The following is a 98,477-nucleotide window of genomic DNA, read 5'->3' on the forward strand; positions in this document are numbered from 1 at the left end:
GGAAAGCGGCGAGCGCGAGCATCACTCCCGCGGCAGCGAGCAACTTCCTCATCATGTGATCTTCCCCCATAGGTCGGCCGAGGAACGCGGCAGACCGGGCGGTCTGTGCAACGCCGCCTCAGGGTTTGCAAGCAAGCTTCACCACTCTGGCTCGCAATGCCCTCTGGGGACCTAAAACAAGCTTTGCTAGCTGTGCGCGGTGACGCCGAGCCATCCCGCGTCACGATCTTTTGGTGTTAGCCGCCGATCCCGCTAGCACGGACGGAGCCCCTTCCTATCAGCGGAAGTGTTGGGCGTCCGCAATGGGTCGTGAGCAGTCGATCACCCTGCGGCCGGAAACCGACATGACGCCGCCGGGCCAACAGCTGACCCTCCAATCGTCAGTAAAGGTTGGGGACCGTCGTGCGGGGTCAGACCACCTCACCCTGGAGGTCTAGAAGGCCGACCGACCAACTGGACCCATCAAGGTGGGCGATCATACTTCCCCGATAGACGAACTGACGCTCCTCGCCAGCTTCAATGAACTTCACCGGGTTCATCATCAACTCGTACCCAGAGGAGGCGTATATCGTTGGATCGAATGCGAAAAGTATCGAGTGGCCAATCCTTTCGGCCAGGAAGAACTGGTGGGCCTCGTGGATGAGCAGCTTGGATAGGCCCTTTCTCCTGTGCGTGGGAGAGACAGCCACTCCTCCGATCATCCCGATGAGGCAGTCCTTGCCGTCGGCCTTCGCTGTTCGCCTGTAGGCGGCCAAATGGGCGACGGGCTGGGAGTCCTCGCGGCATATGAAGATGCGATCCGGAACCGAACCCTTGTAGTAGTCGCCCTCCAGATCGGGGAATGCCATCGCCAACAGCGCCTGAACCTGAGGCCGCAGGCTGCCAGACAGATCGGCGTAAGGCACGCTCAACAGTTCCACGGCCACTCCCCAACGTTCAGCGTGGGTAGGAAATGCAACTTCCCCCAACAACGCGTACCCAACCAGGGCAATGTTGTGAACTTCCGCAACGGGTCGTTAGTCGAGGTTGGCTTCCGAGCCGAGAGCGGACACCCGCCCAAACCCCCAAACCAAAACGGCCCGGAGCTCATGCTCCGGGCCGTCCTGTTGTCGTCCGTGGTTCAGGTCGCGGCTTAGGCGAACTGGCCCATGGTGTTGTGGACGCCGCCGGCCTTCAGGGCCGCTTCGCCGGCGAAGTATTCCTTGTGGTCGTCGCCGAGGTCGGAGCCCGACATGTTCTGGTGCTTCACGCAGGCGATCCCTTCGCGGATCTCCTTGCGCTGGACGTTCTTCACGTAGCCGAGCATGCCCTGCGAGCCGAAGTATTCCTTGGCCAGGTTGTCCGTGGACAGGGCCGCGGTGTGGTAGGTCGGCAGGGTGATCAGGTGGTGGAAGATGCCCGCGCGCTTGGCGCCATCGGCCTGGAAGGTGCGGATGCGTTCGTCGGCCTCCACGGCCAGGTCGGTGGCGTCGTAGTCGACGCTCATCAGCTTGTCGCGGTCATAGGCCGAGACGTCCTTACCGGCCGCCTTGTAGGCGTCATAGACCTGCTGGCGGAAGTTCAGGGTCCAGTTGAAGGACGGGCTGTTGTTGTAGACCAGCTTGGCGTTGGGGATCACCGCGCGGACGCGGTCCATCATGCCGGCGATCTGCTCGACGTGGGGCTTCTCGGTTTCGATCCACAGCAGGTCGGCGCCGTTCTGCAGCGAGGTGATGCTGTCGAGGACGCAGCGGTCTTCACCGGTGCCTTCGCGGAACTGGAACAGGTTCGACGGCAGACGCTTCGGACGCAGCAGCTTGCCATCGCGGTTGAGGATGACGTCGCCGTTCTTCAGGTCGCCCTGGGCCACTTCTTCGCAATCGAGGAAGCTGTTGTACTGGTCGCCCAGGTCGCCCGGGGTGGTGGAGACGGCGATCTGCTTGGTCAGGCCGGCGCCGAGCGAGTCGGTGCGGGTGACGATGACGCCATCTTCAACGCCCAGCTCCAGGAAGGCGTAGCGGCAGGCGCGGACCTTCTGCAGGAAGTCCTCGTGCGGCACGGTGACCTTGCCGTCCTGGTGACCGCACTGCTTTTCGTCGGAGACCTGGTTTTCGATCTGCAGGGCGCAGGCGCCGGCTTCGATCATCTTCTTGGCCAGCAGGTAGGTGGCTTCGGCGTTGCCGAACCCGGCGTCGATGTCGGCGATCACCGGGACGACGTGGGTCTGGTAGTTGTCGACGGCGTCGATGATGGCCTTTTCCTTGGCCTTGTCGCCGGCCGCGCGGGCGGCGTCGAGGTCGCGGAACATGCCGCCCAGCTCACGGGCGTCGGCCTGGCGCAGGAAGGTGTAGAGCTCTTCGATCAGGGCCGGCACCGAGGTCTTCTCGTGCATGGACTGGTCGGGCAGGGGGCCGAACTCCGAGCGCAGGGCGGCGACCATCCAGCCCGACAGGTAGAGGTAGCGGCGGTCGGTGGTGCCGAAGTGCTTCTTGATGGAGATCAGCTTCTGCTGGCCGATGAAGCCGTGCCAGCAGCCCAGGGACTGGGTGTACTGCGAGCTATCGGCGTCATAGGCCGCCATGTCCTTGCGCATGATGCCGGCGGTGTAGCGGGCGATTTCCAGGCCGGTCTTGAAGCGGTTCTGGACGCGCATGCGGGCCACGGATTCGGCGTCGATCGCCTCCCACGGACCCTTCTTGGAGGAGATGAGCTGGCCCATCTGAATGATATGATCTTGGTACGCCATGGTGGCCTCGATGCCAGGAGTGAAGTTGACGGCGGCGTAGCAGCCCCCCCCGCGCCTTGGGGAGTCGCTTCGAGGTCTAGTTGTCAAACTTTACGCGAGGCCATTGTCATGTTGTAATGTCATGACAAGGGGATTTGTAATTAATGGCCAATGAACGTCGCCTCTATGTCGGCCCCAGCCTGCGCCGCCTGCGCCGGGACCTGGGCCTGACCCAGGCCGACATGGCCCGCGACCTGGAGGTCTCGGCCTCCTACGTCGCCCTGCTGGAGCGCAACCACCGGCCGCTCTCGGCCGAGATGCTGCTGCGGCTGGCCCAGACCTACAAGCTGGACATGTCGACCCTGGCCGGGAGCGGCGGCGCCGACGAGACCGCGCGGCTGCAGGCGGTGCTGAAGGATCCGATGTTCGCCGACATCGACCTGCCGGCCCTGGAGACCTCCGACCTCACAGGCAACTTCCCCGGCATCACCGAGGCGCTGCTGCGGCTCTACACGACCTATCGCGAGGAGCAGCTGGCCCTGGCCGACCGGGGCGCCGAGACCCATGAGGCGGGCGGGGAGGGGGCCGACGCCACCGATCCGGTGGCCGAGTCCCGCCGTTTCCTGGCCGCGCGGCGCAACAGCTTCCCGAGCCTGGACGACGCCGCCGAGCGCATCGCCCAGGGTGTGGCGGGGCACGACAACCTGGTGGGCTACCTGAAGGCGCGGCACGGCCTGAAGGTGCGGCGGCTGCCGTCGCCGGTGATGGTGGGCTCGATCCGGCGGCTGGACTGGCACCGAAAGGAAATCCTGCTGGACGACGGTCTGGATACCGCCAGCCAGATGTTCCAGCTGGCTTTGCAACTGGCCTATCTGGAGATGCGCGAGGAGGTGGACGCGGTCCTGGCCGAGGGGACCTTCGCCACCGAGAGCGGCGAGCGCCTGACCCGGCGCGCCCTGGCCAGCTATGCGGCGGCGGCGGTGATCATGCCCTATTCGGCCTTCGCCCGGGCGGTGGAGGCGCGGCATTACGACGTCGAGGCCCTGGCCCGGCAGTTCGGCGCCAGCTTCGAGCAGACCGCCCACCGGCTGACCACCCTGCAGAAGCCGGGGCAGGAGCGGGTCCCGTTCTTCTTCATCCGGGTCGATCCGGCCGGCAACGTGTCGAAGCGCCTGGACGGGGCGGGCTTCCCCTTCGCCCGGCATGGCGGCGGCTGTCCGCTGTGGTCGGTGCACCAGGTGTTCAAGACGCCGCGGGAGATCGTCACCCAGTGGCTGGAGCTGCCGGACGGCCAGAGGTTCTTCTCCATCGCCCGCACGGTGACCGCGGGCGGCGGCTCCTTCGGCAGCCCGCGGGTGGAGCGGGCCATCGCGCTGGGCTGCGCGGCCGAACACGCCGGCAAGCTGGTCTATACCCAGGACCAGCCGGCGCAGGCCGCGACCCCCATCGGGGTGACCTGCCGGCTGTGCCACCGGACCGAATGCACGGCCCGCTCGGCGCCCCCGATCGGCCGCCAGATCCTGCCCGACGACATCCGCCGCACCAGCCTGCCGTTCGGCTTCTCAGACAGCTGAATCTTCAGGCCCCTCGAAAATTGGGGGCTTCAAAGCCGCGCGCTTCCGTGCAGTAAAGCGGCCGTTGAGTGGGGTGCGTCGCCGGTGCGGCGGACCCTTGGACGCCCAATTCGAGAGCCCGGTACGCACAATGGACATCAGCCCCGCCCTGACCGTCGACGACATCCTGCACGCCTTCGTGGAGCAGGAACTGCTCACCGGGACCGGGGTAGACGCCGCCAAGTTCTGGGGCGCGCTGGAATCGATCCTGGCCGACTTCACGCCGCGCAACGCCGAGCTGTTGGCGCGCCGAGACGCCTTGCAGGATCAGATCGACGCTTGGTGGAAGGCGCGCAAGGGCAAGGATTTCAGCGTCGCCGAGGAGATCGCCTTCCTGCGCGAGATCGGCTACCTGCTGCCCGAACCCGCCCCCTTCGAGATCAGCACGCTCAACGTCGATCCGGAGATCGCCAAGGTCGCCGGGCCGCAGCTTGTGGTGCCAGTTTCGAATGGCCGGTTTGCGCTCAACGCCGCCAACGCCCGCTGGGGCAGCCTCTATGACGCCCTCTACGGCACCGACGCCCTGGAGCCGCCGACCGGGACCAAGGGCTATGACCCAGTTCGCGGAGCCAAGGTTGTCGCCTTCGCGCGCGGCCTGCTGGACCGCGTCGCGCCCCTGGCCAAGGGCTCGCATTCCGACGCTACGAGCTATGTGGTGACCGACAAGGCCCTGGTGGTCAGCCTGAAGGATGGCGCCACCACCGGCCTGAAGGACGCCGCCCAATTCGCCGGCTGGCGTGGGACTGCCGAGGCGCCGCAGGGCGTGCTGCTGGCCCACAACAGCCTGCACCTGGAAATCCAGATCGACCGCAGCCACAACATCGGCAAGGACGACGCCGCGGGCGTCTCCGACGTGCTGGTGGAGGCCGCGCTCACCGCTATCCAGGACTGCGAGGACTCCGTCGCCGCCGTGGACGCCGAGGACAAGGCCCAGGTCTACCGCAACTGGCTGGGCCTGATGCGCGGCGACCTGTCGGCCAGCTTCCAGAAGGGCGGCCAGACTGAGACGCGCCGCCTCGACGTCGACCGCATCTATTCCAGCGCCAAGGGCGGGGAGCTGACCCTGCGGGGCCGCAGCCTGATGCTGGTGCGCAATGTCGGCCACCACATGCTCACCGACATGGTGCGCCTGAACGGCCAGCCGGTGTTCGAGACCGTGGTGGACGCGCTGATCACCGTCACCGCCGCCCTGCACGACCTGAAGGGTAAGCGGCTCAACAGCCCGGCGGGCTCGGTCTATGTGGTGAAGCCCAAGATGCACGGGCCCGACGAGGTGGCGCTCGCCGTCCGACTGTTCGACCTGGTGGAGGACGCGCTCGGCCTGGACCGCAACACCGTCAAGCTGGGCATCATGGACGAGGAGCGCCGCACCAGCGCCAATCTGGCCGCCTGCATCCACGCCGCCCGCGAGCGCATCGTCTTCATCAACACCGGCTTCCTCGACCGCACTGGCGACGAGATCCACACCGCCATGGAAGCCGGCCCCGTGGTCCGCAAGGACGCCATCAAGGCCGAGCCCTGGCTGCCGGCCTATGAGAAGCGCAATGTCGAGATCGGCCTGGCCACCGGCTTCCCCGGCAAGGCCCAGATCGGCAAGGGCATGTGGGCCGCGCCGGATCAAATGCAAAACATGTTGGCTGCCAAGGTCGGCCATCCCAAGGCCGGCGCCAACACCGCCTGGGTGCCGTCGCCCACCGCCGCGGTGCTGCACGCCCTGCACTATCACGAGGTGGATGTGCCCGGCCTGCAGGCCACGATGAGCGCCGCCAAGTCGGTCACCGGCCTGGACGACCTGCTGACCCCGCCCCTGGCGCGCTCCAACTGGAACGCCGAGGACATCACCCAGGAGCTGGACAACAACGCTCAGGGCATCCTCGGCTATGTGGTTCGCTGGATCGACCAGGGCGTCGGCTGCTCCAAGGTGCCCGACATCCACGATGTCGGCCTGATGGAGGACCGCGCCACCCTGCGGATCTCCAGCCAGCACATCGCCAACTGGCTGCACCACGGCGTCTGCACCGAGGTCCAGGTCCGCGAGACCTTCGCCCGCATGGCCAAGGTGGTGGACGCCCAGAACGCCGGCGACGCCCTCTACCAGCCGATGGCGGGCAATCCCGACAGCGTGGCCTATCAGGCGGCGCTGGAGCTGGTGTTCGAGGGTCGGGCCCAGCCCAACGGCTACACCGAGCACATCCTGTCGCGCCGCCGCCGTGAGCGTAAGGCGCAGTTGGCCTAACCCACCTCCGCTCATCCCCGCGGAAGCGGGGATGAGCGGGGTTATGTGTGCTCGCTCACCAGATCCCCAATGATCGCGCGGCTCCTGGCCATCTCCTCATCGCTCGACCCCGGCAGTCCGGCCGCCACGATCAGCGCCTTCCAGATCGTCCAGCCGCGCCCGCGCGCCCAGGTCCCATTATCCAGCGGCAACGCCTCGCGGAACGCGGCGCGGGCCTGCCCGTGCAGCAGCGTCCAGGCGATGGCCAGATCGCAGGCGGGATCGCCGACGCCGAGGATGCCGAAGTCGATGACGGCGCTGAGCTTGCCGTCCCTGACCAGCAAGTTCCCCGCCGCCACATCGCCGTGCAGCCAGACCGGCGGGTTGTTCCATTCGGCCGCCAGGGCCTGTTCCCAGATCTCCAGGGCCGCCGCGCCGTCGATGCTGTCGCCCAGGTCGTCGATCGCCTTGCGGGTCTGCTCGTCATAGGTGGCCAGGGGGCCGCCACGGAAGAAGTTGTGCTGGCCCGCGGCCGGGCCGTCGGTCACGTCGGTGGACTGCAGCACCTTCAGGAACCCCGCCAGGTCGCGGGCGAACTGGCGCAGGTCGCCGATGCGGTCCAGGGCGGCGGTCTCTCCCTCGATCCAGCGATAGACCGACCAGGGCCAAGGATAGCCTTCGCCAGGTTCACCCAGACCGACAGGCTCGGGGATCGGCAGAGGCAGGTGGGGGGCGAGCCTGGGCAGCCAAGCCTGCTCCTTCTCCACCTGGGCCACATAGGCGCGCGCGCTGGGCAGGCGCACCGACATTTCGTCGCCGAGGTGGAAGGTGGTGTTGTTCTTGCCGCCGAAGACCACGGGGCGGACGGGCAGGTGGGCCCATTGCGGAAACTGGGCGGCCACCAGGCGGCCGACGAGGTCGGCGTCGAAGGCGATGCGTTTGGTCTTGGTCTCGGTCATCGGCCGATGTTTCCACCCATGGCCAGGCTTGGCGAGGGCGGCGGCTTATCCGCTTCCTTTACGCGTGCGGCATGTGTCTATGCTGCCACGCAACACTTCGGGGATCGGGTATGGCCAACGAACATTTTGACGTGGTGATCGTCGGCGCAGGGCTCTCGGGCATCGGCGCCGGCTATCACCTGCAGGCCAACTGTCCCGACAAGTCCTACGTCATCCTCGAAGGCCGAGACGCCATCGGCGGCACCTGGGACCTGTTTCGCTATCCGGGCATCCGCTCCGACAGCGACATGTTCACCCTGGGCTACGCCTTCAAGCCATGGACAGAGGCCAAGGCCATCGCCGACGGCCCCTCGATCCTCAACTATGTCCGCGAGACCGCCCGCGAGCATGGGATCGACCAGCACATCCGCTTCAACAGCCAGGTGAAGGGCGCGTCCTGGTCAACCGAGGATGCGACTTGGACGCTCGAGGTGGTGAAGGACGGCAAGACCAGCCACGTCACCGCCAACTTCGTGTTCCTGTGCGGCGGCTACTACAGCTATGCGGGCGGCTACACGCCGGAATATCCGGGGGTCGAGCGCTTCAAGGGCCAGCTGGTCCATCCGCAGACGTGGACGCCCGACATCGACCACGCCGGCAAGCGCGTCGTCGTCATCGGCTCGGGCGCCACGGCGGTGACCCTGGTGCCGGAGATGGCCAAGACCGCCGCCCACGTCACCATGCTGCAGCGCTCGCCCACCTATGTCGTGGCCGCCCCCGCTGAGGACAGCCAGGCCAACTGGCTGCGCACCAAGCTGCCGGCCAAGCTGGCCTACGCCATCACCCGCTGGCGCAAGGTGCTGTTTGGCATGGTCTTCTATAATTATGCCCGCAAGCAGCCGGCCAAGGTGAAGGCCGGGATCATCGACATGGTCCGCAAGCAGCTGGGCCCTGACTACGACGTCGCGACCCACTTCACGCCCACCTACAATCCCTGGGACCAGCGCATCTGCCTGGTGCCGGACGCCGACCTGTTCACGGCGCTGAAGAGCGGCAAGGCCGAGGTGGTCACCGACCACATCGAAACCTTCACGCAGACCGGTATCCAGTTGAAGTCCGGCAAGGTGCTGGACGCCGATATCGTGGTCTCGGCCACGGGGCTGGTGCTGCAGGCCATGAACGGGCTGAAGCTGACGGTGGATGGCCGGCCCATCGAGCCGGGCAAGACGCTCTCCTACAAGGGCATGATGTATGAGGGCGTGCCCAACCTGGCCTCGGCCTTCGGCTACACCAACGCCTCCTGGACGCTGAAGTGCGACCTGACCTGCGAGTACGTCTGCCGCCTGCTGAACCACATGACCAAGACCGGAAACCGCCAGGTCACGCCGCGCAACACCGACCCCAATATCGGCGAGGTCCCGTGGCTGGACTTCTCCTCCGGCTACGTCCAGCGGGCCATGGCCAGCTTCCCCAAGCAGGGGACTAAGGCGCCCTGGAAGCTGCACCAGAACTACGCGCTGGATCTGATGAACCTTCGCTTCACGAAGATCGAGGACGGGGTGCTGGCGTTCTCCAACAAGGCCGGCGCCAAGGCGCGGCGGCTGGAGGCGGCCTAGAGCTCCAACCGCAGCAGTTGCTTGACCTCGCCGTCCTCAAGGAACTGCTCTAGGGGCCGGAAGCCGACCGACCTGGAGCAGGCCAGGGCGGCGGCATTGTCCAGGTCGTGGGCGATGTAGGCGCGGCGCTCGGCGTAGTGGGGCAGGGCGACGCCGCTCACATAGCCGCCAAGCATGGCGCGGCCGAGGCCCTTGCCCACGAGGGTCGGATCGCCGATGTGCAGGTCGAGGCTGACCCCATCGTCGTGGCCCATCACCTGCGCATAGTCGGGCCAGTCGCGGTTGCGATAGGCCTGCAGGTAGCCGAAGGGGGCGCCGTCATCGCTGGCGACGTGGCAGACCAGCGGCTGCTCGCCCCGAACCCGCGGTCCGTACTTCGCGGTGACGTCTTCCAGACTCATTGGCGTCTTCTGCACGAATTTCCGGACGTGGGGCTCCGCCAGCCAGAGGGTCAGCATCGGAAAGTCAGCGGCCGTCAGGGGGCGGAAGGTGATCATGCCTTCAGCCGCGCCTCCAACTCATTCATCGTGTTCAGGAAACTGGCCTCCAGGTCGACCTCGTAGAGCCGGGCGAGCGTCATGACGCTCCACAGGCAGTCGGCCAGTTCGTGGGCCAGCTTGGCCTTGGCGTCGGGAATAGCGCGCACGCCCTCGGCGGCCTGCACCAGCTTGGCGAGGTCGCCGACATCCCCCATGAAGCCGAGCGCCACCTCCTCACGGCTCCAGGCGCGGCCGTAGCGCTGGGTCTCCAGCTCGGCATAGAGCCGGCGGATCGCCCAGGCGCGGGCGTCGAGGTCCTTGAAGTCGGCCATCTGCAAAGCCTATCGGTGGGTATCCCGGTCAGGTTAGCTCAGAGTGCGAGGGAGTCGCGACATGGTCCGAACAGCGCGTTGCGGCTGCGGCCAACTACGGATCGCCTGCGAGGGCGAGCCCAACAAGGTGTCGCTCTGCCATTGCCTGGACTGCCAGAGGCGCACGGGCGGCCCGTTCGGGGTGGCGGTGTTCTATGATCTCGCCCTGACGAAGGTCGACGGGCCGTCGGTGGCCTATGCCCGCGACGCCGACTCCGGGTTTCCCATAACCTTCCACTTCTGCGCGACGTGCGGCTCGACGGTGTTCTGGTATCCGAGCCGCAAGCCGGATCTGGTGGCTGTCGCTATCGGCGCCTTTGCTGACCCGGGATTTCCCGGCCCGTCCCAGGAGGTTTACGCACAGCATCGTTACGCCTGGGTCCCGCCGCTGCCATAGGCCCCACCCGAGGCCGTTGCGCCCGGCAATGACACCGGTTACCTTGGCCTCAGACGGGCCGTCGATCCGCGCCTTCCGATACGCTTTCGGCGCGGTCGAGATCGGCCTCAAGCGGGCAGGAAAGACCTACAAGGACCTGATCATGTTCAAGAAAACCTATCACGCCACCCACCCGGACATGATGAAGGGCGCTGGCAATGACGACCTGCGCGACCGCTATCTGGTCCAGGACCTGTTCGTGGCCGACACGGTCAGCCTGAACTACAGCCACAACGAGCGGTTCGTGATCGGGGGGGCGGCTCCGGTCGCCGGGCCCGTGAAGCTGCCGGCCCAGACCGAGCCGGCGTCAGCCGCCGGCCATCCGTTCCTGGAACGCCGCGAGCTGGGCGTGGTCAATGTCGGCGGGGCAGGGCGGATCATCGTCGATGGCCAGGCCTTCGACATGGCGCCCCGCGACGGGCTCTACATCCCGATGGGGGTGATCGACGTGACCTTCGAAAGCGCCGACGCCGCGAACCCCGCCAAGTTCTACCTGGCCTCCACCCCGGCCCATAAGGTCTGCCAGCTGCAGCACATCGCCATCAGCCAGGCCAATCCCCTGGAGCGCGGCGAGGCGGCGACCTCCAACGAGCGCACCATCTACCAGTACATCATCCCCGGGGTCTGTGAGTCCGCCCAGCTGCTGCTGGGGGTGACCTTCCTGAAGCCGGGCAGCGTCTGGAACACCATGCCGCCGCACCTGCACGACCGCCGCTCGGAGATCTATTTCTACTTCGACCTGGCCGGCGACAATAAGGTCTTCCACTTCATGGGCGAGCCGGACGCCATGCGCCACATCGTGGTCGGCGCCGATGAGGCGGTGATCAGTCCGCCCTGGTCGATCCACATGGGGGCGGGCACCTCCAACTACGGGTTCATCTGGGCCATGGGCGGGGAGAACCTCGACTATACCGACATGAACGTCCTCGACATCTGCCAGCTGAAGTAGGGCTTATGTCTCCGTTTGATCTTACCGGTAAGACGGCCATCGTCACCGGGGCCAACACCGGCCTTGGCCAGGCCATCGCCGAGGCCCTGGCCACGGCCGGCGCCGACATCGTGGCCGTGGGCCGCACGCCGCCGGTGGATACTCGGTTCGCGGTCGAGGCCCTGGGGCGACGTTTCCACGATATCGCCGCCGACCTCACCACGCTGGAGCCGATCCGCCGCATCGTGGCCGAGACCGTCGAGCACTTCGGCGGAATCGACATCCTGGTGAACAACGCCGGCATCATCCGCCGCAACGACGCCGTCGACTTCTCGGAGGACGACTGGGACGCGGTGATGGACGTCAACCTGAAGACCACCTTCTTCCTCACCCAGGCGGTGGGGCGGCGCATGATCGAACAGGGCCGGGGCGGCAAGATTATCAACATCGCCTCGATGCTGTCCTACCAGGGCGGCATCCGGGTGCCGTCCTATGCGGCCTCCAAGAGCGGGCTGGCGGGGATCACCAAGGCGCTGGCCAACGAGTGGGCGGGCAAGGGGATCAACGTCAACGCCATCGCGCCCGGCTACTTCTCCACCAACAACACCACCGCCCTGCGGGCCGACGAGGATCGCTCGCGCGACATCCTGGCCCGCATACCGGCCGGACGATGGGGGACGCCCGCCGACATCGGCGGGGCGGCGGTGTTCCTGTCGTCCTCGGCGGCCGACTATGTCCACGGAACCCTGCTGGCCGTGGATGGCGGCTGGCTGGCCCGCTAGGTTTGTTAAAGAACCTATCCTGGAAAGCGAGCCACCTAGTCGCGCTTCGCGCGTTGCCCCATAGCTGACGGGCACAGTTGCGGACTGGATTTTGATGGTTTTCGGGGGCGGTGACGCCACAGGGCGTCCGGGGGAAGAGGCCGAACAGGCGCGCGCCACGCGCCGCCAGCTCGGCGCGTGGGTCCTTGGCTTGGGCCTGGCGGCGCCCGCCATCGCCAGCGCGCAGCTTCTGGCCAGCCCCACGATCGATCCGGGTGTCCTGCAGTCTGTGGCCACCGATCCCCGCCTGCGCCGCTTCTACGACCTGCGCGGCTGGGCTCCGGCCTGGACCGACGATCAGGCCCGGCAGTTGTCTCAGGCCCTGGGCGGCGCCATTCGCCACGGCCTGGATGGCGAGGCCTTCCGGCCGGCGCCCGCCCGCGACGCCGCCACGCGAGAGGCGGGCCTGACCCTCGCCGCCCTGACCTATGCCGACGCCCTGGCGCGGGGTCTGGTGGCCCCCACCAAGCTCTTCAAGCTGTTCACCCTGGAGCGCCAGGCGGTGGATGTGGCGCCGGGCCTGTCCCAGGCCCTCGACCGCCGCGAGATCGGCGCCTGGCTGGACCGCCTCGCGCCCAGCGACGCCGAGTACAAGGCCCTGTCGTCCGCCTATGTGGCGCTGCGGGCGCAGATCGGCCGGGCAGGGGCCTCAGCTATTCCCGAGGGCGGGGCCATCCAGCCCGGCGGCCAGGACTACCGCGTGCCGCTGATCGCCCAGCGCCTCTATGACCTGGGCTACCTTACCGGCCCGCCCATGGCCTCCCAGACCCTGTCGGCGCCCATTTCCGAAGCCTTGAAGCTGATCCAGGCCGAGAACGGCATGCAGCCGACCGGCCGGGTGGGCAACACCACCATCGCGGTTCTCAACGCCGGCCCCACCGACCACGCCCGGCAACTGGTGCTGAACCTGGAACGCCGCCGCTGGCTGCGCCGCGAGGCGCCCTCCACCCGGATCGACGTCAATACGGCCGCAGCCTTCCTTACCTACTACAAGGACGGCGCCCTGGACTGGTCGGCGCGCACCGTGGTGGGGAGCGCCAACCGCGAGACCCCCAGCCTGCAGGCGGGTTTCAGCCAGCTGGTCGTCAATCCGCCGTGGAACGTGCCGGCCAAGATCGCCCGGGCCGAGATCCTGCCGCGCGGCTCCGCCTACATGCGCCGCCAGGGCATGTACGTCACCGAGGGCCGGGTTGTGCAGCGGCCGGGGCCGCTCGCGGCGCTGGGCCTGGTGAAGTTCGACATGCAGAACCCCTACGCCATCTATCTGCACGACACCCCGTCCAAGGCCCTGTTCGCCCGGGCCGCCCGCCACCGCAGCCACGGCTGCGTGCGGGTCGAGAACGCCGTCGAGTTCGCCCGCCACCTGGCGCAACAATACGGCGCGGCCGACCGCTTCGAGGCGGTGCTGGCTTCGGGCAAGACCGGCGTCGTGCCGCTGAGCGCCATCATCCCGGTGAGGCTGCTCTATCACACCGCCTTCGTCGACGATCAGGGCAAGGTGGTCTACCGCTCCGACCCCTATGGCTGGGACATCACCCTGGCCACAGCGCTGGGCCTCGACCGCCCGCGCTCGACCCTGAACCCGGAAGAGGCGACGCCCGATCCCGAGTCCGCGCCGCTCTAGACCCTTTCCGGATCAGGTTGAAACAACCTGATCGGATGAAAAGGGTCTAGCTTCTTGAATCTAGAGCATGTCCGGGCGGCGAACCGGTTCCCACTTGCGCCTGACATGCTCTCGGGGCTACCCGGGCGCGTCCGTCACCTTGACCCAAACAGGGTTGCCATAGGCGCGGCGGCCAGCCTTGTCCTCGACAACGATGGCGTACCAGGTCGAGGTGGACGCGGAGAGCGGGAACTCGACACGGGCCTTCTGACCCGTCAGGTCGAAGGTGCGGACCGGGCCGGCTTGGCCGACCAGGGTCGCCCGTTTCAGTCCCCCCACCGCCATCAGATCGTAGTCCAGGCTGAACGCGGCGCCCGGCTTGAGCTTCAGATCGCCGCCGAACATCTGGACCGGTGCGATCAGTGGACCGTGGGTGACGTAGGAGTGGCCCGCCTTGAGGGCGGCGGCATAGGCCTGGGGTGTCACCGGGCCGTCGACATGAGCGAAGGTGCGGGTCTGGCCTGATAGCTGGTTCCAGACGTCGTGGGTGTCTGTCCCGCCGGACAGGTAGTAGCGCTCGCCGCGGGTCCAGAACCCGGCCATGGCGCCCAGGACCTTGTCGTCGTCCGAGGGATTGCCGCCATTGATCTCCACGAGATCGAAGCCGGGATTCCAGCCGCCGGGCGCGACCCCGCCGGCGAGGCTGGCGAAATAGCCATAGGGGATGAAGGGGTGGTTGACCTGCACCACCGCGGCGCCCAGGCGACGCGCCTCGGCGAGCACGCCATCGATGGTGGTCTGGCCGGTGTCGATGGCCATGCGCTCGCCCAGCCGCAGGGGAAAGGCGTTGAAGTGGGCCCAGGAGGTGGAGATTTCCAGGGAGGGGATGAACCCCACGCCGCGGCGGTCGGCGATGGCCTGCAGCGCCCTGTGGTTGATCGTGGTGTCGTGGTCGCTGACGAACAGCAGGTCGAGGCCCGCGGCCAGCTCCGAGCGCGCCAGGTCGGCCAGCGGGGTCACCGCCTCGGCCTGGTCGGAATGGTGGTGCAGGTCGGCCGAGACCCAGCCGGTGGCCTTGGGATCGAACAGAACCTCGATGGCCGCCGCCAGGGACAGGGTCTTGCCGGGCTCCACCCTGGCCTTGAGCGTGACCGGCGCCGCCAGGACGTCCGGTGCGTAGGCCACCTTGAAGGCATAGTCCCCGGGCGCGAGGCTGGCGCTTCCCTGTCCCTTGCGGTCGAGCTCGGTGAAGAAAGTCCGGCGGCCGAGGAATTCCACGAGCGGCTTCTGGCCCTGCTCGATCGAGATGCGGGCGTCGAGCGGCGCGCCGGTGTCCTTGCGGCTGACCGAGAAGGCGATGGCGCCCGGCGGCTGCAGGCCGGCGAAATCCTGGCCGAGCCGGGCGCCCGCGCCGACATGGACGGCCTGGACGGCCGTTTGCGAGTAGCCCTTGGCGGTGGCGTAGACGCCATAGTCGCCGGCCGGCAGGGCGATGCGATAGCGCCCGGCCTGGCCCAGGGTCCAGGCGAAGGGCTTGCCGGCTTTCTCGATCACCACCACCGGGCGGTCGACCGGCTTGCCGTCGGCGCCCTTGACGGCGCCGGACAGCTCGCCGGACGGCAGGCGCTTGCGGGCGATCTCCTCGGCGACCACGGGGGCGAGGTCGCCGCGCGCGCCGACCTGCAACCAGGCCTCGAAGCTGCGGCTCTCGCCGGGCCCCAGGCTGTGGCTCAGATACATGTCCTTGGAGCCGTAGCCGACGTGGTCGAGATAGGGCGCGTGCAGGGTGATCGCCCAGTCCTCGTCATAGGCGGTCACCCGGTCCGAAAGGGCGTTGGCCGCCGGCCCGTCGACCAGTCCCGCCAGACCCGGCACGGCGAACAGGAAGCCCGCCCCGGGCCACAGGGTCACGCCCGAGCGCAGGTTGTTTAGGGCCGAGGCGCCGCCGTTGCTGAGGGTCACGGCCATGTGCACCTGATCCGACCCGGCCTGGAGGCTGTAGACGGTCGAGACCGTGACCTCGCCCCAGTCGCGCTCGGCGCGGATCACGACCTCCTCGGGCGTCTGCTTGACCACGGCGACGCGTTGATAGGTGTTGGGCCAGGCGGACCAGTTGTTGGGAATGACGTCGGCGAACACCACCCGGTCGCGCTGGATCTTGCCGTCCGTGACCGGGGCCAGGTCGACCAGGGCGCCCTTGGGCACGCCATAGGGGACCGGCGATTGGATCGCCAGGCTGAAGGCCAGGCGCTCGTTGACGACGGTGAGGTCGCCGGCCGCACTCGCATCGCCCCCCGGGATCGGGGTGGGGCCATGGACGATGCGCACGGCCGCGGCGGCCGGCCCTGTGATCAGGCAGAGCGCCGCCAGGGCTACGAGCAATGAGCGAACCGAAACTGCCAACCCACGACCTCCGCGGAGAGAGAGCGGGGATGTTTCCCCCTGTGGCCGCCTTTTTGGACCGCCCCCGCCGCGCCATCATGCGCCGGACCGTCACATTCCCGATTTGACGTGCGATCCTGCCGTCGACCTCGGACCGGCCCGAGCGTCTCCGGGGCGGGGCCCGAATTGCGAGGGGGGAAAAGGCCGCCAAGGCCTGCCCCGACGACCGTACTGCGCCTGCTGGGACAAGCCCGGCCATGACGTTTTCCCGACCTGCATTGGCGTTTCCGACACACTGCTCAGCTTTCGCGCAGGGGCCGCTCGCGTTTGAAGCGACCGGTCTTGCGATTACGACAGAACCATGGCTATTCTCATTGCTACCGGTGTCAGGGGCCTCTAGTGGCCAATGACACCGGTGTCATAAATGGGGAAGCGCGGGGAGCGCCGGAACGGCGCCCACCATCTGACGGCCTTACGTCGCAGGTGGCTCCGCACAGGGAGGGACAGATGGTCCGCATTCGGTCTTGGACGAAAACGCGCGCGCTCTTGGGTGGCGCTTCGCTGGCGGCGCTGACCATGGCTCTCGCCGCACCGGCCTTCGCGCAGCAGACGGAAGTCGAGGAGCTTGTGGTCACCGGCTTCCGGGGTAGCCTGCAGCAAGCCCTCGAACTGAAGCGCGGCAGCGCCACGGCCAGCGACACCATCCTGGCCGAGGACATCGGCAAGTTCCCCGACCTGAACCTGTCGGAATCCATTCAGCGGATCTCCGGCGTGGCCCTGGCCCGCGACGCCGGCGAAGGCCGTCAGATTTCCGTCCGCGGCCTGGGTCCGCAATTCACCCGCGTGCGCATCAACGGCATGGAGGCCCTGACCACCGCTGGCGGCACCGACGCCTCGGGCGGCACCAACCGCGGCCGGTCCTTCGACTTCAACATCTTCGCCGCCGACCTGTTCAACTCGATCACCGTGCAGAAGACCTCGGCGGCCGAGACCGAAGAGGGCTCGCTGGGCGCCACGGTGGACCTGCGCACCGCGCGGCCGCTGGACTATGATGGCTTCAAGTTCGTGGCCTCGGCCCAGGCCAGCTACAATTCCCTGTCGGAGGACTCCTCGCCGCGCGCCGCCGGCATGATCTCCAACACCTGGGCCGATGGAACCTTCGGGGCCCTGCTCAGCCTGGCCTATTCCAAGCGCTCCCTGCTGGACGTGGGGACCTCCACGGTGCGCTGGGCGCCGGGGACCTCGTTCTCGCCGGGCTTCGACGCCCTGCCGAACGGCGCGGGCCTGCCCACCACGGTCAATCCGGCCGCCGCGGCCAACAACGCCGCCTATCATCCGCGCTTCCCGCGCTATGACCGCTACGATCAGGAGCAGGAGCGCCTGGGCGCCACCTTCGCCCTGCAGTGGAAGCCGACCGACGCCACCGAGCTGACCTTCGACTACCTCTACGCCAAGCTCGACGGGAGCCGCGAGGAGCAGTTCCTGGAGGCTCCGTCCTTCAGCGTCGGCGGCGCCTGCACCGCGGCCAATGTCGCCACCTCCTGCGGGATCGCCGACACCAACGTGGTCTCTTCGACCATCACCAACGGAGTGATGACGGCCGGTACGTTCGATGACGTCGATCTGCGGGTCGAGGACCGCTACGACGAGCTGACCACCACCTTCAACCAGTACTCCCTGGACTTCAGCCATGCCTTCTCCGACACGCTGAAGATCCACGCGGTGGCCGGTCATTCGGAGTCCGACCACCAGAACCCGGTCCAGACGACGATCATCTGGGACCAGTTCAATGTCGACGGCTACAAGTTCGACTATGGCCAGGGCCGCGCCCCGCTGCTGACCTACGGCAACGCCGACCTGACCAATCCCAGCGCCTGGAGGCTCACCCAGGTGCGGATGCGGCCGCAGAGCGCGGTCAACACCTACGACACCGTCGCCTTCGACGGCGAGTGGAAGCCCAACGACATCCTGACCTTCAAGGGCGGCCTGTCCTGGAAGCAGTACGAGTTCGAGAGCACCGAACTACGCCGCTCCAACGGCACCTCCACCAACCAGGAGACCGTGATCCCCGCCGGCGTGGCGGCGATCGCCACCTCCACCTACGCCAAGACGGTGACCCTGCCCACCGAGGGGCTGGGGGTCCCGGCCGGCAGCACCAGCGCCTGGATCTCACCGAACTACTTCAGCGCGCTCACCCTGTTCCAGCTCAACGACCCCACCGCGTTCGGCGGGGCCTGGAAGATGGGCAAGGAGCCGTCGCTGTCCAACAACAACTCGGTGGGTGAGAAGGACAAGGGCGGCTTCGTCCAGGCCGACTGGGACACCGAGCTGGCCGGGATGCCGTTCCGCGGCAATGTCGGCGTCCGCTATGTGAAGACCGAGCAGACCGCCTCGGGCTACACCTTCCTCGCCGGATCTCCCGTGCCGATCACCGTGGACCGCAAGTACGAGGACACCTTGCCGTCGCTGAACATGGTGATCGAGCCCATGGAGAACCTCCTGGTCCGCTTCGGCGCGGCCCAGACCATGTCGCGGCCGAACCTCGGCAGCCTGACCCCGGGCGCCAGCGTCAGCGTCTCGGGCTCGTCGCGGACCGTGACCGCCGGCAACCCGAACCTCGACCCCTTCCGGGCCAAGGCCTACGACCTGTCCTTCGAGTGGTACTATCAGCCCGAGGCCCTGCTGAGCGTCGCCTTCTTCAAGAAGGAGATCGACAGCTTCGTGCAGACGCTCTCCACCCAGGCGGCCTTCACCGGCAACCCCTTCGGCCTGCCAGACAGCATCGCCACCGCCGCCTGCGGGGCCACCGTCGGCTGCAGCCCGTCGGCGATCTGGAACTTCTCGACCCCGATCAACACCCCCGGCGGCGATCTCACCGGCTTCGAGGTCAGCTTCCAGCAGCCCTTCAGCTTCCTGCCGGGGCCCCTGGCCAACACCGGGATCATCGCCAACTACACCAGCGTGAAGTCGTCCATCGACTACTATGCGACGGTGGCCGGGGTGACGACCAAGGTGGCCACCAACGACCTCACCGGCCTGTCGCGCAAAGCCTACAACGTCACCCTCTACTACGAGGACGACAAGATCAGCGCCCGCGTCTCGGCCAGCCACCGTGACAAGTACCTGACCCGGGTCCCCGGCCAGGAGGCCGGCATGGTCTATGACGGCACCAACGAGACCATGAACGTGGACGCCTCGTTCACCTACACCTGGAACGACCACCTGAAGTTCACCTTCGAGGGGGTGAACCTCACCGACGAGTTCCAGGACCAGTTCAACGGCGCTCAGGACCTGATGAACTTCTACCACCACACCGGCCGGGAATACCTGATCGGCGTGCGCTACACCTACTAAGCCTAGATCCCCCGAGGAGAGACCTACGGCGCGCCGGTTCCCCGGCGCGCCGCTTTGTTTAGGGTAGGGCGGGGCGTTCGGTGCGCCGCCAGTCTGGAGATGTCCGTGGCCCCTGCTGTTGTCTGCTTCGGCGAGGTCCTGGTCCGTCTGGCCGCGCCGGACAACGAACTGCTCCTGCAGTCGCCGACCCTGAAGGTCAGCTTCGGCGGGGCGGAGGCCAATGTGGCGGTGTCCCTGGCCCGCTTCGGTCATGCCGCCCGCATGCTCAGCGTGCTGCCCGACAATGGCCTGGGCCATGCCGCCGTCGATGAGCTGCGCCGCTATGGCGTGGACACCTCGGGCATCGGCTTCACAGCCGGTCGGATGGGCCTCTACTTCCTCACTCCCGGCGCGGCGCAGCGGCCGTCCCAGGTGCTGTACGACCGAGCCGACAGCGCCTTCAGCCGGGGCGCCTCGACCCTCGACTGGGACGCCGAACTGGCCGGCGCGGGCTGGCTGCACGTCTCCGGCGTCACCGCGGCCATCGGCCCCGACACCGCCCGGGCCGCCGTCGATGGGGTGCGGGCGGCGCGGCGGTTGGGCCTGACGGTCTCAATGGACTGCAATTACCGCGCGACCCTGTGGCAGGCCTGGGATGGCGACGCCCCGGCCATCCTGGGGGAGATGCTGTCCCAGGCTGACCTGGTGTTCGGCGACCACCGTGACATCGCCCTGGTGCTGGGCGCCGCCTTCGAGAATGGCGGGGAGGCCGACGGCCTGCGCCGCTGGGCCGCCGACATGGCCTTCAAGGCCTGGCCGAACCTGCAGCGCCTGGCCTGCACAGACCGGGTGCAGCACACGGTGAACCACCACGACCTGAGTGGCTTCCTGTTCTCCCGCGGCGGCGCCTGGCGTACCGACAGCCGGCCCTTGAACCCCATCATCGACCGCATCGGCGGGGGCGACGCCTTCGCCGCCGGAGTGATCCACGGCCTGCTGACGGGAATGGCCGAGGCCGACCTGCTGGACTTCGCCGTCGCCGCCGCGGTGCTGAAGCACGCGACGCCCGGGGACTTCAACCTGGCGACCCTGGCCGATGTCGAGGCCGCGCGGTCTGGCCACAGCCTGGATGTCAGGCGCTAAACGGCGCAGATGACAGAAGATTAATCCCCGGGCGGCGCCCAAATCGCGGCGCCGGTGTATGAAGGCCCAAACGCTGAGAGCGCGCCGTGATGCGCCCGGTCTCTTGGGAGCCTTCGAATGATCCGTCTGAAAACCCTGCTGCTGGCCGCCTGCGCGCCGGTGATCCTGAGCGCCTGCGCCAGCCTGTCGGCCGCGCCGCCGACGCCGGTCCCCCCGCCCGCGCCCGTCGCCGAAGCGCCCAAGGCCAAGCCGGCCTACGGGACCTTCGGCTTCGACACCGCCGGCATGGACGCCTCGGTGAAGCCTGGCGACGACTTCTTCAGCTACGCCAACGGGACCTGGGTGAAGACCACCGAGATCCCCGCCGACCGGTCCAGCTACAACACCTTCGCCGTCCTGCGTGAGGCCGCCTCCAAGCGCACCGTCGATCTGATCGAGACGGCGGCCAAGACCCAGGGTCCGGCCGGGTCCGAGGCGCGGATGATCGGCGACTACTATGCCAGCTTCATGGACGAGGCCGCCGTCGAGGCGAAGGGGGCGACCCCGCTTGCCCCGGAGCTGGCCCAGATCGCGGCCCTCAAGACCCGCAAGGATCTCTCAGCCCAGCTGGGCGGATCGATCCGCGCCGACGTCGACATCATGAACGCCACCAACATGAAGACCGACCGGATCTTCGGCCTGTGGGTGGTGGAGAACCTCAACGACACCAGCCGCTACCTGCCCTACCTCATCCAGGGCGGGCTCGGAATGCCCGACCGCGCCTACTATCTCGACGCCGGCGCGAAGTATGTGGACCTGCGGGCCCGCTACAAGGCCCACGTCGCCAACCAGCTGCGGCTGGCGGGCTTCAGCGACGTGGAGGCCCGCGCCGCCCGGGTCCTGGCCCTGGAGACCAAGATCGCGGCGACCCACTGGACGGCGTCCGACACCTTCGACATCCCCAAGACCAACGTCCAATGGACCCGCGCCGAGCTCTCCAGCAAGGCGCCGGGGATGGACTGGGACGCCTTCCTGACCGCCGCCGGCCTGTCCGACCAGCCGCTGTTCGGCGCCTGGCAGTCCACCGCCATCACCGGCGAGGCCCGGCTGGTGGCGTCAGAGCCCCTGGCGGCCTGGAAAGACTACCTGGCCTTCCACGCGGTGGAGCGGGGTTCGCCCTACCTCTCCAGGGCCTTCGTGGACGAGAGCTTCGCCTTCAACGGCACGGCCCTGTCGGGCACGCCGCAGCAGTCGGCCCGCTGGAAGCGCGGCGTCGACTTCACCGGCAATGCGCTGGGCGAAGCGATCGGAAAACTGTATGTCGCCAAATACTTCCCGCCGGAATCGAAGGCGGAGGTCGAGGTGATGGTGAAGAACATCCTGGCCGCCTTCGGCCAGCGCATCGACCGGCTGGACTGGATGGATCCGGCCACCAAGGCCAAGGCCCGCGAGAAGCTCGCCAACTTCCAGGTCGGGGTCGGCTATCCCGACAAATGGCGTGACTATTCCGGCCTGAACATCGTGGCCGGGGACGCCTACGGCAACTGGCAGCGCGCCGAACTCTTCGAGTACCGCCGCAACCTCGGCAAGCTGGGGCGACCCGTGGACCGAGGGGAGTGGTACATGACGCCGCAGACGGTCAATGCGCTGAACGCGCCGATGCAGAACTCCATCAGCTTCCCGGCCGCCATCCTGCAGCCGCCGTTTTTCGATCCCGCGGCGGACCCGGCGGTGAACTACGGGGCCATCGGCGGGGTGATCGGCCATGAGATCAGCCATGGCTTCGACGACGCCGGCGCCCTGTTCGACGCCAAGGGCAATGTGAGGAACTGGTGGACCGACGCCGACATGGCCCACTTCAAGGCCGCGGCCAAGCAGCTCTCGGCTCAGTACGCCGCCTACAAGCCGCTGCCGGACCTGGCGGTGAACGGTGAGCTGACGCTGGGCGAGAACATCGCCGACCTGGCGGGACTGGCCACGGCCTACGACGGCTATCACCTGTCGCTGAAGGGGGCGGCGGCGCCGGTGATCGACGGGGTCACCGCCGACCAGCGGATCTTCCTGGGCTGGGCTCAGAACTACCGGTCCAAGGCCCGCGAAGCCGCCCTGCGCCGCACCCTGCTGACCGATGGGCACGCGCCTGGCGAATACCGCGCCGACACGGTGCGCAATCTCGACGCCTGGTACGCCGCCTTCGGCGTCAAGTCGGGGGAGAAGCTCCATCTGGCGCCGGCCGACCGGGTGAAGATCTGGTAGCTCGGCTTGCCTGAGATCATCCTGATCGACGATCCCGCCGACCCGCGTGTCGGCGCATATCGCGATGTGCGGGAGCGCGACCTGGTGGGCCGTGAGGGTCTGTTCGTGGCCGAGGGCGAGGTGGTGCTCAACGTGCTTGCGCGCTCGACCCTGTGCGAGCCGGTCTCCCTGATGATCGCCCGCAAGCGGGTGGCGGGCCTGGCCCATCTGATCGCCCAGATGCCGCGGGATGTGCCGGTCTATTCGGCCAACCAGGAGGCGATGGACGCGGTGGTGGGCTTCCACATCCACCGCGGCATCCTGGCCCTGGGACGCCGCCGCGCCTCGCCCGTCGCCGCCGACCTGCTGGCGGGCCTGGGGGAGGGGGCGTTGGTGCTGGCGCTGTCGGGGATCGCCAACCACGACAACATGGGCGGCCTGTTCCGCAACGCCGCCGCCTTCGGGGTCGATGCGGTGCTGCTGGACACCGACTGCTGTGACCCGCTCTACCGCAAGGCTATCCGGGTCTCGGTGGGCGCGGTGCTGGTGACCCCCTGCGCGACCGCGCAGGGAGACCTGCTGGACACCCTGGGCGCGGCCGGCTTCGAGACCGTGGCGCTGAGCCCCAAGGGGACGACGCGCCTCATGGACCTCAAGCGTCCGTCAAAGACCGCCGTGCTGCTGGGGGCCGAGGGGCCGGGCCTGGCGGCGTCGGTGCTGGCGCGTACGACAACGGTGGCCATTCCCATGGCCACCGGCTTTGACTCTCTCAACGTGGCGACGACCGGGGGAATCGTCCTGCACCACCTGGCCTTCGCGGCCGGGAGGGATTAGCGCGCTCGCTTCGGGGCGGGCTCTTCGGTCTCTTCGATCAGCGACCGAGTCAGGTTGAGGATCGCCGTGCGCAGCGAGGGCTGCTGCACGCTGGCGAAGGCCTCCAGGAGTTGGACGGCGCCCGGCACGGCCAGTTTCTCGAACAGGCTCTCGTCACCGGTGGGGCGGTCGTTCTCCCCCACCAGTTCACCGACTGTGGTCTCCAGCTTCTCGGCGATGCGCACCAGCATGGAGGCCGAGGTGCGGTTGGCGCCGCGCTCGTACTTCTGGACCTGCTGGAAGCTGACGCCCAGGTGGTCGGCCAGGGTGGATTGGGAGATGCCCAGCCATTTGCGACGCACGCGAATGCGGTGGCCGACAGCGACGTCGATGGGGTCGGGCCCCGCGTCGTCAATATTCTCGCTCACGGATATGTCCTTTTGGCGCGCACGCTCCAGTACGCAGCGCCTTTTCTGCACGCGTAAAAGCCGTATCGCCACCAATTTGTCCGACCTAAGACATAGAGCCGCACTGCAGGGTTAAATTGCACGCTGCAAGGGTTTTTGAGCGCCGCTAACCGTCCGATCCGTATCTCGCCACACGAAACATCCCCACTTTGGGTTCTCTGCGCAAGAACGATCTAAGCGTGTATCACAATCTCAGATTGCGGTCAGGCGTCCGGTGTGCGCCCTTCAAGGATGCCATGGATCTGATCGAGGACCGCGATGGCGACCTCCTCGCCCTCCGTCTCCGAGATTTCGGCGGCGCGGCGAACGATCACCGACAGGGTCGCCATGTCCCTGGGACTGAGCAGGCTGGCCATCTCCAGGAGTTCGGCGGTCTGGTCGTCGAGGTCCATGTCTGACGGATGCCGTTGCGGCGCGACGGGCCGGGAGCTGTGCGGGATCTTGAAGTCGGTCATGGCATGTTCGCCGCGGCGAACCGCGAGGCGTCCTCGAAGAATAGCTCACGGGAAGTGGTCACGCGCGCCCTGGGGGCGAGGGCGGCCAGCGGCTTGAGCAGGATCTGACGGTTGGCCGGATCGCCCCCGACAGCCTCGTCCACCACCTCGACGGCCAGGTTCCGATCGGCGGCGGCGAAGGCGGTGGCGAGCACGGTGTCGGCCAGGCGGAAGCCGATCAGAACGAGCGGCCCGCCCAGACTCTGAGCCGTCTGGCTGAAGGCGGCGTTGGTGAAGGCCGAGGGGCCATGACGGATGAACACCGCTTCACTGGGCAGGGGCTCCAGGCCCGGGATCGGGCGGCCCAGCGGGTCTGCGTCCAGCCGGGCGTGGACGTGCAGCACGGGCCAGCGGCGTCGCCGGGCCTGTTCCAGCACCCTGCGGCAGGCCGCGACCGTGGCGGCCGCGTTCTCGGTGGCCAGGCGTTCGCGCTGCAGGTCCAGGCAGATCAGGGCTGAAGCGTCGGGGGCGTACTCTCTCACCGGGGCGCTCCGCCGGGATTGCGGGCGGTGCGCGCCGCGGACTTGTCCAGCACGCCCGGCTCGGTCCAGGCGCCTTCGGGGCGCAGCAGTTCATAGGGATCTGAGTCGAGGGTCAGGGCGTCGTGGGGCGGCACGCCCTCCACCACCATCTCCACATAGTCGTGGTCGGAGACCACGAAGCCGTCGCGACGCGGCCGGACATGTGCGTTGAAATACTGTTCCCAGAAGTGGATCAGGCGGACCTGTCCGTAGCCGAGGATCTGCCGGTAGTTCTTCTTCTCGGCGAGCTTCTTGGCGGCCAGGATCAGCATCAGGGTGGCGCGGCCGCGGCGGAACTCCTTGCGCACCGCCACCCGCTCCACCTTGGCGAAGTCGGCGAACCAGCGGATGCGCAGGGTTCCGATCGGCTCCCCGTCGCGGCGCAGGATCAGGTGGGTGGCGCCTGCGAAGTCGTTGCCATCGTACTCCTCGTCATAGGGGCAGGCTTGCTCGCCCATATAGACCAAGGTGCGGACCGCCATGGCCTGCATGATGTCGGGAAGGGTGCGGCAGACCACGACCTCCAACTGGCCCTCGTCGACCGCCGCGGCGGGACGGGCCTCCAAGGGCATGCGGACATTGGCGTTCATCAGGCGACCTTCCGTTGGACGGGCCAGGTGGGGCAGACGACGAGACCGCCGGGGCCCGGCACGGGCTGGGCGCCCATGCGGCGCAGCAGGGTGCGTTCGCCCCCCGGCGTGGCGGCGCGGCCATAGAGGGGGACGGTGTCGTAGATCTCGCGGTGGATGGCCAAGGCGGCGGCCATCACCACCGCGCGGCCGCGCCAGGTGGTCCCCGCCATGCCCCAGCCATAGACCGCGATGACCCGCTCGTGAGGGCGAGCGGCCATCTCCAGGGGCGGGGCGACGCCGTCGAGCACGCCAGCCGCCAGGGACGGGGCGGCGGCCCGGGTGAGGGGGATGATGCAGAGCACCCCCGCCAGTCCGCCGTCGACGCCACGATAGGCGAAGGCCGAGCACCGGGTGCGATCCTGGACCGCCTGAAGGGTTTCCACGGTGGCCACGGCGGGGCCGACGGTTCGGGATGCGATATCACGGCCCTGAACAATCTCATCCTGCGTCGCCAGCGTCAGGCCCAGTCGCGCAAGGTGTTCGCGGGGCCGTCTCGTGTAATCGGCGGCGTTCTGCATCTTGCTCACCCGACTTGTGCGAAGTCGGCTTTTGATAGAGCGTCAAATCATCTGCGTGCAGCCGCCAAGTTCGTATGGGGGCGCCACGATACGGGTTGGGCAGGATGGACAATCACGACGGCGGCCGCGCCGACTGGGACGACATCAAGACCTTCGTGGCCGCGGCCCAGGCCGGCAGCTTCGGCGCCGCCGCGCGTCGCCTGCGCACCAGTCAGCCGACCATCACCCGGCGCATCGATGACCTGGAGACCCGGCTGGGCGTGCGCCTGTTCGACCGCGGCCTGCGCGGCGTCAGCCTGACCCGGGCCGGCGAGCGCATCTATGATCGGGCGCTGTCGATGCACCGGGCCTCCGTCGATATCGAGCGCATGGCCCTGGAGGCCGACCGGCATGACAGCGGTGAGGTGACCATCGCCGCGCCGGAGGGGATCGGCGGCTTCCTGGTGGGGGTGAAGCTCGCGGATTTCATGAAGGAAAACCCCGGCATCCGCCTTGCCCTCGATTGCGGCTTCTATCCTGAGAACCCAGTGGACGGTCACGTCGACCTGTCGATCCAGATGACTTCGCCCGGGGGGCAGCCGGATGTGGCGGCCACGGAGTTGGCGACCCTGCACTACGCCCTGTTCGCCTCGCAGGACTACATCGATACGTATGGGGCCCCCACGCGCCTGGAGTCCGCGGTCGGCCATCGTTTCATCGCCCACTCCGCCCAGGTCAGCGAGAAGGGCCAGTGGCACGCCAGGACCGGCGCCTTCATGGAGTTGGCCGCGCCGTCCCTGGTGGTGAACTCCTCAACCGCCATGCTCCACGCCATCGAGCGCGGGGCCGGGATCGGGCCGGTGCCCACCGCCATCCTGCGCCTGACCTCGAACCTGGTGATGCTGGATATCCCGCCCCTGGCCAGCGGGACCCTGTGGCTCTGCCACCATCGTGACGCGCTGAAGTCGCCGCGCGTCGCCCGTGTCGCCGAATGGCTCGTCTCGATCTTCGACGCCCGCGAGCGGCCCTGGTACCGCAAGGAGTTCATCCACCCCTCCGAGTTCGACGGCTGGTCCTGGCCGGCGGCCAGCGCGAGGGCCTAAGTCCCCGGCGTGACACGGAAAATCGACCGTGGCGGGATGATTTCTGACGCCCGGTATAAAGTCGGCCTTAACTCAATTCCCGTACCGTTTTTGTGAAGAACGGCCAAAAACCGGGGGGATCGGCGCATGTCAGGGATCAATTTGCCGGATTCCACCGCCGATTCCGAAGATGGGCGCCCGTTTGAGCTCGACCTGAGCCAGGACGTCTGTGACCGCGCCACCCGTCTGGCCCGCACCCTGTTTGGCTCCGTGGTGGCGCAGGTGGTTTTGGTCAAGGGTGGTCGGGCCTGGCGCAGCCGGGAGCCAGATCAGGACCACCCGGTTGCGGCGAGCGTGAAGTGGGTCCTGGACAACGGTGAACTGCTCTGGGTCGAGGACGGACGGCGCGACCCTCGCGTGTCCTCCATGGCCAGCGTCGCCGGACCGCCATATCTCCGCTTCTATGCCGCCGCGCCCATTCGCCTCCCCGACGGCGCTGTGCCGGGTGTGATCTGCGTCACGGGACCGGAGGTGCGCGCCTACGACGCCAGCCTGGCCGGGCGCCTCACGGATCTCGCCGCCTTCGTCGCCGATGAGTGGGATCGGGCCCAGGCTACCAAGGCTCGCGAGCGCGGCCGCCGCGAGCGCGCGGCGATCATGGGAGCGTTCGCCGGCGTCGTCCGGGCCATGCCGGTCTCCCTGGTGATCACCGACAAGGCGCTCAACGTGGTGGGCTGCAGCCCGCGCTGGGCCGAGGAGGTGGGCTTGACCGTCCTCGAGGCGACGGGCCGTCCCATGATGGAGCTTCGCCCGGCGGTGTTCGAACGCTGGCGCGAATTCTACGAGCGCGTGCTGGCCGGCGAGACCATCGCATCCGACCGCGTGCCCTATCGCGATGACAAGGGCGCCGTGCGCTGGATCTCGGTGGAGATGGCGCCCTGGCGCAATGCCGACGGCGAGGTCGGCGGCCTGATCATCGCCAGCCACGACATCAGCCGCATGGTCGAGGCCCTGGAGGCCACCGAGCGTTCGGAACAGCGCCTGACCCTGGCCATGGAAATCGCCGACATCCATGTCTACGAAGTAGACTACCAGCGGCGTGAACTGATCAAGGCCGGCGCCGAGGACACCTTCTTCACCGAGCCGAAGACCTACGAAGAGCTCTATCGCGACATCTACGCCACCATAGACCCGCGCGATCGCCCCGGCGTCGAGGCGGCCTGGCAGCTTCATGTGGACGATGGGACGCCCTATCGTCCCGAGTACCGGGTCATCCGCGCCGACGACAAGGAGATCTGGACCTCCGGGGCCTGCCGCCTGGTGAACGACCGCGAGGGTCGGCCGATCCGGCTGATCGGGGCGATGCAGAATATCACCGAGCGCAAGGCCGCCGAGCGCGCCCTGCTGCAGGCCAAGGAAGACGCCGAGACCGCCAACCGGGCCAAGTCCACCTTCCTGGCCACCATGAGCCACGAGATTCGCACCCCGCTGAACGGCGTCCTGGGCATGGCCCAGGCCATGGCCGCCGATGATCTCAGTCCGCTGCAACGCGACCGCCTGGACGTGGTGCGTCAGTCGGGCGAGACCCTGCTGCACATTCTCAATGATGTGCTCGATCTCTCCAAGATCGAGGCCGGCAAGCTGGAGCTGGAAGAGGCCGAGTTCGACATCAGCGAGCTGGCGCGCGGGGCGCACGCCGCCTTCACCGCCATCGCCAACAAGAAGGGCCTGTCCTTCGACCTGGCCGTCGAGGCCGAGGCCCGCGGGGTCTATGTGGGGGACTCAACCCGCGTTCGGCAGATCCTCTACAATCTGGTCTCCAACGCGCTGAAGTTCACCGAGAGCGGCGAGGTGCGGGTCTGTGTCGCGCGCAGCGGCGACGGCCTGTGCCTGACCGTGGCCGACACCGGGATCGGCATTCCGCCCGAGCGGCTGGCCAGCCTGTTCCAGAAGTTCGAGCAGGCCGACGCCTCCACCACCCGGCGCTACGGCGGGACGGGCCTCGGCCTGGCCATCTGCCGCGAGCTCGCCCAGCTGATGGGCGGCGCGATCCGGGCCGAGAGCGAGCCCGGCAAGGGCTCCACCTTCTCCGTCACCCTGCCGCTCGCCAAGAGCGCGGCCACCCACGTCCTGCCCGCGCCGGACGCCGGCGTGGTGGCGGCCATCGAGATGGAGGTCGGCGCCCTGCGCGTGCTGGCCGCCGAGGACAACACCGTCAATCAGCTGGTGCTCAAGACCCTGCTGCACCAGATCGGCGTCGATCCGGTGATCGTGGCGAACGGCGCACTGGCCGTCGAGGCCTGGGCGCGGGAGGACTGGGACGTCATCCTGATGGACGTCCAGATGCCCGAGATGGATGGTCCCACCGCGACGGGCATCATCCGCGCGCGCGAGGCCGCCGAGGGCAGGGCGCGCACCCCGATCATCGCGCTCACCGCCAACGCCATGGCCCACCAGGTGGCCGAATACACCGACGCCGGCATGGACGGCTTCGTCGCCAAGCCCATCGAGGTCGGGCGCCTGTTCGCGGCGCTTCAGGCGGTGCTGGAGGTTCCGGCTGAGGCCGAGAACGGCGAGGCTTCGGTGGCGGCCTAGAGCCGGATGGCTTCTCTCGAAGCCTGAATCCGGCTCTATAGCTTTGAAATTAGATCACGATTCAACGCTCAGACGATTCCGTCGGAGCGCATCGTGATCTAGGCGGGCTCCACCGCCCGCATCACTTCATAGGCCTCGATCTCGAACCGCTCGACCGCCTTGGCGTAGGCTCGCGCCGTGTGGGGCCAGTTGTTGAGGATGCGGCCGTCGGCGGTCTTGTACCAGCTGGTGCAGGTCCCGGCCCAGGGCGTGATGGCGAGCGCCTTCTGCAGGTCGGCGTTGTAGGCGTCGGCGACCTCCTGCTTCACCGACAGGGGACCGGCCTCACGGATGGCGTCCAGTGCCTGCAGCACGTAGTCGGCCTGGGCCTCGATCATGAAGATGATGGAGTTGTGGCCGAGGTTGGTATTCGGCCCGTATAGCATGAAAAGGTTCGGGAATCCCGTGACCGACAGGCCGAGATAGGCCTCTGGCCCGTCGATCCAGACGTCACTCAGCCGCAGGCCGCCAACGCCGGTGATGCCGGTGTCGCCGACGAAGGAGCGGGTCTCGAAGCCGGTGGCGTAGATCACCACGTCCACCTCGTGTTCGCGGCCCTGGGCGTCCACCACGCCGCGCGGCGTCATGCGCTCGATGGCCTCGGTGACAAGGGTCACATTGGGCCGGGTGAGGGCGGGATAGAAGTCGTTGGAGATCAGCACGCGCTTGCAGCCGATCTCATAGTCGGGGGTCAGCCTGGCCCGCAGGTCGGGGTCGGTCACCTGGGCGTGCAGGTGGGCCAGGGGGATGGGGACCTCTTCCACCGGCAGGGTCCCGGCGCGCTTGGCCTCAAGCCTGGCCTCCGCCATCTCGAAGATGTCGCCGCGCACCTTGGCCATGACGGCCGGCTCGGCGCGGAAACGGGCCTTCTCCTCAGCCGTATAGGGCCGGTTCATGCGCGGCACGATCCAGTTGGGCGAGCGCTGGAAGAGGATCAGCGAACCGGCCACCTTGGCGACCTCCGGGACAAACTGCACGGCGCTGGCGCCATTGCCGATCACCGCGACTCGCTTGCCGGCCAGGTCGAGGGAGGCGTCCCACTCCGCGGAGTGGAAGGCGGCGCCGGCAAAGGCGTCGCGGCCCGCGATGGGGGGAAGCTTGGGCCGGTTGAGCTGACCCCAGGCGGTGACGAAGGTTTCGGCGGTCACGGTCGATCCGTCCGCCATGCCGATGCGCCAGAACGTCTCGCCGTCGTCCCAGGCGGCCGAGGTCACCTCAGCATTGAACCTCAGGTGTTTGGAAATCTGATGCTTTTCGACAACGTCCTCGATGTATCCGAGGATGTCGGATTGGGCGGAGAAGATCTCCGGCCAGTCGGGATTGGGCTCGAAGGAATAGGAATAGAGGTGGCTGGGAATGTCGCAGCCGCTGCCGGGATAGGTGTTCTCTCGCCAGGTGCCGCCGACGCCGCCCGCCTTCTCCAGGATCACGAAGGACGTCTCGCCCTTGGCCTGCAGCTTCAGTCCCATGCAGAGACCTGCGAAGCCCGCGCCCAAAATGGCGACCTTGAAGTCCGCGCCCATCTGATTTCGTTTCCCGACCTGTCGTTGCGGAAAGGCTAGCGGCGGCGCCCTAGGTGATCAACGGTTAGTTCGTCGCGCCGCCCGGGCGGCCTGGAACGCGGCCATCGCCTTGGAGGGCGCGTCAGTGGTCCAGGCGGCCTCGAAGGCGTCGATGCCCGCAGCGATGGCGTCTTTCATCGGCAGGTCCTCCCAGCGGCGGATCAGCGCCTTCTGCAGGCGCACGGCGGCGGGTTCGGCGGCCAGCAGGCTGCGGGTCCAGGTCTCCACCTGGGCGTCCAGGCCGGTCGCCGGGACCACCGCCTCCACCAGGCCCCAGGTCTCCGCCTGCGCGGCGCTGAAGGTCTCCCCCAGCAGCAGCATCTGGCGCGTCCGTCCCCAGCCCACCAGAGACGGGAGCAGGGCGGCCTCCACCACCGAGGGTATGCCCAGCTTCACCTCAGGCATGCCGAACACCGCCGTATCGGCGGCCACCCGCAGGTCGCAGGCCGCGGCCACCTCCATGCCCGCGCCCAGGGCATAGCCGTTGATGCGCCCGATCACCGGGACCGGCAGGTCGCGCAGGGTCTCGCAGCAGCGGTGAACGCGGGTGATGAAGGCCCGCGCCGTGGCGGCGTCCAGCCCGGCCATCTCGTCAATGTCGGCCCCGCCGATGAAGGCGCGGTCACCCGCTCCGGTCAGCACCACGGCGCGGAGGTGCTCGTCCTTGGCCAGGGCCCCGATCCGCGCGGCGAACTCCTTCATCAGGGCGCTGTTCAGGGTGTTCAGCTTGCCGGCGTTGTCCAGGGTGACATGGGCCACGCAGGCGCCGCCGGCCCGCGCCTCGATCTCGATCCGCACCTCTCCCGACATGGCCGTCTCCTCCCAGCACCGCTCCGCCAACCTGCGACGCGTATCGCGCCTCGACAACCATGCGAAACCCGGTGAACAATGATCACCTACCCAATTGGAGTCTCCATGCGCCGCCCTTCCGACGATCCCGGGGAGGCCCGCTGATGCCCTGGCCGTCCGGGGGCGCCACGCGGCGTCGGGGGTATCACGTCGGCAACCTGCGAGCCCAACTGCTGGACGAGGCCCGCGCCCTGCTGGAAAGCGGCGGGATCGGCAAGCTGAACCTGCGGGCCCTGGCCGCCCGGGCCGGGATCGCGCCGGGCTCGGTCTATCACCACTACACCTCCAAACAGGCCCTGCTGGCGGGGCTGGCGGCCGAGGGGTTCGGTGAGTTCGAGGCCGCCCTGCGCGCGGCGGCGACCGAGGCCGCCGAGGCGCCGATCCGGGCCACGGCCCTGGCCTATTTCGGCTTCGCCCGCGCCCAGCCGGCGCTCTACAGTCTGATGTTCGATCCCGCCGCCCTGGCCGCTCCCGAGGTGGCCGCCGGACGCGACCGCGCCTTCGCGGTCATCGAGGGCGCCATCGGCAATTCCCCCAACCAGCAGGAGCGCGACCCCGATCTGATCCACAAGGTGGCGCTGGCCGTCTGGGCCTGCAGCCACGGCGCGGCCTCGATGATGCTGGCCGATCCGACGGATACCGAGGGCGGGCTCATGGAAGATGTCATTCAGGGGCTGGAGGCATTGTTCCGCCGCCGCTAACCGCGCACCTTGATGACGTCTTGCCGATGTGGCGGGCGGCCTGCAGATGCTCGAAGGCCTGCCGGGCCTCGCCCACGGCGGCGATCTCGCCGGCTGCGTCGCTGCAGGGGATCAGGCCGGGCTTGGACGGGCCCACCTAGTTGCCGGCACCAGGGAGAGGTCGCGGTAGTTCAGCGACACCGAGTCGATCTTGATCAGCGGCCGCGTGAGATTGCCGCCGACTTTACAATCTGGCCCCCGATGACCCCCGCCGACCTCACCGTGTTGCAGGCCGATCTCTGGTTCGGAGCGATGTCGGCCGCGCGGCATGCCCTGCTGCTACGGGACGCCGAGGTCCTCCGGGCGCTGGGTCGCCGGGATCGGGCATGACTGTGCGCGAAAGCCACACCAGTTGCAGCTTTTGTGCGCCCCGGTTGTGAATTTCAGAATCAACGTCTAATCATGACGCCGTTCCGCGAACCTGTTCGCGCGCTTCAACGACCTGAGACGATGACCAATCTGTTTGGCCAGATGCCGTGCGGCAATGAGCTCTACCGGGCTCCGACGCCGCTTGCATCCAACTCGCCAGACCCATCGACCCTCTCAGAAATCGAAGCCCGCCATGTCCGCCGTCATCACCGTCAAGTCGCTCGCCAAGGCCTACCGCTACGCTAAGCGGCGCGGCGGCTTCTTCGAGGCCTTCTCCCCCGAACATGTCACGGTCGAGGCCGTCGCCGGCGTCGATTTCGAGATCGGCAAGGGCGAGCGGGTGGCCATCATCGGCCCCAACGGCGCGGGCAAGTCCACGACCCTGAAGATGCTGTCGGGCATCCTGGAGCCGTCCAGCGGCGAGGCCAGCGTGCTGGGCCTGACACCGTGGAAGCAGCGCAAGGCCTTGGCCTACAGGATCGGCGTGGTGTTCGGGCAGCGTTCCCAGCTCTGGGGCGAACTGCCCGCCCGCGAGAGTTTCGCTCTGCTGCGCCACATCTATGACCAGGAGGCCGCGCCCTTCGCCAAACGGCTGGGGGAGCTGACCGAACGCTTCGCCCTGACCGACCTGCTGGATCAGCCCGTCCACCGCATGTCGCTGGGCCAGCGGATGAGGTGCGAGATCACCGCGAGCTTGCTGCACGGCCCCAACCTGCTGTTCCTGGACGAGCCCACCATCGGCCTGGATGTGACCGCCAAGGCCGCCATCCGCGACTTCATCCGCGAGCATGCCCGCGATCACGGCCAGACGGTGCTGCTCACCAGCCATGACACGCGGGATATCGAGCTGGTCTGCGACCGGGTGATCGTCGTCAACCAGGGGCGCATCGTGGTGGACCAGCCCACCGACCAGCTTCGCCGCCGGTTCCTGGGCCGCAAGATCATCACCTTCCAGTCGGCGGGGCAGGGGGTGTCGCTCGATCTGCCCGGCGTGACGCGCCGCGCCTCGGAGGCCCACGCCACCATCCTTGAGGTCGACACCAGGCTCACCCGCGTGGAGCGGGTGATCGCTGCGGCCATGGCCGACGGCGGCATCGAGGATGTGACCATCGAGGATCCCCCCATGGAGGAGGTGATCGCCGAGATCTACGCCTCGACCCATGCGGCGTGACCTGATCGCGGCGTGCGTCGCCCTGCGGATCGGGGCGGGCCAGGCGATGGCCGGCTGGACCGTGCTGGCCGGGCGCTGCCTGTTCTACGTGCTGATCATGACGGTGCTCTCGGCCCTGTGGGACAAGGTGGCGGCCGAGCCGGTGGCTGGCGCGATTGCTCTGCCGGCCGGTGGCCTGGTGCTCTACGTCCTGGCCACCGAGTGGATCACCCTGGCCTTGCCGTCGGTACACCTGCGGTTCGAGGACGACATCCGCTCGGGCGGCCTGGAGCCGCACCTGCTGCGGCCGAAATTCTACCTGCTGCAGAGCCTGGCCCAGAGCCTGGGCGGAACCCTGGTGCGGCTGGCCGCGCTGGGCGTCACGGCGGTGGTCTGGCTGGCGGCGACCGGCCGGCAGGGGCCGCCCGCCGCCACCTATCCCTATCTGTTCGTGCTGGGTGTGCTGGCGGTGAGCGTGGGCATGCTGCTCTACGCGGTGGCGGGACTGTGCGCCTTCTGGACCCGGCGGATCCTGCCCGTGATGCTGGTGATCCAGAAGCTGATGTTCCTGCTGGGCGGCCTGTTCGCCCCCATCACCCTCTATCCCGACTGGCTGCGGAAGCTGGCCGAGGCGACCCCCTTCGCCGCCCACCTCTATTGGGCGGGCGTGCAGGCGCTGGCGCCTTCCGGGCCCATGTTCCTGAAGGCCGCGGCCTGGCAGGTGCTGTGGATCGTCCTGCTCAGCCTGCTGTGCGTGGTCCTGTGGCGCGCCGGCCTGGCCAAGGTGCTGCGGGAGGGCGGGGTATGATCAAGGGTGCTCGTCTCTACGCCGCCCAGTCGGCCGCGGCGATCCGCACCTCCTTCGCCGACCGCGGCAATTTCGCGATCCAGGTGGGCGGGATGATCGTCAACGACATCTTCTTCCTGACCCTGTGGGTGCTGTTCTTCGCGGGCTTCCGGTCGATCGGCGGCTGGCAATTGCAGGACATGGCCCTGTTGTTTGGCCTGACCATGTCGGTGGTGGGGATCTCCGGCGTGTTCTTCGGCGGCTATCGCGACCTGGCCGCCACCCTGCTGCGCGGCGAGTTGGACGCCCTGTTGACCCAGCCCAAGGGCCTGATCCCGCGCCTGCTGGCCCGCGAGAGCATCGCCACGGCTTGGGGCGACCTGGCCGGCGCGGTGTTCGTGTTGGCGGTGTTCGCCAAGCTGGAGTGGACGGACCTTCCCACCCTGTTGCTGGCCATCGCGGCGGGGACGACGGTCTATGTCAGCGCCAGCATCAGCTTCGCCTGCCTGGCCTTCTGGGCGGCCGGCGCCCGCAGCTTCGCCCGCGAGCTCACCGACTTCATGCTGCTGTTCTCCAGCTATCCGGGCTCGATCTACCAGGGCGCGGTGAAGACCATCGCCTTCACCCTCCTGCCCGCCGGTTTCGTGGTGCTGGCGCCCATGGGCATGGTGCGCCATCCCAGCGGCCAGACCCTGGCCGTGGTGGTGTTCGGGGCGGTGGTCTACGCCGCCATCGCCGTGGTCCTGTTTCACCTGGGCGTGGCGCGATACCGGCGCGGCGCCTCGCCTTCGCTGTGAGAATGACTTGATTTCAGAGCCGAAGCCCGGTGGTTAGGCCCATGAGTCGCAAGCCGAGGATCACGGTCGCGGGCGCGGGCGCGCTCGGTCTGACCACCGCGCTCGCCCTGGCCGACGCCGGCGCCGAGGTGACGGTCTATGATCCGTCGCCGGAGGGCGGCACGGCCTCGGCCGTCGCCGCCGGCATGCTGGCCCCGGTGTTCGAGGCGGTGCTGGACGCCCAGACGCGGGCCCACGTCGACCTGATGCTGGCGGCCCGAGACCTCTGGCCGGCCCTCGAAGCCCGAATCGGCGTCACTGTCGATCGCGCCGGCGCCATGGCGGTAGGGGAGGCGAGCTTCCTGCATACCGTCGACGCCGGCGTCCGCAAGCTGGGCCTGCACCCCACCGAGCTGTCGCGCAACGCCATGATCGGCCTGGCGCCGGGGCTCGCGCCCGGCTGGGGCCACGCCCTGCTGACCCGCGAGGACTGGCGCATCGACGCCGCCGCCGCGCTCATGGCCTTGCGCCGCGCCTGCGAGGCCGCCGGCGTCACCTTCCACGCCCGCGCCGCCGACGGGTTCGAGGGCGCCGAGCGGCTGGTGATCGCCACCGGCATGGGCCGCGACCTGGCCGTCATGGCCCCGCTGCTGGACCGTCTATCGCCCATCAAGGGCCACATCCTGCGCACCGAAGGCCCGGCCTATCAGGGAGTCGTCGTCCGTGGCGAGGGGGCCTATGCCACGCCTGCGCCGGGGGGGCTGACCCTGGGCGCCACCATGCAGGCCGGCGCTGAAGACCTGGCCGTCGAGGCCAACCAGGTCGCGGGCCTGCTGGAGGCCGGCGCCCGGCTGTTCCCGGCATTGGCGACCGCCAAGCTCACCGCCCAGACCGGCGTCCGCGCCGCCACCCCGGACGGCCTGCCGATGGTCGGGCGCGGCCGCCATCACGGGGTGCTGCTGGCCGTCGGCGCGCGCCGCAATGGCTGGCTGCTGGCGCCCCTGGTGGCGAGGATCATCACCGCTTGCGTGACGGAGGGGGAGCTTGGCCCCTATGCCGCCCGGCTCGATCCGGCGCGGTTCGATAACACTTAGGGGGATCCATGAGCGCCTTCTGGCTGAGCGACGAACAGCAGGCGATCCGCGACAGCGTCGCCCGGGTCTGCGCCGACTTCGACGCCGACTACTGGCGGCGCACCGATGACACCGGCGACTTTCCCGAGGCCTTCGTCGCCGCCATGGCCGCCGGCGGCTGGCTGGGGACCGCCATGCCCGTCGAGCTGGGCGGGGCGGGCCTGGGCCTGACCGAGGCCGCCATCATGATGCAGGCGGTGGCGGAGTCCGGGGCAGGTTTCTCCGGCGCCAGCGCCATGCACCTGAACATCTTCGGGCCCATGCCGATCGCCAAGTTCGGCTCGGCGGCCCTGAAGGCCAGCGCCATCCCCCGGCTGATCTCCGGCGAGGACAAGATCTGCATCGGCATCACCGAACCGGACTCCGGCCTCGACACCACCAGCCTGACCACGCGGGCGGTACGCACCGACCATGGCTATGTGATCTCGGGCCGCAAGGTGTGGACGACCATGGCCCAGCGGGCCAACAAGATACTGATCATAGCCCGCACCACGCCGAAGGATCAGGTGAAGAAGGCCACCGAGGGCCTCAGCCTGTTCTACACCGACTTCGACCGCTCGAAGATCTCGGCCACGGTGATCCCGAAGATGGGCCGCAAGGCGGTGGAGTCCAACAGCGTCTTCATCGACAACCTGGAGGTCCCCGAGGGCGACCTGATCGGCGAGGAGGGGCGGGGCTTCTACTACCTGCTGGAGGGGCTGAACCCGGAGCGGGTGCTGTTCGGCGCCGAGGCCGTGGGCCTGGGCCGCGCGGCGCTGGCCAAGGCCACGACCTACGCCAAGGAGCGGATCGTGTTCGGCCGGCCCATCGGCCAGAACCAGGGCGTGGCCCACCCGTTGGCGCGGTCCTGGGCCGAGCTGGAGGCCGCCAACCTGATGGCCTTCAAGGCCGCGGCCCTCTACGACGCCGGCCGTGACTGTGGGGCCGAGGCCAATGCGGCCAAGTACCTCGGCGGCGAGGCGGGCTTCAACGCCTGCGAGGCCGCGGTCCTGGCCCACGGCGGCATGGGCTACGCCAAGGAATACGATGTCGAGCGCTACTTCCGCGAAGTGATGATCGCCCGCATCGCGCCCATCAGCCGCGAGATGGTGCTCAACTACATCGCCGAGCGCGTGCTGGGCCTGCCCAAGAGCTACTGACTTTTCCTCCCCCGTGAAGCGGAACGGCGTGGGGGAGGAAGGACGATCAGCCCCCAAACTGCACCGGATCGAGACCGGCGCGGTGGCGCTGTCCACCGGCGGCTCGTCACGGGGCGGGGGCTCATCTTGTAAAAGGCTGCGAGCTTCAGCGCCGCCGGGCCGAAGCCGGCGTTGTCGGGGCGCTCGGCCACTGTCTTGACCTTTGGGAAGCTAAGCCATGACTTAACCAAGGTCACGTTGTGTCGCTGCAACCAAGCAAGTGCGACGCTTGGTCGCAAGTATTCGATGGTAACCAAATTGGGGATTTGAAAACCATTAATGACGACGCAATCCCTTTGCTCTTAAGGTGTTGCGGAATCTAGGGCACGAATCACAGATGTTCTCGAAAGTTGCCGAGCCGCTGCCGTTGCAGGAGTTGGCGGCTGTCTATCGGCCGGTGGTACGCGGATATCTGATCGCGGCGGGGATCTACTATCTGATCATCACCGCCAGCCACCCGTTCTATGAGAAGGGCGCCGAGCTCGCGATCCTGGTGGGCCTGTCGGCCGTCGCGGCGGTGGTCTGCTTCGGTTGCCATCGCCTGCTGCGCAATCCAGCCTCGGCGCACCTGACCCTGGAGATGGGGGCGCTGGCCGCCAACGCGCTGATCCTGACCAATGTCGTGGCCTATCTGTCGATCCACTATGAAGCCCCCAAGCTGGTCTACTTCGTGATCATGGCCCTCGGCTTCGCCACGGTGGGACCCAGCGTCCGCATCCTGGTTCCGTCGGTAATCCTGGCCCTGACCGCCTTGGTGTTCTTCGCGGGTCAGGCGGGGCCAGGCGTCGCCGGTCAATATGCCTTCGTCGGTTTGGCCGGGGCCTTCGGGGCCATCGGACTCTCGATTATGACCCGGGGCGTGGTGATGCGTGAACTGCGCGCGCGCCTGGCCGCCGAGGCCCTGAACCGCCAGATCGAGCAGGAGCTGGCCACCAACCAAGCTCTGCGCATCCAGGCCCAGGACCTCGCCCGCGTCGCCGACACCGCCAGCCGCAGCAAGACCGAGTTCCTGGCCACCATGAGCCACGAGCTGCGCACACCCCTGAACGGCGTGCTGGGCATGGCCCAGGCGATGTCCGCCGATCCGCTCTCCAAGCCGCAGCGCGCCCGCCTGGTGACGATCCAGGACTCCGGCCGCGCCCTGCTGGGGATCATCAACGACGTTCTCGACATCTCGAAGATCGAGGCCGGCCGCCTGGAGCTGTCGCCATGGGTGTTCAACCTGGCCGGCTTCGCCGACGACATGGCCGCCCTCTATGGCGGACTGGCCCAGGAACGCGGTCTTGATTTCCACCTCGAGATCACCCCGCAGGCCAGGGGCTGGCGGCGCGGTGACGAGGTGCGGCTGCGCCAGGTGATCTCCAACCTGCTGGCCAATGCGCTGAAGTTCACGGAGGCCGGATCCGTGATCGCCCGCATCGACGCGGACGGCGACCTTCTGAAGGTCAGCGTCACCGATACCGGCATGGGCATCGCGCCGGAGCGCGCGCCGCACCTGTTCGAGAGGTTCTTCCAGGCCGACGCCTCGACGACGCGGCGGTTCGGCGGCACGGGGCTGGGCCTCTCCATCTGCCGTGAGATTCTGACCCTGATGGGCGGCGAGATTGATTTCACCAGCACGGTGGGGCAGGGCTCCTGCTTCAGCTTTGCAGTCCCTCTGGCCCGCGCCGAGAGGCCGACCGCGCTCTCGCAGCCCAGCGCAGAGCCCAGCTTCGACGAGGCCTTGCGGGTGCTGGTGGCCGACGACAATCCCACCAACCGGCTGGTGATCCGCACCCTGCTGGAGCAGTTCGGGATCCAGACCGTGACCGTCGACAGCGGCGCCGAGGCCATCGAGGCCTGGGAAAGCGGAGCCTGGTCGGCCATCCTCATGGACATCCACATGCCCGGGATGGACGGGCTGGAGGCCACCCAGACGATCCGCGAGCGTGAGCGGACCGGAGGGGGTTCCCGCATCCCGATCATCGCCGTGACCGCCAGCGTGCTCAGCCACGAGACCGATGCCTATTTCGCCGCCGGCATGGACGACTTCATCGCCAAGCCCATCGAACTGCCCCGCCTGCTGGCCCTCCTTGAGGAATGCCTGAGCCGGGTTGATAAGGGCGACGCGCGAACCGCCACCGGCTGAGTGCGCGCGTCCGCCGCAGCATGGTTAGCGCGGCGTTAACCATGTCGGTGCAAACCAGGGATCATGGCGATCCAGGGTCTGAGGGGCGCGGTCGAAGCCGCCATCCAACGTGCGTCCACCGCGACGGGCGTGGACTTCACGTTCCTGATGAAGACCGCCAACCGCGAGAGCGGATATAACCCGCGCGCCAAGGCCTCGTCGTCGTCGGCCGCGGGCCTGTTCCAGTTCGTCGAGCAGACCTGGCTCTCCACCCTCAAGCAGCACGGCTCCAAGTACGGCTACGCCCGCTATGCCGATCTGATCAGCAAGGGCTCGGATGGCCGCTATTCGGTGAACGGGGCCGAGGCGCGCAAGGCGGTGATGGACCTGCGCCTGGACGCCCATGCCTCATCGCTGATGGCCGGTGAGCTGGCCTCCGACCACGCCTCCTATCTGAAGGGCCGCACCGGCCGCACGCCCACGGCGGGCGAGCTCTACGCCGCCCACTTCCTGGGGCCCCAGGGGTCGGCCCGCCTGATCGAGGCCGCCAACAGCCGCCCCGGCGCCTCGGCCGCCAGCCTGTTCCCCGACGCCGCCCAGGCCAACCGCTCGATCTTCTACCGCGACGGCCGCCCGGCGACGGTGGCCGAGGTCTACGCCAACCTGACCCGCACCGGCGGCGCGGGCGCGGCCACCTCCACGCCTGCCCCGCGCCCCGACGATGGTTTCATCCAGTACGCCTCGGCCCGGCAGACCGAGCGGCTGAAGGAACAGGACGCCCTGGTGGACCTGATCCTGCGCGGCTCCCAGAGCCCCGACCGCGACGGCTCCAGCTCGCGCCTCACCGGCTCGATCTTCTCCAGCGAGATGCTGCGGGTGCTGTCGGACGCCCGCGACGGCAAGAGCTGAAGATCCTCCCCCAGGCGCACAGCGCCGATGTGGGGGAGGTGGCGCGGACCGCAGGTCCGTGCCGGAGGGGAATCGACGTAGTCGACACTAACCTCAGCCAAACAAGATTCAATGTCCCCCTCAGTCAGCTTCACTGACAGCTCCCCCAGGAGGGAAGCATCTTCAAGCAGCCGCGCCGCTCGCCATCATCGCGTCGATCTCGGCGTCCGAATAGCCGATCTCCCCAAGGACCACGCGGGTGTGTTCGCCGAGGCCCGGCGCCGCCGGACGCTGGGTGGCGGGCACGCCGGGGAACTGGGCCGGAGAATTGGGCGAGCGATAGGTCCCGCCGTGGCCGTCCTCCACCGCGATCAGGGCGCCGGCGGCCTCGACCTGAGGATCGGCGGCGACCTCGGCGGGGGTCTGGACTGGGGCCCAGACCAGGTCGGCCCCGTCCAGCCGTCGCGCGATCTCCGTAAAGTCGAGCGCTCCGAAGGCGGATTCGAACTCCGCCACCAGCTCGCGGTTGTTGGCCTTGCGCGCCTTGCCGCCCTTGAAGCGTTCGTCCTCCAGCAGGTCGGGGCGCCCGCAGGCCTTGGCCAGGACCGGCCAGTCGGCGGCCCCGCCACGGGGGTTGAGCACGAACCAGCGCTCGTCGCGGCTCTTGTAGAAGTTGGCCAGGGGATCGAAGGGGTCGGTGCGCGGGCGGTTGGAGGCCAGCTTGCCGAACACCAGCTGCACCGCCAGGTCCGATCCCACCACATAGGTTCCGGTCGCCAGCAGCGAGGTGGCCACCAGCCGGCCCACCCCGGTCTGCTCCCGCTCATAGAGCGCCGCCAGGATCGCCGAGGTGGTGGCCAGGGATGTGGTGTGGTCGCCCACCCCGGTGCGCAGGATGAAGGGGTCTGAGCCCTTGGGCGCGTGCATGCGGGCCACGCCGGCCCGCGACCAGAAGGCGGTGACGTCGAAGCCGGGCAGGTGGGCGTCGGGGCCCTCCAGGCCATAGCCGGTGACCACGGCGTAGATCAGCCGCGGATTGGCGGCGCGCAGGGTCTGTTCGTCCAGCCGGTACTTCTTCAGCGAGGCGGGCCGCACATTGGTCAGGAAGACGTCGGCCTCGGCGGCGAGGCGGGCGAGCGCGTCGCGCCCCTCCGGCTTGGCGATGTCGAGGACCACGGCGCGCTTGCCGCGGTTGTCCATGCCGAAGGTGGGATTGCCGGTGAGCTCGCTCTTGGCGTCGGCGAAGACGTGGCGCATCGGGTCGCCCTGCGGCCGCTCCACCTTGATCACCTCGGCCCCCCAGTCGGCCAGGATGCCCGCCGCGCCGGGCGCGGCGATGTAGGAGGCGAATTCGACGACCTTCAGACCCTTGAGCAGCACGCGTTTTCCCCACCTGTTTCCAGGATCATGGGCGTTCCGCGTCCACGCCTCAAGCGGTGAGGCGCGCCGGGCTGTCCCTGCGGGTCACGGCTACGGCGTCGGCCACGGCGCGGGCCACGGCGGCGACGCTGACCGGCTTGCGCAGCACCGCGTCGGCGCCGGCGTCGGTGCATTGCTTGGCTTCCTCGGCGTCACCGCCGATCACGGCGACGATGGGCACGTCGGCGGCGGCGCCCTCCAGGCCGCGCAGGGCGGCGATGGTCTCGGGGCCGTCCATGTTGGGCATGCGGCCGTCGATCATCACCAGGTCGAACTCGCAGATCTTGGCCAGGTCGAAGGCGCGGCGGCCATCGACCGCATGCACCACCTGGTGGCCCAGCTGCTCGATCACCGCGCGCAGCATGGCGGCGTTCAGCGCGTCGTCCTCGGCGATCAGCACCTTCAGGGTCCGGCGCTCGGTCGGATCGGGCGCCGCGACCTCCACGGCCTCGATCACGCGCTCGGCCACGGCTTCGGCGTCGTAGGGCAGCTCCAGGCGGAAGCAGGATCCGACGCCAACGGCGCTGTGGGCGGTCAGGTCGCCGCCCATCAGGCGGGCCAGCTGGCGGGCCAGCGACAGGCCCAGGCCCGCGCCCGAGGTGCCGGCGCTGGTGCGCTCGACGCGGGCGAAGGGTTCGAAGGCGCGCTCCAGCTCGTCGGCGGCCAGGCCCGGCCCGGTGTCGGCGATCTCGATGGCCAGGCGCCCGGCGGGCGTGATCTCGACCCGGGCCTCGACGCGGCCGCGGACCGAGAACTTCACGGCGTTGCCGATCAGGTTGGCGATGATCTGGCGGGCCCGGTGGGCGTCGGCCAGGGCCGCGCCGGCCTGACCGTTCTCCAGCTCGGCGGGCACGTGCAGGGTCAGCTCCAGCCCCTTCATGGAGGCGTTGGGACGATTCAGCAGCACCAGGTCGCGCAGCAGGGCGACGGGGTCGAAGGGCCGGGTGTCCACCGACAGGCGGCCGGCTTCGGCGGTTTCGGAATCCAGGGTGGTGTTGAGCACCGCGATCAGGTCGTTGGCGGCGTCCAGGGCGGCGGTAAGCTGCTCGCGCGACGGGGCGCCACGGCCGTTGCGGCCGGCGGCGGCGGCGAGCACGTGGGCCACGCCGGTCAGGCCGTTGCGGATCTCGTGGCTCAGGGTGGCCACCAGGTCGGACTTGGACTGGGCCAGCCTGCGGGCCTCCTCCACCTTGCCCGCCCGATCGGCGATCAGGACTTCGCGCTCGGCGGCCATGGAGAACTGGCGGCGCAGGATGCGGTTGAGGATCAGGGCCAGCGCCATGGCCAGCGCAATGGCGCCCCAGGCGTTGCTGGCCAAATCATTGTCCTCGGGGCGGGAGAACAGCGCGATGAGCGGGCCCGCGGCGGCGGCCGGTCCCACGATAAGCAGGCTGGGCAGCCAGGGGGAGGCGAAGAAGATGATCACCACCGAGGCTGCCAGCGCGGTCATCAGCAGCGGCTCGCGCGCGGGGCCGGCGCCATCGGAGAAGGCGGCGATCTGCGCCACCGCCAGCGCCCAGATCAGGGCCGAGAGGATTTGGATTCGTCCGCGTTGGACGGTGTTGCCAGCGTTCTCCGGGTTCTTCAGCCAGTTAACCACGCCGTAGAAAGCGCCCCAGGCGCCGGCGAAAATCGCGAAGGTGCCGGTCATCCAGACGGCGTTGACCGCATGGCTGCCGGCCCAGACATAGGCCGGCAGGCTGACAGCGAAGACCGCCAGCGCATAGGGCAGGAGGGCCGTCTGGGCCTCGAGGGCCTGCTGTGTCGCCGATTGGCCGCCCCGCATGGGTTCGGCCGGCAGATCATCTGGGGTCGTGGCCATGGGGCGCCTCGGGGGAGATATCGCCACGTAAGGTAGTGGATCAGGGTTGGCGCGAAGTTACCGGCCAGGGTTAATCCACAGCTTCCGCCAGCCTCGTGCAGGCAACCGATCATTAAGCCTAACCAGTCATTATAACCGTGACGGACTCGGTGATTCCGGGGTGGGGACAGGTGCAAGAATGGCGACCACGCGGGCGGCGCTGACGGACGAAGACATCCGCACCCTGGTGAAGGGCGCGACGCCGGACGAGCGGGCCGTGGCGGCCCACAAGCTGTGCCGGAACATCGACCGCTACGAACTGTCGGACGAGGAACGGGTCCAGGCGCAGGAAATCCTGCGGGTCATGGCCGCCGACGCCGCGGAGCTGGTCCGCCGCGCGCTCGCCGTCACCCTGAAGAACTCCACCATCGTCCCGCGCGACGTCGCTCTGCGTCTGGCCAAGGACGTCGAGAGCATCTCCCTGCCGATGCTGTCGGCGTCGCCGGTGTTCACCGATGAGGACCTGGCCGAGATCGTCCGGCTCGGTGGTCCAGTCCGCCAAGTCGTTATCGCGAAACGCCCCCGCGTCTCCCAGACCGTCACCAACGCCATCGTCGAGTATGGCGTCGAGCGCGCGGTGGAGGCCGCCTGCGCCAACGACAACGCCGACTTCGCCGACCGGGCCCTGGCCAAGGTCATCGAGCGCTTCGAGAAGTCCGAGCGGGTCCTGGCCGCCGTCGCCTATCGCGCGGCCCTGCCGATGGCGGTCACCGAGAAGCTGATCGACCTGGTGAGCGAGGAGGTCCGCGACCACCTGCTGAACCACCACGCCCTGTCGCCCGACCTGGCGCTCGAGATCGCCATGGGCGCCAAGGAGCGGGCCACCATCGACCTGGTGGACCAGGCTGGCCGCGCGCCCGACGTGAAGAGCTTCGTCAGCCACCTGCACAAGCACGAGCGGCTGAACGCCTCCCTGCTGCTGCGGTCGCTGGCTCACGGGCACATGACCTTCTTCGAGTGGAGCCTGGCGGAACTGGCCAGCGTGCCGCACCATCGCACCTGGCTGATGATCCACGACGCCGGCCCGCTGGGCCTGCGGGCCATCTATGAGCGGGCCGGGCTGCCGGCCCGGTTGTTCCCGGCCTTCCGGGCGGGCGTGGACACCTTCCACTCCATGGAGTTCGACGGCGGTGCCAAGGATCGCGAGCGGTTCCAGGAGCGCATGCTGCAACGCTTCCTCACCCAGCCGGCCAACGCCGCCCGCGAGGATGTCGAGTACCTGCTTGAGAAGATGGACCGCATCTCCCACGAGGCCCGCAAGACCGTGCGGCTGTCTGAGAGCGCCTGACGCCACGCCACCCTTGCGCCGAGGGCTGAGGGCGCCCAAGCTGGGGCATGACCGAGATCACCCCCGACGCTGACATCAAGCCCGCCGCCACCATCCTGCTGCTGCGCGACGACCCCGCCTTCGAGGTGCTGATGGTCAAGCGGCATCATCAGATCGACTTCGCCTCCGGCGCCCTGGTGTTTCCGGGGGGAAAGTCCCACGCCGGCGATCATGACCCGGCCTGGGCTGACCACACCCTGGGGCATGCCGACTTCGATTTCGAGCAGCGGGGGCTGCGGATCGCGGCCATCCGCGAGGTGTTTGAGGAGGCGGGCATCCTGCTGGCCTCTCACACCGACGGCTCGCCCATGGGCGACCAGATCGCGCCGATGAATGTGCGCCAGGCGGTGGACCGCGGCGAGATGGCCTTCCTGGATGTCGTGAAGGACCTGGACGCCAAGCTCGACCTGCACGCGCTCACCATCTTCGCCCGCTGGATCACCCCGCCGCTGACGCCGAAGCGCTTCGATACCTGGTTCTATGCGGCCCTCGCGCCCGCCGACCAACTGGCCGCCTGCGACGGACGCGAGACGGTGGACGCCGAATGGATCGAGCCTGCCGAAGTGCTGCGCCTGGCGCAGGCCGGCGCGCGCAAGGTGATCTTCCCAACCCGCATGAACGTGCAACTGCTGGCCGAGGCCGGCAGCGCCGCCGACTGCGTGGCCCGCGCCCAAGCCCGCACCCTGGTCACCGTCCTGCCGAAGATCGAGGATCGCCCCGAGGGCCGCGTCCTGACCCTGCCGGCCGACGCCGGCTACGGCATCGTCGCCGAACCCCTGGCCAACGTGATGTGAGCTAGTTCCTCCCCCATCGGGGGAGGGGGACCGCCGAAGGCGGTGAAGGGGGTTACGGCTGCGCCGCCCAAACCCCCTCAGTCAGCCCATCGGGCTGACAGCTCCCCCGGAGGGGGAGCAATTGGATTTTAAAGCCCGGTTTCGCGGACCTTGGCTTCCAGGGCCTCGATCAGGATCTTACCCACCGGGTGATCGTCGGTCTTGATGTCGTCGCGGACGGCGGCCTTGATGGCGTCGATGTGGGCGTCGATCAGGGCGATCGGGGCCTGCATGCGCTTGTCCTTGTCGTCGATCAGCCGGCACAGCGACGCGCCGATGCGGGTGATCAGCGGGAACTCGTAGGTGGTGCCCAGGCCCTTCAGGTCGTGGGCGCGCAGATAGAGGAATTCCATGGTCTCGGGCGTCATGCCCTCGGCCTTCACGCGCTGTCGCGCGGCCTCAAGCTTGACGACCTCGTCGTTCAGCCACTGGGCGAAGTTGCCCGACAGGCTCTTCAGCGCGGCCTCGGCCTTGGCGATCGCGCCCGGATCGATAGCGCCGAACCGGCCTCCAACCTTCAGGCGAAGGGTGTTGGGGACCTGGATCACCTGACCGGAATTCTCTTGGCTCACGACTCGGCTCCTGCACTTTCGTCCACAGAAGCCTAGTTCGCAGGCGTTAACAACGAATGAGGCAGGGGTGCGGCGAGATGGTCACCCCGTCCGGGCCGCGCGCCATATCTAGACGGAGAATTGCTCGGCCAGCATGCGCTCTTCCAGGCTGCGTCCGGCGTCGAACAGCATGTACATGCTGATCTCGCGGTCCTCGGCGATGTGGACTTCCAGCACGTCGCGGACCTCAAGATTGTCGGCCACGGCGCTTACCGGGCGCTTGTCGGCCTCCAGGATCTCGAAGCTGACCTTGGCGGTGTGGGCCAGCAGGGCGCCGCGCCAGCGCCGGGGCCGGAAGGCGCTGATCGGCGTCAGCGCCAGGACCTTGGCGTCGAGCGGGATTATCGGCCCATGGGCGGAGAGATTGTAGGCCGTCGAGCCCGCCGGGGTCGCCACCATGGCGCCGTCGCAGGACAGCTCGTTCAGCCGCACCTTGCCGTCGATGGAGATGCGCAGCTTGGCGGTCTGCCGCGTCTGGCGCAGCAGGGAAACCTCGTTGATCGCTAGGGCCTTGTGCGGCTTTCCGTAGGTATCGACAGCGGTCATGGTCAGGGGGTGGATCACTGCCTTCTCGGCGGCGTTGATCCGCTCCAGCAGGCCGTCCTCGCTGTACTCGTTCATCAGGAAGCCGACCGAGCCGCGGTTCATGCCGTAGATCGGCTTGTGCCCGCCGCCCATCTGGTCGTGCAGGGTTTCCAGCATGAAGCCGTCGCCCCCCAGGGCCACGACCACCTGGGCCTCGCTCAGGGCGACGTCGCCATAGCGGGCGATCAGGGCCTGCCGTGCCTCTTGGGCCTCGGGGCGGTCGCTGGCCAGGAAGGCGAGGCGGGTCACGAAGGGCTCAGCCTTGAACATGGCGCGAGGTGCGCGAGAAACGCGGGTCTTGTCAAACCCTGCCGGCCGCCTGACGGAAGGCGGCGTTGGCGATGTCCGGGGCGAAGGGGCCAAAGGCGCCGACGGCCCGGCGTTCGCCCTCCTGGCCGCCCCCCGGCTTGCCGCCGTTCAGGTCGCGGACCAGGGCCAGGATGGTGGGGAAGACGCTGCGGTCGATGCCCACGGCGGCGCAGGCCAGGGCCAGCAGCTCGGGACGGTCCGAATCGACTGAGCGCCGCACATGCTCGGGATCGAAGCGGCCCAGGGTCGCCAGGCCGCCGACGAACAGGGACAGCTTGCTCTCGCGCAGGGCGCGCAGCAGGTAGCCGGGACGCAGCTGACCGGCGATGTCGAGCTTGGCCAGCAGCCGTCGCTCCATCTCTTCCTTCTCGCCCTCGCGCTGCCAGACTTCCGGCTGCTCGGGATGGTCGGGGGCCACGCCGCCGTGGGCCTCGCGCACCGATTCGGCGATGGCGGCGTCCATGGCCTCGGGGTCGAGGCGGAAGCGGGCGGTGAGCGCCTGGCGCAGGGCTTGGCCCACCCAGACATAGAGCTCGCGGGCCAGGTCGTCGGTGAGCCCGGGATGGTGCGCGCAGGGGGAGCGCAGCGACACGATCCGCCGGGAGGCCTGGACCAGGGCGGTCAGGTCCGCAGGGCCGATCCGGGCGGCGAGGTTGCCGGCCAGGGCGGTCAGCACCGCCGGCTCGTTCTGCTGCAGGATGGCGGCGACGACCGGCGGGCCGAGATTGGGGCGGCGCGCCACCTCGATCTGATGCTCGATGGTGGCCTCGGTCAGCAGGCGCACCAGATCTGGATCCCGCAACACGGGGCTGGAAGAGATGATCGGCCGGGCGATCTCGATGTCGTCCAGGGCCAGGACATTGATCAGGGCGGCCGGCGCCCAGGCGGCGGTGGCCAGCTTTTCGGCCAGCCGCCTGCGGATATCGCGCTCGGCCTCCACCACCAGGCTCATGAAGATCGAGGAGAGTAGGGCCTGGACCGGGGGCGAGCTCATCACCGCCTCGGCGCCTTCGCCCGCGTCGCACAGGTCGACGATGGCCAGCAGCAGGCGCTCGCGGTCCTGTACCGCGCGGCTCCTGGCGAGACCTAGGATCTCTTCGGTCTTGGCGGCTACGCTCAAACCCGTTTCCCTGCTGTGGAATCGTTCGGTCTGATTCTGCTCAGAGCCGTATGAAAACATGGTTACAAGCCGCCAACCACGAATGTGGCGCAATGGCGCAGCTTATTAAGTAGCGGGGGGCGATATGGCCGAACCTTTGATCCTGGCCCTGGACCAGGGGACGACCTCCACCCGCGCCATCCTGTTCGACGCCCAGGGCCGCGCCCTGGCGCAGGCCGGCCGGCCTTTGGAGCAGTTCTACCCCGCCGACGGCTGGGTGGAGCATGACGCCAATGAGATCTTCGCCGCCAGCGTCGCGGTGATCCGGGAAGCCATCGAGACGTCCGGCCGCCCGATCGCCGACATCACCGCCATCGGCGTCACCAACCAGCGCGAGACGGTGGTGATCTGGGACAAGACCACCGGCGAGCCGATCCACCGCGCCATCGTCTGGCAGGACCGCCGTACCGCCGCCACCTGCGAACAGCTGCGCCGCGCCGGCCACGAACCCCGCGTCACCGAGATCACCGGCCTGCTGCTGGACCCCTATTTCTCGGGGACCAAGATCGCCTGGCTGCTGGGGGACATCCCCGGCGCGCGAGCCAAGGCCCAGGCCGGCGAGCTGCTGGTGGGCACCATGGACTCCTGGGTCATCTGGAAGCTGACCGGCGGCAAGGTCCACGCCACCGACGCCACCAACGCCTCGCGCACCCTGCTGTTCGACATCCGCAAGCAGGCGTGGTCGGCGGAGATGCTGGACCTGCTGGACGTGCCGGTCTCGCTGCTGCCCGACGTCCGCGACTGCGCCGCCGACTACGGCGAAACCGACGCCGCCCTGCTGGGCCGCGCCATCCCGATCCGCGGCGTGGCCGGCGATCAGCAGGCCGCCCTGATGGGGCAGGGATGCATCAGGGCCGGCGAGATGAAGGCCACCTACGGCACCGGCTGCTTCATGCTGATCAACACCGGCGAGACCGCGCCGCTGTCGCGGGCCAAGCTGCTGACCACCGTGGCCGCGCGGCTGAACGGTCGGGCGACCTACGCCCTGGAGGGCTCGATCTTCATCGCCGGCGCGGCCCTGCAATGGATCAACGAGGGCCTCAACGTGCCCGGCGGCGGCTCGGCCATCGAGGCCCTGGCCCAGAGCGCCAAGCCTGACCACGGCGTGGTCATGGTCCCGGCCTTCACCGGCCTGGGCGCCCCCTGGTGGGACGCCGAGGCGCGCGGAGCCCTGTTTGGCCTGACCCGCGACACCACCCTGGCGGAGATCTCCCAGGCCGCCTTCGACGCCTGCGCCCTGCAGACCCGGGACCTGGTGGAGGCCATGCGCGCCGACGCCCCCACCGCTTTCGGCGCGGCCGTCGAGATCCGCATCGACGGCGGCATGTCGCGCTCCTCCTGGTTCAGCCAGCGCCTGGCCGACCTCACCGGCGTGCCCGTCGGCCGGGCCACCTACCAGGAGACCACGGCGCTCGGCGCGGCCCTGTTCGCAGGGTTAGGGGCAGGGGTCTACGCCACCGTCGAGGACGCGGCGGCCGCCCGCCCCGCCACCGAACGCCACGACCCCAAGCTCGACGGCCACGGCCGCGAAGCCGCCTACGCCCGCTGGCTGGACGCCGTGGCCCGGGTGCGGACGGAGGGGTAGGGGTTTGAGGGGTGAGGCGATGGATACCCTGACAGGACACCTCTCCGACGTCCCAGCTTCGGGAAACCAGGCCCTCGACCTGCCCAATCCCGTCCGGCCCGAGCTGTTCGCCGGCTGGGCCGAGCGGCGGCTGGCCAAGGCGGTCGGCTTGAGCCAGTTCGGGGTCAATCACCTGACCCTGGAACCTGGCGCGGGCTCCTCGCTGCGGCATTGGCACGAGGCGGAAGACGAATTCGCCTTCGTCCTGTCGGGCACGGTGACCCTGGTGGACGACAACGGCGAGCATGTGCTGGGCAAGGGCGCCTTTGCGGGCTTTCCCGCCGGTGTCGCCAACGGTCACCACCTGGTCAACCGCTCCGACGCCCCGGCCACGCTCCTGGTGGTGGGCTCACGCAGGCCCGGCGCTGAGATCATCACCTATCCAGACGACGCCATCGGACCGTTCCGCAAGTAGCTGATCCCGACCGCTGCCGCAGGCCTTGATCAATACTCACAAGCCGAAGACCGCGCTTGGGTCAGGGATGGAGGGGGCCTTCGCGACCAGGCCGCCAGCGGACTCTCGGAATGACCGCGAAGGGTGGGGAGCGGACATTGGCCCGCGTGGCGGTGCCGAGCGCTATCAAGCGAGCACCAACTCCGCGACAAAAGTAGCTAAGAAGACCACCACACCGAGCCTAATCGCCCACACGCAACAACTGACTGCTGCGTCTCTAATGTCTAAGTGCTCGCGACCAAGCAAAAAGCGCCAATAGGGCAGATTGTTAAATAGGGTCGAACGCAGGCTCGGCACCAGAAGTGCCCGCCCCTGTTTTTTTAGCGCCCCGACGCGGACCGCCAGGACGATCTGCCCTATTAGCGTTGCGACGAGGGCCGCTATCCCAATATTCCACGCAAACAACGCGTTCCCCTCCCACGCCGCGGTGGCATTTTATCGGAAGCCCCAAATCGAACAACCGCCACAACTTCGATGTCAGCCTAGACTAGAAGCGGACATCGCCGAGGTCGGCTCAGGGTCGTGAGCGGCCATTGAAGGGTTGACCGGAAGCGGACGCTGCCGCCCCCGGTTCATAAGCTCTGTTCGTCATGGCCGGGCTTGTCCCGGCCACCCATGATCTCCGAAGTTCAGCAAGGACCGGCGGCCTGCGCCGCGCGACCTGCGGCAAGGCGGAGATCATGGGTCCCCGGGACAAGCCCGGGGATGACGAATATTGTTTTGGGTCGTTGGCTGAAGCGGCTCCTTCGAACCCGGCCATTGGCGCTCTGTGCAAAAGCGGGCCTGGCCGGGCTCATGAGTCCACGCCCTACCCCAGGTGTCGCTTCCAGAAGGCCAGCCAGCCATCCCGCTCGTGCGCGGGGATTTCGACGTGGCGGCCGGGATTGATGTGCATGGTCTTCTCGGCTGAGCCGAAGGCGTTGAACAGGGCCAGGCCCTGCTCGCGGGTCATCAGCTCGTCCTCCCATTGGAACACGAACATCAGCGGGATGGTGATGGCCTCGGCGGCGGCCTTGTGGTCCTCCAGGCCGGGGAAGGCGCCGAACAGGCCGAAGATGGCGGCGGTGATCCGCGGCTCCTGCGCCACGAAGGGCACGCCGAAACGGGTGCCCATGGACACGCCCCAATAGCCCACCGGCTGGCTGGCGCCGACGAAGTCCAGGGCCTGGGCGGCGTCCAGCGCCGCCTTCCACTCCGCGACATGCTTGATCGCCACCTCGGCGTCGCGGGAGGGCCGCGCGGCGGCGCGCGGCCGCTCGCCCTGCTGCGCCTTGCGGCCGGCCTCAAGGGCGCCCGCGCGGGCCTTTTCGGCCTGCTCGCGGGTGATCCGGTCGCCGTGGCCCGGCGCGTCGATGGCCAGGGTCGCGTAGCCCAGGGTCTGGGCGTGGCTGATGGCGGCGGCGGTCAGGTTGGCCACCTTCTTGTGCTGCGAGCCGCCGTGGCCCAGCAGGATCAGGGGCCGCGGCCCCGTCGCGCCCTCGGGCGCCCAGATGACGCCCGGCACGGTGTCGCCGTCCACGCTCAGCCGGAACTCGCGCCGGGTGATCCCGTCCTGCGTCTTCTCGCCGATCAATTCCATGGTGTTTCCTCAAGAGGCGGTCCGTCTTTGCGGCCGTCAGGTTGCGATCAATTTCGCCAGCACGCCGGCCTGCGGCAGGGCTTCGATCCCGGCGACCGCGCGCACCACCTCGGCGGCCCGCGCGGCGCCCAGGGACGGCGTCATCAGCTCCAGCGCCTTGGCCTCGACTTCGTCGGCGGACATCGGATGGGACGGGAAGCCGACCACATGCGGGACGTAGACCTGCCGCACCTGCCCGCCCTTCAGCGTCACGATGACCCGGGCCGATTCCGTGCGCGGCTGGCCGGGCGGGGTCTCCTGGGCCGGGTCGTGGACCACGTCGATCCGGGCCATCAACGCGTGCACGGCGGCGTCGCCGGCCATGCGCTCCAGGGACTGGGCCGACACGAAGTCCAACCGCTGGTCGATCAGCATGATGGCGGTCAGGTAGCGCAGGTTCAGGGCCGGCATGGCCGCGTCGCGGAACGCCTGCCAGCGCCCCGGCATCTCGATGCGCACCGTGTCCACCGCCGAGACCTCAACCTCGGGCAGCAGGTCCAGCAGGCCCTGCACCGCCGGCTGGGTCGGCCCGCCCACCGGATAGCGCTTGTAGGCGGTGTGGATCAGTTCGGTCCGCTCTCCCAAGCCCTCGATCAGGCCCGCGCGGTCGGCGTCGCCGCCGGTGAAGATCTTCGAGCACATCCAGCCCTCGGGATGGTCCAGGCTGTCGCGGACCCCGGTGAACCCGGCCTCGGCCATCAGCGCGGCGTTCAGCCCCGCGCGCGCGCCCATCCCGGCGAAGACGAAGGACTTCTCCACGTGCTCGACATCCAGCAGCCATTGCCAGGACCCGCCGGCCTGCTGAGCGCAATAGGTGATCACGTCGGGGATGCGGTCCTGCGGCAAGCCCAGGATCGAGGCCGCCGCCGCCCCGGCGCCGAACACCGGACCGACGCCGTGATTGGCGATCCCCGCACGGCGCAGGTTGCCGATCCCCAGGGCCTTGGGAATCCGCCCCGCCAGCTCGTAGCCGGTGATCACGGCCCGGAGCACCGCCTCCCCTGAGAGGCCCCGCTGCTCGGCCAGGGCCAGGGCGACGCTCACCACGGCGGGACCCGGCTGGACGAAGGCCGACGGGATGAAGTCGTTGATCTCCGCGCCGTGGGCGGCCATGGCGCTGGCGAAGGCCGCGTCGCCGAGGGCCGCGGTCGCGGTGGTGCCGAGGATCGTGGCGGCGCTGCGCCGGGCGTCCCCCGACTGGGCGATGGCGAAGTCGCGGGCCAACCGTGCGGGCGCCAGGTCGCGGCAGGCGACGATGGAGGCCAGGGTGTCGAGGATATGCAGCCGGGCGAGACTGCGGAAATTCTCCGGGATCGCCGCCGCCTGGCTGCGGGCGATGTAGGCGCTGAGCGCCGGCCCCACCTGCACGGCGCTCACAGCCGTCCGACCTGTTCGGCCATGCTGGCGCAGGTGGAGAGCAGATGCTCGATGATCGCGGCGCGGCCCGTCTCGTCCACCCGTTCGGCGGGGGCGGAGACCGAGATCGCCGCGGCGGCGTCGGACTCCCGCGTCATGATCGGCGCGGCGAAGCCGACGACGCCGGGCTGGTAGCTGGCCATGGCGTAGCCGCGTTCCCGGACCTGCTCCAGTTCGGCGGTCACCGCCGCGACATCCAGGCGGCGCTTGTCGCGCAGGCTGGCGGCCGTCCGCGCCAGGACGGCCTGGGCGTCGGCGGCGTGGGCCAGGATCGCCTTGCCCCCGGCCGTCAGCGGGGCGGGAACCCGGCTGCCGATGCGGGTGGTGAAGCGGATCGGGCGCGGCGAGATCATCTTGTCGAGGTAGAGGACGTCGTCGCCGGCTCGGATCACCAGGCTGACGGTTTCGCCGGTGACCCGCTGAAGTTCCTGCAGGAAGCCCGACGCGGCCCGCTTGATCGGGTGCTCGGTGATGACGTTGGCGCCGAGCTCCCAGAGCTTCAATGTGGCGGAGTAACAGCCCGTCTCGGTGTTCTGCTGGACGTAGCCCAGGACGATCAGCCCCGCGAGGATGCGGTGGACCGTGCTCTTCTGCAGCCCCAGGCGGAGCGTCAGGGCCGACAGCCTCATGGGTTCCGGGGATCGGGTCAGGGTCTCCAGCACCGCGAAGGTGCGCGGCACCACGCCCTCCGTCGCCGAGGCAAGCTTCGCCGTCATGATGTCTCTCTCCCTCGGTTGACATGATCTGCCCTGGGGCCGACCAATCTGTCAATGGAACGTCGTTCCGCCTGGCGGAACATAGATCGGAGAGCTCTGATGGGCAGCGATGTGGTGGAGGCGGCCGTCGGCCAGAGCCCCGTGGTCGAGACGGCCAGCGGCAAGGTGCGCGGCGAACAGTTCCGCGGCGTATCGATCTTCCGCGGAATCCCCTACGGCGCGCCCACCGGCGGCGCCAACCGCTTCCGCCCGCCGCAACCGGTCACGCCCTGGGCCGGCGTGCGCGAGGCGGCGCTCTACGGCCAGACCGCGCCCCAGACCCGCAGCACGCTGTCCGACGGCGGCTATCCCGGCAACAAGCCGGAGATGGGCGAGGACTGCCTGGTCCTCAACGTCTGGACGCCGGGCGCTGACGCCGCCCGCCGCCCGGTCATGGTCTGGCTGCACGGCGGCGGCTTCGAAGCCGGCTCCGGGTCTTCGATGCTCTATGATGGCGTGAACCTCGCCTCCAAGGGCGACGTGGTCTGCGTCAGCCTGAACCACCGCATGAACGTCTTCGGCCACCTGATGCTGCAGGACGCGCTCGGCGACGATTTCGCCGGCTCCGCCAACGCTGGCTACCTCGACATCATCGCCGCCCTGAAGTGGGTGCGCGACAATGTCGGCCGGTTCGGCGGCGATCCCGGAAATGTCACCATCTATGGCCAGTCGGGCGGCGGCCGGAAGGTCAGCATCTCCATGGCCGCCAAGGGCGCCCAGGGCCTGTTCCATCGGGGCATTGTCCAGAGCGGCTCGCACCTGCGCCTGACCCCGCGAGACCGGGCCAACGAACAGCTGGACCGCCTGCTGGCCCATCTGGGCCTCGGCCGCGCCGACGCCCGCAAGCTGCAGGACCTGGACGTCGTGGACCTGATCAAGGCCAACCGGGCGCTGCTGCGCGAGCATCCATCCCGTTTCTCCCCCACCATCGACGACGTGGTCTTCGACGCCCACCCCTGGGACCCGGCGGCGCCCGCCATCTCGGCCCAGCTTCCGATGATGGTGGGGACCTGCCGCACCGAACTCTCCAACCAGGTGGGCAGCGCCGACGAGACCACCTTCGACCTGGACGAGGCGGGTCTGGCCGCGCGGCTGAAGGGCTATATTCCCGAGGCCGACGTCGCCGAGATCGTCGAGATCTTCCGCCGGGAGACCCCCGGCGCCTCGCCCTCGGAGCTGTTCTTCAACATCATCACCGCGCGGGGCTACTGGCGCGACAGCGTCCTGCAGACGCAGCTCAAGGCCATCCAGGGCGCCGCGCCGGTCTGGTCCTATCGCCTGATGTGGCGCACGCCGGTGGAGGGCGGGCGGCGCTTCACGCCCCACTCGCTGGACCTGCCCTTCATATTCGACAACGTCTCCAAGGCCCGCCACATGGTGGGCGAGGCCAGCCAGGAGACCGCCGCCATGGCCCACCAGATGAGCCAGGCCTGGCTGGCCTTCGCGCGCACCGGCGATCCCAACACCGCCGCCATCCCGTCGTGGCGCCCTTACGACCTGGACCAGCGCACCGTGATGCTGTTCGACACGACATCGAAGGCGCAGAGCGACCCGCACCGGTGCGAACGCCTGGCGATGGACCGCTACCCCACCCAGCAGCTCAAGGGCACGCTGCACCGGCAAGCCGCGGCGCTCCCGGCCTAGGCCTCCAGGCCGTACAGCTCTTCCAGGTCGCGCAGGTACTGGGCGCGGTCGGTGAACAGCCGGGCCTCCAGGCCGCTGGCCAGCGCCGCCTCCACATTGGCGGCCTTGTCGTCGAAGAAGATCAGCGCCTCGCGCGGGAAGGGGATCTGGGCCAGCATCGTCTCAAAGAAGGCGGCCTGCGGCTTGGCGGCGCCCAGGCGGCAGGAGAGGAACAGGCCGTCCATCCGTTCGCCATAGCCCAAGGCGGTCTCGACGTGGGCGGCCCAGAAGGCGTCCTGGTTGGAGCCGAGGTAACAGGCGATCCCGGCGGCCCGCAGCCGCCGGACATCCTCCAGCATGGCGGGGTCGGGGATGACGTGTCCCTCGGCCCAGCGCGTCAGATAGGTCGCCACGTCGTGCGGCCAGCCGGCCTCGGCCAGGGCGCGCTCACAGGCGGCGACGAAGGCGATGACATCGGCCAGGGTCTCGGGCGCGGCGGTGCGATAGAAGCCTGTGACGAAATCGCGGTGCTGCTGCGCGCTCCACACCCAGTCCTGAGTCCCGAACGGCCCGGCATGCTGCAGCACGCCGTCGGCGTCGAAGATCACCCCGCTGAGTTTGCGCGCGCCCATGTCATGAACCTTCACCTCGAACGCGTGTAGTTCAACCCCGGCTTGACGCTAGGGCGTTGCGGCGCGACCCTATGAACAACGATCACAAACGATCACTCAAGGGAGGCTGTCATGGCCGATGGTTCGCTTGCAGGCGCAAATTCGCTCAAGGGCAAGGTCAGCGCCGAGGAATGGGAAGCGCGAGTCGATCTCGCCGCCCTGTACCGACTGGTGGCGCTCTACGGGTGGGACGACATGATCTACACCCACATCTCGGCCCGTATTCCCGGGCCCGATCACCACTTTCTGATCAATCCCTACGGCATGTATTTCGGCGAGATGACCGCCTCGTCCCTGGTGAAGATCGACCTGGACGGCAAGATTCTCCAGGAGACCCCGTACTTCATCAATCCGGCGGGCTTCACCATTCACTCGGCGATCCACGCCGCCCGCGAAGACGCCAAGTTCGTGATGCACCTGCATTCCGACGACGGCGTCGCGGTGGCGGCCCAGAAGGAAGGTCTGCTGCCCCTGTCGCAGCACGCCTGCATCGTCCTGCCCCGGCTGGCCTATCACGACTATGAGGGGATCGCCCTGAACCTCGACGAACGCGAGCGCCTGGTCGCCGACATTGGCGAGAAGACCCTGATGTTGCTGCGCAATCACGGCACCCTGTCGGTTGGTGAAAGCGCCGCCGACTGCTGGACCGGCATGTACTATCTGGAACGCGCCTGCCAGATGCAGATCAAGGCTCTGACGGCCGGTCGGGAGAATGTGCTGTTCGCGCCCGAGGCCGCTCAGATGGAGGTCAAGGGCCAGGTGATGCGCGGCATCGGCGGCAAGCTGGCCTGGCCGGGCGCCCTGCGCCGTCTGGACCGGGAGCTGCCAGGCTACGACGCCTAGCGGGACAGCGCCGGTTGAGGCGCCTGTCGCGGTTCAACCGGCTGATTCCTCACCTAGCGGAAGCCGGACGCTCCTGACGGGACGGTTTCGCAGAACAGAAGTCTTTGGGCGTCGGGAGACCGGCGCCCTTTTTCTTGGCGCTAAGCGGTTGATTACAGGGCTCACCCCCGCCAATTACGGCGATCAGGCGGTCTGTCTGCGTCCTATTTCCGGCCAGACACGTACAGCCATCGTTCTGTCACTGGACGAGCGCTCTTTTGAGGCCATAAGACCGCTCGAATTTGATCCCACTGGCCGCCCGCATTTTCGAGGCGACGGAGTCCCCCCGCTTGTTACGACGCCATTTCTTCCTCGCCGGCGCGATTGTTGTGCTGATCCTCATGCTGGTCGCGGGGGCGTACAAGCTGACCGTGGGCAAGAAGCAGGGACCCGGCGGTCCGCCCGGCGCCGTCATGGCGCAGGGCGGTGGCGGTGGCCGGCCGGGCGGCGGCGGCGGCGGCCGCGGGGGCATGGGCGGGCCGGCGGATGTCGCCGTGGTGGTCGTCCAGTCCCGGCTCTTCACCGACGTCATCGACGTCATCGGCGTGGCCAAGGGCCGTCAATCGGTCATCCTGACCGCCGCGGCGACCCAGCTGGTCGAGCGCGTGCGCTTCTCGCCCGGCCAATCGGTCGGCCGCGGCGCGGTGCTGGTGGAACTGAAGGCCACCGAACAGGACGCGGGCCTCGCCCAGGCCCAGGCCAGCCTGATTCAGGCGCAGCGCGCCTATGACCGCTACAGGACCCTGGGCCAGCAGGGCTTCGCCTCCAAGGCCATGATCGACCAGTACGAGGCCAACTATCTCTCGGCCAAGGCCAATGTCGTCGCCGCCCAGGCCCGCCAGGGCGACCGGCTGATCCGCGCGCCCTTCGCCGGCGTCGTCGGCCTGTCCGACATCACCCAGGGCTCCCTGATCAATCCGGGCTCGGCCATCGTCACCCTCGACGACACCAGCGCCATCCGCGTCGATTTCCAGGTGCCCGACCGCTATATCGCCTCGGTCCGTCAGGGCCAGGCGGTCACCGCCAAGGTCGACGCCTATCCCGGAGAGGTCATCCAGGGCCGTATCGCCCTGTTGGACACCCGCATCGACGAGAAGACCCGGGCGCTGACCGCCCGCGCCGAATTCCCCAATCCCGACCGCCGGCTGAAGCCCGGCATGATGATGCGGGTGGCGGTCGCCCAAGGCAGCCGTCAGGGTCTCTCGGCCCCGGAGTCGGCGGTCTCGGTCCAGGGCGACAACGCCTTCGTCTATGTGCTGACCAAGCAGGGCGACAAGACCGTGGCCGAGCAGCGCCCGGTGGTCACCGGCGTGCGCCAGGACGGCTTCGTCGAGCTGAAGGACGGGGTCGCCGCCGGTGACCGCATCGTCGGTGACGGCCTCAACAAGATCCAGCCGAACCAGGCCGTGAAGCCTGTCGGGTCCGGCCAGCCTCAGGGAACGGGCGGAGCCGCCCGTCGTCCCGCGGCATGATGCTCTCCGACATCTCCGTCCGCCGCCCGGTGCTTGCCGCGGTGGCGGCGATCATTCTCTGCGTGGTGGGCGCCGCCTGCTTCACCTCGCTGTCGGTCCGCGAACTGCCCAGCGTCGACCCGCCCGTCGTCTCGGTCTCCACCACCTATCGCGGCGCCTCGGCCGAAGTCGTCGAGGAGCGGATCACCGAGGTGATCGAGCGGCAGGTGGCCGGTATCCAGGGCATCGACCGGGTGAACTCGTCCTCGCGGGACGGCTCCTCGCGGATCAACGTCTCCTTTACCCTCGACCGCGACCTCGACACCGCGGCCAACGACGTGCGTGATGCGGTCAGCCGGGTGACGTCGCAGTTGCCGCAGCAGGCCGATCCGCCGCAGATCGCCAAGGCCAACGCCGACGGCTCGCCGATCATGTTCCTGGCGTTCTCGTCCACCAAGCTGAACCGCCTGCAGCTCTCCGACTACGCCAACCGCTACCTCGTGGAGCGGATCTCGACGATCCCGGGCGTGGCCCAGGTGAACCTGGGCGGCAGCCAGCTGTATTCGATGCGCATCTGGCTCGATCCCCAGGCCATGGCCTCGCGCGGCATCACCGTCGATGATGTCGAGAGCGCCCTGAACGCCCAGAACCTGGAATTGCCGGCCGGCGCCCTGGAGGCGCCCGCCAAGGACTTCACCATCCGGGTCGCGCGCGGCTACTCCACGCCCCAGCAATTCAAGGAGCTGCCGGTCACCTCCGGGGCCCGCGCGGCCGCGACCGCCACCAGCGCAACCGGCTCGGCCGGCGCGCTCGGCACCACGGCCGGCGCCGACGGCGCGGTCGCCACCGCCGACCAGGGCCAGAACGCCTATGTCACCCGCCTGGGCGACATCGCCCGCGTGGAGGAGGGGCCCGACGAGCGCCGCCGCACCTTCCGCTCCAACGGCCGCGACATGATCGGCATCGCCATCACCCGCCAGTCCCAGGCCAACGACCTGGAGATCTCCAAGGGCATCGCCGACCAACTTCCCGAGATCAACAAGTCGCTGCCGCCCGGCACCAAGCTGGAGATCGCGGTCGACTTCACCGTCTTTACCAAGCACGCGATCGAGGAAGTCTGGATCACCATGGCGATCTCGCTGGGGCTTGTGGCCCTGGTGAACTTCATCTTCCTGGGCACCTGGCGGGCGGCGATCATCCCCTCGGTGGTCGCGCCGATCTGTATCCTGTCGACCTTCATCATCCTGGCCCCGCTGGGCTTCTCCATCAATCTGCTGACCCTGCTGGCCCTGGTGCTGGCCATTGGCCTGGTGGTGGATGACGCCATCGTCGTGGTGGAGAACATTCAGCGCCGGGTGGACGAGGGCGAGCCCCCCGTCGTCGCCGCGCAACGCGGCGCGCGCCAGGTGTTCTTCGCCGTCGTGGCCACCACCATAGTGCTGATCTCGGTGTTCGCGCCGCTGATGTTCCTGCCCGGCTATATCGGCAAGCTGTTCGTGGAGCTGGCCGTGGCCATCACCGCGGCGGTGGCATTCTCGGCCCTGCTGGCGCTCAGCCTGTCGCCGATGCTGGCGTCGAAGCTGCTGCGCCCGGCCCATGGCGAGGGCTTCATCGCCCGGCGCGTGGACGCCGGCATGACCAAGCTGCGCAACTCCTATCACGCCTCTCTGGACGCCATGTTGGGCCGCCGCGCGGCCTCGGTCTCGGCTGTGGCCCTGGTGGTGGTGCTGGCCGGCCTGGCTTTCGCCCTCTTCACCGTCCTGCCCCGCGAGCTGGTGCCCAATGAGGACCGTGGGCGGGTCGACATCAATATCCAGGGGCCGGAAGGCGCCGGCTACGACTATACCCTGCCGGCCGCCAAGCAGGTTGAAGCCCGCCTCGAGGCCCTGCTCAAGGACGGCACGATCACCCGCTACACCATGGGTGTGCCGCGCTTTGGCCAGAACCAGTTCAACACGGGCAACGCCAACGCCTCCCTGCCCGACGACGCGGCGCACAAGATCAGCTCCCAGGATCTGGCCGCCCAGCTCAACAAGGACTTCTCCAAGATCACCGCGATCCGGGCGATCGCCTCGGTTCGTCCCAGCCTGCAACGGGGCGGCGGCGGTGGCGGCGGCAATGTCGACCTCATCGTGGTCGGCAATGAGTATCCGGAGATCGAACGCCTGATCCGCCCGCTCATGGAGGCCGTCCAGGGCAATCCCGGCATGGCCCGTCCGCGCCTGGACTATGAGCCGACCTCGCCGCGCCTGCTGGTGGATCTCGACCGCGACAAGGCCGCCACCCTCGGCGTCTCGGCGCAGTCGGTGGGCCGCGCCCTGGAGACCATGTTCGGGTCGCGCAAGGTCACCACCTACATCCGGAACGGCCAGGAATACGACGTGATCCTGCAGACCGACCGCGCCAACCGCCAGAACGAGAACGACCTGGCCAATCTCTATGTGCGCACCGGCGCGGGCGCCACCGTGCCCCTGTCCTCGGTGGTTAGCACCCATGTGCGCGGCGACACGCCCGATCGCGCCCGCGTAGACCGCCTGCGCGCCATCACCCTCAGCGTCCAGCTCAACCCCGGCTACACGGTCGGCGAGGCGGTGAGCTTCCTGCAGGCCGAGATCGCCAAGAACCCCGGAACCACGGTGAAGTGGGGCGGCACGGCGCGCGACTATCTGGAGGCGGGCGGCGCCGTGGGCCTGGCCTTCGGCATGGCCCTGCTGCTGGTCTTCCTGGTCCTGGCCGCTCAGTTCGAGAGCTGGATCCACCCGGCGGTGATCATGCTCACCGTGCCGGTGGCGGTTCTGGGCGGGCTGTTTGGCCTGTTGATCTCGGGCTCGACCATCAACACCTACAGTCAGATCGGGCTGATCATTCTCGTCGGGATCGCCGCCAAGAACGGCATCCTGATCGTGGAGTTCGCCAACCAGCTGCGCGACGACGGGCTGTCGATCCGCGAGGCGGTGATCGAGAGCGCCTCCCTGCGCCTGCGGCCCATCATCATGACCTCGATCGCGGCCGCCGCCGGCGCCGTGCCGCTGATCGTCTGGGGCGGGGCGGGCGGCGAGAGCCGCAAGACCATCGGGGTGGTGATCTTCTTCGGGGCCATCTTCACGACCCTGCTGACCCTGTTCATCGTGCCGGTGTTCTACAACATGCTGGCCCGCTTCACGAAGTCGCCCCAGGCCACCGCGCGCCGCATCGAGGCCTTCGAGGAGGCCGAACAGACCCGCGCCGCCAACGCTGCGGAGTAGCGCCGGGCGGCCCCTAAAAGCCTCCCCGCCGCAGCGGGGAGGAGGAGAGACTGTCATGGGATGGTTGCGCCGGCGGCGACGGGGGCGTCGCGCCGGCGCTGATACAGCTCCAGCGGAAGAGCCATATCCCTAGGCCGCCAATCCCAGGGGGAGATGGGCGGTGTCGAGGCCTGAACAGCTCGACCCCATAATGGTGAGGCGCGCCGATATGCGCGTCAAGGTTGCCGTGCCGCTTGCGCGCGCTTTCCGAGAGAAGCCGCGTTGCGCCGCCGTTATTGCGGCGCGTAGCCCGTCTCGACCTTCAGATAGGCGATCAGGTCAGTCCGGTCCTTGGCGTCCTTGACGCCCATGAAGGTCATCTTGGTGCCGGGCATGAAGGTCTTGGGGCTGGTCAGCCACTGGTCCAGGTGCTCGGCGTCCCAGGTGAAGGTCGCGGCCTTGACGACGTCGGAATACTTGTAGCCCTCGGCGGTCCCGGGCTTGCGGCCGAACATGCCGTGGAGGTTCGGACCGGTCATGTTGGCGCCGCCGGGAACCAGGGTGTGGCAGGACTTGCAGATCGCGAACACCTTCTTGCCGTTGGTCAGGTCGCCGCTGTTGTAGGGAGCGGGCAGGGCGGCCAGCAGGGCCTGCTTCTCGGCGTCGGTGGGCTCGGGAGCGGCGGCCGGCGCCGGGGCCGTGGCGGTCTCGCCGCTGGAGGATTCGCCGGATTTGCCGCAGGCCGAAAGACCGATGACGGCGACGGTGGCGGCGAGCGTCAGGGCAAGGCGGCGCATGGAAAATCCTCTCAAGTCTGGATGGCCGGCAAGCTACCCCAAGCGCCGCCATTGGCAAGCGCTCAGCCCCGCTTGCGGCGCTCCTTCTGGATGATCTCGTCCAGGGCCTGCAGGAAGCGGGAACGGTCGTTGCGGTCGAAGGGCTTGGGCCCGCCCATGATGTCGCCGGTCGAGCGGAGCTGCTCCATCAGGGCCCGCTGGGCGATGGCAGCGCCGATGGAATTCTCCGTGAAGGGTTTGCCATTGGGGGCCACCGCGTGCCCGCCCGCCGTCAGAACCCGTTCCGCGAGGGGAATGTCATTGGTCACCGCCACGTCGCCCGGCGCCACGTGCTCGGCGATCCAGTCGTCGGCCACGTCGGGCCCGGCGTCGACGATCACCCGCTCGATCATCGCCGACCTGGGGATCATGATGAAGGCGTTGGAGACCACCCAGGTCTTCAGGCCGTAACGCTGGGCGACCTTGTAGATCTCGTCCTTCACCGGGCAGGCGTCGGCGTCGATGAAGATCTCGATGGGCTTGCGGCTCATGGGGCCGTCACTAGCGCTATCGCCGGCTTAACACCATCCGATGATCTTCCCTTCGCCCCGCCGCGGCAGGTCGCCTAGATCACGATGCGCTCAGACGAATTCGTCTGAGCGCATCGTGATCTAATTTCAAAGTTATAGAGCCGGATTCAGGTTTCGAGAGAAGCCATCCGGCTCTAGTCCGGCGTCCCGGGTTCGAAGCGCTGGACCATGCGGGCCTGTTGCCACAGCTCCATGGCGTGCTCATGGCTGTGCTGGCGCGCGATTTCGACCGCGGCTGCGTCGTCTTCACACTCGAACGCCACGGCGCGGCTGATCCGGCCGTTGACGCCCAGGAAGTATATTCTGTAGTCGAGCATTCAGGCTTCGGCGTCCCCAAGGCCTCAACCTAACATATATTGCGCTCGGGACAGGCCGGAAAACCGGGCGTGCGATCTATACCTGCGAAGTCATGCCGTCGACAGATGAGTTGTGGCGGATAGTCGACATAGAGCGGGATGCGAAAAAGTGGGAACGGTTTTTCGCGTCAATCCCGCTCTAAACATAAGGAATCAATCACGTTTGGGATTTTGGATCGGTTCGATCCGACATCATCGTGATCTAGGCCTTAAGCGAGCGCCAGCTGGCCTTGAGGGCGTCGAAGGCCGGGTCGGTCTCGGTCTCCAGATTGTGCCGCTGGTGGATCTTGCAGCCGATCATGTCGTGGTTGCGCCACTTGGCCCGCACGATGAACACCTCGCCGTCGGGAACGTGCAGCACGGTCAGCGCCTTGGGCAGGGGCACCAGCGCCGGTATCTCCAGCTTCAGGCCGCTGACGCTGACATCTCGCATGGTCGCGTCCCACCACGACCCGAGGGCCGGACCATAGTACACCCGCACCCGGTCGCTGGTGGGGGCGCGGGGTTCAATACGACGATCAAGCCACTGAGCTTCAGACATGGTCGGAAGTCATAGGCCAAGGATGCTAAATTTTTCTAAGCTTCGCCGGATGGCCGACAAGAGCGCGGCGAGGGCGGTCGCGGCATTGATTCAGGAATTTTCTCTGGCGGCGCGATTTGTCGCTAGTCTCGATCTTGGCGGTCTAACCGGTAAAGCCCCTTGATCCGCGGAGCCAACTCATCGTGACCCATGCACCCTGCGGCGTCGCCGACCTGGCCGATGTCGGCCCGCTGGTTTCAAGGATCGGAAGCTTGGCGCCGGAAGTCCGGGCGGCGGCGGCGTTGGGAATGACGTTCGAGGTTCGCGGCAACTCGGCCCCGGCGATGACCGCTGCGGTCCGTGATGCTGTCCCCCTGGTCGCCTAGCCGCGATGTTCGACGCCAAGATTCGACCATTCATCGATCCGGCGCTCAACCGGATGGGCGCCGCTATCGCCCGCCGCGGGGTCACGGCCAATCAGGTGACGGTGGCTGGCGCCGTCCTCGGCGCCCTGGCCGGGATCGCCATTGGCCTTGGGCAGCCGCTGCTCGGTTTGGGGTTCATCGCTGCGAGCCGTCTGCTGGACGGGCTCGACGGCGCCGTCGCGCGGTCCCGCCAGCCCACGGACTTCGGCGGGTATCTCGATATCGTCTGCGACTATGTCTTCTACCTGGCCGTGCCGCTGGGCTTTGGCTTTGCGGCGCCGGCGAACCTTCCTTTCGCCCTCGTACTGGTTGCGAGCTTCACCCTGACAGCTGTGAGCTTCCTCGCCTATGCGGCGCTGGCGGCGAAGCGGGGGGTTGAGACCGAGGCGCATGGTCGCAAGAGCTTCTTCTACAGCACCGGACTGGCCGAGGGCGCCGAGACCATCCTCGCCTTTGTGCTGATGTGCCTCGCGCCGGGACTGTTCCCGGCGATCGCCGTCCTGTTCACTGGGCTTTGTGTCCTAACCGTGATCCAGCGTAACGTGATGGCGCGGCGGGCGTTTCGAGAGGCGCCTCGGGACTTGACCGACGTTGATCGCCGATAGGCAGGAACGACATTATGAAACTGATCCTCGCGCGCACCTCGATGATCCTGTCGCTCCTGCTGCCGGTCTATTTTCTGGTGGCGGCGCTCGGGGTGAAGTTCGGCCTCTGGTCCTGGCAGGTCGGGCTGATGAAGCTGATCGTCCAGTTCGGCCTGCCATTGATCGGCTTCACGCTGCTCCTGGGTCTTGTGGCCCTGTTGACGAGCGTCATTCGCAAGCCGCGTAGAGGCTGGGCCATGGCCCTGGTTGGCCTGCTGATCCCGGTCCTGGCCCTGGGCTACCTGGCTTCAGTGCGCGCGAAGTCGGCCGAAATTCCGCCGATCCACGACATCGCCACCGACATCAGCGACCCGCCCCAGTTCTCGACCAAGGTGATGGCGGCCCGGCGTTCCGTGGACGCCAACCCGGTGAACGCCATGACCGCGACGATGGGCAGCCTGAAAGCCTATCAGGCTCCGGCCTTCGGCAGCATCGCCGCCAAGACCCTCGGTCAGGTCGGCCACGAGGCCTATCCCGGAGTCCGGACTCTGAAGGTCGCGGCCGCCCCGGCAGAGGTCTGGACCGCAGCAAAGTCCGAAGCCCAGGCGCAGGGCTGGACGGTGGTGAACGCCGATCCGGCGACCGGCGGCGTCGAGGCGACGGCGGAGACGTTCTGGTTCGGTTTCAAGGACGATGTCGCCATTCGAATCCGCGCCAACCCGGCCGGAGGCGCAAGCGTGGATGTCCGCTCGACGTCGCGCGTGGGGCTGAGCGACATGGGCGCCAACGCCGCCCGTATTGAGGCGTTTCTGGCCGGCCTGAAGACGCGTCTGGCTGGCGCCTAGGCCGGCGGGCGAGCCTGTAAGCCGGTGCGCGGGACGATGCGCCGGGTCGTCCTGGTGGGCGCCGGCCACGCCCATCTCCATATCGTGCGGCATGCCGCCGTGCTGCGGGCGGCCGGCGTTGACCCGATCCTGGTGGCGCCGCCATTGTTTCACTATTCCGGGCTGGCGACCGGTGTCCTGTCCGGCGCTCTAAGCGGCGGACAGGCGCAAATCGATATCGCAGCCCTCGCGTCCCACTTCGGCGTCCAACATTTCGCCGCCGAAGCCACGGCGATCGATCGGCCCGGCCGCTGTCTTCGGCTGACCGACAGCCAAGATCTGACCTTTGACGCCGTGTCCCTAAACGTGGGCAGCGTCACGCCGGACCCCGGCGGCCTCGGCCGGGGTCTGGACGTCTGGCCCACGAAGCCGTTGACGGGTCTCATAGACCTGAGGGCGCGGGTGGAGTCCCACATCCGGGAACGTGGCGCGAGCCCGGCGATTGTGGTGGCCGGCGGAGGCCTCTCGGGGTTCGAGATCGCCGCCGCCCTTGCCGGCCTGGCGGAGCGGAAGGGGGCCTATCCCCGCATCCATCTCGTGATGAAGTCGCCGGCGACATGGGCGCCTCGACAGGCCATCACCCGGCTTTCGGCGGCCCTGCGGCGTCGCGGCGTTGTCCTGCTCAGCGATGAGGTGGTTGAGCGTGGGGTTGCGACTTGCGAACTGTCAGGGGGGCGACGGCTTCCCTGCGACATGCTGGTATTGGCTGCGGGGTTGTCGGCGGCGCCGATCGTCGCCTCGCTGGGATTGCCGCTTTCGGGGGATGGGCGGTTGCGCCTTGGACCGACCCTTCAGTCGCTGTCGGATCCCGCCATCTTCGCGGCTGGAGATTGCTCGGCGGTCGAGGGTTTCCCCCGGCCGGCGGCCGGGGTTTTCGGTGTGCGGGCGGCGCCGGTGCTCCTGCACAATCTGGCGGCATTGGGCTCGGGCGAGCCGCTGCGGCGCTATGTGCCGCAACGCAGATGGCTATCCATCATGGATCTCGGCGACGGAACGGGCCTGGGGATGCGCGGCCAGCTCTGGTGGATGGGGCGGAGCGCGCTGGCCTTGAAGCGGCGCATTGACCTCGGGTTCGTCGGCCGGATGCGCGCGCCGTCAGGCGAACCGCTTCAGGATTGAGACCAGCCTGCGGGTCCTGTCGGAGAATAGGGCGGGGGTATAGAACTGTCCGGCCAGCCGCTTGCCAATCTCGCCACGGGTCGGGTAGGGCGCGATCATCCCGGTCAGCTGGCTGAGCCGCAGTCCCGCCGACAAGGCCAGCGACCACAGGTGGATTTGGTCCCCGGCATGCCGGCCCACAAGAGTCACCCCAAGCACCTTGCCCTTGGCTGTTGTCACCAGCTTCCCGAAGCCTCGCGTATCGCCTTCCGCCTGAGCCCGATCATTCTCCGAGACTTCGAGTGTCTGAACGCGGACATCGGCGCCGTGCTGCTTCCGGGCTTCGGCTTCCCCGAGGCCGATGGCGGCGATCTCGGGATCGCAATAGGTCACCCGCGGAACCTGCAGGGCGTCGGCGTTCACCGGCAGGGCGAAGAGCGCGCGCCGCACGACCAGGGAGGCGTGGGCGCCGGCCAGATGCGTGAACTGGCCGCGGCCCGCCGCGTCGCCCACGGCGAAGACGCGCCTGTTGGAGCTGCGCAGCGAGCGGTCCGTCTTGATCCCGGCGCGGTCATAGGCGATCCCGGCCCTCTCCAGGTCCAGCCCCTCCAGCGACGGCTTGCGTCCCACCGCGATCAGGAGATGCGAGCCGGAAACGCGAATCTCCTGGTCCCTGTGGGTCAGGATGATCGTCGGTCCCGCTTCCACCCGGACCGCCTTGTGGCCGGCCAGCAGCTCAACGCCATCGGCGCGGAGCTGCTCCACAACCACTTTTGCGGCAGCGGGATCCTCGCGTCCCAGGATGTCTTCAGCTTCGATGATCACAACCTCCGACCCCAATCGCCGGAAGGCCTGACCGAGCTCCACGCCGATCGGGCCGCCGCCCAGAACGATCAGGCGCTGCGGTAGGGCCTTCAGCTCGAACACGGTCTCGTTGGTCAGGTGGGCGATCGTCTCCAGCCCGGGAATCGGCGGGATCAGCGCCCTGGAGCCGGTCGCCACCACGATCTTGCGGGCTTTCACCCGGACGCTCTCGCTGGCCAGGGTGCGGGCGTCCACGAAGCGGGCTGGCTCACGGATCACCCGGACGCCCAGGCCCTCAAACCGTTCCTGGCTGTCGACCGGCGCGATCGTCGCGATGGTGGCCGAGACGTGGGCCATGACCTTGGCGAAGTCGACGGCGACCCCCGTGGACGTGACACCCAGATGGGTGCTGTGCCGGGCCTCGTGCGCGGCGCTGGCGGCGGCGATCAGGGCCTTGGACGGCACGCAGCCATAGTTCAGGCAGTCACCGCCCATCTCGCCCTTCTCGAACAGGACGACCTTCAAACCCAGCTGGGCGGCGCCCGCGGCGACCGACAGCCCGCCAGACCCCGCGCCGATGACGGCGAGATCGGCTTTGATCTTCTGGCTCACAGGCTCTTTCCGGATTTGGCGCGGGCGCGCTGATAGACGGTGGTGGCGAGGGTCAGCAGGCCCAGGGCGATCAGCGGAAGCAGCACGGCGGGCGAGAAGATCACGCCAAGGTCCGGCGTTTCGCCGCGGGCCAGCAACTCACCGATGCCAGCTCCGATGCCGCTGTAGATAAAGGTCGCCGGCATGATCCCGAAGAACGTGGCCAGCGCATAGGCGCGCAGGGGCGCGTGGGCCAGGGCGGCGGCCACATTGACCAGCCAGAAGGGTGCAAGCGGGATCAAGCGGAGGGTCAGGATATAGCCGAAGGCGCCGGCCTGGACGCCGTCGATGACGGACTTGAGCCGCCCGCCCGAGGCCTCCGCCCGATCCCGCAACGCCTGACCGAGTGATGTCTTGACGGCATAGAAGACCAGAATGGCCCCGGTGGTGGCGCCAACCACGGTGGCCACGCCGCCCACCCAGGTTCCGAACAGATAGCCGCCGGCCAGGGTCAGGATCACGGCGCCGGGAAGGCTGACGGCGGTGGCCAGGGCGTAGACGAGGATGAATGTCAGCAGAGCGAGCGGCAGTTGCTGGCCGACAAAGGCCCGCAGCGCGGCCTCGTTGGCCTGCAGCGCTTCCAGATTGAGGTATCGTGTGGCGCCGCTGGCGAACACCGCGGCGATGACGGCCAGCAGGATCAGCAGCGGTGCGAAGCGTTTGAGGCGGGCCATCTGGTCTCCAGTGTCGCGGTCAGCGACCAGTCATAGACGCCTGGGGCGATGTGATCCACGCTCCAGGATGCGCGCCAAGTCGGCGGCCGCCTGTCCGTCGCTGCGGTTGGGGGGCGGCCGTCGGTCCGCAGAGGCCTGGGCCGTTTCGCTGCCTCACCGGCCGGTATCGAACTCGCCTTCGGAGGTTTCGGACACGAGGCGCCGCCGACGGGATCAAGGCCCTGGAGACGGGGACCGGTCGCGATCTCGGATCAGATCGCCCTTGAGCGACCTTCCCAATAGGGGGCGCGGACCTTGTTGCGCTGGATCTTGCCGGCCTCGCTGCGCGGCAGGTCGGCCACGAAGTCGACGGCGCGGGGGATCTTGAACTTGGCCAGCACGCGGGCGGCGTAGTCGAGGATCTCGGCCTTCAAGGCCTCGGTGGGCTCATGGCCGGCCTTGAGCTGGATGACGGCGCGGACTTCTTCGCCCCGCTCGTCGTGGGGAACGCCGACGGTGCAGCTGTCCTCGACCGCCGGGTGCTTGATCAGCTCGTTGTCGATTTCCTGCGGATAGATGTTCACCCCGCCGGCGATGATGGTCTCGGCGCTGCGGCCGGTGAGGAACAGCCAGTCGTCCTCGTCCAGGTAACCGATGTCACCCATGGTGAAGTAGCCGTCGCGGCGGTTGGCCTGCGTCTTGGTGTCGTCCTTGTAGTAGCTGAACCCGCCCTGGTCGTTCAGGCTCATATAGATGGCGCCGGGCACGCCGGGCGGACACTCCTCGCCATTCTCGTCCAGGATGCGGGCGGCGGCCTTGTGCGGGCGGCGGCCCACGGTGCCGGGACGCTTCAGCCAGTCCTCGGAGCCGACGGTGAAGCCGACCCCGCCCTCGGACCCGGCATAGTATTCGAACAGCTTGGGGCCGATCCATTCGATCATGGCCGCCTTCACCTCGGGCGGGCAGGGGGCCGCGCCATGGGTGATGCGCTTGAGCGAGCTCAGGTCGTACCTGGCCCGCACCTCTTCGGGCAGGGCCAGCATCCGCTGGAACATGATCGGCACGAAGTGGCCTCGCGTGACCTTCAGGTCCTGGATGGTGCGCAGCACCTCCTCGGTGTCCCACCTCTCCATCAGCACCGTGGGCACGCCATTGTTCAGGGCGCGGCGGATGTCTCCGGCCAGGGGCGAGGCGTGATAGCCGGGGCCGGTGCAGATGTGCTTGTCCACCGCCCGGTCGTAGATGGCGTCATAGCCGCCCACCGCCTGGGCGTTGGGCTTGTAGACCCCCTTGGGCCGGCCCGTGGTGCCCGACGAGTAGAGCATGGTGGAGCCGCGCACCGGGTCGGCCAGGTCCTCGCCCGGGAAGTCGTCGATCGTTTCGTAGGCGACGAAGCCGCCCAGATCGCCGCCGATGGAGACCTTCAGGATCAGGTTCGGGCACCCCGCCGCCGCCTCGGCCGCGCCCGCCACGCGGGTGTCGGCGAACAGCGCCTTGGCCTCGCAGTTGTCGATGACATAGGCCATCTCCTCGGGCTTCAGGTGCCAGTTCACCGGCGTCATCCGGAAGCCGCCGCGCAGGGAGGCGAACAGGACGTCGGCGAACTCCATGCGATTGGTGCACAGCAGCGCAATAGCGTCCCCGGCCTTCAACCCCTGGGCCCGCATCAGCCGCACCAGGCGGTTGGCGTTGGCGTTCAGCGCGCCGAAGGTCCGCGTGCGGCCCTCCAGCCCCTCATGGACCGCCACCTTGTCCGGATGGACCTGGGCCCAGACGGCGGTGGCCATGCCGGTTTCGACGGCCTGGTCCACGCGCGCCTTGATGTCGTCGCTGATCGGCGTGTCGGTCATGCCAACTCTTCCTAACGGGGGGGGCGGGCTCAGCCCCAGAGGGGCGAGGAGGCCTTCATGGCGCGGATCATGAAGGTGACGCTGGCCACGTCCTTGCCGGTCTCGGGGTCGGCGATGTCGACGTCGTACCAGACGTTCTCCGTGCGCGGGCTCTCGGTGATCTTGCGCAGGGTGGTGCGGCCCACATAGTCGCGGTCGGCCAGGACGGGCCCGGCCAGCAGACGCACCTCCAGCGCGCCGAACAGGCCGACATAGGGCTGTTTGGACTTGGCCAGGACGAAGGGCCGGCTCATGTGGGCCAGGCGGATGACGTGGGCCGGCGACAGCACGCCCTTGTCGTCATAGAGGGCCAGCCGCTCGGTGATGCGCCCCAGCGAGGCGTCATAGCTCTCGCGGCTGACCTTCATCGGGATGTCGGCGGTGGTGTCGCCCACCTTGAGGTCGGCATAGATGCGCAAGGTCGCCGGGTCGGCGGCGGTCTGCTCGGCCATGCGGCGGGCGACTTCGGACCCTGCGTCACGCGCCTCAGCCGACGCCGTGCCGACGCAGACCTGCTGGCCGGCGCGGTTGAACATCTGCAGGCGGGCGCGGGGCTGGCCGGGATGCACGACGGCCTGCACCTCCTCCTTGTCCACCGTCGCCTGGGCGAAGTGCAGGGAGAGGTTGCCGGTCGCAAACCAGGCCTCGCCATAGAGCTCCACCAGCATGGGGGCGAACTGGTCCATGTGGACCGAGCCCGGCACGGTGCCGCCCTTGAACCCCAGCTTGGAGGCCACCTCGTCGTTGTGGATCGAGCCGGGGGCGGCCTGGAAACCGTTGTGCGGCGCGCGGAACGGGCCGGTGATCTGATCTTGGCTGGTGGCGTCGGTCATGGACGTGTTCCTTTGGCGAGCGAGGGTCAGAGCCCGCCCATCATCTCTTCGAAATTGGCGCGGTAGAAGGCGTCGCGGTCGGCCTCGCCCAGGTCCCCGAAGGTGCGCTCGAACCGGCCGATGGGATCGTTGGTGCCCTCCGGGTGCGGGTAGTCGCTGGAGAACATGTAGAGGTCGGCGCCGCTGTCGGCGATCAGGTAGCCGGCGTCCTCGCCGGGGAAGGGCGTGAACTTCACCTGCCGCCGGATGATCTCCGAGGGCTTGGCCGACAGGTTCTGAAGGTAGGGGTCGGTGCGGCCGAAGGACCGGGCGCCCATGTCCATCTGGCGCAACCAGCCCGGCACCCAGTAGGCGCCGTATTCGATCGCGCCGCCCTTCAGCTCCGGCTGGCGGTCGAAGAGGCCGTCATAGACCAGGGCGGCGAGGAACATCTCGGCCGAGTGGGGCAGGGCGACATAGTCCTTGAACCGCAGGTTCTCGCCGCCGCCGTGCAGGTCCGGCGACTTGGCCTTGCCGTTGTTGACGTATTCCTGCGGCAGGGTCCGGGAGCCGGCGCCGATGTGCAGTACGAAGGGGACCTTCCTGGCCGCCAGCAGGGCCCAGAACGGATCGAGGTCCGGGTGGCCCGGCGACTTGTCGCCCGCCGCCGTCGAGGGCACCCAGATGGCCCGGCAGCCCAGGCGGATGGCTTCCTGGGCCTCCTCCAGCGCGCGGGCCGGATTGTCCAGCGGGACATAGGCCACACCCAGCAGGCGCGGGTCGCCGCAGAAGCTGGCCATGGCGCGGTTGGCGGCGCGGGACCCCGCATAGAGGACGTCCTGGTCCTTGGTGGTGCGGAAGGGGCGCAGGGCCGAGGTCGGGAACACCAGCTGGCTGGCGAAGCCCAGCTCCTCGAGGGCGCGGATGCGCTCGGCGGTGTCGCAGGAGCCGTAGGCCAGGCGGCCCTTGGGCCCGGCGATCAGGCCCTCGATCACCTTTTCCTTGGGCGCCTCGACGGGCGGCCGGGTGGAGGGCGGGTCGCGGCGCATCAGGCGATCCTCCATGCCCGCGTCGGCGAAGGGCACCAGCCAGTCGGCCGGCTCCATGACGTGGCTGTCAGCGTCGTGGAATACACGTCCCGCAGCATAGGTCATGCCGTCTCCTCCCGTTCTTCTTGTGGCCAAAGCATTGCATCGGCGACCCGGGGAGACAACCGCTTTAATGACATTCGCACTACGAGTGGGGCGGCCCGGCGTCTCTGGCCAGGCGCCGCATCGGCCCCGGTGGGGTAGACTGGGCGTGAGGATCGAATCGGAATGGCGGCCATGGGCGATCAATCGGCAGTTCGGCGGATGCGCGCTTGGTGGTGACCGCCAGGCGACCCCGGCGGGGACAGAGGCTGCCGCCGCTGGCGCGTCGGGAGCTGCTGCTGGACGTCGCCGCCGGCCGGGTGCTGGAACAGGGCGTCCTGCCGATCGGGGTCGAGGAGCTGGCCCAGGCCGGCAAGGTCAGCAAGGGGCTGGTCTATCGCTACTTCCCGGAGGCCCACGACCTCTACAACGCCCTGCTGGAGCGGTCCCTGGACCAGGTCGCCGCGGCCCTGGACGCCGCGGGCGACCGGCCCGACCTGGCGACGGCGGCCGGCGATGTGGCGGAGGCCTATTACCGCCACGTCGCCCGGACCGGGCCCCTGATCCAGATCATCCTGCGCGACCGCTTCATGGTCGGCCATGTCTCGCCGCGCGCGGCCGCCATCCGGGCCCGCGTCGCGCGGCGGCTGGCGCGCCAGGCGCGTGACGCCCTTGGCCTGGATCTGCGCGAGACCATCGCCTGTCTCAGCATCGGCATGACCATGCCCGAGGAATGCGGGCGCCTGGCCTTTCAGGGGGAACTGGACCTTGAGCGCGGCGCCCTGCTGTGCCGGGAACTGGTCCTAGGCGTCCTCGACGTCGCCGGGCGGCGGGGCCTGGAAGCGCGCCGCTAGCCGCCGGTTGCCGGCCTCGACGATATCCGCGGCCAGGGTCTCGGCCAGGTCCAGGTCCAGGCGGCCCCGCGCCAGGATGCGCCCCGTCCGCAGCACAGCGCTGGTCAGCACGGCCGTCGCGGCGCGGGAGACATCGGAGGGGACCCTGTGGCTGTCGGTGAACCGGGTGGCGACGACGTTGGTGTTGTCGGCCCGGATCGCTCTCTGCTCGGCGCGCAGGGCGCGGCGCACCCCCGGCGCGGTCTGCAGGGTCTGCAGCAGCACCCCGCGCTCGGCCACCTGGCGCAGATAGGTCACGGTGGACAGGCGCAGGCGCTCGGCCGGCCGCTCGGCGGTGTTGATGCGGTGGGCGCGGGCCGTGCGAATGGCCTGCAGCTCCCGCCGGGCCAGCGCCGCCATCAGGACGTCGACCGTCGGGAAGAAGTGGTAGGCGCGCGGCGCCGTCAGGCCCGCGTCCCGCGCCACCCGCTTGATGGTCAGGGCGTGAAGGCCGTCCTGCACGATGATCCGCGCGGCCACCGCCATCAGTTGCTCGCGGCGATCCTCCGGCGACAGCCGCACTGGTGTGCGTCGGACGGTGGGATGGCCCGGCGTGATCCGGATCTGGTCGCTCGCCCCTTCCGGCGCCGGGGGCAGGTCGGGCGTCGGTCCGGCGCGGCCGGCCCGGGCCTTGGCCCAGTGGCCACGGGTCGGATAGGGGATCGCCGTCCGATCGCAGAGCTTGGCCAGGCCGCTGGCGCTCAGGCCCAGGTCCGCCGCCACCGAGGACAGGGGCTCTCGCCACAGGCGCTGGAACAGTTCCAGCCGGGTCAGCTCGGTGGGTGTCGGGGCGGGCATGGTTCCAGATCAGGCCAGGGGCGCACCATAGCCAAGGGCGGCGATCTTTCAAAACCTTGCCGCCGCGCTGTTGCTGACATTCGCACTAATTGTTAGGTCGAGGGCTGCTCTGTCGTTCGAAAGGCCAGGTCCATGCCGGATGATCTCTCGTCCCCCATCTCGCTCGAGGCCTTCCGCGGCGAGGTTCAGGCCTGGCTTGAGGCCAACTTCCCCAAGGCCCTGGCCGGACGGCAATCCCAGGCGGAGGCCGGTGAGGCGGGGCCTGAAGACCTCGCCGATTGGAAGCGCGCCCTGTGCGGCAAGGGCTGGGGCACGCCCACCTGGCCCAGCCAGTATGGCGGCGGCGGCCTGACCCCGGTCCAGGCCCGGGTCCTGCGCGAGGAGATTCGCCGGGTCGGCGGCTGGAACCCCATCGGCTGGGGCATGGGGGTCCGCATGCTGGGTCCGACCCTGCTGGAGTACGGGACCGAGGCCCAGAAGCAGCAGCATATCCCGCCCATCTGCCGCGGCGAGACCCGCTGGTGCCAGGGCTATTCCGAGCCGGGCGCCGGCTCCGACCTCGCCTCGCTGCAGACCAAGGCCGAGGACCGGGGCGACCACTTCCTGGTCAACGGCCAGAAGCTGTGGACCAGCGGGGCGCAGTACGCCGACTGGTGCTTCTGCCTGGTGCGCACCGACCCGACCCGCAAGCATGACGGCATCTCCTTCCTGCTGATCGACATGCGGTCGCCGGGTGTTCGGGTGAACCCGATCCAGCTGATCTCCGGCCGCTCGCCCTTCTGTGAGACCTTCTTCACCGACGTGCGGGTGTCCAAGGCCAACCTGGTCGGGCCGCTGAACGGCGGCTGGACGGTGGGCAAGCGGCTGCTGCAGTACGAGCGCCAGCGCAACGAAGACGCCCCCGCCCGCGCCACCGAGCAGCGCGCCATCGAGGATGTGGCCGCCGAGCACCTGGGCCGCGACCCGCAGGGCCGCCTCGCCGACCCTGACTACCGCGCGCGCCTCACCCGCCACCTGATGGACCGCAAGGCCTTCAACCTGACTCTGCAGCGCTCCATCGTCGAGGCCGGCGGTGGCGGCCCGACGGCGGCGACCTCGATCCTGAAGAACGTGTCCTCGCTGCTGGTGCAGGAGCGGTCGGAGCTGCTGGTGGAGGCCCTGGGCCAGGCCGTCGGCTGGGAGGGCGAGACCTTCGCGCCGGAGGAACTGGCCTATGTCCGCGAGTGGCTCTCGGGCAAGGCCAACACCATCTTCGCCGGATCCTACGAGATCCAGAACAACATCATCTCCAAGCGCATCCTGGGCCTGCCCGACCCGGTCGCCTCCGAGGCCGGTGGTCTGAGCGGCCAGCGGCCCTGACAGATGGTGCCGGATACAGGACTCGAACCCGTGACCTTCGGTTTACAAAACCGCTGCTCTACCAGCTGAGCTAATCCGGCGTCTGGCGGCCCGCTCGGGCCGGCCCTCCTTAGCCGTTTCGGCCGCTGCGGGGCAACCGCTTCCGGTCTTGACCTGAGTCAACGAGCGCCGCGGCCCCGCCGCCTAGTCTGGCGGTCAGGAGGTGACCCATGGCGGATTCGGAACTCGGCCCCACGACCTTTGGACGCGAAGGCGCCACGGTGACGGCCACCCTGACGCGCTGGCTGGAGGCGTCTCCCGACGAGGTGTGGGCGGCCCTATCCACGCCAGAGCGGCTGGTGCAGTGGCTGGCGCCGGGAAGCATCGACCTGCGGGTCGGTGGCCCGGTGCGGCTCGACTTCGGCGACAGCGGCATCGTCATCGACAGCACGGTGAGCGCCGTGACGCCCCTTGAGCGGCTGGAATATTCCTGGAGCGGGCCCTCCGATCCGCCGCGCCCGATCCGCTGGCGGCTCGAGCCTCGGGAGGGCGGCGTCGAGCTGACCCTCACCCTGATCCTGCCGCCGGACGACGATGTCGGACGCTCGGCCGCCGGCTGGGCGGCGCATCTGGAAATGCTGGCCTGCGCCCTGGCCGGCGCGCCCATCGCTTTCCCGTTTGAACGGTTCAAGGCGACACGGGAATTCTATCGCGGCCAGGTCGGCTTCTACGCCAACGCCTGAGGCTCACGGAAAAGGCGCTCCCGACCGAGCCGGAAGCGCCTTCACCTGTCCCCCGACAGGTCGACCGTCGCTCTGCTGGAGCGCCCATCGCCAAAACCTGCTGGGGTTATGTCGGAGACTCGCAGACTTCGCAAATCTACGTTGTGTCGCGGGGGAAAGAGAAAGCCCCGGCGCTCCTGTACAGGAGCCCGGGGCCAGGGCGACGGCGTAAGTCGGGGGGGCGATTTGCCGTCGCCCCCTATCAATCCCCGGCCCCGGGAAGTGTTCCCAAGAAAAATGCCTGCCGCGCGAATTTCTTCATCGCGCCCATGGGCGGCCCTGTGATCCTCTGAGGCAAACAGGGAGAGCGGCCATGAAGTTCGACGAGTATCGCCAGCAGGACGCCGTGGGCCTGGCCGGACTGGTGGCCAAGGGCGAGGTCTCGGCCGGCGAGCTGCTGGAGACCGCCGTCACGCGGATGGGGCAGGTCAACCCGGCCCTGAACGCCGTCACCCTCGACCTGGCCGATTACGGCCGTAGAGAAGCCGCCGCCAAGCCCTCCGGGCCGCTGGCCGGCGTGCCCTATCTGCTGAAGGACCTGGGCGCCCTGCTGGAGGGCACGGTCACCTCCTCGGGCTCGGCCCTGCTGAAGGACAATGTAGCGGCCGCCGACAGCGCCATCACCACGGCCTATCGTCAGGCGGGCCTGGTGATCTTCGGCAAGACCAACACCCCGGAGTTCGGCCTGATGCCGATTACCGAGAGCACCTTCCTCGGCCCCTGCCGCAATCCCTGGGACGTCTCGCGCACGCCGGGCGGCTCCTCGGGCGGCGCGGCCTCGGCGGTGGCGGCCGGCATCGTGCCGGCGGCCCACGCCAGCGACGGCGGCGGCTCGATCCGCACGCCCGCCTCGGCCTGTGGACTGTTCGGCATGAAGCCTTCGCGGGGGCGGGTCTCCTTCGCGCCCCTGGGGGAGGGGTGGGGCGGCGCCTCGATCCAGCACGCGGTGACCCGGTCGGTGCGCGACAGCGCCGTGCTGCTGGACATCGCCTGCCAGCCCCAGGCGGGCGATCCCTACTTCCTGGCCGCCCCCTCCAGGCCCTACGCCCAGGAGGTCGGCCGCGCGCCGGGCAGCCTGCGCATCGGCTTCACCACCGCGGCCCTGGCTTCCGACGCCCTGGACCCGGAATGCGTTCAGGCCGTGCTGGACGCCGCCAAGCTGTGCGCCAGCCTGGGCCATACGGTGGAGGAGGTGACCCTGCCGGGGAACCTGGCCGCCATGCAGCAGGCGGCGGGCGACGTCATCGCCGCCAGCGTCGCGGCCACCTTCGACGCCGAGGCGGAGCGGCGCGGACGTCCGGTGACCGAGGACGACGTCGAGATGCTCACCTGGGCCATGTACCACCGGGGAACGGGTGTCACCGGCGCCAGCTATGTCCGGGGCCTGGCCGCCATCCACGCCTATGGCCGCGCGGTGGCCGCCCTGTTCGAGACCTATGACGTTGTGCTGCTCTCGACCCTGGGCAGCCCGGCCATCCCCATCGGCCATCTCACCGAGGACCTGCGGAAGTTCAGCGAGCGGCTGTTCGCCTTCATGCCCAACACCCAGGCCTTCAACAACACCGGCCAGCCGGCCATGACCGTGCCGCTCGCCTGGTCGAAGGGGGGCCTGCCCATCGGCCTGCAATTCGTCGGCCGCATGGGGGACGAGGCGACCCTGTTCCGCCTGGCGGCTCAGCTCGAAGTGGCCAAACCCTGGTTCGATCGAGTTCCAACGATATGACCAAAAATCAATAGTTTATGGCTTAAAGCTGCCGATCAATGTGAGGATTTGGAGTCGGGAGAACCACTTCATGCGGCGCCCAAATCTGCGACACGGGCCCGCCGCTGCTGGACCAGGTAGACGCCGATCACCCCGGTGGCGACAAGCCCGATCAGCAGGGTCGAGACCGCGTTGATCTCCGGGCTGACCCCCAGCCGCACCTGGCTGTAGATCCGCATCGGCAAGGTCGTCGCCCCCGGTCCCGAGGTGAAGCTGGCGATCACCAGATCGTCCAGGGACAGGGTGAAGGCCAGCATCCAGGCCGCCGCCACGGCCGGCGCGATATTGGGCAGGGTGACGGCGAAGAAGGCCTGGACCGGCGTGCAGCCGAGGTCGCGGGCGGCCTCTTCCAGGGCCTTGTCGAAGCTCACCAGGCGGGCCTGGATCACCACGGTGGCGTAGCAGAGGGTGACGGTGGCGTGGCTGACCGTCACCGTCCAGAACCCGCGCGGCAGTCCGAAGGCCACGAACAGCAGCAGCAGGGACAGCCCCAGCACCACCTCCGGCATGACCAGGGGCGCGAAGATCATCCCCGAGAACAGCAGCCGCCCCTTGAACCGCCCCGACCGCACCAGGGCCACGGCGGCCAGGACGCCAAGGACGGTGGCCAGGGTCGCGGAGATCAGGCCGACCCGCAGCGTCACGCCGATGGCGTCGAGAAGTTGCTGGTCCCGCAGCAGGGCGCCGTACCACTTGGTGGAGAACCCGCCCCACACCGTCACCAGCCGGCTGGCGTTGAAGGAGTAGATCACCAGCAGGAGGATGGGCAGGTAGAGGAAGGCCAGGCCCGCCACCACCGAGACCCGGTTGAAGGTCGACGGGCCCTTCACTGGGCGGCCTCGATCATCTTCTGCTGCTGGCGCTGATAGAGCAGGATCGGGATGACCAGGGTCGCCAGCAGCACGATGGCCACGGCCGAGGCGGCCGGCCAGTCGCGATTGGAGAAGAACTCCGTCCAGATGGTCTTGCCCAGCATCAGGGTGCCCGAACCCCCCAGCAGGTCGGGGATCACGAACTCACCCACCATGGGGATGAAGCAGAGCAGGGCGCCGGCCGCCACGCCCGGCAGGGACAGGGGGAAGGTCACCCGCCAGAAGGCCTGGGACGGCGTGCAGCCGAGATCAGCGGCGGCCTCGAGCTGGCTCTGGTCCTGCTTCTCCAGCACCGCGTAGAGCGGCAGCACCATGAACGGCAGGTAGGCGTAGACCAGGCCGATATAGACCGCCGTGTCGGTGTTGAGGATGTTCAGCGGGCCCAGGCCCACCTGGGCCAGGGCGGCGTTCAGCAGGCCCTGCGGCTTCAGCACCGCGATCCAGGCATAGACCCGGATCAGGAAGCTCGTCCAGAACGGCAGGATCACCGCCATCAGCAGGGCCTGGCGCTGGGCGGGCGGGAACCGCGACATCCCGTAGGCGATGGGATAGCCGATGATCAGCAGCAGGCTGGTGGCCACGGCGGCGAACTTCAGGCTCGACAGGTAGGCGGCGATGTAGAGGCTGTCGCTGGTGAGCCGGGCATAGGTCTCGAAGTCCAGGGCGGCGAAGAAGGCCCGCACGCCTTCGAACCCGGCGCTCCAGTCGACCCGCGGCGCATAGGGCGGCATGGCGAGCGCGGTGTCCGACAGCGACAGCTTGGCCACCAGGAAGAACGGAAACAGGAAGAAGACCCCCAGCCACAGGAAGGGGGCGACCGCCGCCAGACCACTGCGGGGCCTGGCGCTCACCGGGTGAGCACCACGGCGGCGTCCGGCGCGAAGGTCAGCCAGACGGCGTCGTCACAGGCGATGGGCCGGGCCACCAGTCGCGAAGCATTGGCCCGCGCGGCGCGAACCGTACGCCCGCTCTCCAGTTCCACGACATAGGTGGTCCAGTCACCGAGATAGCCATAGTCGGCCACCTTGCCGGCCAGCCGGTTGGGGCCTTCCTTGGGCGGATCGAGGTGGAGCTGGATCTTCTCCGGTCGCACCCCCAGCCAGGCGGTGGAGCCCACCGACACGGCGTCGTCCTCCAGGGCCTCGAAGCCAGCCGGGCAGTCGGCGGTGGCCATCTTCACCACCTTGCCGTCGGCGGCGGTGACCGCGCCTTCGAACAGGTTCACGTCGCCGATGAAGTCGGCCACATAGCGGGAATTGGGCGTCTCATAGACCTCGGCCGGCCGGCCGATCTGCACGATCTGGCCCTCGCGCATCACCGCGATCCGGTCGGCGGTGACCATGGCCTCCTCCTGATCATGGGTGACGATCAGGAAGGTCATGCCCAGGCGCTGCTGCAGGGCGATCAGCTCGAACTGGGTCTCCTCGCGCAGCTTCTTGTCGAGCGCCGCCAGGGGTTCGTCCAGCAGCAGCATCTTCGGATTGGGGGCTATGGCGCGGGCCAGCGCCACCCGCTGCCGCTGACCACCAGACAGCTGGTGGGGCTTGCGCCGGGCCAGGCCCCCCAGGCGGACGAGCTCCAGCATCTCCACCACCCGGTCGGCGATCTGCCCCTTGGGCATCCCCTGCTGCTTCAGGCCAAAGGCGATGTTCTGTTCGACGGAGAGATGGGGAAACAGGGCGTAGGACTGGAACATCATGTTCACGGGCCGCTGGTGCGGCGGCATGCCGGCCAGGTCCTGACCCGCCAGGGTGATGCGGCCGGCGTCCGGGGTCTCGAAGCCCGCCAACAGCCGCATCAGGGTGGTCTTGCCGCAGCCGGACGGGCCCAGCAGGGCGAAGAACTCGCTCTCATAGATCGAGAGCGAGACGTCGTTCACGGCCGTCTCGGCGCCGAACCGCTTGGTCACGCCTTCGAACCGCACCAGCGGCTCCAGGGCGGGGTCAGTCCAGGGCGCGAAGCTGGAGCGGACAGCGCCGATGTTGAGGCGCGGCCGCCGCGTCGTGGTCATTGTCCCGTCTGCACCCGGGTCCACTGCCGGTTCACGTCGCGCAGCAGCGGCTGTTCCTTGGCGGCGGTGACGAACAGGGTGAGCAGCTGATCTGACGTTGGATAGACGTTGGGATTGTCCCGCACCGCCGGGTCCACCAGGGCGGTGGCCGCCTTGTTGGCGTTGGCGTACTCGGTGAAGGTCGAGGCCCGCGCGATCACCTCGGGTCGCAGCATGTAGTCCAGGAATTTGTAGGCCGCCGCGGCGTTGGGCGCGTCCTTGGGAATGGCGAAGACGTCGAACCAGACCTGGCTGCCTTCCTTGGGCACCACGTAGTCGAGGTGGACCTTGTCGCCGGCCTCCACCGCGCGGCTCTTGGCCTGCAGCATGTCGCCGGAATAGCCGATGGCGACGCAGATATCCCCATTGGCCAGGGCCTCGATGGACTCCGAGGAGTGGAACTTGCGGACATAGGGCCGGGCCTTCAGGAACATGTCCGTGGCCGCCTGATAGTCCGAAAGGTCCGTGGAGTTGGGGTTCTTGCCCAGATAGTTCAGGGCGACGGCGTACATGTCCTCGGACGCGTCGAGCCAATAGACCCCGCAGTCCTTCAGTTTGGCCAGGTTCTCCGGCTTGAACACGATGTCCCAGCTGTCGATGGCGACGCCGGGCAGGCGCTTGGCGATGGCGTCCTTGTTGTAGCCGATCCCGATGGTGCCCCACATGTAGGGCACGGCGTACTTCGCGCCCGGATCAAAGGGCTCCATATAGGCCATGATGTCGGGCCACAGGTTGGCCAGCCCGGTGAGCTTGGTCTTGTCCAGGGGTTGGATGGCGCCGGCGGCGATGTAGCGGGGGACATTGTGGTTGGAGGGGACGACCAGATCGTAGCCGGTATTGCCTTGCAGCACCTTGGTCTCGAGCACCTCATTGGAATCAAAGGTGTCGTAGACCACCTTGATCCCGGTCTCCTTGGTGAAGTCGGTGAGGATCGCCGGGTCGATATAGTCCGACCAGTTGTAGATGTGCAGGGTCTCGGCGCCGCCCTTGCCGCAGGCCGCCAGCACCAGAGCCGTCACCCCGAGCGCGGCTGCGCTCAGCCGCTTCCTCCATACGCTCATCGCAGTCTCCCCTTTGCGTCGCGCAAGGTTATAGGGCTGCGGACCTCTGCGTTAAGTGCGAAATCGATGACTATCCAGGCCGGAGCCCCTGCATGCCCATGACCAGGGCGGCCATCGCCCCGATCCTGCTGCTGATCGCCTCCAACGTCTTCATGACCTTCGCCTGGTACGGCCACCTGAAGGTGGAGCACAAGCCGATCTGGCTCCTGATCCTGGTGAGCTGGGGCATCGCCTTTTTCGAGTACTGCCTGGCGGTGCCGGCCAACCGGATTGGCCGGGGAGTCTACGATCCCATGGAGCTGAGGCGATGCAGGAGATCATCACCCTGGTGATCTTCGCCATCTTCTCCGTGACCTTTCTGGGCGAAGGTTTCACCCTGAACCACGGCGTCGGCTTCCTTTTGATCGCGGCGGGCGCCTTCTTCGTGTTCAAGGGGCCCCTATGAGCCAACCCGCGCAAATCGACCCCTTCCACGCCATCGGCATCAGCACGCTCGCCCACAAGCTTAAGGCCGAGGGCGCCTCGATCATCCACATGGAGTTCGGTCAGCCCTCGACGGGCGCGCCGGGGGCCGCCATCGCCGTGGCCCACGAGATGCTGGACGCCGACCGGGGCGGCTATTGGGAAAGCGCGCCGCTGCGGGCCCGGATCGCCCGGCACTATCTGGAGACCTACGGCGTCAGTGTCGCGCCGGAGCGGATCATCCTGACCTGCGGCGCGTCGCCGGCCCTGGTCCTCGCCCTGGCCTCAGTGTTCAACCCCGGTGATCGCATCGCCCTGGCGCGGCCGGGCTACGTCGCCTACCGCAATACGCTCAAGGCCCTGCACATGGAGCCGGTGGAGATCGCCTGCGGCGCCGAAAGCCGGTTCCAACTCACCGCCGCGCATCTGGCGGCCCTCGATCCCGCGCCGGCCGGGGTGATTGTCGCCAGCCCAGCCAATCCCACGGGCACCATCATCGAGCCCGCCGAACTGGAGGCCATCGCCAAGGTCTGCCGGGAACGCGGCATCCGCATCGTCTCCGACGAGATCTATCATGGACTCAGCTATGTGGGCCCGGCGCGGTCGATGCTGGAGTTTGAGTCGGACACCCTGGTGGTGAACAGTTTCTCCAAATATTTCAGCATGGTGGGCTGGCGTCTTGGCTGGTTGCTGGCCCCGCAGGGGGACCTGTCACGGGCTCGCGCCTATGTCGGCAACCTGTTCCTCACCGCCCCGTCGCTCAGCCAGCATGTGGGGTTGGCCGCCATGGACGAGCGCGAGGAGCTAGACGGCAATGTCGAGGTCTACCGCGCCAACCGTGACCTGCTGCTGGCTGCCCTGCCGAAGCTCGGCCTGACCCAGATCGCGCCTCCGGACGGCGCCTTCTATATCTATGCCGACATCGGCCACCTGACGCAGGACAGCCTGGGGTTCTGCAAGGACCTGCTGCGCGACACCGGTGTCGCCACCGCCCCCGGGCTCGACTTCGATCCCGTCGAGGGCGGCCACTTCATCCGCCTGAGCTTCGCGGTCTCCACGTCTCAGATCGAGGAAGCCATCGCCCGCCTGATCCCGTGGTTCGGGGCGCGGGTGGCGATAGCCTAGGACGAGCGCTATGCCGCAGCGGCCGGGACCCCCAGAGGCGCGAGAATCAGTTTCAACCTGAGCGATGGCTTCGCGCGACCTCTTTGACCTGCTGACCCTCGATCGGCCGCTTCAGGTGGCCGATATCGGGGCCGCCGACATTGGCGAGGCGCCAATCTACAAGGACATGGTCGATTCAGGCCTCGCCGAGCTGAACGCCTTCGACGCCGATCCGCGCCAGCATGCCGCGCTCCGCCAGCTCTATGGCGACCGCGTCACGATCTTTCCCCAGGTGGTGGGCGACGGCGGCTTGGCGACGCTTTACCTGGCGGCCCCGCAGTCGGGGATGACCTCGCTTTTCCGGCCTTCGGTCGACCACCTTGCCTTCTTCAACGGGTTCGAGCGGCTGGGACAGGTCGAGCGCGAACAGGCCGTCAACACCACGCGCCTCGACGACATTGAGGGCCTGCCCAACCTCGACTTCGTAAAGATGGACATCCAGGGCGGCGAACTGGCCGCCTTGCGCCATGGAACCGCCAAGCTGGCCCGTTGCGCCATGGTCCAGCTCGAGGTGTCCTTCGTGCCGCTCTACGAGGGGCAACCCTGCTTCGGAGAGGTGGATGTCTGGATGCGGGGGCAGGGCTTCATTCCCCACTGCTTCACCGGCCTGAAGAAGTGGTCGATCGCACCGGTGTTGCGCGATGGCGACTTCAGAAGCCCCTTCAACCAGCTGCTTGAGGCCGACATCGTCTATGTGCGCGACCCGGTGCGGCCGGGCGGCATGGAACCGGAGTTGATGAAAGCGGTGGCGCTTCTCGCCCATCACGGCTTTTACAGCATCGATCTCGCCGGCCGGATGATCGCCCTGCTGGCGGCTCAGGGCGAGCTCCCGGCGGACTCCTTCGAGCGCTACCTCGCCTTGGTCAATGCGGGGATCTAAGCGCTTCGGGCGTGCCTCGGCATCAGGCTCAGGACCGCGCCGGCCACCAGATAGGCCACCAGCTGATACCCCATGTTGATCAGCACCAGGTTCGGAGCCAGGCCCATATAGATGTACTCGATGGCCATGGTGGTGAAGTTGAAGAAGAACCACACCGCCACCGCCGTCCCGATGCCGGCCAGCGAGTTGACGCCCATGCGCGCGAAGACCCAGGTCAGCCCGATCACCAGGATCAGCGTATTCACCACCCCCAGGCTCTGGGCCACCACGATGTTGGACATGTCGGGGTCACGGCCGATGGAGTCGCGATAGGCGGCGCTCCAGGCCTCGCCCAGCACAGGGCCGTACCAAAGGAAGCCCAGAGCCTCCAGCAGGACCACACAGATCAGGATGGCGATCCAGTTGATGTTCTTGAACATTGTCTCGTTCCCTATGCCGGCGCGGCTCTTGCGGCCGTCTCTCATACCGACGTTATGCTGAAGCTTTCCGCAGGGAAAGAGGAGGGGAGCTTGCGCGGACGGCTTGGGAAAACCAGATGGGGCGCCCTATAAGCCGCGCTTCCCGACGCTCCTCATTTCGAGTTCTGCCATGACCCGCATCCTCATCACCTCGGCCTTGCCCTACATCAACGGGATCAAGCACCTGGGAAACCTGGCGGGCTCCATGCTGCCGGCCGACGTCTATGCGCGGTTCCAGAGAGCGCGGGGCCGGGAAACGCTCTACATCTGCGCCACGGACGAGCACGGCACACCTGCCGAGCTGGGCGCCGCGGCCCTGGGCCAGGACGTGCGGGCCTATTGCGACGACCAGCACCAGATCCAGCGCGACCTCTATGCCGGATTCGGGATCAGCTTTGACCATTTCGGCCGCTCGTCCTCGCTCCAGAACCGCACCCTGACCCAGCGCTTTGCTCAGGGGCTGTGGGAGGCCGGCTTCATCGAGGGGCGGGTGACCAAGCAGGTCTATTCGAACGCCGACAAGCGCTTCCTGCCCGACCGCTACGTGGTCGGCACCTGCCCGCACTGCGGCTACAACGCCGCCCGCGGCGACCAGTGCGACAACTGCACCCGGCAGCTCGATCCCGTCGACCTGATCCATCCGCGCTCGTCGGTCTCAGGGTCTGAGGACATCGAGATCCGCGACAGCTTGCACCTGTTCCTCAAGCAGACCGCCTTCGACGGCAAGCTGCGGGACTGGATCACCGAGAAGAAGGGCAAGTGGCCGGTCCTGGTCACCTCCACGGCGCTGAAGTGGCTGGACGAGGGCCTCCAGGATCGCGGCATCACGCGGGACCTGGAATGGGGCGTGCCGGTCAACGCCGCCGACTGGGGCCCCAACCCATCGGGCGAGCGCCCCGATGTGGCGGGCCTGGCGGGCAAGGTCTTCTACGTCTGGTTCGATGCGCCGATCGAGTACATCGGCGCCACCTGGGAGTGGTCGGCCGCCAAGCCGGGCGCCGACCCGGCCAGCGAGACCGAGTACGAGAGCTGGTGGCGCGGCCCGGCGGCCGACGACGTCAGCTATGTGGAGTTCATGGGCAAGGACAACGTGCCCTTCCACACTGTGGGCTTCCCCTGCACCCTGTTCGGCTCCAACGAGACCAAGACCGCCGATGGCTTGTGGCGGCCGGCGTCCAATGCGCCGTGGAAGCTTGTGGACACCTTGAAGGGCTTCAACTGGCTAAACTATTACGGCGGCCGGTTCTCCACCACTCACCAGCGGGGCGTGTTCATCGACGCCGCCCTGGAGATCCTGCCGGCCGACTATTGGCGCTGGTGGATTGTAGCCAATGCGCCCGAGAGCAGCGACGCCATGTTCACCTGGGAGCAGTTCCAGGCCCAGGTGAACGCCGACCTGGCCGACGTGCTGGGCAACTTCGTCAACCGCATCCTGAAGTTCACCGAGACCCGGTTCGAGGGCGTGGTTCCGGACGGCGGCGAGCCTGGCCCGCTGGAAGAGAAGCTCTATGCCGACATCGACGCCAAGCTCACCGAGCTGAACGAACAGATGGAGGCCATCGACTTCCGCAAGGCGACCCAAGCCCTGCGGCAACTCTGGGTGCTGGGCAACCAGTACCTGACCGAGGCCGCCCCCTGGACCGCCATCAAGACCGATCCTGCCCGCGCCGCCGTCGCGGTGCGCACCGGCCTGAACCTGGTGGCCCTGTTCGCCAAGGTCTCCGAGCCCTTCATCCCCTTCGCCGCCGAGAAGATCGCCGGCGGGGTGGGGGAGGCGTTCCCCGGGGCCTGGCCGACGGGGGAGGGCGCCGCCGTCCTCGACATCCTGCCCGCCGGCCGCAAGGTCAGCGCGCCTGAAGTGCTGTTCAAGAAGATCGAGAACGACCAGGTCGCCGCCTGGCTTGAGCGCTTCGGCGGTCCGGAGCCGGTGGAGGCCGAGGCCTAGCGAGTTCCAGCACTTGTTGGCCGATGGCCGCGACCCGATGCTTCAACAAAGAGCTTGTTATGAAATCGGCAAATTCTAGCTTCACTGGTTAAGTACTGAGGCGAGATGCATGGACCAGTCGGGCCCTATGTTGCTTCAATTCATACCGAGCCTGGTGCTTGGTATCATCTACGCCATTGTGGTGTTCATCATAGCCCGGAAGCGGCGGATGAACCCTTGAGGTTGGACGGTAGCAACGCTGATTCCAATCGTTGGACTGCTCATCGCCGCCGTGTTTTCCTTCTGACGATGCTGTCTGTTCTTGATCGTCTGAACGCCCTGGAATCCGAAGGATCTCCAAGGGTCGGAGGGTAGGCGACTAACTCACCTGAGCTCCGGCGAACCAGCGCATCCGGTAGGCGTTCATGGCCGTCTCGCCCAGGCGGTCCAGCAGGCGGTAGTTGACGAAGGCGCCGACCGGCGCGCCGATCACCGGGATCATCTGGGCCAGCTTGGCCAGGTCGATATAGTCCCGGTACTCCTGCTGGAAACGGCGCCAGTCGAGGCTTTCCAGGCCGCCCTGCGCCATGACCTGGGCGCTGTCCCAGTCGGCGAGCGCCTCATAGGCCTCGGGTCGGCGAGAGGCGCTGGAGAAGGCCAGGCTGAAGATCCGCAGGATGTAGAGCCGCTCGGCCAGGTCGTCGCCGGAGTGGCCGTAGACGGCGGCCAAGTCAAACAGCAGCTTGATCTTCAGCCCGATCAGCACCGGGAAGTCCGCCGCCGCCAGCAGGAAGCCGCCGGCGCCGGCCACCCCGCCCTCGGCCGCCGCGGTGGTGCGCCAGGCCATGATCTTGTCGCGCGCCTGGGCCTCGCGGGCCCGCAGGGTGGCGCCCTCGACCGGTGGTGGGCTGGTGACATCGGCGCCGGTCAGAATCGCCCGCGTCATCTGCTCCATGGCCGCGGTGATGACGCTGTGCACCTTCTCCGGGATCAGGTTGTTGATGCGGTCCTGCAGATTGCGCGTCGCCTTGTCGAAGGGCCCGGCGGGCTTGAGCACGCGCTCGCGCCAGGCGGCCATTTCGGCGCGGACCTGGGTGTCATAGGCGACGTCGGAAATCTCACTCATGGTCACCGGTTTGAACGGCGGACCCGCAACCTGCAAGCCCGCGCAGGGCGCCATACCCATCACTCGAAAACTGGCCTGTCCGGGCGGAAAGGCCTCGCCTCCCGCCCTAACCCTCGCCATAAAGTCGGCATTCAACGGCGCATCGACGCCGGTCATTCGTTTCGCGAGGAAACCCCATTGCGCAATCTGTTCAGCGTTGAAGGCAAGGTCGTACTGGTCACCGGCGGGAGCCGCGGCATCGGCGAGATGATCGCCCGTGGTTACGTCGAGAATGGCGCGAAAGTGTACATCTCCTCGCGCAAGGCCGAGGTCTGCGACCGCGTGGCCGAAGAGCTGTCGGAATACGGGACCTGCATCTCGCTGCCCTTCGACCTGGGGGGCATGGATGGCATCTCGGGCCTGGCCGCCGCCATCGCCGAGCGGGAAGAGAAGCTCCACGTCCTGGTCAACAACGCCGGCGCCACCTGGGGCGCGCCCATCGACGAGTTCCCGGAAAGCGGCTGGGACAAGGTGGTGGACCTCAACACCAAGTCGGTCTTCTTCCTGACCCAGAAGCTGCTGCCGCAACTCCGCGCGGCGGCCACCCACGAGGACCCGGCCCGGGTGATCAACATCGCCTCGGTGAACGGCATCGAGCCCCCCGGCCTGGAGACCTATTCCTATTCCACCTCCAAGGCCGGCTGCATCATGCTGACCCGCCACCTGGCCAAGCGCCTGGCCCCTGAGCATATCTGCGTCAACGCCATCGCCCCGGGGCCCTTCCCCAGCCACATGATGGCCGCGACCCTGGCCCGCGCCGGCGACGCCATCGCCAAGGGCAACCCGCGGGGCCGGATCGGCACGCCGGAAGACATCGCCGGCGTGGCGATCTTCCTGTCCTCGCGCGCCTCGGCCTACACCACGGGCACGACCGTTCCCTGCGACGGCGGTTCGGCCGAGTTCTAGGTCCAGGTATCGGTTGGCCGCCCGCCGCATCGGCCCTATCAGGGTCGGCATGGCGGGCGGTTGGCTGATCGGCGTGATGGTGCAGGCTCCGGAGGAGAAGGCCTTCCTGCGCCACTATTACGCCGTCGGCTTCGAAGACCGCGCCAAGGCAGAATGGACCGGCGTCGACCATGCCCTGAAGGCCGGGATCGTCGCCTCAAGCCCCGTCGATGGCCTTGAGCCGGTCCAGGCCATCAGCCAGGTCCCGGCCACCATGATGAAGACCCTGGGCCTCGCCGACGGTCAGGTTCGGGCTCTGGGCTGGCAGTATCCCCGCCGCTGGATCATTCCGCACCTGACGGTCTAGCCAGGATCGCGCGCGCCGCCGCCGCGCCCGTGGCGAAGCAGGCCTGAAGCAGGTAGCCTCCGGTGGGAGCCTCCCAGTCCAACATCTCGCCGGCCACATAGACGCCGCACCGGGCCCTCAGCATCAGGCTTTCGTCTACCGCGTCTAACCGCACCCCGCCGGCCGTGGAGATGGCGCGGGCGATCCCCTGCAGGCCGGTGAGCTTCAGGGGGGCACGCTTGATGGCGGCGGGGAGATCGGCGGGCAGGGCGACGCCGTGGGCTTCCCGCAGCAGATTGATCTCCAGGGGCGAGAGATTGCCCGCCTTGCGCAGGAATGTGGCCGTTGACTGGCCGGCGCGGGGGCGGTCCAGGCGCGCGGCGAGCTGCGCCACGGAGAGGTCGGGGCGCAGGTCGATCTCGATGCGGGTCGAGCCCTGAGCCGCGATCGCCGCGCGGAGGTCCGCCGAGAGGGCGTAGATCGCCCCGCCCTCGATGCCGTAGGCGGCCACCACCGCCTCGCCCCGGACGGTGCGGCGGCCATGGGTGACGGCGATGGCTTTCAGCGGCTGGCCCGCGAACCGCTCGCGGAAAACCGGGCTCCAATCCACCGTGAAGCCGCCGTTGGCGGGCTCGAAGGGCGCGAGCGCAACTCCCTGATCGGCCAGCAGGGCCGCCCAGGCGCCGTCCGAGCCCAGCTTGGCCCAGCTGGCGCCGCCCAGGGCCAGGACGGTGGCGGCGGGGCGGACGGTTTCGCCGTTCTCGAAGACCAGGGCTCCGTCCGGGGTCCAGCCGGTCCAGGTCATGCGGGTCTTGAAGGTGACCCCCTGGGCGTTCAGCCGCGCCAGCCAGGCCCGCAGCAGGGGCGAGGCCTTCAGACTCTTGGGGAACACCCGGCCGCTGGAGCCGACGAAGGTCGGCTGGCCCAGGCCCTGCGCCCAGGCGATCAGGTTGGCGGGGGCGAAGGCCTCCAGGACTGGCTTCAGCGTCTTGCCGGCAGGGCCATAGCGGCCGAGGAACGGCCGAAAGTCTTCGGAATGGGTGAGGTTCAGGCCGCCCCGCCCGGCCATCAGGAACTTTCGCCCCAGGCTTGGCATGCGCTCATAGACGGTGACCGATCGTCCCGCCGCGCTCAGCACCTCGGCGGCCATCAGGCCCGCCGGCCCACCGCCGATCACCGCAATCGTCTCGCTCATGGCAGGGGTTTAGACGAGGCGGCCCTCCGCGTCCGCAAACTGTCGCCTGGGTCACGGCGAATGTGCGATGATGGGAGTCTAACGCAGGGGCTCGACCATGAAACCGCCGTCCAAGGACAACCCCCGCACCTATGCGCCGCCGACCCCCAAGGTGGCCCGCATGAAGCCCGGCAAGGTGTTGACCGCCGCGGAGAAGGCGGCGTTCCTGGCCTCGCGGCCCGACCTGAAGAAATAGGGGGGCACGCCCCATTGCAGGAAAATCCCCGGGGGACATGAGTCGGGGACTTTCCTGCCTGGCGACTAGAGTGTTGGGGCTCGTCGCAAGACTCCCAACGCCAATAGCCCAGCTTGGTTCCGCGCATTGTGAACGCTCGGCGCCGCACCTTGTTCAGCGCCGGTTCAACCGCGCGCCGCCATTGTCCAAATCAAGGCCGGACGTCATTTCCCGTCCCTCAACGCGACGCCCGGTCCGCGGCGCGCCAGGCTCCCTCCCGGGCTTGGCGCGCCGTCCTGCGTTTTGCGCGCCCCTGGGCTTCGCCGCCGCCGATTGTTCTGTTAGGCCCGGTCGGGGAGAACAAAGGCATGCTTGAGACGACAACCGCCTATGGGCTCAACTTGCTGACCCCCAGCGCCGACACAGGTGTCAGCAAGGCGCTCCGCGAGTTCGGGGAGTTCGCCAGGCCCGAGGTGGAACTGATCGCCGAGCTGTTGGGCGCGGGGACCTATGTAGACGTTGGTGCGAACCTCGGCTCAATCGCCCTGCCTGTCGCGAAGTCGGGCAGGCGGGTCATCGCGATTGAGGCAAATCGCGGCCTGGCCGGCCTGCTGGCGACAAACGCCCTCAACAATGGGCTCTACAACGTCGAGGTACACCACGCCGCGGTCGGCGAGACGCGGCGCCTCGCGAAATTTCCGATGGTGCCCCTGTCGGCGGTGACCAATCTCGGCATTTCAGGATTTCACCTGGCGGGACGTTACCCCGAGGAGGTGGTGCAGATGACCACCCTGGACGCCATCACGCCGCCAGACACGACGATCATCAAGATCGATGTCGAGGGCTATGAACGTCAGGTGATGGTCGGGGCAGACGCGGTCCTGAACAGAATTCGCCCCGCCTGGATCGTGGAGTCGGGGAGTGACACGCCGGAGAACCGCGTGGTGATGGAGATGTTTCGCGCCGCCGGCTATCAACTCTGGTGGTTCCTCGCCCCCTTCGTCACCCGGCAGACCAGCCGCGCCGGCGATCCTGCGATGTTGACCCGTGGCGACTTCAACATCGTGGCCATGCCCGATGGACGCGAGCCGCCTTGGGGGATGCCTCTGGTCGCGGGACCGCCCCCGCGCCCTGTTGGGCCGGCGAACTATCCCTATCTCTCCCGTTTCGGCTTTTGAGCGAGCTCACCCGGAGCGCGCGAGATGAGTCCATCTGAAACCACAAGCTGGAGGCCTGCGCCGGGCGGAGAACGGCTCGTGCCTCTCGCCCGTCAGTGCTTCCCGGGCTTGATGTCCAGGAAGTCGGGCATGACGGCGTTGTAGCTCGGGGTCTGGCCCAGGCGCTCGACAGCGTCGCGGTGACCTTCCCACATCATGTGCACGGCCACGTAGAGCACGATCACCAGGCCGACATAGCCGATCCAGCGATAGCGCTGCAGCAGGTTGGCGATCCAGCTGGCGGCCACACCCATCAGGGCGACGGAGAAGATCAGGCCGAACACCAGGACCGAGGGATGTTCCCGCGCCGCGCCGGCCACCGCCAGCACGTTGTCCAGGCTCATGGACAGGTCGGCGATCAGGATCTGCAGGAAGGCCGCCTTGAAGGTCTTGGCTTCGCGCATCGGCGGATTGTCGGAGAGGGCCTCGGCCTGGGCGTGGGTCGCCTGCTCGCGCATTTCGCGCCACATCTTCCAGCAGACCCACAGCAGCAGGATGCCGCCGGCGAACAGCAGGCCGATGATGCCCAGCAGCTGGGTGGTGATCAGCGCGAAGCCGATCCGCATCACGACGGCGGCGGCCAGGCCCCACAGGATCACCTTGCGCCGCTGCTCTGCGGGCAATCCGCCGGCGGCCAGGCCCACGGCCACGGCGTTGTCGCCGGCCAGGACCAGGTCGATCATCATCACCTGCAGAAAGGCGGAGCCGGCGGCCATGAAGTCAGGGGTGAATAGCGTTTCCATGGTCAGTTCCGTCCGGCTTGATGGGCCGCGACTTGGTCGGGCGTGATGGCGAGGGGGGCTGGCAGGGCGGCGTTATAGGCGCTGACCTCGCCCAGGTCGACGACGACGCTGCGGTGACCTTCCCAGATCATGTGCAGGGCCACGGAGAAGACGATGGCCAAGCCGACATGGGCCAGCCAGCGGAAACGGTGCCGCAGGCTGGCGGTCCAGGTCGCGGCCACCCCCATCAGGGTGACGGAGATCAGCAGCCCGGCCAGCAGCAGCCCTACCATGTTCAGTAGCTGGACGGTGAGCAGGGCGAAGCCAATCAGCATCACCACCGCGCCGGCCAGGCCCAGGATGGCGGCCTTGCGGCGCTGGGTCTCCGGCAAGCCGGCCGCCGACAGCCCCACCGCGACGGCGTTGTCGCCGGCCAAGGCCAGATCGATCATCACCACCTGAAAAACGCGGCGATCGCGCCGGCGGCGGGCAGATGCGGAACGGCGAGAACCATGCCCCTCAATGCCGCGCCCCGTCGCGCAGGGCAAGATGGGGTTCTCCCTCCCCGGACAGGGGAGGGAGGGCGACCCTAGTGAGCGTGCTCGGGCTCTTTGTGGTGTGCGTCATGGGCGGCGTGCCCATGGTCGGCGCCGTGACCGTGGTCTTCGTGAGCGACGGCGTGAGTCTCGGCGTGGCTGTCATGCGCCGCGTGACCATGGTCGTCATGGGCGGCGTGGTTGTCATGACCATGGTCGTCGTGCGTGGCGGCGTGGCCGTGGTCATCATGCGCCGCATGAGCGTCATGGGTGTCATGCGCCGCGTGGGCGTCGTGTGACGCGTGGGCGTCGTGTGACGCGTGGGCGTCGTGTGACGCATGGGCGTCGTGTGACGCGTGGGCGTCGTGTGACGCATGGGCGTCGTGTGACGCATGGCTGTCATGGGCGTCGTGCGCGTCGTGCGCGTCGTGGCCGTGGCTGTCGCCATGGCCTTCGTCATGGTGATGGGCGGCGCCGGCCACCGCCGCACCCGCCGCCGCAGCGGCCAGGGGCGCGGCGATGCCGTGATGGTGCTCTTCCGGCTCGGCATGCGAGGTCGCGCCATGGTCGGTCATGGTGCGGAACTTCCGGCGGCGCTCGGCCCGGCGACGGCTTTCTCCGGCGCCGCGGGCCAGCGCGATCAGCAGGGCGAGCGCGGCGAGGACCAAGGCCCCGGCCACCACCTTGTTGGAAGGCACGCGGCCGACGCCGGGAACCGAGACGTCCTTCATGCCCGGGATGGTCAGCTTGCTGAGCAAGCCCTGGAAGCTGAAGCCCTTCTTCTTCGCCGGAGCTTCCGGCATCACGGCGGCCAGCGCCTGTTCAATGCTGGCCAGCGAGAAGGTCATCGCAGGCTTCACGCCGGCGAGGCTGGCGTCGACGTCGGCCTTCAGGGGGCCACGTTCACCGGCGCCCGGCTTGACCTGCCAATTGAAGGCGGCGGCTTCACCGGACTTCAGCTTGGCGGTCTGCGGGCCGTTCGGCGTGATTTCATAGCCGCTCCCGGAAAGGGTGGCGGTGACCTCCGCCTTCTTGGCGGCCTTGGTGAGGCCGAGCTTGGCGGCTTCGCGCTGGAGAGTGGCCAGCAGGGTCTGGGGCAGGCTCAGGCTGACCTGGCCGGCCTGGCCCTTGGTGACGGCCTCGGGGACCATGAGCTTGGAGCCCGACGCCACCTCGCCGCCGACCGCGGTCTGCAGCTTGGCCAGTTGGGGATCGGCGGGAAGCGGCAGGCCAGATGCGGGGAAGGCGGGCTGGGGCGCCTTGGCCAGAACCGGCGCGGGCTTGGGCGCGGGCGCCGGCTTGGCCTGCTCAATGACCTTGGGCGCCGCGGCGACGACAGGCTTGGCGGCGGGAGCCACCGGCCTGGCGGCCACGACCGCCGGCTTGGCGGCGACGATGGGACGGGCCGCCGGCTTGGCCGGAGCATAATAGGCTTGCGCGGCTGGGCGGCGGGCGCGCGGCGGCGTCGAGACGTGGGCGCGCGGCGCATAGCGGTTGCCGTAGACCATCCGGCGCTCGCGGGCCGACATGTCCTCAGGGTTCGGCACCGGCCGCATGGCGGTGACCAGCACGCCGTCGGCGCGGCGATAGGTGACGAGGCGATCGCCATGGCGTGACGGGGCGCGATAGGCTGAGCCTTGAGCGTCCTGCAGGCCGGCGGGGCCACCCGCCAGACCGCTGGAGTCGTAACGCGCGCCCGGCGCGCCGCCCATCAGCTCAGGCGGCGGCGCCTGGGTATAGGCGTCCGGGGGCGGGGCGACTTCGTGAGGACTGGGACCGCTGCAGGCGGCCAGCGCCAACAGCGCCGCCGTAGCCGCACCACGCAAAATCCACTTGGTAATCATAGTCGCCATTGGGGCCCCCATCCCATGTCGAGATCAGAACCGTACACTGGCCCTAAACCTTAACAGTTGCGCAACAAATCACGCTCCGAAGCGGAAAGCAAAAGCCTGAATCGTGTAACGGGTATTCGATTCCCCTCAGGGGCGAGTTCGGCTTGCCTCATAGAGCGCCACCGCGGCTGCGGCCGAGACGTTCAGGCTCTCAAAGCCGCCCGGCATCGCGATCTTGCCCAACGCATCACAATGTTCGGCGACGAGCCGGCGCAGACCGTCGCCCTCAGAGCCGAGCACCAATACGGTCGGGCCGCCGTCGAGGGCCTGTTCAAGGGTCTGCGGCGCGGCGCCGTCCAGGCCCACGGCGCGCCAACCAAGGTCGGCCAGAGTCTCCAGAGCACGCGACAGGTTCACCACGTGGGCCGTGGGGATCTGGTCGACGGCGCCGGCGGCGGCCTTGGCCAGCGCCCCGGTCAGCTTGGGGGCATGCCGATCCTGCAGGATGACGCCGCTGGCCCCGAAGGCTGCGGCCGAGCGCAGGATGGCGCCGACGTTCTGGGGATCGGTCACTTGGTCCAGCATCAGAATCACCGCGCCGCGCTTGGCCTCGAACTCTTCCAGCGCCACCGAATCAAGCAGGGCGATCTGCAGGGCCAGGCCCTGGTGCACCGCGCCGCTGGGCAGGTTATGGCTGATGACGCCGTTCTCGACGATCTCCAGGGCCGGGTTCTTGCCGAATCGGCTGGTGAGCTCCTTGGCCCGGTCCGGCGTGGCCAGCAGGCGGTCGGCGGGTTCGCGGGCCGGATTGGCCAGGGCGGCGCTCACCGCGTGCCAGCCCCAGAGCCAGTCATCGGACACGGCTTCACGCCGTCCGGGCCCCCGTCCGCGCGGCCCGTTTTTAGAACCCTTCCAGGGCGCGTTGCGTTCGCTGTGTGACGACACTATAAGGCGCTCTCCAAATCGGGGACCGGACTGGTTTTCCGCTGCTCGCGCCCGGCTTTAACACCGGTCGCACCGATCAGCGGTAGGTTTTGTTCGGCCTTCGGTGAGGCTCCGAGCGCGCTGGGGGAATGTCCCGAGTGGCAAAGGGGGGGGACTGTAAATCCCCTGGCGTACGCCTTCGTAGGTTCGAGTCCTACTTCCCCCACCACGCGCCGGAGCGACACTCTCTATGGAGGCTCGCACACGAGCACCCACCTCGGCGGGTATAGCACAATGGTAGTGCAGCAGCCTTCCAAGCTGAATACGCGGGTTCGATTCCCGCTACCCGCTCCATCTCTCAAACGCCCGTAGGATCCCATGGCCAAGGAAAAGTTCGAACGCAATAAGCCGCACTGCAACATCGGCACGATTGGTCACGTTGACCATGGCAAGACGACGCTGACGGCTGCGATCACGATTACGCTGGCCAAGGCCGGTGGCGCGAAGGCGATGAACTACGCTGATATT

The 98,477-nt window shown here is 68.3% G+C and carries 88 protein-coding genes, 3 tRNA genes and 1 pseudogene; 48 read left to right on the plus strand and 44 right to left on the minus strand.

The window, feature by feature from the left end:
• Positions 1 to 410: 410 nt before the first annotated feature.
• Together Q7J39_RS18900 and Q7J39_RS18905 are read right to left on the minus strand one after the other, a co-directional pair.
• Entirely contained in the window at positions 411 to 920 is a 510-nt protein-coding gene (locus Q7J39_RS18900) for a GNAT family N-acetyltransferase (protein WP_304829024.1), read from the minus strand.
• 212 nt (positions 921 to 1,132) lie between these two features.
• Positions 1,133 to 2,725, minus strand: coding sequence for an isocitrate lyase (locus Q7J39_RS18905; RefSeq protein ID WP_304829027.1), 1,593 nt, complete (start codon positions 2,723 to 2,725; stop codon positions 1,133 to 1,135).
• A gap of 143 nt (positions 2,726 to 2,868) precedes the next feature.
• On the opposite strand from Q7J39_RS18905, the gene Q7J39_RS18910 reads away from it, so the two are divergent.
• Both Q7J39_RS18910 and Q7J39_RS18915 read left to right on the plus strand, forming a co-directional pair.
• A complete protein-coding gene (locus tag Q7J39_RS18910) occupies positions 2,869 to 4,278 on the plus strand; it encodes a short-chain fatty acyl-CoA regulator family protein (RefSeq protein ID WP_304829030.1) in 1,410 nt (469 codons plus the stop codon).
• A gap of 130 nt (positions 4,279 to 4,408) precedes the next feature.
• Positions 4,409 to 6,553 carry a malate synthase G gene (locus Q7J39_RS18915; protein WP_304829034.1) on the plus strand — a complete coding sequence of 715 codons (2,145 nt, stop codon included), beginning with the start codon at positions 4,409 to 4,411 and terminating at the stop codon, positions 6,551 to 6,553.
• Between the two features lie 41 nt (positions 6,554 to 6,594).
• Here the strand turns inward: Q7J39_RS18915 and Q7J39_RS18920 are convergent, their stop codons facing one another.
• Positions 6,595 to 7,491: an aminoglycoside phosphotransferase family protein gene (locus Q7J39_RS18920; RefSeq protein WP_304829037.1), complete on the minus strand. Its 897-nt coding sequence runs from the start codon at positions 7,489 to 7,491 to the stop codon at positions 6,595 to 6,597.
• 110 nt (positions 7,492 to 7,601) lie between these two features.
• On the opposite strand from Q7J39_RS18920, the gene Q7J39_RS18925 reads away from it, so the two are divergent.
• Positions 7,602 to 9,086, plus strand: a complete 1,485-nt coding sequence (locus Q7J39_RS18925; protein ID WP_304829040.1) for an NAD(P)/FAD-dependent oxidoreductase — start codon at positions 7,602 to 7,604, stop codon at positions 9,084 to 9,086.
• Here Q7J39_RS18925 and Q7J39_RS18930 read toward each other — a convergent pair.
• Positions 9,083 to 9,583, minus strand: a complete 501-nt coding sequence (locus tag Q7J39_RS18930; protein WP_304829043.1) for a GNAT family N-acetyltransferase — start codon at positions 9,581 to 9,583, stop codon at positions 9,083 to 9,085. The genes Q7J39_RS18925 and Q7J39_RS18930 overlap by 4 nt on opposite strands.
• Positions 9,580 to 9,897: a MazG nucleotide pyrophosphohydrolase domain-containing protein gene (locus Q7J39_RS18935; protein WP_304829046.1), complete on the minus strand. Its 318-nt coding sequence runs from the start codon at positions 9,895 to 9,897 to the stop codon at positions 9,580 to 9,582. The genes Q7J39_RS18930 and Q7J39_RS18935 overlap by 4 nt, the downstream gene beginning before the upstream one ends.
• A 61-nt stretch (positions 9,898 to 9,958) precedes the next feature.
• Here Q7J39_RS18935 and Q7J39_RS18940 point away from each other — a divergent pair, with 61 nt between their 5' ends.
• The 4 genes from Q7J39_RS18940 to Q7J39_RS18955 all read left to right on the plus strand — a co-directional run bounded on the left by Q7J39_RS18940 (position 9,959) and on the right by Q7J39_RS18955 (position 13,745).
• Complete coding sequence (locus tag Q7J39_RS18940) at positions 9,959 to 10,333, plus strand: GFA family protein (protein WP_304829049.1); 375 nt, start codon at positions 9,959 to 9,961, stop codon at positions 10,331 to 10,333.
• A 142-nt stretch (positions 10,334 to 10,475) separates the two neighbouring features.
• A complete protein-coding gene (gene kduI, locus Q7J39_RS18945; protein WP_304829262.1) occupies positions 10,476 to 11,321 on the plus strand; it encodes a 5-dehydro-4-deoxy-D-glucuronate isomerase in 846 nt (281 codons plus the stop codon).
• Between the two features lie 5 nt (positions 11,322 to 11,326).
• Entirely contained in the window at positions 11,327 to 12,082 is a 756-nt protein-coding gene (kduD, locus tag Q7J39_RS18950; protein ID WP_304829052.1) for a 2-dehydro-3-deoxy-D-gluconate 5-dehydrogenase KduD, read from the plus strand.
• Positions 12,083 to 12,176: 94 nt separating this feature from the next.
• Positions 12,177 to 13,745 (plus strand): L,D-transpeptidase family protein, encoded by a 1,569-nt coding sequence (locus Q7J39_RS18955; RefSeq protein WP_304829054.1) that lies wholly within the window; start codon positions 12,177 to 12,179, stop codon positions 13,743 to 13,745.
• A 117-nt stretch (positions 13,746 to 13,862) separates the two neighbouring features.
• Here Q7J39_RS18955 and Q7J39_RS18960 read toward each other — a convergent pair whose 3' ends face one another.
• The gene (locus tag Q7J39_RS18960) at positions 13,863 to 16,106 is read right to left on the minus strand and encodes a CehA/McbA family metallohydrolase (RefSeq protein WP_304829057.1); all 2,244 of its coding nucleotides are present in this window, start codon (positions 16,104 to 16,106) and stop codon (positions 13,863 to 13,865) included.
• A 576-nt stretch (positions 16,107 to 16,682) separates the two neighbouring features.
• Here Q7J39_RS18960 and Q7J39_RS18965 point away from each other — a divergent pair.
• The 4 genes from Q7J39_RS18965 to Q7J39_RS18980 all read left to right on the plus strand — a co-directional run bounded on the left by Q7J39_RS18965 (position 16,683) and on the right by Q7J39_RS18980 (position 23,630).
• A complete protein-coding gene (locus Q7J39_RS18965) occupies positions 16,683 to 19,460 on the plus strand; it encodes a TonB-dependent receptor (RefSeq protein WP_304829060.1) in 2,778 nt (925 codons plus the stop codon).
• A gap of 99 nt (positions 19,461 to 19,559) precedes the next feature.
• Positions 19,560 to 20,582, plus strand: coding sequence for a sugar kinase (locus Q7J39_RS18970; protein WP_370690113.1), 1,023 nt, complete (start codon positions 19,560 to 19,562; stop codon positions 20,580 to 20,582).
• 117 nt (positions 20,583 to 20,699) lie between these two features.
• The gene (locus Q7J39_RS18975; RefSeq protein WP_304829066.1) at positions 20,700 to 22,817 is read left to right on the plus strand and encodes a M13 family metallopeptidase; all 2,118 of its coding nucleotides are present in this window, start codon (positions 20,700 to 20,702) and stop codon (positions 22,815 to 22,817) included.
• Positions 22,818 to 22,823: 6 nt separating this feature from the next.
• Positions 22,824 to 23,630: an RNA methyltransferase gene (locus tag Q7J39_RS18980; RefSeq protein WP_304829069.1), complete on the plus strand. Its 807-nt coding sequence runs from the start codon at positions 22,824 to 22,826 to the stop codon at positions 23,628 to 23,630.
• Here the strand turns inward: Q7J39_RS18980 and Q7J39_RS18985 are convergent.
• The 5 genes from Q7J39_RS18985 to Q7J39_RS19005 form a co-directional block, all read right to left on the minus strand.
• Positions 23,627 to 24,037 (minus strand): helix-turn-helix domain-containing protein, encoded by a 411-nt coding sequence (locus tag Q7J39_RS18985; RefSeq protein WP_304829072.1) that lies wholly within the window; start codon positions 24,035 to 24,037, stop codon positions 23,627 to 23,629. The genes Q7J39_RS18980 and Q7J39_RS18985 overlap by 4 nt on opposite strands.
• A 242-nt stretch (positions 24,038 to 24,279) precedes the next feature.
• Positions 24,280 to 24,531: a hypothetical protein gene (locus tag Q7J39_RS18990; RefSeq protein ID WP_304829075.1), complete on the minus strand. Its 252-nt coding sequence runs from the start codon at positions 24,529 to 24,531 to the stop codon at positions 24,280 to 24,282.
• The gene (locus tag Q7J39_RS18995) at positions 24,528 to 25,052 is read right to left on the minus strand and encodes an isochorismatase family protein (RefSeq protein WP_304829078.1); all 525 of its coding nucleotides are present in this window, start codon (positions 25,050 to 25,052) and stop codon (positions 24,528 to 24,530) included. Before Q7J39_RS18995 ends, Q7J39_RS18990 begins: the two co-directional genes overlap by 4 nt.
• Entirely contained in the window at positions 25,049 to 25,681 is a 633-nt protein-coding gene (locus Q7J39_RS19000; RefSeq protein WP_304829081.1) for a GNAT family N-acetyltransferase, read from the minus strand. The genes Q7J39_RS18995 and Q7J39_RS19000 overlap by 4 nt, the downstream gene beginning before the upstream one ends.
• The gene (locus Q7J39_RS19005; RefSeq protein ID WP_304829084.1) at positions 25,681 to 26,241 is read right to left on the minus strand and encodes a hypothetical protein; all 561 of its coding nucleotides are present in this window, start codon (positions 26,239 to 26,241) and stop codon (positions 25,681 to 25,683) included. Before Q7J39_RS19005 ends, Q7J39_RS19000 begins: the two co-directional genes overlap by 1 nt.
• A 104-nt stretch (positions 26,242 to 26,345) precedes the next feature.
• Here Q7J39_RS19005 and Q7J39_RS19010 point away from each other — a divergent pair, with 104 nt between their 5' ends.
• A complete protein-coding gene (locus tag Q7J39_RS19010; protein ID WP_304829087.1) occupies positions 26,346 to 27,323 on the plus strand; it encodes a LysR family transcriptional regulator in 978 nt (325 codons plus the stop codon).
• 126 nt (positions 27,324 to 27,449) lie between these two features.
• Positions 27,450 to 29,897 carry an ATP-binding protein gene (locus tag Q7J39_RS19015; RefSeq protein WP_304829091.1) on the plus strand — a complete coding sequence of 816 codons (2,448 nt, stop codon included), beginning with the start codon at positions 27,450 to 27,452 and terminating at the stop codon, positions 29,895 to 29,897.
• Between the two features lie 98 nt (positions 29,898 to 29,995).
• On the opposite strand, the gene Q7J39_RS19020 is transcribed toward Q7J39_RS19015, so the two are convergent.
• Together Q7J39_RS19020 and Q7J39_RS19025 are read right to left on the minus strand one after the other, a co-directional pair.
• The gene (locus Q7J39_RS19020; protein ID WP_304829094.1) at positions 29,996 to 31,459 is read right to left on the minus strand and encodes an NAD(P)/FAD-dependent oxidoreductase; all 1,464 of its coding nucleotides are present in this window, start codon (positions 31,457 to 31,459) and stop codon (positions 29,996 to 29,998) included.
• A 57-nt stretch (positions 31,460 to 31,516) separates the two neighbouring features.
• Positions 31,517 to 32,308 (minus strand): enoyl-CoA hydratase, encoded by a 792-nt coding sequence (locus tag Q7J39_RS19025; protein WP_304829097.1) that lies wholly within the window; start codon positions 32,306 to 32,308, stop codon positions 31,517 to 31,519.
• Between the two features lie 143 nt (positions 32,309 to 32,451).
• Here Q7J39_RS19025 and Q7J39_RS19030 point away from each other — a divergent pair, with 143 nt between their 5' ends.
• From Q7J39_RS19030 to Q7J39_RS19065, 8 genes are all read left to right on the plus strand, one after another.
• Positions 32,452 to 33,048: a TetR/AcrR family transcriptional regulator gene (locus tag Q7J39_RS19030; protein WP_304829100.1), complete on the plus strand. Its 597-nt coding sequence runs from the start codon at positions 32,452 to 32,454 to the stop codon at positions 33,046 to 33,048.
• Positions 33,049 to 33,649: 601 nt separating this feature from the next.
• Positions 33,650 to 34,627 (plus strand): ATP-binding cassette domain-containing protein, encoded by a 978-nt coding sequence (locus tag Q7J39_RS19035; protein WP_304829103.1) that lies wholly within the window; start codon positions 33,650 to 33,652, stop codon positions 34,625 to 34,627.
• Positions 34,617 to 35,414: an ABC-2 family transporter protein gene (locus Q7J39_RS19040; RefSeq protein WP_304829106.1), complete on the plus strand. Its 798-nt coding sequence runs from the start codon at positions 34,617 to 34,619 to the stop codon at positions 35,412 to 35,414. The genes Q7J39_RS19035 and Q7J39_RS19040 overlap by 11 nt, the downstream gene beginning before the upstream one ends.
• A complete protein-coding gene (locus Q7J39_RS19045) occupies positions 35,411 to 36,190 on the plus strand; it encodes an ABC-2 family transporter protein (protein ID WP_304829109.1) in 780 nt (259 codons plus the stop codon). Before Q7J39_RS19040 ends, Q7J39_RS19045 begins: the two co-directional genes overlap by 4 nt.
• A 41-nt stretch (positions 36,191 to 36,231) precedes the next feature.
• On the plus strand, positions 36,232 to 37,263 hold the full coding sequence (locus Q7J39_RS19050; RefSeq protein WP_304829112.1) for an FAD-binding oxidoreductase: 1,032 nt from the start codon (positions 36,232 to 36,234) through the stop codon (positions 37,261 to 37,263).
• Between the two features lie 8 nt (positions 37,264 to 37,271).
• The gene (locus Q7J39_RS19055; RefSeq protein ID WP_304829115.1) at positions 37,272 to 38,441 is read left to right on the plus strand and encodes an acyl-CoA dehydrogenase family protein; all 1,170 of its coding nucleotides are present in this window, start codon (positions 37,272 to 37,274) and stop codon (positions 38,439 to 38,441) included.
• A gap of 376 nt (positions 38,442 to 38,817) precedes the next feature.
• Complete coding sequence (locus Q7J39_RS19060) at positions 38,818 to 40,608, plus strand: ATP-binding protein (RefSeq protein ID WP_304829117.1); 1,791 nt, start codon at positions 38,818 to 38,820, stop codon at positions 40,606 to 40,608.
• A gap of 60 nt (positions 40,609 to 40,668) precedes the next feature.
• Positions 40,669 to 41,496, plus strand: coding sequence for a transglycosylase SLT domain-containing protein (locus Q7J39_RS19065; protein WP_304829265.1), 828 nt, complete (start codon positions 40,669 to 40,671; stop codon positions 41,494 to 41,496).
• A gap of 162 nt (positions 41,497 to 41,658) precedes the next feature.
• On the opposite strand, the gene Q7J39_RS19070 is transcribed toward Q7J39_RS19065, so the two are convergent.
• Positions 41,659 to 42,855: a CaiB/BaiF CoA-transferase family protein gene (locus Q7J39_RS19070; RefSeq protein ID WP_304829119.1), complete on the minus strand. Its 1,197-nt coding sequence runs from the start codon at positions 42,853 to 42,855 to the stop codon at positions 41,659 to 41,661.
• Between the two features lie 49 nt (positions 42,856 to 42,904).
• Positions 42,905 to 44,716 (minus strand): ATP-binding protein, encoded by a 1,812-nt coding sequence (locus Q7J39_RS19075; RefSeq protein WP_370690114.1) that lies wholly within the window; start codon positions 44,714 to 44,716, stop codon positions 42,905 to 42,907.
• A 178-nt stretch (positions 44,717 to 44,894) separates the two neighbouring features.
• Here Q7J39_RS19075 and spbR point away from each other — a divergent pair, with 178 nt between their 5' ends.
• Together spbR and Q7J39_RS19085 are read left to right on the plus strand one after the other, a co-directional pair.
• A complete protein-coding gene (gene spbR / locus Q7J39_RS19080; RefSeq protein WP_304829122.1) occupies positions 44,895 to 46,043 on the plus strand; it encodes a pole-localized protein SpbR in 1,149 nt (382 codons plus the stop codon).
• A gap of 47 nt (positions 46,044 to 46,090) precedes the next feature.
• Positions 46,091 to 46,876: an NUDIX hydrolase gene (locus tag Q7J39_RS19085; protein WP_304829124.1), complete on the plus strand. Its 786-nt coding sequence runs from the start codon at positions 46,091 to 46,093 to the stop codon at positions 46,874 to 46,876.
• A 128-nt stretch (positions 46,877 to 47,004) separates the two neighbouring features.
• Here Q7J39_RS19085 and Q7J39_RS19090 read toward each other — a convergent pair whose 3' ends face one another.
• The 3 genes from Q7J39_RS19090 to Q7J39_RS19100 form a co-directional block, all read right to left on the minus strand.
• Positions 47,005 to 47,487: an Hpt domain-containing protein gene (locus Q7J39_RS19090; RefSeq protein ID WP_304829127.1), complete on the minus strand. Its 483-nt coding sequence runs from the start codon at positions 47,485 to 47,487 to the stop codon at positions 47,005 to 47,007.
• Positions 47,488 to 47,595: 108 nt separating this feature from the next.
• A complete protein-coding gene (locus Q7J39_RS19095) occupies positions 47,596 to 48,381 on the minus strand; it encodes an NAD kinase (protein WP_304829128.1) in 786 nt (261 codons plus the stop codon).
• A gap of 31 nt (positions 48,382 to 48,412) precedes the next feature.
• Positions 48,413 to 49,540: a DUF2336 domain-containing protein gene (locus Q7J39_RS19100; RefSeq protein ID WP_304829131.1), complete on the minus strand. Its 1,128-nt coding sequence runs from the start codon at positions 49,538 to 49,540 to the stop codon at positions 48,413 to 48,415.
• Between the two features lie 124 nt (positions 49,541 to 49,664).
• Here Q7J39_RS19100 and glpK point away from each other — a divergent pair, with 124 nt between their 5' ends.
• Together glpK and Q7J39_RS19110 are read left to right on the plus strand one after the other, a co-directional pair.
• Positions 49,665 to 51,164 (plus strand): glycerol kinase GlpK, encoded by a 1,500-nt coding sequence (glpK, locus tag Q7J39_RS19105; RefSeq protein ID WP_304829133.1) that lies wholly within the window; start codon positions 49,665 to 49,667, stop codon positions 51,162 to 51,164.
• Between the two features lie 19 nt (positions 51,165 to 51,183).
• Positions 51,184 to 51,618, plus strand: coding sequence for a cupin domain-containing protein (locus Q7J39_RS19110; RefSeq protein ID WP_304829136.1), 435 nt, complete (start codon positions 51,184 to 51,186; stop codon positions 51,616 to 51,618).
• 847 nt (positions 51,619 to 52,465) lie between these two features.
• Here the strand turns inward: Q7J39_RS19110 and Q7J39_RS19115 are convergent.
• From Q7J39_RS19115 to Q7J39_RS19125, 3 genes are read right to left on the minus strand one after another with little or no spacing between them, the layout of a single operon-like run.
• Positions 52,466 to 53,236, minus strand: a complete 771-nt coding sequence (locus tag Q7J39_RS19115; RefSeq protein ID WP_304829139.1) for a dienelactone hydrolase family protein — start codon at positions 53,234 to 53,236, stop codon at positions 52,466 to 52,468.
• Between the two features lie 36 nt (positions 53,237 to 53,272).
• A complete protein-coding gene (locus Q7J39_RS19120) occupies positions 53,273 to 54,652 on the minus strand; it encodes an MmgE/PrpD family protein (RefSeq protein ID WP_304829142.1) in 1,380 nt (459 codons plus the stop codon).
• The gene (locus Q7J39_RS19125) at positions 54,649 to 55,407 is read right to left on the minus strand and encodes an IclR family transcriptional regulator (protein WP_304829145.1); all 759 of its coding nucleotides are present in this window, start codon (positions 55,405 to 55,407) and stop codon (positions 54,649 to 54,651) included. The genes Q7J39_RS19120 and Q7J39_RS19125 overlap by 4 nt, the downstream gene beginning before the upstream one ends.
• 99 nt (positions 55,408 to 55,506) lie before the next feature.
• Between Q7J39_RS19125 and Q7J39_RS19130 the strand changes: the two genes are divergently transcribed.
• The gene (locus Q7J39_RS19130) at positions 55,507 to 57,090 is read left to right on the plus strand and encodes a carboxylesterase/lipase family protein (RefSeq protein WP_304829149.1); all 1,584 of its coding nucleotides are present in this window, start codon (positions 55,507 to 55,509) and stop codon (positions 57,088 to 57,090) included.
• Here the strand turns inward: Q7J39_RS19130 and Q7J39_RS19135 are convergent.
• Entirely contained in the window at positions 57,087 to 57,701 is a 615-nt protein-coding gene (locus tag Q7J39_RS19135; RefSeq protein WP_304829152.1) for an HAD-IA family hydrolase, read from the minus strand. The genes Q7J39_RS19130 and Q7J39_RS19135 overlap by 4 nt on opposite strands.
• Before the next feature lie 111 nt (positions 57,702 to 57,812).
• On the opposite strand from Q7J39_RS19135, the gene Q7J39_RS19140 reads away from it, so the two are divergent.
• From Q7J39_RS19140 to Q7J39_RS19150, 3 genes are all read left to right on the plus strand, one after another.
• Positions 57,813 to 58,583, plus strand: a complete 771-nt coding sequence (locus Q7J39_RS19140; protein WP_304829155.1) for a class II aldolase/adducin family protein — start codon at positions 57,813 to 57,815, stop codon at positions 58,581 to 58,583.
• Positions 58,584 to 58,912: 329 nt separating this feature from the next.
• A complete protein-coding gene (locus tag Q7J39_RS19145) occupies positions 58,913 to 60,094 on the plus strand; it encodes an efflux RND transporter periplasmic adaptor subunit (protein WP_304829157.1) in 1,182 nt (393 codons plus the stop codon).
• Positions 60,094 to 63,318 carry an efflux RND transporter permease subunit gene (locus Q7J39_RS19150; protein ID WP_304829271.1) on the plus strand — a complete coding sequence of 1,075 codons (3,225 nt, stop codon included), beginning with the start codon at positions 60,094 to 60,096 and terminating at the stop codon, positions 63,316 to 63,318. The genes Q7J39_RS19145 and Q7J39_RS19150 overlap by 1 nt, the downstream gene beginning before the upstream one ends.
• 272 nt (positions 63,319 to 63,590) lie before the next feature.
• Here the strand turns inward: Q7J39_RS19150 and Q7J39_RS19155 are convergent, their stop codons facing one another.
• From Q7J39_RS19155 to Q7J39_RS19170, 4 genes are all read right to left on the minus strand, one after another.
• Positions 63,591 to 64,094, minus strand: coding sequence for a cytochrome c family protein (locus Q7J39_RS19155; protein WP_304829159.1), 504 nt, complete (start codon positions 64,092 to 64,094; stop codon positions 63,591 to 63,593).
• 62 nt (positions 64,095 to 64,156) lie between these two features.
• Positions 64,157 to 64,624 carry a YaiI/YqxD family protein gene (locus tag Q7J39_RS19160; protein WP_304829162.1) on the minus strand — a complete coding sequence of 156 codons (468 nt, stop codon included), beginning with the start codon at positions 64,622 to 64,624 and terminating at the stop codon, positions 64,157 to 64,159.
• A 173-nt stretch (positions 64,625 to 64,797) separates the two neighbouring features.
• On the minus strand, positions 64,798 to 64,980 hold the full coding sequence (locus Q7J39_RS19165; RefSeq protein ID WP_304829164.1) for a hypothetical protein: 183 nt from the start codon (positions 64,978 to 64,980) through the stop codon (positions 64,798 to 64,800).
• 241 nt (positions 64,981 to 65,221) lie between these two features.
• Entirely contained in the window at positions 65,222 to 65,560 is a 339-nt protein-coding gene (locus Q7J39_RS19170) for a PilZ domain-containing protein (protein ID WP_304829167.1), read from the minus strand.
• 182 nt (positions 65,561 to 65,742) lie between these two features.
• Between Q7J39_RS19170 and Q7J39_RS19175 the strand changes: the two genes are divergently transcribed.
• Genes Q7J39_RS19175 through Q7J39_RS19190 form a run of 4 tightly spaced genes read left to right on the plus strand, consistent with a single transcriptional unit; the run spans position 65,743 to position 68,551 of the window.
• Entirely contained in the window at positions 65,743 to 65,925 is a 183-nt protein-coding gene (locus tag Q7J39_RS19175) for a hypothetical protein (protein WP_304829170.1), read from the plus strand.
• Between the two features lie 5 nt (positions 65,926 to 65,930).
• Entirely contained in the window at positions 65,931 to 66,569 is a 639-nt protein-coding gene (locus tag Q7J39_RS19180) for a CDP-alcohol phosphatidyltransferase family protein (RefSeq protein WP_304829173.1), read from the plus strand.
• Positions 66,570 to 66,583: 14 nt separating this feature from the next.
• Positions 66,584 to 67,393, plus strand: coding sequence for a DUF1499 domain-containing protein (locus Q7J39_RS19185; RefSeq protein WP_304829176.1), 810 nt, complete (start codon positions 66,584 to 66,586; stop codon positions 67,391 to 67,393).
• Between the two features lie 36 nt (positions 67,394 to 67,429).
• A complete protein-coding gene (locus Q7J39_RS19190; RefSeq protein ID WP_304829179.1) occupies positions 67,430 to 68,551 on the plus strand; it encodes an NAD(P)/FAD-dependent oxidoreductase in 1,122 nt (373 codons plus the stop codon).
• Here the strand turns inward: Q7J39_RS19190 and Q7J39_RS19195 are convergent.
• The 5 genes from Q7J39_RS19195 to Q7J39_RS19215 all read right to left on the minus strand — a co-directional run bounded on the left by Q7J39_RS19195 (position 68,528) and on the right by Q7J39_RS19215 (position 74,493).
• A complete protein-coding gene (locus tag Q7J39_RS19195; protein WP_304829182.1) occupies positions 68,528 to 69,946 on the minus strand; it encodes an NAD(P)/FAD-dependent oxidoreductase in 1,419 nt (472 codons plus the stop codon). The genes Q7J39_RS19190 and Q7J39_RS19195 overlap by 24 nt on opposite strands.
• Entirely contained in the window at positions 69,943 to 70,659 is a 717-nt protein-coding gene (locus Q7J39_RS19200; protein WP_304829185.1) for a TVP38/TMEM64 family protein, read from the minus strand. The genes Q7J39_RS19195 and Q7J39_RS19200 overlap by 4 nt, the downstream gene beginning before the upstream one ends.
• A gap of 251 nt (positions 70,660 to 70,910) precedes the next feature.
• Positions 70,911 to 72,488: an AMP-binding protein gene (locus Q7J39_RS19205; RefSeq protein ID WP_304829187.1), complete on the minus strand. Its 1,578-nt coding sequence runs from the start codon at positions 72,486 to 72,488 to the stop codon at positions 70,911 to 70,913.
• Positions 72,489 to 72,517: 29 nt separating this feature from the next.
• Positions 72,518 to 73,360, minus strand: a complete 843-nt coding sequence (locus tag Q7J39_RS19210; protein WP_304829189.1) for a hypothetical protein — start codon at positions 73,358 to 73,360, stop codon at positions 72,518 to 72,520.
• 26 nt (positions 73,361 to 73,386) lie between these two features.
• The gene (locus Q7J39_RS19215) at positions 73,387 to 74,493 is read right to left on the minus strand and encodes an amidohydrolase family protein (RefSeq protein WP_304829192.1); all 1,107 of its coding nucleotides are present in this window, start codon (positions 74,491 to 74,493) and stop codon (positions 73,387 to 73,389) included.
• 209 nt (positions 74,494 to 74,702) lie between these two features.
• Here Q7J39_RS19215 and Q7J39_RS19220 point away from each other — a divergent pair, with 209 nt between their 5' ends.
• Positions 74,703 to 75,323, plus strand: a complete 621-nt coding sequence (locus Q7J39_RS19220) for a TetR/AcrR family transcriptional regulator (RefSeq protein ID WP_304829195.1) — start codon at positions 74,703 to 74,705, stop codon at positions 75,321 to 75,323.
• Here the strand turns inward: Q7J39_RS19220 and Q7J39_RS19225 are convergent.
• A complete protein-coding gene (locus Q7J39_RS19225; protein ID WP_304829198.1) occupies positions 75,273 to 76,160 on the minus strand; it encodes a TetR/AcrR family transcriptional regulator in 888 nt (295 codons plus the stop codon). The genes Q7J39_RS19220 and Q7J39_RS19225 overlap by 51 nt on opposite strands.
• 132 nt (positions 76,161 to 76,292) lie before the next feature.
• On the opposite strand from Q7J39_RS19225, the gene Q7J39_RS19230 reads away from it, so the two are divergent.
• Positions 76,293 to 77,519 carry an acyl-CoA dehydrogenase family protein gene (locus tag Q7J39_RS19230; RefSeq protein WP_304829200.1) on the plus strand — a complete coding sequence of 409 codons (1,227 nt, stop codon included), beginning with the start codon at positions 76,293 to 76,295 and terminating at the stop codon, positions 77,517 to 77,519.
• Positions 77,520 to 77,523: 4 nt separating this feature from the next.
• Here the strand turns inward: Q7J39_RS19230 and Q7J39_RS19235 are convergent.
• A tRNA-Thr gene (locus tag Q7J39_RS19235) sits at positions 77,524 to 77,599 on the minus strand.
• Between the two features lie 129 nt (positions 77,600 to 77,728).
• Here Q7J39_RS19235 and Q7J39_RS19240 point away from each other — a divergent pair.
• A complete protein-coding gene (locus tag Q7J39_RS19240; protein ID WP_304829202.1) occupies positions 77,729 to 78,241 on the plus strand; it encodes an SRPBCC family protein in 513 nt (170 codons plus the stop codon).
• A 352-nt stretch (positions 78,242 to 78,593) separates the two neighbouring features.
• Positions 78,594 to 80,003, plus strand: coding sequence for an amidase (locus tag Q7J39_RS19245; RefSeq protein ID WP_304829205.1), 1,410 nt, complete (start codon positions 78,594 to 78,596; stop codon positions 80,001 to 80,003).
• A gap of 68 nt (positions 80,004 to 80,071) precedes the next feature.
• Here the strand turns inward: Q7J39_RS19245 and Q7J39_RS19250 are convergent, their stop codons facing one another.
• The 4 genes from Q7J39_RS19250 to Q7J39_RS19265 are packed head-to-tail and all read right to left on the minus strand — an operon-like array spanning position 80,072 to position 84,025.
• On the minus strand, positions 80,072 to 80,872 hold the full coding sequence (locus Q7J39_RS19250; RefSeq protein ID WP_304829209.1) for an ABC transporter permease: 801 nt from the start codon (positions 80,870 to 80,872) through the stop codon (positions 80,072 to 80,074).
• A complete protein-coding gene (locus Q7J39_RS19255; protein ID WP_304829212.1) occupies positions 80,869 to 81,765 on the minus strand; it encodes an ABC transporter permease in 897 nt (298 codons plus the stop codon). The genes Q7J39_RS19250 and Q7J39_RS19255 overlap by 4 nt, the downstream gene beginning before the upstream one ends.
• Positions 81,762 to 82,925, minus strand: coding sequence for an ABC transporter ATP-binding protein (locus Q7J39_RS19260; protein WP_304829216.1), 1,164 nt, complete (start codon positions 82,923 to 82,925; stop codon positions 81,762 to 81,764). Before Q7J39_RS19260 ends, Q7J39_RS19255 begins: the two co-directional genes overlap by 4 nt.
• The gene (locus Q7J39_RS19265; RefSeq protein WP_304829219.1) at positions 82,922 to 84,025 is read right to left on the minus strand and encodes a polyamine ABC transporter substrate-binding protein; all 1,104 of its coding nucleotides are present in this window, start codon (positions 84,023 to 84,025) and stop codon (positions 82,922 to 82,924) included. Before Q7J39_RS19265 ends, Q7J39_RS19260 begins: the two co-directional genes overlap by 4 nt.
• Before the next feature lie 152 nt (positions 84,026 to 84,177).
• On the opposite strand from Q7J39_RS19265, the pseudogene Q7J39_RS19270 reads away from it, so the two are divergent.
• From Q7J39_RS19270 to Q7J39_RS19280, 3 genes and pseudogenes are all read left to right on the plus strand, one after another.
• Positions 84,178 to 84,470 (plus strand): annotated as a pseudogene (locus Q7J39_RS19270) (DMT family protein).
• On the plus strand, positions 84,467 to 85,612 hold the full coding sequence (locus Q7J39_RS19275) for an aminotransferase class I/II-fold pyridoxal phosphate-dependent enzyme (RefSeq protein ID WP_304829222.1): 1,146 nt from the start codon (positions 84,467 to 84,469) through the stop codon (positions 85,610 to 85,612). The pseudogene Q7J39_RS19270 and the gene Q7J39_RS19275 overlap by 4 nt, the downstream one beginning before the upstream one ends.
• A 64-nt stretch (positions 85,613 to 85,676) precedes the next feature.
• Positions 85,677 to 86,531, plus strand: coding sequence for an FkbM family methyltransferase (locus Q7J39_RS19280; RefSeq protein WP_304829225.1), 855 nt, complete (start codon positions 85,677 to 85,679; stop codon positions 86,529 to 86,531).
• On the opposite strand, the gene Q7J39_RS19285 is transcribed toward Q7J39_RS19280, so the two are convergent.
• On the minus strand, positions 86,528 to 86,950 hold the full coding sequence (locus Q7J39_RS19285) for a DUF1761 domain-containing protein (protein WP_304829228.1): 423 nt from the start codon (positions 86,948 to 86,950) through the stop codon (positions 86,528 to 86,530). The two genes, Q7J39_RS19280 and Q7J39_RS19285, sit on opposite strands and share 4 nt — an antisense overlap.
• Positions 86,951 to 87,119: 169 nt before the next feature.
• Here Q7J39_RS19285 and metG point away from each other — a divergent pair, with 169 nt between their 5' ends.
• On the plus strand, positions 87,120 to 88,934 hold the full coding sequence (gene metG, locus Q7J39_RS19290) for a methionine--tRNA ligase (protein WP_304829231.1): 1,815 nt from the start codon (positions 87,120 to 87,122) through the stop codon (positions 88,932 to 88,934).
• A gap of 358 nt (positions 88,935 to 89,292) precedes the next feature.
• On the opposite strand, the gene Q7J39_RS19295 is transcribed toward metG, so the two are convergent.
• Positions 89,293 to 90,039 carry an EcsC family protein gene (locus Q7J39_RS19295; RefSeq protein WP_304829234.1) on the minus strand — a complete coding sequence of 249 codons (747 nt, stop codon included), beginning with the start codon at positions 90,037 to 90,039 and terminating at the stop codon, positions 89,293 to 89,295.
• Between the two features lie 177 nt (positions 90,040 to 90,216).
• On the opposite strand from Q7J39_RS19295, the gene Q7J39_RS19300 reads away from it, so the two are divergent.
• Both Q7J39_RS19300 and Q7J39_RS19305 read left to right on the plus strand, forming a co-directional pair.
• On the plus strand, positions 90,217 to 90,984 hold the full coding sequence (locus Q7J39_RS19300) for an SDR family NAD(P)-dependent oxidoreductase (RefSeq protein WP_304829237.1): 768 nt from the start codon (positions 90,217 to 90,219) through the stop codon (positions 90,982 to 90,984).
• A gap of 49 nt (positions 90,985 to 91,033) precedes the next feature.
• Complete coding sequence (locus tag Q7J39_RS19305) at positions 91,034 to 91,330, plus strand: hypothetical protein (protein ID WP_304829239.1); 297 nt, start codon at positions 91,034 to 91,036, stop codon at positions 91,328 to 91,330.
• On the opposite strand, the gene Q7J39_RS19310 is transcribed toward Q7J39_RS19305, so the two are convergent.
• Positions 91,308 to 92,504: a TIGR03862 family flavoprotein gene (locus Q7J39_RS19310; RefSeq protein WP_304829242.1), complete on the minus strand. Its 1,197-nt coding sequence runs from the start codon at positions 92,502 to 92,504 to the stop codon at positions 91,308 to 91,310. The two genes, Q7J39_RS19305 and Q7J39_RS19310, sit on opposite strands and share 23 nt — an antisense overlap.
• A gap of 97 nt (positions 92,505 to 92,601) precedes the next feature.
• Here Q7J39_RS19310 and Q7J39_RS19315 point away from each other — a divergent pair, with 97 nt between their 5' ends.
• Positions 92,602 to 92,739: a hypothetical protein gene (locus Q7J39_RS19315; protein ID WP_293492266.1), complete on the plus strand. Its 138-nt coding sequence runs from the start codon at positions 92,602 to 92,604 to the stop codon at positions 92,737 to 92,739.
• Between the two features lie 380 nt (positions 92,740 to 93,119).
• The gene (locus Q7J39_RS19320; RefSeq protein WP_304829246.1) at positions 93,120 to 93,896 is read left to right on the plus strand and encodes an FkbM family methyltransferase; all 777 of its coding nucleotides are present in this window, start codon (positions 93,120 to 93,122) and stop codon (positions 93,894 to 93,896) included.
• A gap of 92 nt (positions 93,897 to 93,988) precedes the next feature.
• Here the strand turns inward: Q7J39_RS19320 and Q7J39_RS19325 are convergent, their stop codons facing one another.
• The 4 genes from Q7J39_RS19325 to rlmB all read right to left on the minus strand — a co-directional run bounded on the left by Q7J39_RS19325 (position 93,989) and on the right by rlmB (position 97,970).
• Entirely contained in the window at positions 93,989 to 94,678 is a 690-nt protein-coding gene (locus Q7J39_RS19325) for a TerC family protein (protein ID WP_304829249.1), read from the minus strand.
• A gap of 2 nt (positions 94,679 to 94,680) precedes the next feature.
• Positions 94,681 to 95,109, minus strand: a complete 429-nt coding sequence (locus tag Q7J39_RS19330) for a hypothetical protein (RefSeq protein WP_304829252.1) — start codon at positions 95,107 to 95,109, stop codon at positions 94,681 to 94,683.
• 137 nt (positions 95,110 to 95,246) lie between these two features.
• Positions 95,247 to 97,046, minus strand: coding sequence for a stalk-specific protein X (locus Q7J39_RS19335; RefSeq protein WP_304829255.1), 1,800 nt, complete (start codon positions 97,044 to 97,046; stop codon positions 95,247 to 95,249).
• 126 nt (positions 97,047 to 97,172) lie between these two features.
• The gene (rlmB, locus tag Q7J39_RS19340) at positions 97,173 to 97,970 is read right to left on the minus strand and encodes a 23S rRNA (guanosine(2251)-2'-O)-methyltransferase RlmB (RefSeq protein ID WP_370690116.1); all 798 of its coding nucleotides are present in this window, start codon (positions 97,968 to 97,970) and stop codon (positions 97,173 to 97,175) included.
• A gap of 122 nt (positions 97,971 to 98,092) precedes the next feature.
• Here rlmB and Q7J39_RS19345 point away from each other — a divergent pair.
• The 3 genes from Q7J39_RS19345 to Q7J39_RS19355 form a co-directional block, all read left to right on the plus strand.
• Positions 98,093 to 98,178: transfer RNA gene (locus Q7J39_RS19345), tRNA-Tyr, on the plus strand.
• A 51-nt stretch (positions 98,179 to 98,229) separates the two neighbouring features.
• A tRNA-Gly gene (locus Q7J39_RS19350) sits at positions 98,230 to 98,303 on the plus strand.
• Positions 98,304 to 98,327: 24 nt separating this feature from the next.
• Positions 98,328 to 98,477, plus strand: a 150-nt coding sequence (locus tag Q7J39_RS19355) for a GTP-binding protein (RefSeq protein WP_304781287.1), incomplete at its 3' end; no start/stop codon positions are given.

This window comes from Phenylobacterium sp. (assembly GCF_030651185.1).
Classification (GTDB): domain Bacteria; phylum Pseudomonadota; class Alphaproteobacteria; order Caulobacterales; family Caulobacteraceae; genus Phenylobacterium.

Excerpts from the sequence above, each read along its gene's own strand:
- Q7J39_RS18905 (WP_304829027.1), bottom strand. The coding sequence starts at position 2,725 with ATGGCGTACCAAGATCATATCATTCAGATGGGCCAGCTCATCTCCTCC.
- Q7J39_RS18910 (WP_304829030.1), top strand. The coding sequence starts at position 2,869 with ATGGCCAATGAACGTCGCCTCTATGTCGGCCCCAGCCTGCGCCGCCTG.
- Q7J39_RS18915 (WP_304829034.1), top strand. The coding sequence starts at position 4,409 with ATGGACATCAGCCCCGCCCTGACCGTCGACGACATCCTGCACGCCTTC.
- Q7J39_RS18920 (WP_304829037.1), bottom strand. The coding sequence starts at position 7,491 with ATGACCGAGACCAAGACCAAACGCATCGCCTTCGACGCCGACCTCGTC.
- Q7J39_RS18925 (WP_304829040.1), top strand. The coding sequence starts at position 7,602 with ATGGCCAACGAACATTTTGACGTGGTGATCGTCGGCGCAGGGCTCTCG.
- Q7J39_RS18930 (WP_304829043.1), bottom strand. The coding sequence starts at position 9,583 with ATGATCACCTTCCGCCCCCTGACGGCCGCTGACTTTCCGATGCTGACC.
- Q7J39_RS18935 (WP_304829046.1), bottom strand. The coding sequence starts at position 9,897 with ATGGCCGACTTCAAGGACCTCGACGCCCGCGCCTGGGCGATCCGCCGG.
- Q7J39_RS18940 (WP_304829049.1), top strand. The coding sequence starts at position 9,959 with ATGGTCCGAACAGCGCGTTGCGGCTGCGGCCAACTACGGATCGCCTGC.
- kduI (WP_304829262.1), top strand. The coding sequence starts at position 10,476 with ATGTTCAAGAAAACCTATCACGCCACCCACCCGGACATGATGAAGGGC.
- kduD (WP_304829052.1), top strand. The coding sequence starts at position 11,327 with ATGTCTCCGTTTGATCTTACCGGTAAGACGGCCATCGTCACCGGGGCC.
- Q7J39_RS18955 (WP_304829054.1), top strand. The coding sequence starts at position 12,177 with ATGGTTTTCGGGGGCGGTGACGCCACAGGGCGTCCGGGGGAAGAGGCC.
- Q7J39_RS18965 (WP_304829060.1), top strand. The coding sequence starts at position 16,683 with ATGGCTCTCGCCGCACCGGCCTTCGCGCAGCAGACGGAAGTCGAGGAG.
- Q7J39_RS18970 (WP_370690113.1), top strand. The coding sequence starts at position 19,560 with ATGTCCGTGGCCCCTGCTGTTGTCTGCTTCGGCGAGGTCCTGGTCCGT.
- Q7J39_RS18975 (WP_304829066.1), top strand. The coding sequence starts at position 20,700 with ATGATCCGTCTGAAAACCCTGCTGCTGGCCGCCTGCGCGCCGGTGATC.
- Q7J39_RS18990 (WP_304829075.1), bottom strand. The coding sequence starts at position 24,531 with ATGACCGACTTCAAGATCCCGCACAGCTCCCGGCCCGTCGCGCCGCAA.
- Q7J39_RS19000 (WP_304829081.1), bottom strand. The coding sequence starts at position 25,681 with ATGAACGCCAATGTCCGCATGCCCTTGGAGGCCCGTCCCGCCGCGGCG.
- Q7J39_RS19005 (WP_304829084.1), bottom strand. The coding sequence starts at position 26,241 with ATGCAGAACGCCGCCGATTACACGAGACGGCCCCGCGAACACCTTGCG.
- Q7J39_RS19010 (WP_304829087.1), top strand. The coding sequence starts at position 26,346 with ATGGACAATCACGACGGCGGCCGCGCCGACTGGGACGACATCAAGACC.
- Q7J39_RS19015 (WP_304829091.1), top strand. The coding sequence starts at position 27,450 with ATGTCAGGGATCAATTTGCCGGATTCCACCGCCGATTCCGAAGATGGG.
- Q7J39_RS19020 (WP_304829094.1), bottom strand. The coding sequence starts at position 31,459 with ATGGGCGCGGACTTCAAGGTCGCCATTTTGGGCGCGGGCTTCGCAGGT.
- Q7J39_RS19025 (WP_304829097.1), bottom strand. The coding sequence starts at position 32,308 with ATGTCGGGAGAGGTGCGGATCGAGATCGAGGCGCGGGCCGGCGGCGCC.
- Q7J39_RS19030 (WP_304829100.1), top strand. The coding sequence starts at position 32,452 with ATGCCCTGGCCGTCCGGGGGCGCCACGCGGCGTCGGGGGTATCACGTC.
- Q7J39_RS19035 (WP_304829103.1), top strand. The coding sequence starts at position 33,650 with ATGTCCGCCGTCATCACCGTCAAGTCGCTCGCCAAGGCCTACCGCTAC.
- Q7J39_RS19040 (WP_304829106.1), top strand. The coding sequence starts at position 34,617 with ATGCGGCGTGACCTGATCGCGGCGTGCGTCGCCCTGCGGATCGGGGCG.
- Q7J39_RS19045 (WP_304829109.1), top strand. The coding sequence starts at position 35,411 with ATGATCAAGGGTGCTCGTCTCTACGCCGCCCAGTCGGCCGCGGCGATC.
- Q7J39_RS19050 (WP_304829112.1), top strand. The coding sequence starts at position 36,232 with ATGAGTCGCAAGCCGAGGATCACGGTCGCGGGCGCGGGCGCGCTCGGT.
- Q7J39_RS19055 (WP_304829115.1), top strand. The coding sequence starts at position 37,272 with ATGAGCGCCTTCTGGCTGAGCGACGAACAGCAGGCGATCCGCGACAGC.
- Q7J39_RS19060 (WP_304829117.1), top strand. The coding sequence starts at position 38,818 with ATGTTCTCGAAAGTTGCCGAGCCGCTGCCGTTGCAGGAGTTGGCGGCT.
- Q7J39_RS19075 (WP_370690114.1), bottom strand. The coding sequence starts at position 44,716 with ATGGCCACGACCCCAGATGATCTGCCGGCCGAACCCATGCGGGGCGGC.
- spbR (WP_304829122.1), top strand. The coding sequence starts at position 44,895 with ATGGCGACCACGCGGGCGGCGCTGACGGACGAAGACATCCGCACCCTG.
- Q7J39_RS19085 (WP_304829124.1), top strand. The coding sequence starts at position 46,091 with ATGACCGAGATCACCCCCGACGCTGACATCAAGCCCGCCGCCACCATC.
- Q7J39_RS19095 (WP_304829128.1), bottom strand. The coding sequence starts at position 48,381 with ATGTTCAAGGCTGAGCCCTTCGTGACCCGCCTCGCCTTCCTGGCCAGC.
- glpK (WP_304829133.1), top strand. The coding sequence starts at position 49,665 with ATGGCCGAACCTTTGATCCTGGCCCTGGACCAGGGGACGACCTCCACC.
- Q7J39_RS19110 (WP_304829136.1), top strand. The coding sequence starts at position 51,184 with ATGGATACCCTGACAGGACACCTCTCCGACGTCCCAGCTTCGGGAAAC.
- Q7J39_RS19115 (WP_304829139.1), bottom strand. The coding sequence starts at position 53,236 with ATGGAATTGATCGGCGAGAAGACGCAGGACGGGATCACCCGGCGCGAG.
- Q7J39_RS19125 (WP_304829145.1), bottom strand. The coding sequence starts at position 55,407 with ATGACGGCGAAGCTTGCCTCGGCGACGGAGGGCGTGGTGCCGCGCACC.
- Q7J39_RS19130 (WP_304829149.1), top strand. The coding sequence starts at position 55,507 with ATGGGCAGCGATGTGGTGGAGGCGGCCGTCGGCCAGAGCCCCGTGGTC.
- Q7J39_RS19135 (WP_304829152.1), bottom strand. The coding sequence starts at position 57,701 with ATGGGCGCGCGCAAACTCAGCGGGGTGATCTTCGACGCCGACGGCGTG.
- Q7J39_RS19140 (WP_304829155.1), top strand. The coding sequence starts at position 57,813 with ATGGCCGATGGTTCGCTTGCAGGCGCAAATTCGCTCAAGGGCAAGGTC.
- Q7J39_RS19150 (WP_304829271.1), top strand. The coding sequence starts at position 60,094 with ATGCTCTCCGACATCTCCGTCCGCCGCCCGGTGCTTGCCGCGGTGGCG.
- Q7J39_RS19155 (WP_304829159.1), bottom strand. The coding sequence starts at position 64,094 with ATGCGCCGCCTTGCCCTGACGCTCGCCGCCACCGTCGCCGTCATCGGT.
- Q7J39_RS19160 (WP_304829162.1), bottom strand. The coding sequence starts at position 64,624 with ATGAGCCGCAAGCCCATCGAGATCTTCATCGACGCCGACGCCTGCCCG.
- Q7J39_RS19165 (WP_304829164.1), bottom strand. The coding sequence starts at position 64,980 with ATGCTCGACTACAGAATATACTTCCTGGGCGTCAACGGCCGGATCAGC.
- Q7J39_RS19170 (WP_304829167.1), bottom strand. The coding sequence starts at position 65,560 with ATGTCTGAAGCTCAGTGGCTTGATCGTCGTATTGAACCCCGCGCCCCC.
- Q7J39_RS19180 (WP_304829173.1), top strand. The coding sequence starts at position 65,931 with ATGTTCGACGCCAAGATTCGACCATTCATCGATCCGGCGCTCAACCGG.
- Q7J39_RS19185 (WP_304829176.1), top strand. The coding sequence starts at position 66,584 with ATGAAACTGATCCTCGCGCGCACCTCGATGATCCTGTCGCTCCTGCTG.
- Q7J39_RS19190 (WP_304829179.1), top strand. The coding sequence starts at position 67,430 with ATGCGCCGGGTCGTCCTGGTGGGCGCCGGCCACGCCCATCTCCATATC.
- Q7J39_RS19200 (WP_304829185.1), bottom strand. The coding sequence starts at position 70,659 with ATGGCCCGCCTCAAACGCTTCGCACCGCTGCTGATCCTGCTGGCCGTC.
- Q7J39_RS19205 (WP_304829187.1), bottom strand. The coding sequence starts at position 72,488 with ATGACCGACACGCCGATCAGCGACGACATCAAGGCGCGCGTGGACCAG.
- Q7J39_RS19210 (WP_304829189.1), bottom strand. The coding sequence starts at position 73,360 with ATGACCGACGCCACCAGCCAAGATCAGATCACCGGCCCGTTCCGCGCG.
- Q7J39_RS19215 (WP_304829192.1), bottom strand. The coding sequence starts at position 74,493 with ATGACCTATGCTGCGGGACGTGTATTCCACGACGCTGACAGCCACGTC.
- Q7J39_RS19225 (WP_304829198.1), bottom strand. The coding sequence starts at position 76,160 with ATGCCCGCCCCGACACCCACCGAGCTGACCCGGCTGGAACTGTTCCAG.
- Q7J39_RS19230 (WP_304829200.1), top strand. The coding sequence starts at position 76,293 with ATGCCGGATGATCTCTCGTCCCCCATCTCGCTCGAGGCCTTCCGCGGC.
- Q7J39_RS19240 (WP_304829202.1), top strand. The coding sequence starts at position 77,729 with ATGGCGGATTCGGAACTCGGCCCCACGACCTTTGGACGCGAAGGCGCC.
- Q7J39_RS19245 (WP_304829205.1), top strand. The coding sequence starts at position 78,594 with ATGAAGTTCGACGAGTATCGCCAGCAGGACGCCGTGGGCCTGGCCGGA.
- Q7J39_RS19260 (WP_304829216.1), bottom strand. The coding sequence starts at position 82,925 with ATGACCACGACGCGGCGGCCGCGCCTCAACATCGGCGCTGTCCGCTCC.
- Q7J39_RS19265 (WP_304829219.1), bottom strand. The coding sequence starts at position 84,025 with ATGAGCGTATGGAGGAAGCGGCTGAGCGCAGCCGCGCTCGGGGTGACG.
- Q7J39_RS19275 (WP_304829222.1), top strand. The coding sequence starts at position 84,467 with ATGAGCCAACCCGCGCAAATCGACCCCTTCCACGCCATCGGCATCAGC.
- Q7J39_RS19280 (WP_304829225.1), top strand. The coding sequence starts at position 85,677 with ATGGCTTCGCGCGACCTCTTTGACCTGCTGACCCTCGATCGGCCGCTT.
- Q7J39_RS19285 (WP_304829228.1), bottom strand. The coding sequence starts at position 86,950 with ATGTTCAAGAACATCAACTGGATCGCCATCCTGATCTGTGTGGTCCTG.
- metG (WP_304829231.1), top strand. The coding sequence starts at position 87,120 with ATGACCCGCATCCTCATCACCTCGGCCTTGCCCTACATCAACGGGATC.
- Q7J39_RS19295 (WP_304829234.1), bottom strand. The coding sequence starts at position 90,039 with ATGAGTGAGATTTCCGACGTCGCCTATGACACCCAGGTCCGCGCCGAA.
- Q7J39_RS19305 (WP_304829239.1), top strand. The coding sequence starts at position 91,034 with ATGGCGGGCGGTTGGCTGATCGGCGTGATGGTGCAGGCTCCGGAGGAG.
- Q7J39_RS19310 (WP_304829242.1), bottom strand. The coding sequence starts at position 92,504 with ATGAGCGAGACGATTGCGGTGATCGGCGGTGGGCCGGCGGGCCTGATG.
- Q7J39_RS19315 (WP_293492266.1), top strand. The coding sequence starts at position 92,602 with ATGAAACCGCCGTCCAAGGACAACCCCCGCACCTATGCGCCGCCGACC.
- Q7J39_RS19325 (WP_304829249.1), bottom strand. The coding sequence starts at position 94,678 with ATGGAAACGCTATTCACCCCTGACTTCATGGCCGCCGGCTCCGCCTTT.
- Q7J39_RS19330 (WP_304829252.1), bottom strand. The coding sequence starts at position 95,109 with ATGATCGATCTGGCCTTGGCCGGCGACAACGCCGTCGCGGTGGGGCTG.
- Q7J39_RS19335 (WP_304829255.1), bottom strand. The coding sequence starts at position 97,046 with ATGGCGACTATGATTACCAAGTGGATTTTGCGTGGTGCGGCTACGGCG.